General features: G+C 70.8%; 95 protein-coding genes and 2 pseudogenes (1 of these 97 cut by a window edge). 35 read left to right on the top strand and 62 right to left on the bottom strand.

Annotated elements, in window-relative coordinates:
• Positions 1–1,272, top strand: the 3' portion of a protein-coding gene (locus QBL25_RS24265) for a CocE/NonD family hydrolase (RefSeq protein WP_409059108.1). It extends 717 nt beyond the left edge of the window; 1,272 of the gene's 1,989 nt are visible here — the last part of the coding sequence; the start codon falls outside the window, past its left edge; the stop codon is at positions 1,270–1,272.
• 18 nt (positions 1,273–1,290) lie between these two features.
• Here the strand turns inward: QBL25_RS24265 and QBL25_RS24260 are convergent, their stop codons facing one another.
• Entirely contained in the window at positions 1,291–2,106 is an 816-nt protein-coding gene (locus QBL25_RS24260) for an HAD family hydrolase (protein WP_409059107.1), read from the bottom strand.
• Between the two features lie 252 nt (positions 2,107–2,358).
• Between QBL25_RS24260 and QBL25_RS24255 the strand changes: the two genes are divergently transcribed.
• The 3 genes from QBL25_RS24255 (at position 2,359) to QBL25_RS24245 (ending at position 8,184) form a co-directional block, all read left to right on the top strand.
• Positions 2,359–6,960 (top strand): DUF6531 domain-containing protein, encoded by a 4,602-nt coding sequence (locus tag QBL25_RS24255; protein ID WP_409059106.1) that lies wholly within the window; start codon positions 2,359–2,361, stop codon positions 6,958–6,960.
• Positions 6,961–7,028: 68 nt separating this feature from the next.
• Entirely contained in the window at positions 7,029–7,607 is a 579-nt protein-coding gene (locus QBL25_RS24250) for a HEAT repeat domain-containing protein (RefSeq protein ID WP_409059105.1), read from the top strand.
• Between the two features lie 73 nt (positions 7,608–7,680).
• Positions 7,681–8,184, top strand: a complete 504-nt coding sequence (locus QBL25_RS24245) for a hypothetical protein (protein WP_409059104.1) — start codon at positions 7,681–7,683, stop codon at positions 8,182–8,184.
• Positions 8,185–8,195: 11 nt separating this feature from the next.
• Here QBL25_RS24245 and QBL25_RS24240 read toward each other — a convergent pair whose 3' ends face one another.
• Together QBL25_RS24240 and QBL25_RS24235 are read right to left on the bottom strand one after the other, a co-directional pair.
• Positions 8,196–9,398, bottom strand: a complete 1,203-nt coding sequence (locus tag QBL25_RS24240) for an FAD-dependent oxidoreductase (RefSeq protein WP_409059103.1) — start codon at positions 9,396–9,398, stop codon at positions 8,196–8,198.
• 83 nt (positions 9,399–9,481) lie between these two features.
• Positions 9,482–10,738 (bottom strand): ATP-grasp domain-containing protein, encoded by a 1,257-nt coding sequence (locus tag QBL25_RS24235; protein WP_409059102.1) that lies wholly within the window; start codon positions 10,736–10,738, stop codon positions 9,482–9,484.
• A 193-nt stretch (positions 10,739–10,931) separates the two neighbouring features.
• Here QBL25_RS24235 and fahA point away from each other — a divergent pair, with 193 nt between their 5' ends.
• Complete coding sequence (gene fahA / locus QBL25_RS24230) at positions 10,932–12,260, top strand: fumarylacetoacetase (protein WP_409059101.1); 1,329 nt, start codon at positions 10,932–10,934, stop codon at positions 12,258–12,260.
• Positions 12,261–12,348: 88 nt separating this feature from the next.
• Here the strand turns inward: fahA and recQ are convergent, their stop codons facing one another.
• The 15 genes from recQ to QBL25_RS24155 form a co-directional block, all read right to left on the bottom strand.
• Positions 12,349–14,280, bottom strand: a complete 1,932-nt coding sequence (recQ, locus tag QBL25_RS24225) for a DNA helicase RecQ (protein WP_409059100.1) — start codon at positions 14,278–14,280, stop codon at positions 12,349–12,351.
• 172 nt (positions 14,281–14,452) lie between these two features.
• Complete coding sequence (gene nuoN, locus QBL25_RS24220; RefSeq protein WP_409059099.1) at positions 14,453–16,117, bottom strand: NADH-quinone oxidoreductase subunit NuoN; 1,665 nt, start codon at positions 16,115–16,117, stop codon at positions 14,453–14,455.
• A complete protein-coding gene (locus QBL25_RS24215) occupies positions 16,114–17,685 on the bottom strand; it encodes an NADH-quinone oxidoreductase subunit M (protein ID WP_409059098.1) in 1,572 nt (523 codons plus the stop codon). The genes nuoN and QBL25_RS24215 overlap by 4 nt, the downstream gene beginning before the upstream one ends.
• A 5-nt stretch (positions 17,686–17,690) precedes the next feature.
• Positions 17,691–19,586, bottom strand: coding sequence for an NADH-quinone oxidoreductase subunit L (gene nuoL, locus QBL25_RS24210; protein ID WP_409059097.1), 1,896 nt, complete (start codon positions 19,584–19,586; stop codon positions 17,691–17,693).
• A 14-nt stretch (positions 19,587–19,600) separates the two neighbouring features.
• Positions 19,601–19,900, bottom strand: coding sequence for an NADH-quinone oxidoreductase subunit NuoK (gene nuoK, locus QBL25_RS24205; protein WP_249588397.1), 300 nt, complete (start codon positions 19,898–19,900; stop codon positions 19,601–19,603).
• The gene (locus QBL25_RS24200; RefSeq protein WP_409059096.1) at positions 19,897–20,712 is read right to left on the bottom strand and encodes an NADH-quinone oxidoreductase subunit J; all 816 of its coding nucleotides are present in this window, start codon (positions 20,710–20,712) and stop codon (positions 19,897–19,899) included. Before QBL25_RS24200 ends, nuoK begins: the two co-directional genes overlap by 4 nt.
• The gene (gene nuoI / locus QBL25_RS24195) at positions 20,709–21,380 is read right to left on the bottom strand and encodes an NADH-quinone oxidoreductase subunit NuoI (RefSeq protein ID WP_409059095.1); all 672 of its coding nucleotides are present in this window, start codon (positions 21,378–21,380) and stop codon (positions 20,709–20,711) included. The genes QBL25_RS24200 and nuoI overlap by 4 nt, the downstream gene beginning before the upstream one ends.
• Positions 21,373–22,752: an NADH-quinone oxidoreductase subunit NuoH gene (nuoH, locus tag QBL25_RS24190; protein ID WP_409059094.1), complete on the bottom strand. Its 1,380-nt coding sequence runs from the start codon at positions 22,750–22,752 to the stop codon at positions 21,373–21,375. The genes nuoI and nuoH overlap by 8 nt, the downstream gene beginning before the upstream one ends.
• Positions 22,752–25,265 (bottom strand): NADH-quinone oxidoreductase subunit G, encoded by a 2,514-nt coding sequence (locus QBL25_RS24185; RefSeq protein ID WP_409059093.1) that lies wholly within the window; start codon positions 25,263–25,265, stop codon positions 22,752–22,754. The genes nuoH and QBL25_RS24185 overlap by 1 nt, the downstream gene beginning before the upstream one ends.
• Entirely contained in the window at positions 25,262–26,623 is a 1,362-nt protein-coding gene (gene nuoF, locus QBL25_RS24180; RefSeq protein WP_409059092.1) for an NADH-quinone oxidoreductase subunit NuoF, read from the bottom strand. The genes QBL25_RS24185 and nuoF overlap by 4 nt, the downstream gene beginning before the upstream one ends.
• Positions 26,623–27,429, bottom strand: coding sequence for an NADH-quinone oxidoreductase subunit NuoE (gene nuoE, locus QBL25_RS24175; protein ID WP_409062759.1), 807 nt, complete (start codon positions 27,427–27,429; stop codon positions 26,623–26,625). Before nuoE ends, nuoF begins: the two co-directional genes overlap by 1 nt.
• A 38-nt stretch (positions 27,430–27,467) precedes the next feature.
• Positions 27,468–28,790: an NADH-quinone oxidoreductase subunit D gene (locus QBL25_RS24170; protein ID WP_409059091.1), complete on the bottom strand. Its 1,323-nt coding sequence runs from the start codon at positions 28,788–28,790 to the stop codon at positions 27,468–27,470.
• A complete protein-coding gene (locus tag QBL25_RS24165; protein WP_409059090.1) occupies positions 28,790–29,512 on the bottom strand; it encodes an NADH-quinone oxidoreductase subunit C in 723 nt (240 codons plus the stop codon). The genes QBL25_RS24170 and QBL25_RS24165 overlap by 1 nt, the downstream gene beginning before the upstream one ends.
• Complete coding sequence (locus QBL25_RS24160) at positions 29,509–30,063, bottom strand: NADH-quinone oxidoreductase subunit B family protein (RefSeq protein WP_160506582.1); 555 nt, start codon at positions 30,061–30,063, stop codon at positions 29,509–29,511. Before QBL25_RS24160 ends, QBL25_RS24165 begins: the two co-directional genes overlap by 4 nt.
• Positions 30,064–30,083: 20 nt before the next feature.
• Positions 30,084–30,443, bottom strand: a complete 360-nt coding sequence (locus QBL25_RS24155) for an NADH-quinone oxidoreductase subunit A (protein WP_003992243.1) — start codon at positions 30,441–30,443, stop codon at positions 30,084–30,086.
• A gap of 1,023 nt (positions 30,444–31,466) precedes the next feature.
• On the opposite strand from QBL25_RS24155, the gene QBL25_RS24150 reads away from it, so the two are divergent.
• On the top strand, positions 31,467–32,288 hold the full coding sequence (locus QBL25_RS24150) for a C40 family peptidase (protein WP_409059089.1): 822 nt from the start codon (positions 31,467–31,469) through the stop codon (positions 32,286–32,288).
• Positions 32,289–32,386: 98 nt separating this feature from the next.
• Here QBL25_RS24150 and QBL25_RS24145 read toward each other — a convergent pair whose 3' ends face one another.
• Together QBL25_RS24145 and QBL25_RS24140 are read right to left on the bottom strand one after the other, a co-directional pair.
• Positions 32,387–32,713, bottom strand: a complete 327-nt coding sequence (locus QBL25_RS24145) for a putative quinol monooxygenase (protein WP_409059088.1) — start codon at positions 32,711–32,713, stop codon at positions 32,387–32,389.
• Between the two features lie 53 nt (positions 32,714–32,766).
• Positions 32,767–34,056: a geranylgeranyl reductase family protein gene (locus tag QBL25_RS24140; RefSeq protein WP_409059087.1), complete on the bottom strand. Its 1,290-nt coding sequence runs from the start codon at positions 34,054–34,056 to the stop codon at positions 32,767–32,769.
• A 97-nt stretch (positions 34,057–34,153) separates the two neighbouring features.
• Here QBL25_RS24140 and QBL25_RS24135 point away from each other — a divergent pair, with 97 nt between their 5' ends.
• Both QBL25_RS24135 and QBL25_RS24130 read left to right on the top strand, forming a co-directional pair.
• Complete coding sequence (locus tag QBL25_RS24135; protein WP_409059086.1) at positions 34,154–34,678, top strand: GNAT family N-acetyltransferase; 525 nt, start codon at positions 34,154–34,156, stop codon at positions 34,676–34,678.
• A gap of 37 nt (positions 34,679–34,715) precedes the next feature.
• A complete protein-coding gene (locus tag QBL25_RS24130; protein ID WP_409059085.1) occupies positions 34,716–35,081 on the top strand; it encodes a PASTA domain-containing protein in 366 nt (121 codons plus the stop codon).
• Between the two features lie 64 nt (positions 35,082–35,145).
• Here QBL25_RS24130 and QBL25_RS24125 read toward each other — a convergent pair whose 3' ends face one another.
• The 7 genes and pseudogenes from QBL25_RS24125 to QBL25_RS24095 form a co-directional block, all read right to left on the bottom strand.
• Entirely contained in the window at positions 35,146–37,440 is a 2,295-nt protein-coding gene (locus QBL25_RS24125) for a hypothetical protein (RefSeq protein ID WP_409062976.1), read from the bottom strand.
• Positions 37,441–38,070: 630 nt separating this feature from the next.
• A pseudogene (locus tag QBL25_RS24120) lies at positions 38,071–38,139 on the bottom strand (zinc-ribbon domain-containing protein); the annotation flags it as partial.
• A gap of 227 nt (positions 38,140–38,366) precedes the next feature.
• Positions 38,367–39,059, bottom strand: a complete 693-nt coding sequence (locus QBL25_RS24115) for a demethylmenaquinone methyltransferase (protein ID WP_409059084.1) — start codon at positions 39,057–39,059, stop codon at positions 38,367–38,369.
• Positions 39,060–39,338: 279 nt separating this feature from the next.
• A complete protein-coding gene (locus QBL25_RS24110; RefSeq protein WP_409059083.1) occupies positions 39,339–39,938 on the bottom strand; it encodes an imidazolonepropionase-like domain-containing protein in 600 nt (199 codons plus the stop codon).
• 8 nt (positions 39,939–39,946) lie between these two features.
• A complete protein-coding gene (gene mqnC / locus QBL25_RS24105) occupies positions 39,947–41,146 on the bottom strand; it encodes a cyclic dehypoxanthinyl futalosine synthase (protein WP_409059082.1) in 1,200 nt (399 codons plus the stop codon).
• 168 nt (positions 41,147–41,314) lie between these two features.
• Positions 41,315–42,037 carry a prepilin peptidase gene (locus tag QBL25_RS24100; RefSeq protein ID WP_409059081.1) on the bottom strand — a complete coding sequence of 241 codons (723 nt, stop codon included), beginning with the start codon at positions 42,035–42,037 and terminating at the stop codon, positions 41,315–41,317.
• Between the two features lie 90 nt (positions 42,038–42,127).
• Complete coding sequence (locus tag QBL25_RS24095) at positions 42,128–45,133, bottom strand: BTAD domain-containing putative transcriptional regulator (protein ID WP_409059080.1); 3,006 nt, start codon at positions 45,131–45,133, stop codon at positions 42,128–42,130.
• A 487-nt stretch (positions 45,134–45,620) separates the two neighbouring features.
• On the opposite strand from QBL25_RS24095, the gene QBL25_RS24090 reads away from it, so the two are divergent.
• Positions 45,621–45,974, top strand: coding sequence for a hypothetical protein (locus QBL25_RS24090; RefSeq protein ID WP_409059079.1), 354 nt, complete (start codon positions 45,621–45,623; stop codon positions 45,972–45,974).
• Between the two features lie 16 nt (positions 45,975–45,990).
• On the opposite strand, the gene QBL25_RS24085 is transcribed toward QBL25_RS24090, so the two are convergent.
• The 11 genes from QBL25_RS24085 to QBL25_RS24035 form a co-directional block, all read right to left on the bottom strand.
• Positions 45,991–47,055, bottom strand: coding sequence for a hypothetical protein (locus tag QBL25_RS24085; RefSeq protein ID WP_409059078.1), 1,065 nt, complete (start codon positions 47,053–47,055; stop codon positions 45,991–45,993).
• On the bottom strand, positions 47,040–47,693 hold the full coding sequence (locus tag QBL25_RS24080; protein ID WP_409059077.1) for a hypothetical protein: 654 nt from the start codon (positions 47,691–47,693) through the stop codon (positions 47,040–47,042). Before QBL25_RS24080 ends, QBL25_RS24085 begins: the two co-directional genes overlap by 16 nt.
• A gap of 171 nt (positions 47,694–47,864) precedes the next feature.
• Positions 47,865–48,329 carry a TadE/TadG family type IV pilus assembly protein gene (locus QBL25_RS24075; protein WP_409059076.1) on the bottom strand — a complete coding sequence of 155 codons (465 nt, stop codon included), beginning with the start codon at positions 48,327–48,329 and terminating at the stop codon, positions 47,865–47,867.
• Positions 48,326–48,688, bottom strand: coding sequence for a TadE/TadG family type IV pilus assembly protein (locus QBL25_RS24070; RefSeq protein WP_409059075.1), 363 nt, complete (start codon positions 48,686–48,688; stop codon positions 48,326–48,328). The genes QBL25_RS24075 and QBL25_RS24070 overlap by 4 nt, the downstream gene beginning before the upstream one ends.
• Positions 48,689–48,906: 218 nt before the next feature.
• Positions 48,907–49,284, bottom strand: coding sequence for a TadE family protein (locus QBL25_RS24065; protein WP_409059074.1), 378 nt, complete (start codon positions 49,282–49,284; stop codon positions 48,907–48,909).
• A 113-nt stretch (positions 49,285–49,397) separates the two neighbouring features.
• On the bottom strand, positions 49,398–49,649 hold the full coding sequence (locus QBL25_RS24060) for a hypothetical protein (protein ID WP_361836948.1): 252 nt from the start codon (positions 49,647–49,649) through the stop codon (positions 49,398–49,400).
• A gap of 82 nt (positions 49,650–49,731) precedes the next feature.
• Positions 49,732–50,664: a type II secretion system F family protein gene (locus QBL25_RS24055; protein ID WP_409059073.1), complete on the bottom strand. Its 933-nt coding sequence runs from the start codon at positions 50,662–50,664 to the stop codon at positions 49,732–49,734.
• Entirely contained in the window at positions 50,661–51,737 is a 1,077-nt protein-coding gene (locus QBL25_RS24050) for a type II secretion system F family protein (protein ID WP_409059072.1), read from the bottom strand. The genes QBL25_RS24055 and QBL25_RS24050 overlap by 4 nt, the downstream gene beginning before the upstream one ends.
• Before the next feature lie 7 nt (positions 51,738–51,744).
• Entirely contained in the window at positions 51,745–53,055 is a 1,311-nt protein-coding gene (locus tag QBL25_RS24045; RefSeq protein ID WP_409059071.1) for a CpaF family protein, read from the bottom strand.
• Positions 53,052–53,906 (bottom strand): hypothetical protein, encoded by an 855-nt coding sequence (locus QBL25_RS24040; RefSeq protein ID WP_409059070.1) that lies wholly within the window; start codon positions 53,904–53,906, stop codon positions 53,052–53,054. Before QBL25_RS24040 ends, QBL25_RS24045 begins: the two co-directional genes overlap by 4 nt.
• Positions 53,907–53,923: 17 nt before the next feature.
• Complete coding sequence (locus QBL25_RS24035; RefSeq protein WP_409059069.1) at positions 53,924–54,658, bottom strand: RcpC/CpaB family pilus assembly protein; 735 nt, start codon at positions 54,656–54,658, stop codon at positions 53,924–53,926.
• An 880-nt stretch (positions 54,659–55,538) separates the two neighbouring features.
• On the opposite strand from QBL25_RS24035, the gene QBL25_RS24030 reads away from it, so the two are divergent.
• Positions 55,539–56,363 (top strand): S1 family peptidase, encoded by an 825-nt coding sequence (locus QBL25_RS24030; protein ID WP_409059068.1) that lies wholly within the window; start codon positions 55,539–55,541, stop codon positions 56,361–56,363.
• A 225-nt stretch (positions 56,364–56,588) separates the two neighbouring features.
• Here the strand turns inward: QBL25_RS24030 and QBL25_RS24025 are convergent, their stop codons facing one another.
• Positions 56,589–57,230, bottom strand: coding sequence for a hypothetical protein (locus QBL25_RS24025; protein ID WP_409059067.1), 642 nt, complete (start codon positions 57,228–57,230; stop codon positions 56,589–56,591).
• A gap of 977 nt (positions 57,231–58,207) precedes the next feature.
• Between QBL25_RS24025 and QBL25_RS24020 the strand changes: the two genes are divergently transcribed.
• The 10 genes from QBL25_RS24020 (at position 58,208) to QBL25_RS23975 (ending at position 68,375) form a co-directional block, all read left to right on the top strand.
• The gene (locus QBL25_RS24020; protein ID WP_409059066.1) at positions 58,208–60,160 is read left to right on the top strand and encodes a hypothetical protein; all 1,953 of its coding nucleotides are present in this window, start codon (positions 58,208–58,210) and stop codon (positions 60,158–60,160) included.
• 91 nt (positions 60,161–60,251) lie between these two features.
• Positions 60,252–61,562 carry a hypothetical protein gene (locus tag QBL25_RS24015; protein WP_409062758.1) on the top strand — a complete coding sequence of 437 codons (1,311 nt, stop codon included), beginning with the start codon at positions 60,252–60,254 and terminating at the stop codon, positions 61,560–61,562.
• A 543-nt stretch (positions 61,563–62,105) separates the two neighbouring features.
• On the top strand, positions 62,106–62,849 hold the full coding sequence (locus QBL25_RS24010) for a hypothetical protein (RefSeq protein WP_409059065.1): 744 nt from the start codon (positions 62,106–62,108) through the stop codon (positions 62,847–62,849).
• 170 nt (positions 62,850–63,019) lie between these two features.
• Entirely contained in the window at positions 63,020–63,691 is a 672-nt protein-coding gene (locus QBL25_RS24005; RefSeq protein WP_409059064.1) for a hypothetical protein, read from the top strand.
• On the top strand, positions 63,682–64,752 hold the full coding sequence (locus QBL25_RS24000; protein WP_409059063.1) for a hypothetical protein: 1,071 nt from the start codon (positions 63,682–63,684) through the stop codon (positions 64,750–64,752). Before QBL25_RS24005 ends, QBL25_RS24000 begins: the two co-directional genes overlap by 10 nt.
• Positions 64,753–65,104: 352 nt before the next feature.
• A complete protein-coding gene (locus tag QBL25_RS23995) occupies positions 65,105–65,395 on the top strand; it encodes a hypothetical protein (protein ID WP_409059062.1) in 291 nt (96 codons plus the stop codon).
• 12 nt (positions 65,396–65,407) lie between these two features.
• Positions 65,408–66,673, top strand: coding sequence for a putative T7SS-secreted protein (locus tag QBL25_RS23990; protein WP_409059061.1), 1,266 nt, complete (start codon positions 65,408–65,410; stop codon positions 66,671–66,673).
• A 58-nt stretch (positions 66,674–66,731) separates the two neighbouring features.
• Positions 66,732–67,160: a hypothetical protein gene (locus QBL25_RS23985; RefSeq protein WP_409059060.1), complete on the top strand. Its 429-nt coding sequence runs from the start codon at positions 66,732–66,734 to the stop codon at positions 67,158–67,160.
• Complete coding sequence (locus tag QBL25_RS23980) at positions 67,147–67,773, top strand: hypothetical protein (RefSeq protein ID WP_409059059.1); 627 nt, start codon at positions 67,147–67,149, stop codon at positions 67,771–67,773. The genes QBL25_RS23985 and QBL25_RS23980 overlap by 14 nt, the downstream gene beginning before the upstream one ends.
• Positions 67,770–68,375, top strand: a complete 606-nt coding sequence (locus QBL25_RS23975) for a hypothetical protein (RefSeq protein WP_409059058.1) — start codon at positions 67,770–67,772, stop codon at positions 68,373–68,375. Before QBL25_RS23980 ends, QBL25_RS23975 begins: the two co-directional genes overlap by 4 nt.
• Positions 68,376–68,519: 144 nt before the next feature.
• Here the strand turns inward: QBL25_RS23975 and QBL25_RS23970 are convergent, their stop codons facing one another.
• Complete coding sequence (locus QBL25_RS23970) at positions 68,520–68,825, bottom strand: WXG100 family type VII secretion target (RefSeq protein WP_361836889.1); 306 nt, start codon at positions 68,823–68,825, stop codon at positions 68,520–68,522.
• A 308-nt stretch (positions 68,826–69,133) separates the two neighbouring features.
• Here QBL25_RS23970 and QBL25_RS23965 point away from each other — a divergent pair, with 308 nt between their 5' ends.
• Entirely contained in the window at positions 69,134–73,864 is a 4,731-nt protein-coding gene (locus QBL25_RS23965; protein ID WP_409059057.1) for an FtsK/SpoIIIE domain-containing protein, read from the top strand.
• 145 nt (positions 73,865–74,009) lie between these two features.
• Here QBL25_RS23965 and QBL25_RS23960 read toward each other — a convergent pair whose 3' ends face one another.
• Both QBL25_RS23960 and QBL25_RS23955 read right to left on the bottom strand, forming a co-directional pair.
• Complete coding sequence (locus QBL25_RS23960; protein WP_409059056.1) at positions 74,010–75,746, bottom strand: serine/threonine-protein kinase; 1,737 nt, start codon at positions 75,744–75,746, stop codon at positions 74,010–74,012.
• A 270-nt stretch (positions 75,747–76,016) separates the two neighbouring features.
• Positions 76,017–76,835: a menaquinone biosynthetic enzyme MqnA/MqnD family protein gene (locus QBL25_RS23955; protein ID WP_409062757.1), complete on the bottom strand. Its 819-nt coding sequence runs from the start codon at positions 76,833–76,835 to the stop codon at positions 76,017–76,019.
• Between the two features lie 402 nt (positions 76,836–77,237).
• Here QBL25_RS23955 and QBL25_RS23950 point away from each other — a divergent pair, with 402 nt between their 5' ends.
• Positions 77,238–77,441, top strand: a complete 204-nt coding sequence (locus QBL25_RS23950; protein WP_006138897.1) for a cold-shock protein — start codon at positions 77,238–77,240, stop codon at positions 77,439–77,441.
• A 685-nt stretch (positions 77,442–78,126) separates the two neighbouring features.
• On the opposite strand, the gene QBL25_RS23945 is transcribed toward QBL25_RS23950, so the two are convergent.
• From QBL25_RS23945 to QBL25_RS23920, 6 genes are read right to left on the bottom strand one after another with little or no spacing between them, the layout of a single operon-like run.
• Positions 78,127–78,918: an ABC transporter ATP-binding protein gene (locus QBL25_RS23945; RefSeq protein WP_409059055.1), complete on the bottom strand. Its 792-nt coding sequence runs from the start codon at positions 78,916–78,918 to the stop codon at positions 78,127–78,129.
• Positions 78,919–79,878, bottom strand: coding sequence for an ABC transporter ATP-binding protein (locus tag QBL25_RS23940; protein WP_409059054.1), 960 nt, complete (start codon positions 79,876–79,878; stop codon positions 78,919–78,921). It abuts the gene before it with no gap.
• Between the two features lie 3 nt (positions 79,879–79,881).
• Positions 79,882–80,772 carry an ABC transporter permease gene (locus QBL25_RS23935; RefSeq protein WP_409059053.1) on the bottom strand — a complete coding sequence of 297 codons (891 nt, stop codon included), beginning with the start codon at positions 80,770–80,772 and terminating at the stop codon, positions 79,882–79,884.
• On the bottom strand, positions 80,772–81,719 hold the full coding sequence (locus tag QBL25_RS23930) for an ABC transporter permease (protein ID WP_409062756.1): 948 nt from the start codon (positions 81,717–81,719) through the stop codon (positions 80,772–80,774). Before QBL25_RS23930 ends, QBL25_RS23935 begins: the two co-directional genes overlap by 1 nt.
• 9 nt (positions 81,720–81,728) lie before the next feature.
• Entirely contained in the window at positions 81,729–83,393 is a 1,665-nt protein-coding gene (locus tag QBL25_RS23925) for an ABC transporter substrate-binding protein (protein ID WP_409059052.1), read from the bottom strand.
• Positions 83,390–84,616 carry a C45 family autoproteolytic acyltransferase/hydolase gene (locus QBL25_RS23920; RefSeq protein ID WP_409059051.1) on the bottom strand — a complete coding sequence of 409 codons (1,227 nt, stop codon included), beginning with the start codon at positions 84,614–84,616 and terminating at the stop codon, positions 83,390–83,392. The genes QBL25_RS23925 and QBL25_RS23920 overlap by 4 nt, the downstream gene beginning before the upstream one ends.
• 121 nt (positions 84,617–84,737) lie before the next feature.
• On the opposite strand from QBL25_RS23920, the gene QBL25_RS23915 reads away from it, so the two are divergent.
• The gene (locus QBL25_RS23915; protein ID WP_409059050.1) at positions 84,738–85,673 is read left to right on the top strand and encodes a MurR/RpiR family transcriptional regulator; all 936 of its coding nucleotides are present in this window, start codon (positions 84,738–84,740) and stop codon (positions 85,671–85,673) included.
• Between the two features lie 5 nt (positions 85,674–85,678).
• On the opposite strand, the gene QBL25_RS23910 is transcribed toward QBL25_RS23915, so the two are convergent.
• Complete coding sequence (locus tag QBL25_RS23910) at positions 85,679–86,287, bottom strand: helix-turn-helix domain-containing protein (protein ID WP_409062755.1); 609 nt, start codon at positions 86,285–86,287, stop codon at positions 85,679–85,681.
• Between the two features lie 142 nt (positions 86,288–86,429).
• Between QBL25_RS23910 and QBL25_RS23905 the strand changes: the two are divergent.
• Positions 86,430–87,152: pseudogene (locus QBL25_RS23905) on the top strand (AzlC family ABC transporter permease); the annotation flags it as partial.
• A 125-nt stretch (positions 87,153–87,277) separates the two neighbouring features.
• Positions 87,278–87,592 carry an AzlD domain-containing protein gene (locus QBL25_RS23900; RefSeq protein ID WP_363311198.1) on the top strand — a complete coding sequence of 105 codons (315 nt, stop codon included), beginning with the start codon at positions 87,278–87,280 and terminating at the stop codon, positions 87,590–87,592.
• A gap of 60 nt (positions 87,593–87,652) precedes the next feature.
• Here QBL25_RS23900 and QBL25_RS23895 read toward each other — a convergent pair whose 3' ends face one another.
• Positions 87,653–89,539: an AMP-dependent synthetase/ligase gene (locus tag QBL25_RS23895; RefSeq protein WP_409059049.1), complete on the bottom strand. Its 1,887-nt coding sequence runs from the start codon at positions 89,537–89,539 to the stop codon at positions 87,653–87,655.
• A gap of 140 nt (positions 89,540–89,679) precedes the next feature.
• Between QBL25_RS23895 and QBL25_RS23890 the strand changes: the two genes are divergently transcribed.
• Positions 89,680–90,738 (top strand): AraC family transcriptional regulator, encoded by a 1,059-nt coding sequence (locus QBL25_RS23890; RefSeq protein WP_409059048.1) that lies wholly within the window; start codon positions 89,680–89,682, stop codon positions 90,736–90,738.
• 182 nt (positions 90,739–90,920) lie between these two features.
• A complete protein-coding gene (locus QBL25_RS23885) occupies positions 90,921–92,090 on the top strand; it encodes a lipase family protein (RefSeq protein WP_409059047.1) in 1,170 nt (389 codons plus the stop codon).
• 62 nt (positions 92,091–92,152) lie between these two features.
• On the opposite strand, the gene QBL25_RS23880 is transcribed toward QBL25_RS23885, so the two are convergent.
• Complete coding sequence (locus tag QBL25_RS23880; RefSeq protein WP_409059046.1) at positions 92,153–93,127, bottom strand: GyrI-like domain-containing protein; 975 nt, start codon at positions 93,125–93,127, stop codon at positions 92,153–92,155.
• Between the two features lie 348 nt (positions 93,128–93,475).
• Between QBL25_RS23880 and QBL25_RS23875 the strand changes: the two genes are divergently transcribed.
• Positions 93,476–94,765 carry a fibronectin type III domain-containing protein gene (locus QBL25_RS23875; protein WP_409059045.1) on the top strand — a complete coding sequence of 430 codons (1,290 nt, stop codon included), beginning with the start codon at positions 93,476–93,478 and terminating at the stop codon, positions 94,763–94,765.
• Positions 94,766–94,800: 35 nt separating this feature from the next.
• On the opposite strand, the gene QBL25_RS23870 is transcribed toward QBL25_RS23875, so the two are convergent.
• Positions 94,801–95,463, bottom strand: a complete 663-nt coding sequence (locus QBL25_RS23870; protein ID WP_409059044.1) for a DinB family protein — start codon at positions 95,461–95,463, stop codon at positions 94,801–94,803.
• Positions 95,464–95,549: 86 nt separating this feature from the next.
• On the bottom strand, positions 95,550–97,010 hold the full coding sequence (locus QBL25_RS23865; RefSeq protein WP_409059043.1) for an MFS transporter: 1,461 nt from the start codon (positions 97,008–97,010) through the stop codon (positions 95,550–95,552).
• A 157-nt stretch (positions 97,011–97,167) separates the two neighbouring features.
• Between QBL25_RS23865 and QBL25_RS23860 the strand changes: the two genes are divergently transcribed.
• Complete coding sequence (locus QBL25_RS23860) at positions 97,168–98,037, top strand: helix-turn-helix transcriptional regulator (protein ID WP_409059042.1); 870 nt, start codon at positions 97,168–97,170, stop codon at positions 98,035–98,037.
• Positions 98,038–98,095: 58 nt separating this feature from the next.
• Here the strand turns inward: QBL25_RS23860 and QBL25_RS23855 are convergent, their stop codons facing one another.
• The 3 genes from QBL25_RS23855 to QBL25_RS23845 all read right to left on the bottom strand — a co-directional run bounded on the left by QBL25_RS23855 (position 98,096) and on the right by QBL25_RS23845 (position 103,189).
• A complete protein-coding gene (locus tag QBL25_RS23855; protein ID WP_409059041.1) occupies positions 98,096–99,739 on the bottom strand; it encodes an alpha/beta hydrolase in 1,644 nt (547 codons plus the stop codon).
• Between the two features lie 107 nt (positions 99,740–99,846).
• Positions 99,847–101,748, bottom strand: a complete 1,902-nt coding sequence (locus QBL25_RS23850; RefSeq protein ID WP_409059040.1) for an AMP-dependent synthetase/ligase — start codon at positions 101,746–101,748, stop codon at positions 99,847–99,849.
• 163 nt (positions 101,749–101,911) lie between these two features.
• Entirely contained in the window at positions 101,912–103,189 is a 1,278-nt protein-coding gene (locus QBL25_RS23845; protein WP_409059039.1) for an acetyl-CoA C-acetyltransferase, read from the bottom strand.
• A 72-nt stretch (positions 103,190–103,261) separates the two neighbouring features.
• On the opposite strand from QBL25_RS23845, the gene QBL25_RS23840 reads away from it, so the two are divergent.
• Together QBL25_RS23840 and QBL25_RS23835 are read left to right on the top strand one after the other, a co-directional pair.
• Complete coding sequence (locus QBL25_RS23840; protein WP_409059038.1) at positions 103,262–104,578, top strand: 3-oxoacyl-ACP reductase; 1,317 nt, start codon at positions 103,262–103,264, stop codon at positions 104,576–104,578.
• 656 nt (positions 104,579–105,234) lie between these two features.
• The gene (locus QBL25_RS23835; RefSeq protein ID WP_409059037.1) at positions 105,235–106,059 is read left to right on the top strand and encodes a MaoC family dehydratase; all 825 of its coding nucleotides are present in this window, start codon (positions 105,235–105,237) and stop codon (positions 106,057–106,059) included.
• 26 nt (positions 106,060–106,085) lie between these two features.
• On the opposite strand, the gene QBL25_RS23830 is transcribed toward QBL25_RS23835, so the two are convergent.
• Positions 106,086–106,697, bottom strand: coding sequence for a TetR/AcrR family transcriptional regulator (locus tag QBL25_RS23830; protein WP_409062754.1), 612 nt, complete (start codon positions 106,695–106,697; stop codon positions 106,086–106,088).
• Between the two features lie 462 nt (positions 106,698–107,159).
• On the opposite strand from QBL25_RS23830, the gene QBL25_RS23825 reads away from it, so the two are divergent.
• From QBL25_RS23825 to QBL25_RS23810, 4 genes are all read left to right on the top strand, one after another.
• Positions 107,160–107,690: a hypothetical protein gene (locus tag QBL25_RS23825; RefSeq protein ID WP_409059036.1), complete on the top strand. Its 531-nt coding sequence runs from the start codon at positions 107,160–107,162 to the stop codon at positions 107,688–107,690.
• Positions 107,691–107,810: 120 nt separating this feature from the next.
• Positions 107,811–108,653: a DUF4097 family beta strand repeat-containing protein gene (locus tag QBL25_RS23820; protein WP_409059035.1), complete on the top strand. Its 843-nt coding sequence runs from the start codon at positions 107,811–107,813 to the stop codon at positions 108,651–108,653.
• 192 nt (positions 108,654–108,845) lie between these two features.
• Positions 108,846–109,859, top strand: a complete 1,014-nt coding sequence (locus QBL25_RS23815) for an ATP-binding cassette domain-containing protein (RefSeq protein WP_409059034.1) — start codon at positions 108,846–108,848, stop codon at positions 109,857–109,859.
• A complete protein-coding gene (locus tag QBL25_RS23810; protein ID WP_409059033.1) occupies positions 109,856–110,647 on the top strand; it encodes an ABC transporter permease in 792 nt (263 codons plus the stop codon). The genes QBL25_RS23815 and QBL25_RS23810 overlap by 4 nt, the downstream gene beginning before the upstream one ends.
• Before the next feature lie 96 nt (positions 110,648–110,743).
• On the opposite strand, the gene QBL25_RS23805 is transcribed toward QBL25_RS23810, so the two are convergent.
• From QBL25_RS23805 to QBL25_RS23785, 5 genes are all read right to left on the bottom strand, one after another.
• Complete coding sequence (locus QBL25_RS23805) at positions 110,744–112,123, bottom strand: dicarboxylate/amino acid:cation symporter (protein ID WP_409059032.1); 1,380 nt, start codon at positions 112,121–112,123, stop codon at positions 110,744–110,746.
• 456 nt (positions 112,124–112,579) lie between these two features.
• Positions 112,580–112,873: a DUF4229 domain-containing protein gene (locus QBL25_RS23800; RefSeq protein ID WP_409059031.1), complete on the bottom strand. Its 294-nt coding sequence runs from the start codon at positions 112,871–112,873 to the stop codon at positions 112,580–112,582.
• Positions 112,874–112,967: 94 nt separating this feature from the next.
• The gene (locus QBL25_RS23795) at positions 112,968–113,492 is read right to left on the bottom strand and encodes a GNAT family N-acetyltransferase (RefSeq protein ID WP_409059030.1); all 525 of its coding nucleotides are present in this window, start codon (positions 113,490–113,492) and stop codon (positions 112,968–112,970) included.
• Between the two features lie 157 nt (positions 113,493–113,649).
• On the bottom strand, positions 113,650–114,813 hold the full coding sequence (gene mqnE, locus QBL25_RS23790) for an aminofutalosine synthase MqnE (RefSeq protein ID WP_409059029.1): 1,164 nt from the start codon (positions 114,811–114,813) through the stop codon (positions 113,650–113,652).
• A 60-nt stretch (positions 114,814–114,873) separates the two neighbouring features.
• A complete protein-coding gene (locus QBL25_RS23785; protein ID WP_351174121.1) occupies positions 114,874–115,329 on the bottom strand; it encodes an Lrp/AsnC family transcriptional regulator in 456 nt (151 codons plus the stop codon).
• Positions 115,330–115,343 lie beyond the last annotated feature (14 nt).

The following is a 115,343-nucleotide window of genomic DNA, read 5'->3' as shown; positions in this document are numbered from 1 at the left end:
GGCGGCTTCCACGACCCCTACCGGGACACGGTCCTGCGCCTGGTGGAACATCTGCCGGGCGACGTACGGGGGCTGATCGGCCCGTGGTCGCACCAGTACCCGGACCGGGGGCTGCCGCCGGGCCCGGCGATCGGCTTCCTCCAGGAGACCCTGCGCTGGTGGGACCACCATCTCAAGGGCATCGACACGGGCATCATGGCGGAGCCGAAGCTGCGCTCCTGGATCAGCGACTCCCACCCGCCGGCCACGGTGTACGCGGAGCTGCCGGGCGGCTGGGTCGGTGACCCCTCCTGGCCGTCCCCGAACGTCACGCCGGTCTCCTACGCCCTCCAGGGCGCCCCGATGATCGTGAACTCCCCGCAGCACACGGGTCTGGACGCGGGCCGCTATTTCCCGTTCGGCAACGACGCCGACCTGCCCCCTGACCAGCGGGACGAGGACGCGAAGTCGGCGTGCTTCGAGTTCGAGGTCCCCTCCGCCGTACGCATCCTGGGCCGCCCCAGGGTGACCCTGCGCCTGGCCATGGACACCCCCTCCGGCCAGGCCGTCGCGCGGGTGTGCGACGTGGCCCCGGACGGCTCGTCGACGCTGGTCACGCGCGGTGTCCTGAACCTCTCCGCCCGCAACGGCCGGGACCGCGTGGACCCGTGGCCGGTCGGCGAGACGCAGAAGGTGACCTTCGAACTGAACGCGATCGGCCACACGTTCCCGCCGGGCCACCGGATCAGGCTCGCGGTGTCGTCCGCGTACTGGCCGTGGATCTGGCCGCAGGCGGACTCGGCGGGCTTCGTCCTGGACCCGCCGGGCAGCGCCCTGGAACTGCCGGTACGGGAAGGCGACCTGGACCCCTCGATCACCTTCGCCGCTCCGGAGCAGTCGGAGCCCCTTGAGGTGGTCTACCCGGCGACGCTCGACGAACTGCGCCCCGAGCGCCTGGTCGTCCGCGACGTGGCCAAGGGCGAATGGCGCCTGGAGGTGGACCCGCGCTACGGCGGTACGCGGGTCTACCCGGACGGCCTCGAATTCACCGAGGACGCGGTGGAGACGTACACGATCAACGAGTACGACCCCCTGAGCGCCCGTACCCGCTCCGACTGGACGATCCGCCTGCACCGCCCGGAGCTCGCGTGGGACGTGTCGATCACGTCCCGCTCCGAGATCACGTGCGACGCGGCGGACTTCATCACGTCGAACGAAGTGGTGTGCAAGGACGGCGGCGAGGTGGTCTTCCACCGCACGTGGGAGAAGCGGATCCCGCGCACGGCGGGTTGAGGGACCGGTGGAGCAACGTCACCGGTCGGTGCCCAGCAGGCGCTCGACGACGACGGCGACCCCGTCGTCCTCGTTGGAGGCCGTCACCTCGTCGGCGGCCGACTTGAGGTCGGGGTGGGCGTTGGCCATGGCGACGCCACGGGCCGCCCAGACGAACATCGGTACGTCGTTGGGCATGTCCCCGAAGGCGATGGTGTCCTCGGCGGTCATCCCGAGCCGTTCGGCGGCGAGCGCGAGTCCGGTCGCCTTGGTCACCCCGCGCGGCTGGAGCTCGACGGTGCCGGGCCCCGACATGGTGACGGTGGCCAGCGGCCCGACGGCGTCGCGGGCGACGGCGGCCAACTCGTCGTCGGACAACTCGGGGTGGCGCAGGAGCACCTTGCTGATGGGCTCGGCCCAGAGCGCGTCACGCCCCCGTACGCGCACGGCGGGCAGGGTGGGGTGCGGCATCAGATACCCGGGCTCGATGAGCGTGAGCCCGTCCACGCCGTCCTGGTCGACGGCGGCGTAGACCTCCCCCACCTCGGCCTCGATCTTCCCGAGCGCGGCCTCGGCGAGCTCACGGTCGAGCGTCACGGACCACACCATGCGGTCGGCCCCGGAGTCGTACAGCTGCGCCCCCTGCCCGCAGACGGCAAGGCCGCCGCCCCCCAGATCGTCGAGCAGCGGCTTCACCCGGGGCGCGGGCCGCCCGGTCACCACCAGGTGGTGCGCCCCCGCAGCGGCCGCCGCCGACAGCGCGGCCAACGACCGGTCGGAGACGGTGTCGTCGCCGCGCAGCAGCGTTCCGTCCAGGTCAGTGGCGATGAGTGAATATGCGAGGGGTGCAGCCATGATCCAGAGAATACGGATCCCGGGCGCCGCCGATAGCAACGTCACAAGAGCTGTGACGCGACCAGTGCGCTGGTCGCACAACCGGCGCTCACGGGATTCACCGGGACGAGTCCCGGAGAACGGCCCCCAGGCTATGACGCGCCCCGCCCTGACAACGGAATACGACCTCCGCCATCCTCCCCACGAGCAAACCTAGTAACTTTGCACCCCGCGTCAGATGGGCGTCAGGGAACGCGTGACGGGGGTTGCGGGATGGCGGGGAATCGTCCGGCGGATTGGCATGTCCTGGACCTGGACAAGGACCCCACGCCCGGGGACCCGGACCGCGTCCGGAACCTGGCGAAGAACCTGCACGACTTCGCCGACGACGTCTCCAAGGTGCTCCGCGACATCAAGGGGATGGCGGGCGAGGACGCGATCCTCACGTGGGCGGGCAAGACCGCCGAATCGTTCACCTCGGAGTTCGAGTCGGCGCCGGGCAAGCTGAAGAAGCTCAAGAAGAGCTACGAAATGGCCGGCGACGCCCTGTCCACCTACTGGCCCGAGCTGGAACGCTCCCAGGCCCTGGCCGACAAGGCCCTGGCCCAAGGCCGTGAAGCGCAGACCAGCCTCAGCGCCGCCCAGTCCCGCCTCACCTCCGCCGACTCCTGGGTGGACCGCGCGGGCAAGGAAGCCGACAAGTACAAGGACGACGACGGCGGCTCCAAGGCCGGCAAGGACGTGCCCAAGCCCGACCCCGACAAGGTCAAGGCCGCCACCCGCAACGCCACCTCCGCCGAAAAAGCCCAGACCGCCGCCAAAGCGGACGTCACGGCGGCGCAGTCCAACCTGGACGCGGCGAAGAAGATGGCCGAAGACGCCCGCAAAATGCGCGAGACCGCGGCCGGCACCGCGAAGAAGAAACTCGAAGAGGCCTCCGACGCCGGCATCCAGAACCGTAAGTGGTGGGAAGAGGTCGGCGACTGGGTCACCGACAACTGGGACACCATCGTCGCCGTCTGCAAAGTCGTCGTCGCCGTCCTCGGCATCATCGCGATGATCATCGGCGGCCCCATCCTCGGCGCGATCGTCCTGATCGCCGCCCTGATCGTGCTCGCCGACACCCTCAACAAATACGCCAAGGGCGAGGCCTCCCTATGGGACGTCGCCTTCGCCGCCCTGGACTGCATACCCGGCATGAAGGGCCTCACCAGCCTCCGCGGCCTCGCCAAGGGACTCAAGGGACTCAAGGGCGGGCTCAAGGGACTCAAGGCGATGGCCAACGGCGTACGGGGCCTCGCCAAGTCCGGCCGCAGCATGATCACCAGCGGGGCCAAGGGCGCCTACAGCCGCCTCAAGGGGATCGTCCGGTTCAAGGGCAGTGACCCGGTGGACATGGCCACGGGCCAGATGTTCCTGCCGCAGACCGACGTCACTCTGCCGGGAGTCCTCCCTCTCGTCTTCTCGCGTCGCGTCGCGTCCGACTACCGAGCCGGCGGCTGGTTCGGCCCGTCCTGGTCATCGACTCTCGACCAGCGACTCGAAGTCGACGAGCAAGGCGTGGTGTTCGTCACCGAGGACGGCATGCTCCTGGCCTATCCCCACCCCGCCGCTCCGGGCGCATCCGTGCTTCCCGAGTCCGGCCCCCACTGGCCGCTGACCCGCCTGGACTGCGGCGAATACCACGTCGAGGACACCCTGGCCGGTCAGTGGCGGCATTTCTCCGCACCCACAGACGGTATGGCGCCGCTCGTGCGCATGTCCGACCACAACGGCAACACCATCGATGTCGCGTACGACGAGCACGGCGCTCCCCGCGCGATGCACCACTCGGGTGGCTACGAGCTGAGATTCACCACGGAGGAGGACCGGGTCACCGGCCTCTACCTCGCCGGTGCCGACGACGACGGCACCGACCTCGCGGTCAAGACCTACGGCTATACCGACGGCAATCTGACCGAAGTCGTCAACTCCTCCGGGCGTCCGCTGCGGTTCGCCTACGACGAGCGGCTCCGGGTCACCTCGTGGACCGACACCAACCAGCGCCGTTACGACTACGCCTACGACGACAAGGACCGCTGTGTCGCCGAGGGAGGCGAGGCGGGACATGTCTCGATCATCCTCGACCACGACGGTTCCGACCCTTGCTGGCCCGGTTGCCGCATCACCACGCTCACCACAGCGGAGGGTGCCGTATCCCGGTTCGTCGTCAATGAACGGTCCGAGGTCGTCGCCGAGATGGACCCGCTCGGTGGCATCACCCGCACCGCCTACGACGACCGGCACCAGGTGGTGGCGGTCACCGATCCGCTCGACAGGTCCACCCGATACACGTTGAACGAGCTGGGGCAGCCGCTCACCATCACGTATCCGGACGGGGAGACCGCCCGGTTCGCCTACGGTCCGCACGGTGGACCGACCGCGATCACTCAGGCCGACGGAAGCACGGTGCTTCGGGATTATGACGAGCGCGGCAACTGCACGGCGGTGACCAGCCCGAGCGGGGCGACCACGCGCTACACCCATGACGGCGCGGGCCGCCTCGACTCCGTCACCGATCCGCTCGGCGCGACGACACGCATCCGCACCAATGATGCGGGGCTCACCACAGAGCTCGTCGATCCGCGAGGCCGGCACGAGTGGCGCAGCCATGACGCCTTCGGCCGGGTCAACGCCGTGTCGGACTCGACCGGCAGCGAAGCGCGGCTGTCCTGGACGGTGGAGGGGCGGGTCGCGCTGTGGCACGGCCCGGAGGGAGCCACACAGGAGTGGATCTACGACGGCGAGGGCAACTGCGTCCGGCACACGGATGTCAACGGTGGCGTCACCTCGTACGAATACACGCACTTCGACCTGGTGTCCGCCGTGACGGGACCGGACGGCGCACGGTACGCGTACGACCATGACGCCTCCTTGCGTCTGACCCGCGTGACCGACCCGCTGGGCCTGACGTGGTCGTACACATATGATCCGGCGGGCCGTGTCGTCGCCGAGACCGACTTCGACGGTCGTACGGTGCGCTACGGGTACGACCCGGCCGGGCAGCTCGTCTCCAGGACCAACGCCCTGGGTCAGAAGATCAGTTACGAGCGGGACCTGCTCGGGCAGGTCGTGACCAAGGACGCCGACGGGGCCGTCACGACGTACCGGCGGGATCGCATGGGCCGGTTGCTTCAGGCCGCAGGCTCGGACAGTGACGTTTCACTCGACCGGGACGAGTTCGGCCGGATCGTCGCGGAGAGCGTGGACGGGCACACGCTGACGTTCGATTACGACGCGCTGGGGCGACGCACCCGCCGCGTCACGCCGACGGGCGCGGTGGCCTCGTACACCTATGACGAGCAGGGTCACCGCGCTTCTCTGACGACGTCCGGCCGCACCCTGCGCTTCGGATACGACGCGGTCGGCCGTGAAATCTCCCGCTCCACGGGAGATTCGCTCACCCTGCACCAGGTGTGGGACACCTCGGGCTCCCTGGTGGAGCAGGCGGTGGAGACGTCGCGCGGTCGTGTGCAGGAGCGCAGGTACGAGTACCGCCCCGACGGCCATGTCACGGGCTTCGACGACCTCGTGCACGGGGCGCGGCAGTTCGAGTTGGACCCGATCGGCCGGGTCACCGGTGTCACGGCGCGCAACTGGCGCGAGGAATACGCCTACGACGCCGCCGGCAACCAGTCCAGTGCAACCTGGCCTTCCGGCCACGCCTCCGAGGAGGCCCGCGGAGAACGGACGTACCTGGGGACACGCTTGCTCCGGGCGGGGCGTGTGACGTGCGAGTACGACGCAGCGGGCCGCGTGGTGGTCCGCCGCAGGACCCGGATCTCCCGCACACCTGATTGCTGGCAGTACACCTGGGACGCCGAGGACCGCCTCACCTCCGTCACCACGCCCGACGGAACGGTCTGGCGCTACCGGTACGACGTCTTCGGCCGCCGCACCGCCAAGCAGCGGCTCGCAGCCGACGGTGCGACGGTGATCGAGGAGATCCGCTTCACCTGGGACGGCGACAGCCTCGCCGAGCAGACGTCCACCGGAGGCGGCCTGCCCCATCCGGTCACGTTGACCTGGGACCACGACGGGCTCCACCCCGTGGCCCAGACGGAGCGGCTCACGGACACCCTCACCCAGGAGGAGATCGACTCCCGCTTCTTCACGATCGTCACCGATCTGGTCGGCACTCCGACCGAGCTGATCGACGAGCAGGGTGAGATCGCGTGGCAGTCGCGTTCCACCCTCTGGGGCACCACCGTCTGGCCGGCCGGAAGCAGCGCGTACATCCCGCTGCGCTTCCCGGGCCAGTATCACGACCCCGAAACGGGACTGCACTACAACCAGCACCGGTACTACGACCCGTCGACCGGCCGCTACGCCACCCCCGATCCCCTGGGTCTGAGCGCGGCACCGAACCCTGTCACATACGTGACCAACCCATGGACATGGTCGGACCCTCTGGGTCTCGCTCCCTATGAGGTCTTCTTCCGTGTGATGTCGGAGAAGGAGTTCACACGCCTTGGGCCGAAGGGTGAAATCACTCCGCGGGGCGAGAACTTCGTGACCCAGGAGACGGATTACGTCACCGGTATCGCAGAACGCTTCGCCAGGCGTGGCGGACGCAACGCCCAGAAATACACGCACATGGTGCGGTACGAAATGGCTCCGGGCACGAGAGACGCGCTCATCGCGGCGGGCCGCGGATCCGGAGACAACATCGCGGCCATCCGCGAGTCGTTCGGAATCCACCTGGACGAGATCGGCGAGAGCGTCGACTTCGTACATGTGAAGATGGAACGTGGCGGATTGAACTTCGGCCTGCGGGAGAACTCGGCCGACGTATTCAACTCCAACATCCTCAGGAGCAGTCATACGCTGCTGTAGCCGGAGTGCCGGTCGGCAGGTGGACCGGAACCCCGTGTGCGGAACAGAGAGAGCGGAAAGAGAAGCAGATGCCAGAGCAGTCAGATGCGGCGGGTGCCCCGTCGGCGGACCGCGTCGACGACTTCATCGGCCCGGGGTACGTGGGCCGGGAGAAGGCAACTGCGGTGGTGTCCGCCTTTCCTCAGGCACCCGACAGGATCCTGGACTGGTTGCGCGCGTCGGCGGAATCGGGAGACTGGCGAAGGTTCGAGCGGTTCGCGGGCGTGGCCGTTCATGTGGCGCGCCCCGGCGAGCTCGCCGGCATTCTGCTGTCGGCGCTGACCTCCGGCACGAAAGCCGGTGACACCGGACGCGGCCCGAACGAAGAAGACTTGGTCGACATGCTGGGCGAGATCCACTCCCCGGAAGCCGTCGACGCGCTCGGCTCCCTGCTGCGCGAGCGCCAGGAATCCGATGCCCCCTATTTTCCCTTGTGCGTCAAATGCATCGAGTCTCTGGCTGAAATCGACACTCCGGAAGCGAAGGAAATCCTGCGCGAGGTCGCCACCGGTGCATGGCCGAAGCCACTCCAGTGGCATGCGGCGGCGGAGTTGGGCATCGACGAAGAACTCGGTTACGACGAGGACGCCATGCTCGGTGGAGCCTGACGAGCAGTTGCCCGAAGGCCGGCTGGCGGCGCCGCCCGGCGCGTTCCCGCGCGACAGGACGTAGCGTCCCACCATGGAGATCACCGGTCACTCGAGCGACTTCACCGTGGATGCGGCCTTCCCCACCGCGGCGGGGAAGTTCATCGCCCGCCGCCGTCAGCACTGGCCCGGCCTGCTCCTCTGCGGGGAACCCGCCGGAGCGGGGGCGTCTGCCGACTGGACGCTCCCCGCCGCCGATGACGTCGATGACGCCGATGGTCAACCCGGCATCCTCACCTTCTCTTCGGGCCACGCGATGGAGGAGTTCTGGGCCGAGCACGGTTATGCCCTGGACGACTCGGGAGAAGGCCCCTTCTCGGTCTTCTACCGATTCCATCCCCGGCCGCTACGAGCCGCACGGGTGAGCGGGGTCCGGTGCGCGGGTCCCGAGACCGCGGCAGCCGTCGAGGGCACGGGACTTCTCCTTGCCACGTACTTCACCGTCAGTCTCGTCACGCCGGAAGACCCTGCGACCGACCCGTTCTCGGGTCGTGTCCTGGCCGACTTCCTCGACTCGTTTGGCTCACCCCTCCGATGATCGAGGCACCCTCAGCCGTACGCCCGTGCCACATGCCCCGTCAGTCTCGGGGAGGCGTATTCCGTGCCGCAGACGAAACGCATCACCGGGCCGTACGACGCCGCTGCCGGGAGGCCCGTGAAGTACAGGCCCGGGATCGATGAGGCGTAGCCCGCGCCCAGTTTGGGGGTGCCTCGGCTCGCTGCCAGGCGGGCGCGGAGGGTGGGGTCGAGGAAGTCCATGGCGGCGAGGTCGACGCGGTAGCCCGTCGCCGCGATGACGTGGTCCGCGGAGAGTTCGCGGATGCGGCCGCCCAGGGTCTCGAGCCGCAGGACCGGGCTGCCGTCCCGGACGTCCGCCGAGACTAGGCGGCGGACCTCTCGCGTCTCGACCTTGCCCTCGTAGCGCTCGCGCAGCCACCACGCACCCAGCGGGCCGAGGATGCGGCGGACCAGGAAGTGGCGGGCCTGCGGGGGCAGATAGCGGTACGGGTGGGGGTAGTAGCTGATCGCGTGGAGCGACCAGGCGCGGCCGAAGGGGGACTCCGGGCGCAGCTTCGGCTGCTTCCACGGCGGGGCGCCGAAGGCCACCGACCCCTTGCCGCGCGCCACCACCCGTACGGTCGCGCCCGCTTCGGCCGCGAGCGCCGCCGTCTCCAGGGCGGACTGTCCCGCGCCGACCACGATCAGCTCGCGCCCGGCGAACCGCGACAGGTCGCTGTGCTGCGAGCTGTGCGAGACGGGCCCGGTGGGCGCCGGCCCGTCCGGGGCCGCCGCGACGAGCGCCGGCGGCAACTGGGCGAGCCCCGAGAGGCCGGTCGCGACCACCACCGCGCGGGCCGTGAACTGCTCGCCGGAGTCCAGCTTCAGGCCGAAGCCAGCCGTCCCCTTGCGCTCCACCGACACCACCCGCACCTGCTCCAGGTCGGGCACGAGCTTCTGCTGGAACCACTCGCCGTACGCCACGAAGGTCTCGATCGGGATGATGTCCTCGTCGGTGACCAGCCGACGGATGCCCGCCGCGTCGCAGTAGTCGACGAGGGTGTGGCCGGGCTGCGGCGCGTCGATGTTCGAGGCGACCGGGGTCGACTTCAGGAGCATGCCCGCGGGCATGTGCGCGCGCCAGCTCACCATCGGGTCGCCGAAGACCCGAACCGCAATGCCGCGGGCCCGCAGATGGGCCGCGGTGGAGAGGCCGAACGGCCCCGCCCCGATGACTGCTACTGGTTGGATCACGAAGTCCCTCCCCAGGACGTCACTTACCGCGTGTGCCTGCTTCGTGGGTGGTGCGTCACCTCAGGCCGTGGCCTTGAGGTGCGTCACCTCAGGCCGTGGCCTCGGCGGTTGGTCCGCCACAGCTGGTACAGGTGCTTGGCCCCCGGCCGTATGAACCGGGCCAGCATCGTGAAGAACGGCTTCATGTCGTCCGCCGCGAGCCAGGCCAGTTCCGTGCCGCTCGCGTGCGGGGGCGCGTGCGGTGTGGTGTAGCCGCTGCGGCGGTAGGCGAGGAGAGCGGGCAGGTCGATGTTCTCCACGACATAGCGGTGCCCCGCGCGCTGCTCGCCCTCGGGGACCGGGCGGCCCGTCAGGTGCAGATGCATCGCACGGACGACGTCGATCCCGGATTCGTTCTCGAAAAGCCGGAACTGCGCGCCCATGCGGGGGTTGAAGTCGAGCAGTTTGTACTGACCGTCCCGCCGGTCGAAGCGGAGGTCGAGGTCGATGACGCCGGTGAAGCCGATCTGTTTGATGAAACGCGCGGCCAGGTCCGCGAGTTCCGGGTTGTCGACGACGTACGCGTTCGCCGTCATCCCCGCGTGCGGCGGCCAGGAGCGCACCTTCACGCCGGTGAACAGCGCGCGCGGCACGGAGTCCGCGTCGAAGTACGCGTGCACGATCCAGTCCTCGGCCTGCTCCCGCGGCAGATACTCCTGGAGGATCACGCCGGGCCGCTCGCCCCAGAGCCGGGCGTGCGCGAGCAGGCCCTCCAGGGTCTCGATGCGCGTCGTGCCGTTCACCGCGGGCCGGGAGCGGCGGGTGAACGCCTCGCGGTTCTTGGCGACCACCGGGAAGAGTGCCGTGGCGGCGAACTCCTTGACGTCGGCGTAGCTCTCCGGGAACGACGCGGCGGGCGAGGCGATGCCGTGCCGCACGCACAGCTCGTGCAGGCCCTGCTTGCTGGCGAGGCGGCGGGGCAGCACCGGGTCCACGCGCGGAAAGAGGAAGCCGGCGCCGCCCAGAGCCTCTTGGTGCTCGGCTATGAGGACGGCCGCTTCCTCGTCGGTCGGGAGCAGGACCGTGGGTCTGCCGATCCGGCGCGCGATGCGCAGCATCCCGTCCACGAGCCGCTCCGGCTCCTCCGCCCCGGTGGTCGGCCAGGGGAAAGCGCCGGTGAGATGGCGGGAGGCCGCGGCCGGCGTGTACCGGTCCTCCGTGATCGCGTACATGGGCACGCCGAGCCGTCCGAGGCTGCGGATCGCGCCCACACCGCCGTGGTGCAGCGGGTAGTTGCCGAACTTCACGATGAGCCCGGGCACCTCACGGTCCACCGCGAAGGGCACGCTGTCGTTCCTCATGGCCACGGGTCCCCCCACGTGTCCCTCCGTATGACCCGGACCCACCCCGTCCGCGTCCCCCAAAGGACGCTAAGCCGGAACTGACCACTCCAGCAAGATTTATTCGGACATTGCGAACTCTTTAGACACTGCCTCAATCGAAGGTTCCCACGTAACGTGTGGCACACCCATATGGAAAGCGAGGCAGGTACGCATGTCCGAGCACACCCCGCTCGACCCGGCCGGGAGCGACCCTTCCGCCCACTCCGTCGGCGACCCCTTCGCTCTCGCGGAGGGCGATCCCTTCGGGCCGCACAACCTCCCGTACGGCGTGTTCTCCCTGGCCGCAGGGCATGAGGGCACATCCGGTGCCGCGGAGCGCCGCGTGGGCGTGCGGCTCGGCGATCATGTCCTGGACGCGGGCGCCGCTGCCGCCGCGCTCGGCTCTCCCTACGTTTCGCTGCTCGCCCGGCCCACGCTCAATCCGCTGCTCGCCGCGGGGCGCACGGCGTGGTCCGACGTGCGTCGCGCGCTCACCGCGTGGGTCACGATCCCGGCGCACCGCGAGGTCGTGCGCCCCCTCCTCCACCCCCTGTCCGAGGTCACACTGCACCTCCCCTTCGAGGTCGCGGACTACGTGGACTTCTACGCCTCCGAACACCACGCGACCCACCTGGGGCAGATGTTCCGTCCGGACGCACCCTCCCCGCTGACTCCCAACTGGAAGCACCTCCCCATTGGTTACCACGGCCGGTCGGGCACCGTTGTGGTCTCCGGGACCGAGGTGGTACGTCCGTCGGGTCAGCGCAAGGCTCCCTCGGAGACGGCGCCGGTCTTCGGGCCCTCCGTGCGCCTGGACATCGAGGCCGAGGTCGGCTTCGTCGTGGGTACGCCGTCGGAGCTGGGCACTCCGGTGCCGCTCGCGGACTTCCGGGAGCATGTGTTCGGGCTGAGCCTCCTCAACGACTGGTCGGCGCGGGACATCCAGGCCTGGGAGTACGTGCCGCTCGGGCCGTTCCTCGGCAAGTCCTTCGCCACCTCCGTCTCGGCGTGGATCACCCCGCTCGAAGCGCTGGACGCGGCGCGGGTCGCCCCTCCGGAGCGCACGCACGAACTCCTCCCCTACTTGGACGACTCGGCGGATGCCGTCGCGGACGGGCCCGGTGGGCACGAGCCCGGTGGCTACGACCTGCGCATCACCGTGACCCTGAACGGTCACGTCATCTCCGAGCCGCCCTTCTCCACCGTCTACTGGACTGCCGCGCAGCAGCTGGCGCACATGACGGCGAACGGCGCGTCCCTGCGTACCGGTGATCTGTACGGTTCGGGCACCGTGAGCGGGCCCGAGCGGGGGCAGTTCGGCTCGCTCATCGAGATCACGTGGAACGGACGCGATCCTCTCGAACTGCCCGACGGCAAGCGGACGTTCCTTGAGGACGGTGACGAGGTCACGCTGACGGCTTGGGCGCCGGGGCCGGATGGTACGCGGGTCGGCCTCGGAGAGGTTTCTGGCAGGGTCGCCTCAGCGGGTGGCAGGCCGTAGGCCTTGGGGGCGTGGGGGGCTAGGGGGGCTTGAGGGGTTGGGCGGGGCGCGGTTCCGAAGCCGCGCCCCTTCGGGGCCCTCTGGGCCCCTAGAAGTCCTCCGGGGGCTCCGGCCAGTCCTCCTCCGGGGGCTCGGATTCCTGGGTGGGCTGTGGGGCGTCCAGGCCCGCCAGTACCTCCAGGACTCCCTCTCCGTACGTTGCCAGCTTCTTTTCGCCCAGGCCGTTGATGCCGCCCAGGCCCGCCAGGGACGTCGGGCGCAGCGTGGCGATCTCTCTCAGCGTGGCGTCGTGGAAGATCACGTACGCCGGGAGGCCCAGCTCCTTGGCCTGGGCGCCGCGCCAGGCCCGCAGCGCCTCGAACACCGGCACCGCCTCCGGAGGCAGCTCCGCGACCGCCGCCGCGGACTTCGCCTTGCGCTCCCCCTTCGCGCCCTTCGCCGCGGCCGGCCGCTTGGGCTCCTTGCGCAACCGCACCTCCCGCTCCCGGCCGAGGACGGAACCGCTCTCCTCGGTCAGGACCAGCGTGCCGTACTCCCCCTCGACCGCGAGGAGGCCCTGCGCCAGCAACTGCCGGACCACGCCCCGCCATTCGGCCTCGGCCAGCTCCTCGCCGATGCCGAAGACCGAGAGCTGGTCGTGGTCGAACTGGATGACCTTCGCGGTCTTCTTGCCGAGCAGGATGTCGATGATCTGGCCCGCGCCGAACTTCTGGCCGCGCTCGCGCTGGAGCCGCACGATCGTGGAGAGGACCTTCTGCGCCGGGACCGTGCCGTCCCACGTCTCGGGGGGCGTCAGGCAGGTGTCGCAGTTGCCGCAGGACTCGCCGTCCGCGTCCTGGCCGAAGTACGTCAGGAGCTGGGCCCTGCGGCACTGGGCCGTCTCGCACAGCGCCAGCATCGAGTCCAGGTGGGACGCCGCCCGGCGGCGGAACGCCTCGTCCCCCTCGCTGCCCTGGATCATCTTCCGCTGCTGGACGACGTCCTGGAGGCCGTACGCCATCCAGGCCGTCGAGGGGAGTCCGTCACGGCCCGCGCGGCCCGTCTCCTGGTAATACCCCTCGACCGACTTCGGCAGGTCGAGGTGGGCGACGAACCGGACGTCCGGCTTGTCGATGCCCATGCCGAAGGCGATCGTCGCGCAGACGACCAGGCCCTCCTCGCGCAGGAAGCGGGACTGGTGGGCGGCGCGCATCCGGCCGTCCAGACCCGCGTGGTACGGAACGGCCTCGATGCCGTTGCGGCACAGGAACTCGGCGGTCTTCTCGACGGAGTTGCGCGAGAGGCAGTACACGATGCCCGCGTCGCCCGCGTGCTCCTCCTTGAGGAAGGACAGGAGCTGCTTCTTCGGCTCGGCCTTCGGCACGATGCGGTACTGGATGTTCGGCCGGTCGAAGCTCGCCACGAAGTGCTTCGCGTCCGGCATGCCGAGCCGCTCGGTGATCTCCCGGTGCGTGGCGTGCGTGGCCGTCGCCGTCAGGGCGATCCGCGGCACGTCCGGCCAGCGCTCCCCGAGCAGGGAGAGCGCCAGATAGTCGGGGCGGAAGTCGTGGCCCCACTGCGCGACGCAGTGCGCCTCGTCGATCGCGAAGACGGAGATCTTGGCCCGCGAGAGCAGATCGAGAGTGCCCTCCAGACGCAGCCGCTCGGGCGCGAGATAGAGCACGTCGAGCTCGCCCGCGAGGAACTCCGCCTCCATCACGCGCCGCTCGTCGAAGTCCTGCGTGGAGTTGATGAACCCGGCCCGCACGCCCAGGGCCCGCAGCGCGTCCACCTGGTCCTGCATGAGGGCGATGAGGGGCGAGACGACCACGCCCGTGCCGGGGCGCACCAGCGCCGGGATCTGATAGCAGAGCGACTTGCCGCCACCGGTGGGCATCAGGACGACGGAGTCCCCGCCCGCGACCACATGCTCGATGATCGCTTCCTGCTCACCGCGGAACGCGTCATACCCGAAGACGCGGTGCAGCGTCCGCAGCGCGTCACTCTCCGCCACCGCGCTCGGTACGGCCACCTCACTCATGCCATCGTCCCCATCCATCGCCCTGCCCCCGTACGTCGCGCTTCGACCACAGACTCCACGATAGGGCTCAGCACCGACACCTCAGGAGTTATCCACAGGCCGCCGCCCGGCACCCCTGTCGGACGGGGTGCCGGGCGGCGGCGAGCAGTACAGGTGTGCGACAGCCGGTGGGCTACCGGACGAAGACCCCCGCCTGGTTCGCCAGATCCAGGAAGTACTGCGGGGCCACGCCCAGGACCAGCGTCACCGCGACACCCACGCCGATCGCCGTCATGGTCAGCGGCGAGGGCACGGCGACCGTCGGGCCGTCCGCCTTCGGCTCGCTGAAGAACATGAGCACGATCACACGGATGTAGAAGAACGCCGCGATCGCGGACGAGATCACACCGACCACGACCAGCGCACCGGCGCCGCCCTCGGCCGCCGCCTTGAAGACCGCGAACTTTCCGGAGAACCCGGAGGTCAGCGGAATACCGGCGAAGGCGAGCAGGAACACCGCGAAGACGGCGGCGACCAGCGGCGAGCGCCGGCCGAGCCCCGCCCACTTCGACAGGTGCGTGGCCTCGCCGCCCGCGTCCCGCACCAGCGTGACCACGGCGAACGCACCGATCGTCACGAAGGAGTAGGCCCCCAGGTAGAAGAGGACCGACGAGATGCCGTCCGGGGTCATCGCGATGACACCGGCGAGGATGAAGCCCGCGTGGGCGATCGAGGAGTACGCGAGGAGCCGCTTGATGTCGGTCTGCGTGATCGCGACGATCGCGCCGGCCAGCATCGTGAGGATCACGACGCCCCACATGACCGGCCGCCAGTCCCAGCGCAGGCCCGGCAGGACCACGTAGAGCAGGCGGAGCAGGGCGCCGAAGGCGGCCACCTTCGTGGCCGCGGCCATGAAGCCGGTGACCGGGGTGGGCGCGCCCTCGTACACGTCCGGGGTCCACATGTGGAACGGCACCGCGCCGACCTTGAAGAGCAGACCCATGACGATCATGGCGGCGCCGATCAGGAGCAGCGCGTCGTTGCCCATGGTGTCGGCGAGCGCCGGGTTGACCGTCTGGACGCTGCCGTCGATGACCTTCGCGATGGTGCCGTACGACACCGAGCCCGCGTACCCGTAGAGCAGGGCGATCCCGAAGAGCAGGAACGCCGAGGAGAACGAGCCGAGCAGGAAGTACTTGACGGCGGCTTCCTGCGACATCAGGCGCTTGCGGCGGGCGAGCGCGCACAGGAGGTAGAGCGGCAGCGAGAAGACCTCAAGGGCGATGAAGAGCGTCAGGAGGTCGTTCGCCGAGGGGAAGACGAGCATCCCGCCGATCGCGAAGAGCGCCAGCGGGAACACCTCGGTGGTGGTGAACCCGGCCCGCGTCGCGGCCTTCTCGCCCTCACTGCCCGGCGTCGATCCGGCCTGCGCGGCGAAGGAGTCGACGCGGGTGCCGTGTGCCGCCGGGTCGAGTCGCCGCTCGGCGAAGGTGAAGATCGCGACGAGGCCCGCCAGGAGGATCGTGCCCTGGAGGAAGAGCGCGGGTCCGTCGACCGCGATCGCGCCCATCGCGGCGATGTGCGCCTTCGTCGTGCCGTACCCCGTGGCGGCGAGGCCGACGACCGCGGCGAAGGCCGCGGTGAGGGCGACGACCGCCACGAACACCTGCGCGTAGTAACGGGTCTTCCGCGGCACGAAGGCCTCGATGAGGATCCCGAGGACCGCCGCACCGATGACGATCAACGTCGGTGACAGCTGCGCGTACTCGATCGTGGGAGTGTCGATCTTGTCGATCTGGTCCTGTGGCGCCGCGGCCGACGCCATTGTCCACAGGCTGTGGACGGCTGATGCGCTCACTTGGCCGCCTCCACGTCGGGCTTCGGGTCCTTCTGCTGTACGTCGGACATGGTGTGCTTGACCGCCGGGTTCACCAGGTCGGTGAGCGGCTTCGGGTAGACCCCGAGGCCGATCAGGAGCGCGATCAGCGGGGCGACGACCAGGAGCTCACGCGCCCGCAGGTCCGGCATGGCCGAGACCTCCGGCTTCACCGGGCCCGTCATCGTCCGCTGGTAGAGCACGAGGGTGTAGAGCGCGGCGAGCACGATGCCGATGGTGGCGATGATCCCGACCACGGGATAGCGCGCGAACGCGCCGACCAGGACCAGGAACTCACTCACGAACGGCGCGAGACCCGGCAGCGAGAGCGTTGCGAGACCGCCGATCAGGAAGGTGCCGGCGAGCACCGGAGCGACCTTCTGCACCCCGCCGTAGTCCGCGATGAGCCGCGAGCCGCGCCGGGAGATCAGGAATCCGGCGACCAGCATCAGGGCGGCGGTCGAGATGCCGTGGTTGACCATGTAGAGCGTCGCGCCGGACTGGCCCTGCGAGGTCATCGCGAAGATGCCGAGGATGATGAACCCGAAGTGCGAGATCGAGGCGTACGCCACCAGGCGCTTGATGTCGCGCTGGCCGACCGCGAGCAGTGCGCCGTAGATGATGCTGACCAGCGCGAGCACCAGGATGACCGGCGTCGCCCACTTGCTCGCCTCGGGGAAGAGCCCGAGGCAGAAGCGCAGCATCGCGAAGGTGCCGACCTTGTCGACGACCGCCGTGATCAGCACGGCGACCGGGGCCGTGGCCTCGCCCATCGCGTTCGGCAGCCAGGTGTGCAGCGGCCACAGCGGCGCCTTCACCGCGAAGGCGAAGAAGAAGCCGAGGAACAGCCAGCGCTCGGTGCTCGTCGCCATCTCCAGCGAGCCGTTGGCCCGCGCCTCGGTGATCTCCTGGAGCGAGAAGTTCCCCGCCACCACGTAGAGACCGATCACGGCGGCCAGCATGATCAGGCCGCCGACGAGGTTGTAGAGGAGGAACTTCACCGCGGCGTACGAGCGCTGGGCCGAGGCCTTCTCGTCGCTGCCCGCGTGGGCGCGGTCCCCGAAGCCGCCGATGAGGAAGTACATCGGGATGAGCATGGCTTCGAAGAAGATGTAGAAGAGGAAGACGTCGGTGGCCTCGAAGGAGAGGATCACCATCGCCTCGACGGCCAGGATCAGGGCGAAGAAGCCCTGGGTCGGGCGCCAGCGCGACGACTTCGTTTCCAGGGGATCGGCGTCGTGCCAGCCCGCCAGGATGATGAAGGGCATCAGGAGCGCGGTGAGCGCGATGAGGGCGACACCGATGCCGTCCACACCCAGTTCGTACCGCACCCCGAACTCCGCGATCCACGAGCGGGACTCGGTGAGTTGGTAGCGCGCCCCGTCGGGGTCGAACCGCACGAGCACGGTCACGGCGAGCGCGAGCGTGGCGAGCGAGACGAGCAGCGCGAGCCACTTGGCGGCGGTCCGCCGGGCGGCCGGGACGGCCGCCGTGGCGATCGCCCCGATCGCGGGCAGGGCCGCCGTCGCTGTCAGCAGAGGAAAGGACATCGGTATCAGACCGCCCTCATCAGCAGGGTCGCGGCGATGAGTACCGCAACGCCGCCGAACATCGAGACCGCGTAGGAGCGGGCATAGCCGTTCTGCATCTTGCGCAGCCGTCCGGAGAGTCCGCCGACCGAGGCCGCCGTGCCGTTGACGACTCCGTCGACCAGGGTGTGGTCGACGTAGACCAGGGAGCGGGTGAGGTGCTCTCCGCCGCGGACCAGGACGACGTGGTTGAAGTCGTCCTGGAGGAGGTCGCGGCGGGCCGCCCGGGTGAGCAGCGAACCGCGCGGGGCGGTGACCGGGACGGGGCGGCGGCCGTACTGGAGGTAGGCCAGGGCGACGCCGATGACCAGGACCACCATGGTGGCGCCCGTGACCGTGGTGGCGCTCAGCGGCGAGTCACCGTGGTCGTGGTGGGTGACCGGCTCGAGCCAGTGCATGAAGCGGTCACCGATGCTGAAGAAACCGCCCGCGAAGACCGAGCCGAAGGCCAGCACGATCATGGGGATCGTCATGGACCGGGGCGACTCGTGCGGGTGCGGTTCGTTGCCCTCCGCGTCCGGCTGCCAGCGCTTCTCGCCGAAGAAGGTCATCAGCATCACGCGCGTCATGTAGAACGCGGTGATCGCGGCGCCGAGCAGCGCGACCGAGCCGAGGATCCAGCCCTCCGTGCCGCCCTTGGCGAACGCCGCCTCGATGATCTTGTCCTTGGAGAAGAAGCCGGACAGACCGGGGAAGCCGATGATCGCCAGATAGCCGAGCCCGAAGGTCACGAAGGTGACCGGCATGTACTTCCTGAGGCCGCCGTACTTGCGCATGTCGACCTCGTCGTTCATGCCGTGCATGACCGAACCGGCCCCGAGGAAGAGCCCGGCCTTGAAGAAGCCGTGCGTCACCAGGTGCATGATCGCGAAGACGTAGCCGATGGGGCCGAGGCCCGCGGCCAGGATCATGTACCCGATCTGGGACATCGTCGACCCGGCGAGGGCCTTCTTGATGTCGTCCTTCGCACAACCGACGATCGCACCGAAGAGGAGCGTGACCGCGCCCACGACGGTGACGACGAGCTGGGCGTCCGGGGCTGCGTTGAAGATCTCGCCGGAGCGGACGATCAAGTACACGCCGGCGGTGACCATCGTCGCCGCGTGGATGAGGGCCGAGACCGGGGTCGGGCCCTCCATCGCGTCGCCGAGCCAGGACTGGAGCGGCACCTGGGCCGACTTGCCGCACGCCGCGAGCAGCAGCATCAGGCCGATGGCCGTCAGCTTGCCCTCCGACGTCTCGCCCGTGGCCTCCAGGACGGGCCCGAAGGCGAACGTCCCGAAGGTGGTGAACATCAGCATGATGGCGATCGACAGGCCCATGTCGCCGACCCTGTTGACCAGGAAGGCCTTCTTCGCGGCGGTGGCCGCGCTGGGCTTGTGCTGCCAGAAGCCGATCAGGAGGTACGAGGCGAGGCCGACGCCCTCCCAGCCGACATAGAGCAGGAGGTAGTTGTCGGCGAGGACGAGGATGAGCATCGCCGCGAGGAACAGGTTCAGATAGCCGAAGAAGCGGCGGCGCCGCTCGTCGTGCTCCATGTACCCGATGGAGTAGATGTGGATCAGGGTGCCCACACCGGTGATCAGCAGGACGAACGTCATCGACAGCTGGTCGAGCTGGAAGGCGACGTCGGCCTGGAATCCCTCCACGGGGATCCAGCTGAACAGGTGCTGCGACAGGGAGCGCTCGTCGGCGCCCTTGCCCAGCATGTCGGCGAAGAGCACCACGCCGACGACGAAGGAGGCGGCCGCGAGCAGCGTGCCGAGCCAGTGGCCCACACGGTCCAACCGCCGCCCGCCGCACAGCAGTACGGCCGCTCCGAGCAGAGGCGCCGCTACGAGCAGCGCGATCAGGTTCTCCACTTTTCAGCGACCCCTTACAGCTTCATCAGGCTGGCGTCGTCGACCGAGGCCGAGTGACGGGAGCGGAACAGCGACACGATGATCGCGAGGCCGACCACGACTTCCGCCGCGGCGACGACCATCGTGAAGAAGGCGATGATCTGGCCGTCGAGATTGCCGTGCAGCCGGGAGAAGGCCACGAAGGCGAGGTTGCACGCGTTGAGCATCAGCTCGATACACATGAAGACCACGATCGCGTTCCGCCTGATCAGCACGCCGGTGGCGCCGATCGAGAACAACAGCGCCGCGAGATACAGGTAGTTGACCGGATTCACTTCGACGCCTCCTCGGTCTTGGACGACCGGTCCAGACGCTCCGTGGAGCGCTGTTCGAGGGCCCGCAGATCGTCCAGCGCCTCGTCCGACACGTCGCGGATCTGGCCGCGCTCACGCAGCGTCTTGTTGACCGTGAGCTCCGACGGGGTGCCGTCGGGCAGGAGACCGGCGACGTCCACGGCGTTGTGCCGGGCGTAGACACCGGGGGCCGGCAGCGGCGGGAGGTGCTTGCCGCGCACGCGCTCCTCGGACATCTCGCGCTGCGTCTTGGCGCGCTCGGTGCGCTCGCGGTGGGTGAGCACCATCGCGCCGACCGTGGCGGTGATCAGGAGCGCGCCGGTGATCTCGAACGCGAAGACGTACTTCGTGAAGATGCTCTCGGCGAGGCCCTCCACGTTGCCCCCGGCGTTCGCCTTGCCGAGTCCGGCGAATTCGTTCACCGAGGCGTTCCCGATGCCCGCGAAGAGCAGGATGGCGAAGCCGAAGCCGCAGAGACCGGCCAGCCAGCGCTGCCCCTTGATGGTCTCCTTCAGGGAGTCGGCGGCGGTGACGCCGACGAGCATGACCACGAAGAGGAACAGCATCATGATCGCGCCGGTGTAGACGACGACCTGGACGATGCCCAGGAAGTACGCGCCGTTGGCGAGGTAGAAGACCGCCAGGATGATCATGGTCCCGGCCAGACAGAGCGCGCTGTGCACGGCCTTCTTCATGAGGATCGTGCACAGGGCGCCGATCACGGCGACCGTGCCGAGCACCCAGAACTGCACGGCCTCACCGGTGGAGGTGGTGTACGCGGCGAGCTGCGTCATCGGTTGATCACCTCCCCCGACGCGGGCTCGGAGTCACCGAAGGTGGAAGCGGCCTCCTGGGGCGTCTCACCCTTGGAGAGGGCCACTTGAGGCACCGTGCCCGGAGCGGCCTCCGTCACCAGACCGCGGTAGTAGTCCTGCTCGTCCGTGCCCGGGAAGATCGAGTGCGGGGACTCGACCATGCCTTCCTCCAGGCCGGCGAGCAGCTGCTCCTTGGTGTAGATGAGGTTCTCGCGGCTGCTGTCGGCCAGCTCGAACTCGTTCGTCATCGTCAGCGCGCGCGTGGGGCACGCCTCGATGCACAGGCCGCACAGGATGCAGCGGGCGTAGTTGATCTGGTAGACGCGGCCGTACCGCTCGCCCGGGGAGTAGCGCTCCTCCTCGGTGTTGTCGGCGCCCTCCACGTAGATCGCGTCCGCCGGGCAGGCCCAGGCGCAGAGCTCGCAGCCGATGCACTTCTCCAGGCCGTCCGGATGGCGGTTGAGCTGGTGCCTGCCGTGGAAGCGGGGAGCGGTGGTCTTCTCCTGCTCCGGATACTGCTCGGTCAGCCGCTTCTTGAACATGGCCTTGAAGGTCACGCCGAAGCCCGCGACGGGGTTCTGGAACCCCTGCTTCGATTGGTTCGACTCGTGCTGCGACTGGTTGGGCTCGTTCTTCGACTCAGCCATCGGACGCCTCCTTTCCGTCACTTCGGGTTCCGTCACTTTGAGTATCCGGCCCACCACTGACAATCAGCTCGCGCTCCTGGCGCGGGCGTCGTCGCGGTACGGGCGGCAGGCTCTGGCCGGGCAGCGGCGGGACGGGGAATCCGCCGGCCATCGGGTCGAAGGCGGCCGGCTCCTCGCTCTCGGATGCCGCCGCTTCCTTCTCGCGCTTGTCGCGGAAGATGTCCACGACGACGGAGAGCAGCAGGAGCGCGATGACGCCGCCGCCCACATAGAGCGCGATCGAGGTGAAGTCGTACTCCTCGTTCCGCATCGCCCTGACCGTCGCGACGAGCATCAGCCAGACGACCGAGACCGGGATCAGGACCTTCCAGCCGAGCTTCATCAGCTGGTCGTAGCGGACGCGTGGCAGCGTGCCGCGCAGCCAGATGAAGAAGAACAGCAGCAGCTGGACCTTGATCACGAACCAGAGCATCGGCCACCAGCCGTGGTTCGCGCCCTCCCAGAAGGTGCTGATGGGATACGGGGCCCGCCAGCCGCCCAGGAAGAGCGTGACCGAGACCGCCGAGACGGTGACCATGTTGACGTACTCGGCGAGCATGAACAGCGCGAACTTGATCGACGAGTACTCGGTGTTGAAGCCACCGACGAGGTCGCCCTCGGACTCCGGCATGTCGAACGGAGCGCGGTTCGTCTCGCCGATCATCGTCACGATGTAGATCAGGAACGAGACCGGGAGCAGCAGGACGTACCAGCGGTCCGCCTGCGCCTCCACGATCGCCGAGGTCGACATCGACCCGGAGTAGAGGAACACCGAGGCGAACGCGGCGCCCATCGCGATCTCGTACGAGATCATCTGCGCGCAGGAGCGCAGGCCGCCCAGGAGCGGATAGGTCGAGCCGGAGCTCCAGCCCGCCAGCACGATGCCGTAGATGCCGACCGAGGCGACCGCGAGGATGTAGAGCATCGCGATCGGCAGGTCGGTGAGCTGCATCGTCGTGCGCTGGCCGAAGATCGAGATCTCGTTGCCCGCGGGGCCGAAGGGGATCACCGCGATCGCCATGAAGGCCGGGATGGCCGCGACGATCGGCGCGAGGACGTACACCACCTTGTCCGCGCGCTTGACGATCAGGTCTTCCTTGAGCATCAGCTTGATGCCGTCCGCGAGGGACTGCAACATCCCCCAGGGACCGTGCCGGTTGGGGCCGATGCGCAGCTGCATCCAGGCGACGACCTTGCGCTCCCACACGATGGAGAAGAGCACAGTCACCATCAGGAACGCGAAGCAGAAGACCGCCTTGACGGCGACCAGCCACCACGGGTCACGGCCGAACATGGACAGGTCTTCCGCCGCAAGCGGCACCATGGAGTGCATCACGACGTCACCTCCGGGGCCTCAGAGGGCTCCGGCAGGAGCGCCGGGCCGATGCGGACGAGGTCGCCGGGGCGGGCACCGGTGTCGGACGTGACGCCTCCCCCGGTCGAGTTCAGCGGCAGCCACACCACACGGTCGGGCATCTCCGTGACCACGAGCGGCAGTGCGGTCGCCCCGGCGGGGCCGGTGACGGCCAGGACGTCGCCGTCCTTGACGCCGGCCTCGGCCGCGGTGGCCGGGGAGAGCCTGGCGACCGCGGCGTGCCGCGTGCCGGCCAGCGCCTCGTCGCCGTCCTGGAGGCGGCCCTGGTCGAGCAGCATCCGGTGCCCCGCGAGAACGGCCTCTCCCGAGGCGGGCCGCGGCGGCTGAGCACCCGTCTCCAGGGGCTCGGTGGCGTGCGTGCCGTCCCAGCCGCCGAGCCGGTCCAGCTCACGCCGGGCGGTCGCCAGGTCGGGCAGACCGAGATGTACGTCCCCGGCGTCGGCCAGCATGTGCAGCACGCGCGCGTCCGACGGGGCCAGCGTGCGCGTCATCTGGTCCGGCTTGAGCGCGGCGTCGAACATCCGCGCCCTGCCCTCCCAGTTGAGGAAGGTGCCGGGCTTCTCCGCGACCGCGGCCACGGGCAGCACCACGTCGGCGTGGTCGGTGACCTCGCTGGGCCGCAGCTCCAGGGAGACCAGGAACCCGACCTCGGAGAGCGCCTCACGCGCGCGTGCCGGGTCGGGAAGGTCGGCGACCTCCACGCCCGCCACCAGGAGCGCACGCAGTTCGCCGGTCGCGGCCGCCTCGATGATCTGGCCGGTGTCGCGGCCGTAGCGGTGGGGCAGTTCGGCCACGCGCCAGGCGGACGCGACCTCGTCCCGCGCGCGCGGGTCGGTGGCAGGACGCCCGCCGGGAAGCAGCGAGGGCAGCGCGCCGGCCTCGATGGCGCCACGCTCCCCCGCCCGACGCGGAATCCACACCAGCCGGGCGCCGGTCGCGGACGCGGTCCGTACGGCGGCGGTGAGTCCGCCCGGGACGGCGGCGAGCCGCTCGCCGACCACGATCACCGCACCCGGAGCGCGCAGCGACTCGGCCGCCCGCGCGCCGTCGGCCTCAAGACCGGACCCGGCGGACAGCGCGTCCAGCCACTCCGTCTCCGTGCCGGGAGCCGCGGGCAGCAGCGTGCCGCCCGCCTTCTCCAGACCGCGGCTCTGGTGCGTGGCGAGGGAGAACGTCCGCTGGCCGTGCTTGCGCCAGGCCTTGCGCAGCCGCAGGAAGACCCCGGGGGCCTCCTCCTCGGCCTCGAACCCCACGAGCAGGACCGCGGGCGCCTTCTCCAGCTCCGCGTACGTGACTCCGGCGCCGTCGAGATCCCGGCCCCGGCCGGCGACACGGGCGGCGAGGAAGTCGGCCTCCTCGCTGCTGTGCACGCGCGCGCGGAAGTCGATGTCGTTCGTGTCGAGCGCCACGCGCGCGTACTTGCTGTACGCGTACGCGTCCTCGACGGTCAGACGTCCACCGGTCAGCACTCCGGCCCGGCCGCGCGCGGCGGCGAGTCCGGTGGCCGCGGCTTCGAGCGCCTCGGGCCAGCTCGCGGGCTCCAGTTCACCCGTCTCCGCGTTGCGCACCAGGGGTGTGGTGATCCGGTCCGGCCGCTGCGCGTAGCGGAAGCCGAAGCGCCCCTTGTCGCACAGCCACTCTTCGTTGACCTCGGGGTCGTCCGCGGCGAGCCGCCGCATGACCTTGCCGCGCCGGTGGTCCGTGCGCGTCGCGCAGCCGCCCGCACAGTGCTCGCACACCGACGGCGACGACACCAGGTCGAAGGGGCGGGAGCGGAAGCGATACGCCGCCGAGGTCAGCGCGCCGACCGGGCAGATCTGGATGGTGTTCCCGGAGAAGTACGACTCGAAGGGGTCGCCCTCGCCCGTGCCGACCTGCTGGAGCGCGCCACGCTCGATCAGCTCGATCATCGGGTCGCCCGCGATCTGGTTCGAGAACCGGGTGCAGCGCGCGCACAGCACGCACCGCTCGCGGTCGAGCAGCACCTGCGTGGAGATCGGCACCGGCTTCTCGTAGGTCCGCTTCTTGCCCTCGAAGCGGCTGTCCGGGTCGCCGACCTGCATGGCCTGGTTCTGCAGGGGGCACTCGCCGCCCTTGTCGCAGACCGGGCAGTCCAGCGGGTGGTTGATGAGGAGCAGCTCCATCACCCCGCGCTGGGCCTTCTCGGCGACCGGCGAGGAGAGCTGCGACTTCACGACCATGCCGTCGGTGCACGTGATGGTGCAGGAGGCCATCGGCTTGCGCTGGCCCTCCACCTCCACGATGCACTGGCGACAGGCGCCCGCCGGGTCGAGCAGCGGGTGGTCGCAGAACCGCGGGATCTCGATGCCGAGCAGCTCGGCGGCCCGGATGACCAGCGTCCCCTTCGGGACACTGATCTCGATGCCGTCGATCGTCAGCGACACGAGGTCTTCCGGCGGAACCGCCGGCTCGCCCCCTCCGGAGGGAGCGCTGCTGGTGGTCACTGTCATGCGTTCACCTCCGAATGTGCGGCGGGCCGGTCGGCCCAGAGAGTCGACTTCGCCGGGTCGAACGGGCAGCCCTTGCCGGTGATGTGCTCCTCGTACTCCTCGCGGAAGTACTTGAGCGAGGAGAAGATCGGCGACGCGGCGCCGTCGCCGAGGGCGCAGAAGGACTTGCCGTTGATGTTGTCGGCGATGTCGTTCAGCTTGTCGAGGTCGGCCATGACGCCCTTGCCCGCTTCGATGTCCCGGAGCAACTGGACCAGCCAGTACGTTCCTTCGCGGCAGGGCGTGCACTTGCCGCAGGACTCGTGGGCGTAGAACTCGGTCCAGCGCGTGACCGCCCGCACCACGCACGTCGTCTCGTCGAAGCACTGGAGCGCCTTCGTGCCGAGCATCGAGCCGGCGGCGCCCACGCCCTCGTAGTCCAGCGGGACGTCGAGGTGCTCGTCGGTGAACATCGGCGTCGAGGAGCCGCCCGGCGTCCAGAACTTCAGCCGGTGGCCCGCCCGCATCCCGCCGCTCATGTCGAGCAGCTGGCGCAGGGTGATGCCGAGCGGGGCCTCGTACTGGCCGGGGCTGGTGACGTGGCCGCTCAGCGAGTAGAGCGTGAAGCCGGGGGACTTCTCGCTCCCCATCGATTTGAACCAGTCTTTCCCGCGGTTCAGGATCGCGGGAACCGACGCGATCGACTCGACGTTGTTCACGACAGTGGGGCATGCGTAGAGGCCCGCGACGGCCGGGAAAGGGGGACGCAGTCGCGGCTGGCCACGGCGGCCTTCGAGCGAGTCGAGCAGCGCGGTCTCCTCACCGCAGATGTACGCGCCCGCGCCCGCGTGCACGGTGAGTTCGAGGTCGAGTCCGCTGCCCAGGATGTTCTCGCCCAGGAACCCCGCCTCTTTCGCCTCCCGTACGGCCTCGTGCAACCGCCTGAGCACGGGGACGACTTCACCGCGCAGGTAGATGAAGGCATGCGAAGAACGGATCGCGTAGCACGCGATCACGATCCCCTCGATGAGGGAATGCGGGTTCGCGAAGAGGAGCGGGATGTCCTTGCAGGTCCCCGGCTCCGACTCGTCGGCGTTGACAACTAGATAGTGCGGCTTTCCATCTCCCTGCGGAATGAACTGCCATTTCATCCCGGTGGGGAATCCCGCGCCGCCGCGGCCGCGCAGACCGGAGTCCTTCACGTACGCGATGAGGTCGTCCGGCGCCATGGCCAGGGCCTTGCGCAGGCCCTCGTACCCCTCGTGGCGGCGGTAGGTCTCCAGCGTCCAGGACTTCTCCTCGTCCCAGAACGCCGAGAGCACCGGCGCGAGCAGCTTCTCGGGGCTGGTCTCGTTGTCGATCTCGGCTGCCAAGGTCATCACTCCCCCTCCTCGGCGGTCGGTCCGGCCGGGTGGGCCGGGTCGGATGCCGAGGTCTCCTGCGGTGCGTCGTGCGAGCTGAGGTGCTCGGCGGGCGCCTCGTCCTGCGGTCCGCCCGCGCGCGGGTGGACCACGCGCGGCTGCGGCAACTCGCCCTTGGCCAGGCGCAGTCCGATCAGCGATGCGGGGCCCGCGCCGCCGCTCGCGTCGACGGCACCGGCGCGCTCGTCCGGGAACCCGGCCAGGATCCGGGCCGTCTCCTTGTACGTGCACAGGGGGGCGCCGCGGGTCGGCTCGACCTGCACGCCCGCGCGCAGGTCGTCGACGAGCCGCTTGGCGGTCTCGGGAGTCTGGTTGTCGAAGAACTCCCAGTTGACCATCACGACGGGGGCGAAGTCGCAGGCCGCGTTGCACTCGATGTGCTCCAGCGTGACCTTGCCGTCCTCCGTGGTGCCTTCGTTGCCGACGCCCAGGTGCTCCTGGAGCGACTCGAAGATCGCGTCGCCGCCCATGACCGCGCACAGGGTGTTGGTGCAGACGCCCACCTGGTAGTCACCGGAGGGCTTGCGCCGGTACATCGTGTAGAAGGTCGCGACCGCGGTGACCTCGGCCGTGGTCAGGCCGAGCACCTCCGCGCAGAAGGCCATGCCCGTGCGGGTGACGTGACCTTCCTCCGACTGCACGAGGTGCAGCAGCGGGAGCAGCGCGGACCGGGAGTCCGGGTAGCGGGAGATAACCTCCTTGGCGTCCGCTTCGAGCCTGGACCGTACGTCGGCCGGGTAGTCGGGGGCGGGGAGTTGGGGCATGCCCAGGCTGACGCCCGTGCCCTGCTGGGGAGTGGTGGTCACCGGTCGACGCCTCCCATCACGGGGTCGATGGACGCGACGGCGACGATGACGTCGGCGACCTGGCCGCCCTCGCACATCGCCGCCATGGCCTGGAGGTTGGTGAACGACGGGTCGCGGAAGTGGACCCGGTAGGGGCGCGTGCCGCCGTCGGACACGACGTGCACCCCGAGCTCGCCCTTGGGCGACTCGACCGCGGTGTACGCCTGCCCGGCCGGGACCCGGAAGCCCTCGGTCACCAGCTTGAAGTGGTGGATCAGGGCCTCCATGGAGGTGCCCATGATCTTCTTGATGTGGTCGAGCGAGTTGCCGAGGCCGTCCGGGCCGAGCGCCAGCTGCGCGGGCCAGGCGATCTTCTTGTCGCCGACCATGACCGGGCCCGGCGCGAGACGGTCGAGGCACTGCTCGACGATGCGCAGCGACTGGCGCATCTCCTCCAGCCGGATCAGGAAGCGCCCGTACGAGTCGCAGGTGTCGGCGGTCGGCACGTCGAACTCGTAGTTCTCGTAACCGCAGTAGGGCTGCGCCTTGCGCAGGTCGTGCGGCAGACCGGCCGAGCGCAGGACGGGCCCCGTGGCGCCGAGCGCCATGCAGCCCGCCAGGTCGAGGTAGCCGACGTCCTGCATGCGGGCCTTGAAGATGGGGTTCCCGGTGGCGAGCTTGTCGTACTCACCGAGGTTCTTCCGCATCTTCTTCACGAACTCGCGGATCTGGTCCACCGCGCCCGGGGGCAGGTCCTGGGCGAGTCCGCCGGGCCGGATGTACGCGTGGTTCATGCGCAGGCCGGTGATCAGCTCGAAGATGTCGAGAACGAGTTCACGATCACGGAAGCCGTAGATCATGATCGTCGTCGCGCCCAGCTCCATGCCGCCGGTGGCGATGCACACCAGGTGCGAGGAGAGCCGGTTGAGCTCCATCAGGAGCACGCGGATGATCGACGCGCGGTCCGGGATCTGGTCCTCGATGCCGAGGAGCTTCTCGACCCCCAGGCAGTACGCCGCCTCGTTGAAGAAGGGCGTCAGGTAGTCCATGCGCGTGACGAACGTCGTGCCCTGCGTCCACGTGCGGTATTCGAGGTTCTTCTCGATGCCCGTGTGCAGATAGCCGATGCCGCAGCGGGCCTCGGAGACGGTCTCGCCCTCGATCTCCAGGATGAGCCGGAGCACACCATGGGTGGAGGGGTGCTGCGGACCCATGTTGACGATGATGCGCTCGTCGTCGGACCGGGCGGCGGACTGGACGACCTCGTCCCAGTCGCCGCCGGTGACCGTATATACGGTCCCCTCGGTCGTCTCGCGGGCGGATGCGTGTGACGTGCTCATCAGCTGTACGACCTCCGCTGGTCCGGAGCCGGGATCTGGGCGCCCTTGTACTCGACGGGGATGCCGCCGAGGGGGTAGTCCTTGCGCTGCGGGAAGCCCTGCCAGTCGTCCGGCATCATGATCCGCGTCAGCGCCGGGTGACCGTCGAAGATCAGGCCGAAGAAGTCGTACGCCTCGCGCTCGTGCCAGTCGTTCGTCGGATAGACGGAGACCAGCGAGGGGACGTGCGGATCGGCGTCAGGGGCGCTGACTTCGAGCCGGATCAGGCGGTTGTGGGTGATCGAGCGCAGGTGGTAGACGGCGTGCAGCTCGCGGCCCTTGTCCTCCAGGAAGTGCACCCCCGAGACGCCCGTACAGAGCTCGAAGCGCAGGGCGGGGTCGTCGCGCAGGGTCTGGGCGACCCTCAGGAGGTGCTCGCGCGCGATGTGGAAGGTGAGCTCGTCGCGGTCGACGACGGTCTTCTCGATCGCGTTCTCCGGCAGGAGCCCCTGTTCTTCCAGGGCCCCCTCCAGCTCGTCCGCGACTTCGTCGAACCACCCGCCGTACGGACGCGCGGAGGCGCCCGGCAGGGTGACCGTGCGGATCAGGCCGCCGTAACCGGAGGTGTCGCCGCCGTTGTTGGCGCCGAACATGCCCCTGCGGACACCGATCACTTCGCCGGCCTCGTCGCGCGGTGCGGGAACGCCGTTCCCGTTCGCGTGCTCGTCGTGCGCGTCGCTCACCGCAGCAGCCCCTTCATCTCGATGGTGGGGAGGGCCTTGAGGGCCGCCTCCTCCGCCTCGCGGGCCGCTTCCTCGGCGTTGACCCCGAGCTTGCCGCCCTGGATCTTCTGGTGGAGCTTGAGGATCGCGTCCATCAACATCTCGGGCCGCGGCGGACAACCGGGCAAATAGATGTCAACAGGGACGATGTGGTCCACACCCTGCACAATCGCGTAATTGTTGAACATCCCGCCCGATGAGGCGCACACGCCCATCGAGATGACCCACTTGGGGTTGGGCATCTGGTCATAGACCTGCCGCAGGACCGGCGCCATCTTCTGGCTCACCCGGCCGGCCACGATCATCAGGTCCGCCTGGCGCGGTGAACCGCGGAAGACCTCCATGCCGAAGCGAGCCAGGTCATAGCGCCCGGCTCCCGTCGTCATCATCTCGATGGCGCAGCACGCGAGGCCGAAGGTCGCGGGGAAGACGGATGACTTGCGCACCCAGCCCGCGGCTTGTTCGACGGTGGTCAGCAGAAAACCGCTCGGCAGTTTCTCTTCGAGTCCCATGCTCTTGGCCCCTCAGACCTCTAGTCCCATTCCAGGCCGCCACGCCGCCATACGTACGCGTACGCGACGAAGACGGTGAGCACGAAGAGCAGCATCTCCACGAGCCCGAAAATCCCCAGCGCGTCGAAGGTGACGGCCCAGGGGTAAAGGAAGACGATCTCGATGTCGAAGACGATGAAGAGCATCGCCGTCAGGTAGTACTTGATCGGGAATCGCCCGCCGCCGGCCGGAGTCGGCGTCGGCTCGATACCGCACTCATACGCCTCGAGCTTGGCGCGGTTGTACCGCTTTGGACCGATAAGCGTGGCCATGACCACGGAGAAGATCGCAAAGCCTGCCCCGAGGGCTCCCAGCACGAGGATGGGCGCATAGGCGTTCACGCTCCTCGCTCCTCTCAGTCGGCACTGACTGTTGGCGGTTGCATCGGGCCCGGGCCGCCTCACGAAGATCGCGTACATGTGAAGCAGGTCACAAGCCCAACTGCCCCGCATCTTATGCCCGCCGGTCTGTGATCTGCGACACGGGGTACGACAACGGCTTTGTGATCTCCACCACCTGACGAAGGATCATGAAGTCGGATGAGCGGTGATCTTCATACGCGAAGCGCCTGAGTGATCACCAGAGGTGACATCTCGGCGAGTTACCGCTGGTCGGGGCGGGGTTGCTCTATCAAGCGAGTACCGTCACGAGCAAATTGGCGCTGGACACGCTGGCTTGATAGTGGCGGCTCATTCACACTTTGGCGGACGCGGTGTGGACGAGAGTGGACGCGAGCGGACGGCGGCGGACGGGAGCAGGCACGCCCGGACGCGTGCACGGATTCACTAGCGGCTCACGAGGACGCGCGCGGACCGCACAGAGGACGACTGGCGGGGCCGGACAGAAGGCGGCTGGCGGGGGCCGGGCAGAGGGCGGCTCGCGGGGGCCGGACAGAGGGCTGATTCACCATCGGCTCGTCGCCGATCCACCGCCATCCGCCGCCGACCCACCGCCGATCCGCCGCCGATCCGCCGCCGATCCGTCGTCGATCCACCGTCGATCCGTCGCGGATCCCTCACCGTTCCCCCATACGGGCAACACCCCTGAATTCTTCGGGAGATCTCGGGAAGGTCTCGGCGGGATCTCGGAGAGATCCCCGGGGCCTATGCCTGTGACCTGCGCCACACAGCGGTGAGCGGCGAAGAAACCGGGCTTGGCCAACCGGCTCAACCGGTGGTAGTCCACGGGCAATTCGGGCGTATCGCAGAAAACCCATGATCACAGGCGTGATCGTCGTTGTCCGCATTGCCCGTTACGGCGTCAATAAGAAGTGACACGCCCGGGATTCAGGGCCCTCACGGGCAACTGTGGCGCAGACCACGTTTCTTGATGGGAACCCTGACTCCCTGATAGCGGTTGTTCTCATGTCCCACACCGCTCACATACCCAGCCACCGGAAGCCCCGTCGTAGCGCCACGAAGCAGGCCCTGCGCGCCGGAGTTGCCGGTGGCGTCCTCAGCACCCTGGCAGTGGCCGCGGCCGCTGGCACGGCGACCGCCGCCGAGCCGGTGACCGAGACCATCGAAATGCCGACGCTCACCACGGACCTCTCCACGCAGATCGCGCAGTCCGCTGAGGTCACCCAGCAGACCGCCGACAGCTACCAGCTCCGTGCCGAGCAGGACGCGGCCGCCGTGAAGGCCGCCAAGCAGGCCAAGGAAGACCAGGCTCAGGCCGAAGCCAAGGCGAAGGCCAAGGCAAAGGCCGAAGCCGCCGCCAAGAAGAAGGCGGAGGAGGAGCGCGCCTCGCGTTCCGCCGAGCGCACGACGCTCAGCGCCGCCGGCTCCAGCTCCGGCTCCAGCGCTTCCGCCGACGTGGCCGCCCCGGCCAGCGGCAGTGTCGGCTCGGTCATCAGCTTCCTCAAGGCCCAGCTCGGTGACGCGTACGTCATGGGTGCCTCCGGACCCAACGCCTGGGACTGCTCCAGCCTCGTCCAGGCCGCGTTCAAGCAGGCCGGCGTGGACCTCCCGCGCGTCTCGCAGGATCAGTCGGTCGCCGGTACGCCGGTCTCCCTCTCCAACGTCCAGGTGGGCGACATCCTTTACTGGGGTGGCGCGGGCTCCGCGTACCACGTGGGTGTGTACATCGGTAACGGCCAGTACCTCGACGCCGCCAACCCCAGCAAGGGCGTCGTCATCCAGGACCTGTCGGGTTACCCCGCCGACGGTGCCGTGCGCGTCCTCTGAGGGCCCTCACAGACACGTAGAAGGGCCGGGAACCCCCCAGTGGGGTTCCCGGCCCTTTCGCGCGCGTTACGGGTCTTCAGCTCTTCCGTTACGGGACTTCAGCTCTTCGGCGCGAGCTCGCCCATCTCGGACCAACTGCCGCCCGGGATCTCGGTGTGGATGATCTCGGGGGTCGACGCGATCAGCTCGGCCATGGTGTCCAGGCCGGCCTTGAAGTGGTCGGAGCCGACGTGCGCCGCGCCCGCCTCCTGTGAGGCGAAGCCCTCCAGGAGGACGAACTGGTCGGGGTTCTCCACGCTGCGGGACCAGTCGAAGAAGAGGTTGCCCTCCTCGGCGCGCGTGGCGCGGGTGAACTCGGCGGTCCGCTCCAGCCAGCTGTCGGTGTACTCGGGGCGGACGGTGAACTTGACGGCGATGAAAATCATGCCACCAGCCTCCCGCCCGCCGCGATTGAGGGCAAATCGGATGGCCCGACCGCCTACGCCTTCGGCGCCACCTTGCTCAGGCCGTTGATGATGCGGTCCATCGCGTCGCCGCCCGTCGGGTCGGTGAGGTTGGCCAGCATCTTCAGCGTGAAGCGCATCAGCATCGGGTGCGTCAGACCGCGCTGCGTGGCGATCTTCATGACCTTCGGGTTGCCGATGAGCTTCACGAAGGCGCGGCCCAGCGTGTAATAACCGCCGTAGGTGTCCTTGAGGACCTTCGGGTAGCGCTGGAGCGCCAACTCCCGCTGGGCGGGTGTCTGCCGGGCATGCGCCTGGACGACGACGTCCGCCGCGATCTGCCCGGACTCCATGGCGTACGCGATGCCCTCGCCGTTGAAGGGGTTCACCATGCCGCCCGCGTCGCCCACCAGGAGCAGGCCCTTGGTGTAGTGCGGCTGGCGGTTGAAGGCCATGGGCAGGGCGGCGCCGCGGATCGGCATCGTCATGTTGTCCGGGGTGTAGCCCCAGTCCTCCGGCATCGAGGCGCACCAGGCCTTCAACACCTCGCGCCAGTCCAGCTCCTTGAAGGCCGCGGACGAGTCGAGGATGCCGAGCCCGACGTTCGACGTGCCGTCGCCCATGCCGAAGATCCAGCCGTAACCGGGCAGGAGCCGGTCCTGCGCGCCGCGCCGGTCCCACAGCTCCAGCCAGGACTCCAGGTAGTCGTCGTCGTGGCGGGGCGAGGTGAAGTACGTGCGGACGGCGACGCCCATCGGGCGGTCGTCGCGGCGGTGCAGACCCATCGCGAGGGAGAGCCGCGTCGAGTTGCCGTCGGCGGCGACCACCAGCGGCGCGTGGAAGGTGACCGCGGTCTTCTCCTCGCCGAGCTTGGCGTGCACGCCGGTGATGCGGCCCGTGCGGTCGTCGATGATCGGGGCGCCGACGTTGCAGCGCTCGTGCAGGCGCGCGCCCGCCTTCTGCGCCTGGCGGGCGAGCTGCTCGTCGAAGTCGTCGCGCTTGCGGACCAGGCCGTAGTTCGGATAGGCGGCGAGTTCCGGCCAGTCGAGCTGGAGCCGGACGCCGCCTCCGATGATGCGCAGGCCCTTGTTGCGCAGCCAGCCCGCCTCCTCGGAGATGTCGATCCCCATGGAGACGAGCTGTTTGGTGGCGCGCGGCGTCAGGCCGTCGCCGCAGACCTTCTCCCGGGGGAACGCGGTCTTCTCCAGGAGCAGTACGTCGAGCCCGGCCTTCGCCAGGTAATAGGCCGTCGTGGAACCGGCTGGCCCGGCCCCGACGACGATCACATCAGCGGTGTGTTCGGTGAGGGCCTTGGCCTCAGTCACGGCGGATTCTCCCCAAGGCTCGAAATCTGTGTGCCGGCGGGCACGGGATATGGGCAGTCTATGCAGCGGTACTGATCCACCAGCCGAAGGGCCACCCGTGACAAAGCAGGCACTGCCGCCCAAGATCCTGCCCGCCGTACACCTGCGCGTCCCCACCCACGAGGACGCCTTCGTCTGGCACCGGCTCTTCGACGACCCGGACGTCATGGAGTTCTTCGGCACCGGCGCGTCGGCCGAGCTCTCCGTGTACGAGGAGCTGACCGCCCGGCAGCGCAGACACGACGCCGAACTGGGTTTCTGCCTGTGGACGTTGCTCGACGGGGACGGCGAGCCGATCGGGTTCACCGGCGCGCAGCCCTGGCCGCACGACTGGGGACCCAAGGGCGAGATCGAGATCGGCTGGCGGCTCGCCAGGCCGGCCTGGGGCAAGGGGTACGCGACCGCCGCCGCGCGGGCGACCCTCGACCGGGTGCGCGCGGCGGGCGTACGGGACGTGGTGGCGATGGTCGACAGCCGCAACGCACGCTCGGCGGCCGTGACCCGGCGCCTGGGCATGGAGCTGGCGGAGACCTTCACGACGCCGACGAAGCGCGAGGCACACCGCTTCCGGCTCACGCTGTAGCGGGTCTACCCTGCGGGTACCACAGGGGGTGACATTCGTGCCGAACACGCCCGATACGCCCGGGACACCCGGGGCCTTCGCGACGGATGACGTGCGCGTCCCGCGCCTGATCGGCCTCATGGCCGTGGACGCGCGCGAGTCGGCGGCGAAGCACGGCGTGGAGCTCGCGGCACCGGACCGCCCGGACTTCCACCTGGTCGTCCTCGACCACGTGGTCCGGCAGTACCCCCTCCCCGGCATGTGGATCCCGCGCGACGCCGTCGTCACCGTCTGGTTCGACATGGGCCCCGGCGAGGGCGAGGGCGGCGCGGGCGTCCGCGAACCCCGCCGCCCGGGGCCTCCGGACGGCGGGCTGCGGCAGGAACTCGACGAACCGGGGAACGAGGTCGGCGCCGTGCTGTAGCGCCCGGCGCCGACGCGTCCCCCGGGCCGCCCCCGGCCCCTCAGCCGTTCAGCCGTTCAGCCGTTCAGCCGTTCAGCCGCCAGTGTTCGAGCGCGGTCCGGTGGACCTTCTCGCCCTCGCCCGCGGGCCAGAAGTCCGCGCGCCAGGAGAGCTGGATGGCGTACTCGGTGCCGTTGTCCGCGACGTAACTCTGGTTCAGCGCGTGGATCTCACGGCCCGCCGTGTCGGTGAAGGTGTACTCCCAGATCGCGCCGCTGCGCCCCTGGAAGGTGTTCGGTTCGAGCCGCAGTCGCTGGTAGTCCGACTTCTTCGGGTCCTTCCTGGCGTCCTTCTCGATGGTCGTGAAGTTCTCGTACGAGGTGTACGGGGCGTTCCGCACCACGCCGACCAGGAACTCCTCCCGGCCGGTCGACCCGGAGTACAGGATCTGGCCGGGGCGGTCCTCGCCCTGGCGGTTCCAGCCGTCGGGCACGGCGAACTCGAAGCCGTTCACGTCGGACACCAGGTCGTATCCGGAGGGCAGTTCGGACGCGGGGGCGTCGTCCACGGTGTCGGGACCCGCGCTCGGCTCCACGCCCTCCGTGTCGCCCGTCTCTCCCGAGTCTTCCGTGCCGTCCGTGCCGTCCGTGGGGGTGTCCGAGGGCGTGGCCGGGCCGGTCGGGTCCTGGGTGCGGCTGATGGCGGGCTTGTCGTCCTTGCCCCCGGCCTCGTCGGCCGTGCCGTCGTTGTTGTTCTGCCAGAGCAGGACGCCGGCCGCGATGCCGCTGCCGATGACGAAAGCGGCCGTGAGGGTGGCGATCCACAGGGCGGTGCGGCGGGAGTCGGGTGCCGTGGAGGGCTGCTGGGGCAGAGGGTAGGCGTGCGGGTCGTAGCCGACCGGGTCGTAGGCCGTGGGGGCGTAGGCCGGGTTCACGGCCGGGTCGTACGCGGAGTGCGGCGTGGGGGTCGCCGGGTGCGTGGGGGCGGGTCCCGGCTGCGGTTTGTCCATCGATACGGGGCCCACGGCACCGAGGGCGCCCTCGGTGGGCGCGTCGGCCAGGGAGCTGGGCGTACCGGGCGTACCGGCCGCAGCCGAGGCGCCGGACGCGGCACCGGGCGCAGTCGCGGGGCCGCCCGGCATCGGCGCCGCGGCCCCGGCGCCCCCGGTCGGCACGACTCCCGTCCGCTGCCCCGCCATCTGGAGCAGGAACGGCGCGACGAGCGCGGTGACGAAGACCCAGAGCAGCCCGAACAGGAGCGCGTCCGGCAGGCTCACGCCCGCGTCGAAGGCGCCGTTGCCCGAACCGCTGCTGCTACCGCCGCCGAACTCGGCCGAGGCGCTGCCCGTGGCGTCGACGCTGAGCCCGCCGAGCCCCGCGAGGAGCAGGAAGAGACCGAAGAAGATCCCGGCGGCGAGGAGTTGCTCGCCCCGGTGCGCGGAGCGGCGTGCGGCCAGGAGGCCGATGACCAGCGCACACACGAGCCCGAGCGCCAACGCCCCGACGATCGCCCAGTCGTTGGTGACGTCGCCGAGCTCGGAGAGCCCGAAGGACTCGCTCTGATAACCGCCGCCGTACGCCGAAGTGCTCCCCTGGACGGATGCCTCGAAGGGCGCTCCCCAACCGATGCCGAGTGCCGCGATGCCGAGGTTCGGCAGCAGGAGCAGGGCGATGAGCAGAGGGGACACTTCCGCTTCGTCGAGGTCGGCGAGCCTTTCGAGGTCGTCGACCTGGGCGAGGCTGATGAACGCGACGAGCGAGCAGAGGACCAGGACGACCGCCAGCGCGCGCAGCGCGGTGCCGGTGGCACGGAAGGCCGCCTGCCAGGCAGGCCGCCGGGCCAGCCGGCCGGCCAGGTCGTCGCGGTGCAGCACGCCGCAGGAGACGGCGAGTCCCAGGACGAGCGCGCCGAGCGCGGCGAGGACCGGCGACGAGGAGAGCTCCACGCCCTCGATCTCGGGCTGCGCGACGAGGCTGAGCACGAGAGTGGCCACGGTCACCAACAGCGTGACCCGCACGGCCGATTCAAGCCCGGCCGTGCCGCCCCCGGGGCCTCCGGTACGGAGCAGGACGCGGGCGCGCAGGAGGCGTACGCCGATGAAGAGGGCGCCGATCCACAGGGCGGTCGCGGTGAGCGGCATGAGGTGCAGCGAGACGCTGCCGTCCATGGCGGACCCGACGCCGGGGCTTTCGCCGCCGAAGACGGACGACTGCCGCTGGTCGCTCCCCGAGATCTCGAAGCCGCCGCCGACGGCCTGGAGCAGCAGTGCGAGGGCGATCCGGAGCCGGTCGCCGAACCCGACGACAACGTCAGCGCCGTTGTCGCCCTGCCCGTAGGAGGGGATGGCCAGCGCGACGGCCGCGACGAGCACGAGCCCCACGGGCCACAGCGCGGCCTGCGCGGCCCCGGCCCAGTCCCCACGGAACGCCCGCCCGAAGAAGGCCCCGACCGGCGAGGGGCCGCCGGGTGCCGCGGGAAGTTGCGCGGGAGGGGGCGGGGAGGCGGGGGCGGCGGGGGCGGCCGGGGAGGGGGGAAGTTCGGGTGCGGGGAGGGAAGTTGCGGTGTAGCCGGGGCCCGGGGGTGGGGTTTTGGGCGTGGGCGTGGGCGTGTCGGGGGTGGGGGTTTCTGGGGCCGGGCCGGCTGCGGGTGCGCTGCCTGACGCCGGGCCGGCGGGTGCCGGGCTGCCGGGTGCCGGGGCGGCGGGGGTTGCGCTCCCCGGCGCCGGGCTCTCCGGGGTCGAACTCCCGGGGGCCGCGCTTCCGGAGGGCGAACTGCCGGGTGCGGAACTGCCGGGCGCGGAGCTGCCGGGCGCAGAGCTGCCGGGCGCAGAGCTGGCGAGTGACGAACTGCCGGGTGCCGGGCTGGTCGGCGCCGCGCTGACAGGGGACGCCTTCCCCTCAGGTTCCGTCGGCGGCACGGGTCCCGCGTCCGCGGACGTGGGCGCTCCCAGTTCCGCCGGGGGCAGGTCCACCGGACCCGCGTCCAGCGTCGTGTCACGCGGACGCTCGCGCCCGCACTTCATGCAGAAGCGGGCCTCGTCAGGGGTGGGTGCCCCGCAGTGGGGGCAATGCGACGCCATGGGAACGCTCCGTCATTGGGGAGATGTCCGGCAAGACCGACCCGCGCCGAACGGTCCCGCGGCCGGCCGGTGCGAAAGAGCGGCTTCGCATCGGCTCCGTCGCGTCGGCGGAGTCGTATTCCAACGGACACATCTTGCCCGGCGGCTGGTTCCCGTCAACTCGGGTCACTTCGCGGGATTTTGCCCACTCCTGGCGCAGCACGCCCCCGGCGGGGAAAGCAGCAGGCCTACGCCTTGAACCCGCGGTGCAGCGCCACGACGCCACCGGTGAGATTCCGCCACGCCACCTTCGACCAGCCCGCGTCCTGCAACCGCGCGGCCAGCGTCGGCTGGTCCGGCCAGGAGCGGATGGACTCCGCGAGATAGACGTACGCGTCGGGGTTGGAGGAGACCGTGCGCGCGACCGGCGGCAGCGCGCGCATCAGGTACTCCTCGTAAACCGTGCGGAAGGGTGCCCACGTCGCGTGCGAGAACTCGCAGATGACGACCCGGCCGCCGGGCTTCGTCACGCGGTACATCTCGCGCAGCGCCTCGTCCGTCTCGTGGACGTTGCGCAGCCCGAAGGAGATCGTGACGGCGTCGAACGTGTCGTCCTTGAACGGCAGCTTCGTCGCGTCACCCGCCGTGAACGGCATCCAGGGGTGGCGCGCCTTGCCGACCTGGAGCATGCCGAGGGAGAAGTCGCAGGGCACGACGTACGCGCCGGCGCGGGCGAAGGGCTGCGAGGAGGTGGCCGTGCCCGCGGCGAGGTCGAGGACCTTCTGGGCGGGCCGGGCGTCGACGGCCTTCGCGACCTCCTTGCGCCACAGCCGGGCCTGCCCGAACGACAGCACGTCGTTCGTGAGGTCGTACCGTTCCGCCACGTCGTCGAACATCGAGGCGACTTCGTGCGGCTGCTTGTCCAGAGATGCGCGGGTCACCCGGCCCATTGTGTCAGGCCGGTCTTCTCTCTTGGCGGCGGCCCGCTTCGCCTGCGGCGGGCTCTTTCGCCTGCGGCGGGCTCTTTCGCCTGCGGCGGGCTCTTTCGCCTGCGGCGGGCTCTTTCGCCTGCGGCGGGCTCTTTCGCCTGCGGCGGGCTTCTTCGCCTCGGCGTCTGCCGGGTTTGCCCCCGTGCGCGGGTGCGGGGCGTCTCCTTGGTTGCTCGCGCCGTTCCCCGCGCCCCTTCGGGGCCCTCCCGGGAGCCCTCAAGCCAGGAGCCCTCAGCGGGCCCTGTACACCATGCGGCCGCCCACCACCGTAGCCACGCATGTGGTCGCGCCCCGGTGCACCAGTTCCGCGCGGGTCGGGACGTCGAAGATCGCGAAGCGGGCCGGGGCGCCCTCCTTCAAGGGCGGCAGGAGGACCAAGGGGTTCGGGGAGAGGGAAGGCGGGCCCGGGAGGCGCGGAGGGCGGTGGGCGATCGCCAGGCCCGCCCTGCGGACCGTGTCGGCGACCGGGCGCGAGCGCAGCTCACCCGCGATGGCCACCGTGCCGTGCGCGAAGAGCCGCTGCACGCCCCGGCGGGCGCTGGCGCCCACGCGGGACGGGTCGACGCGGAAGAGGACCCGCGCCCGCTCCCCGCCGATCGGCTCGGTGCCGAGCCGCTCGGCCTCACGCGGGTCGGGGTGGTACGTGGCCTCCAGGAGCTCGGGGCCGTACACGTTGAGCAGACCCGGCGTGAGGATGCCGGGCCAGTGCCGGACCCGGGCGGCCGGGTGCGCGGCGGCCAGCTCGTCGAACGGGCCGACGGCGGCGACGCTCGCCCCGTCGACCAGGACCGCCGCCTCCGGTGACCCCTCGGCGACGTGAAGTGTGCGCAAGGCGGGCCTCAGTTGCTGGCGAGGAGCTTCAGCTCGGGGTGAGCCGTGCCGCCCTCGATCGCCGTGGAGGAGATGTGCGAGGCGACGCGGTCGTCGGTCGGGTCGTTCGCCGGGTCGTCGTGCACGACGAGGTGCTCGTACGTCGTGGCGCGCTGGGCCGGCACCCGGTCCGCGGTGCGGATCATGTCGATCATGTCCCGCAGGTTGTTGCGGTGCTTGGCACCGGCGGAGGAGACGACGTTCTCCTCCAGCATCACCGAGCCGAGGTCGTCCGCCCCGTAGTGCAGGGTGAGCTGGCCGGCCTCCTTGCCGGTGGTCAGCCAGGAACCCTGGATGTGGGCCACGTTGTCGAGGAAGATCCGCGAGATCGCGATCATGCGGATGTACTCGAAGATGCTGGCCTGCGTCCGGCCCTTGAGGTGGTTGTTCTCGGGCTGGTAGGTGTACGGGATGAAGGCCCTGAAGCCCCCGGTCCGGTCCTGCACGTCACGGATCATCCGCAGGTGCTCGATGCGCTCGGCGTTGGTCTCGCCCGTACCCATGAGCATCGTGGACGTCGACTCGACGCCGAGGCCGTGCGCGATCTCCATGATCTCCAGCCAGCGCTCGCCGCTCTCCTTGAGCGGGGCGATGGCCTTGCGCGGACGCTCCGGGAGAAGCTCGGCGCCCGCGCCGGCGAAGGAGTCGAGGCCGGCGGCGTGGATCCGCTGGATCGCCTCCTCGGCGGACACCTTCGAGATGCGGGCCATGTGCTCGATCTCGGAGGCGCCGAGGGAGTGGATGACCAGCTGCGGGAAGTTCTTCTTGATCGCCGAGAAGTGCTCTTCGTAGTACTCGACGCCGAAGTCCGGGTGGTGCCCGCCCTGGAACATCACCTGCGTGCCACCGAGCTCGACGGTCTCGGCGCAGCGCCGCAGGATGTCGTCGAGGTCGCGCGTCCAGCCCTTCTTGGTGTCCTTCGGGGCGGCATAGAAGGCGCAGAACTTGCAGGCGGTCACACACACGTTGGTGTAGTTGATGTTCCGCTCGATGATGTACGTCGCGATGTGCTCGGTCCCGGCGTACCGGCGGCGGCGGATCGCGTCGGCGGCGGCGCCGAGCGCGTGCAGCGGGGCATCGCGGTAGAGGTCGAGCGCCTCTTCGGCGCTGATCCGCCCGCCTGCGGCGGCACGGTCGAGGACGGACTGAAGGTCGGCCTTCTCGGTCACCGGGGCGTCCCTTTCGTAAGGGTTCTCAATAAGCAAGGCGCGGAGCGCTTCGAAAGAAGGGTGGTGGTGGGAGACGGGTGGGCGGACTGATTCAGCCTACGCCAGGGGTTCCGTCCGTCCGACGCCAGGCAGGCGGCTGCCCGGCCGCCCCGGGAGCGGTGGGGTGCCTCAGGCCGCGTACGCCCCCACGAGCAGTCCCACGAACGCGCCGCCGATCAGGAACGGTCCGAACGGGATCGCCGTCTTGCGTCCGGCGCGGCGGGCGACGACGAGCCCCGCCCCGTACAGCGCGGCCAGCAGGAACCCCGCGAAGGTGCCGAGCAGGACCGCGCCCCACCCGTACCAGCCGAGGACGGCCCCGAGGCCGAGCGCCAGCTTCACGTCGCCGAAGCCCATGCCGTTCGGGCTGATCAGGAACAGCACGAAGTACGCCCCGCCGAGGCCGAGCGCCCCGTACAGCGCGTGGAGCCAGGAACCGGCGTGCTCCGGCAGCAGCGCGGCCCCGCCCAGCAGCACGAGCGCGGCGGCCGCGAGCGGCAGGGTCAGCACGTCGGGCAGCCGGTGCACCGCGAAGTCCACGACGGCGAGCAGGACGCCGACGGGCGCGAGCAGCAGCCAGACGCCCAGCTCGGGCCGCGCTCCCGTCGCGGCGGCCAGGGCGGCGCAGACGAGGGCGGTGGCGAGGGAGACGGTCGGGGTGCGGGGCCCGTAGCGGGCCCCGTCTTCCCGGCACCGCGCGAGCCCGACCCACCCGCCTACGGGATGCCCGGCGGGGCAGCTGTCCCGCCACCCCTGGTCGGGCGCCACGGAGAGCCGGTACACGGCCCGTGGGACGAGCAACCCCGTGGCGGCGCCCCAGAGGGCGCCGCCGAGGGCCAGGATCAGCAACAAAACTGTCGTCTCCCCGTTCTGGGCAGGCGTTCCGCGGGGCGGAACGGGTGGGCACGACGCCGACGCCGCCGGGTTGCGGGCAAGCCGGCGTCAGCTCGCCGCGGTGAGCCCACTGCGCCAGGCGGGAAGCAGCTCGTCCAGCAGGGCCTCGGTCCGCGGCGGCACGCCCCGCGCCCCGCTCCGGGCGACGAGATCGGCGGCCACCTGCTGCAAGCGGGCCGGATCGCCCACCGCGTGGGTCGCCCGCAGCAGCTCGATCCAGAGCCGCTCGTCCTCGGGCGCCGAGTTCAGCGCGGCGTTCAGCGCCTCGATGGCCTTCTCCGCGCGCCCCTTCTCCAGGTGGAACTCGGAGAGGGCGAGCCCGATGTCGGCGACCAGGAGCGGCAGCTGCGCGTCGATGATCTCGTGCGTGAGCCAGGCGTACCGCCCCTGCGGCCGGTCCGCGAGCAGCGGCCCGCGCACGAGCACCAGGGCGTCGGTGAGCATCCGCCCGCGCACGGCCCGGTTGCCGGCCCCGCGCCCCTGGGTCGCCTCGTGGTAGAGCGACCGCAGGACGTCCAGGTCCGAGACGACGGACTTGGCGAGCGTGAGCCGCCCGCTGCGGTCGGCCCGCAGCCGCGGCGACCCGTCGGGCTCGGTGCCGAGCCACTCGCGCAGCCGGTCGATGAGCGCGTCCCGTACGTCCTCGGTGACCCCGCGCGGCCACAGTGCGGAGGAGAGCACCCGCGGGTGCACGCCCTCGCGGTGCAGCAGGAGCAGCGCGAGCGCCTCGTGCATCAGCGGGCTGCGCTCACCGTCCGGCGTGTCGAGGCCGATGATCTCGTACGTGCCGACCAGGCGCGCGTAGACCGCGGGGCGCCCCTGCTCGGTGACGTCGACGAGGAACGGCGGGGTGGCGGCCGTACCGCCGGAACCGCCGGAACCGCCCGAGCCGCCCCCGCCCTCGCCCGGGTCGGCGTCGACGAAGAGCTCCACGACGGCCCGCTGCTGGGCCTCGGGCAGCGACTGCGCCTCCAGCTCCAGGCCGAGGAGCGGAGCGAGTAGCTTGCCCTCGGGGGTGATCTCCATCTCCCAGGCGGCGCCCGGCAGGTCACCCGACTCGGTGCCGACGAGGTAGCCGATGCCGAGCCGGCCGGCGTCGGCGGCCAGTTCCGCGAGCTTCATGGCGTCGTCGCCCTCGGGCTCGGCGGCGAGCAGCACCAGGTGCGGCGCCCAGCGGGTGTGCTGGGCGGGCCCCGTACGCCCGGTGAGGACCGAGTCGTGCCCGGCCGCTCCCAGGGCGCCGCGGCGCTGGCGCGTCTCGGCCTCCATCGTCTCGATGAGCGCCTCGATGTCGTCGAGGTGGCGCAGCCGGTTGGGCGCGAGCGGCGTCAGGTCCTGCCCGAAGCCGACGAGGGTGATGGTCATGCGGTCGGACCAGCCGTTGGTGGCCAGCTCGGCGGCGACGGAGGCGAACACGGCGGCGCGGTCGGCCTCGGTCCCGCTCAGCGACACGACACCGGGCACGGCTTCGAGGTTGAGCAGCAGCCGCGAGTCGTCGAGCGTCCCCAGGCTCACGAGCCCCGGGTAGGGAGCGGCGGTGTCCACGTCCTCGTACCGCTCGGCGTCGGTCCGCGCCAGCATCCAGAACGTCTGGTCCTGCCCCAACTGCCAGGGAGCGGGCGGCCGTCCGGCGGGCTGGGCGAGCTGGAGGTGCAGATCGCCGTTGCTGAGCCAGGCCGCGTAGACGGTGGGCAGGGCCCGCGACTCTTCGGCGAGGGACGCGGCGAGCCCCCTCAGCGAGAGGTCGAGCAGGCGTACGCCCTCGGGGTCGGCGCCCACGAGCAGCGCGTCCTGCACGTCGGCGGCGCCGCCGGTCGGCGTCGGCGGCTCCATGCCGCGGCGGCCGCCGACGGCACCCATGGCGGACTGCCACAGCGCGTGCCGGCGCCGGCGTCCGAGGGCGCCGAGGAGACCGGCGGCCAGGAGCGGGGCCCCGATGAGGGCCTCGGGCAGCCCGAAGGAGGAGCCTTCGGACCCGCTGCCGCTGCTCGCGACGGGAGCTTCCTGCTGCCCCTGCCCGGCGCCTTCGGAGGGGCGCTGCTCGGGGACGGTGATGTGCGCGGTGTCGCGGTCGCCCTGCTGGCCGCCGCCCTGGCCCTGTCCCTGACCGCCGCCCTGCTCCTTGGCTCCGCCGCCCTGCCGGTGGTCGCCGGACTTGGCGTAGTCGGAGATCTGCTCCTTCACGTCCTGCGAGACCTTGGGCGCCTCGTCGGGCATCTCGACGAGCTCGCCGCCGTGCGCGTCCGCGGGCATCTCCATGATCCAGCCGGGCCGGATGAGGCTGGCCTCGGAGAGCCGCGAACCGTCGGGCTGCTCGCGGTCCTTGTTGAGCTGGTAGATCTCCTTGTAGCGGCGGCCGTCTCCCAGGTGCCGCTCGGCGATCTCCCACATCGAATCGTGGTGCCGGCCCTCGGGCGGCTGGATCCGGTAGTACTTCGTGTCCCCGTCCTTGGCGCTGCTGCCCGCCTGGGCGGCGGCCTGCTCGGCCTGCTCGGCGACGGCACCGGCGGCGCTGCCCGCCTGCTCCTGCCCGAAGAGCCCGCCGGGGGTCTGCTGGGCGGAGGCGGCGGCGGGCTTCTGGTTCCCCTCCAGGGACTGCCCGAACTGCGAGAGCCCGGGCGCGAAGCTCGCGGCGGTGGCGCCCACCAGGAGCAGGGCGGCGACGAGCTGACGGGCGAGGAGCTGACTGCCGCCGGCGCCGGGGACACGGCCCGGGATGCCGACGCCCGAGAGCGCGGCCTTCACCTCGACCAGCACACAGGCGGTGAACTGGGCCCAGGCGAGCCAGACCACGACGGTCAGTACGTTGATGAACGTCGTGACCGTGATTTCCTGCTGCAACCAGTCCATCGAGGGCATACCGTCCGGAAACGGCCAGCCCACGGCGTACGCGAGGGCGCCAGGAACGCCGACGACGAGCACGGCCAACGCGACAAAGGCGAAGAACGCCTTGACGAAGTCCCCGAACGTACGACGACGCCGGGGCAACGGCTGCGGCGTCCGGTTCCGTGGAGCCGACGGGCCGCCTGTCGAACTTGAAGTGGTGCGCGCCATGGCGGGTTTCCTGTTGTCCTCTGGGAGGGAGCGGATGGAGAGCGGGCGGAGATCGGGATCAGCGGTACGTCCGCGCGCCGAGCGCCGAGCGTACTGAGGCGATGGTACGGAAGGGGCCGGAGGTCAGACAGGGGCCCACGGCTCCCGGGCGCTTCCGGAGACTTCCGGAGGCTTCCGCAGGCTTCCGATGAGCTTCGTCCGGCGCCCGTTTGCGCCCGAGTCGCGTCGTAAGTCCAACTCCCTCTGCTCGGCTGCCGACCGGGTTTGCCCGCCCGGGACAGCATTCACGGCCACGCGTCACAGTTCCGGCACGGAATCGCTGCGACGCTCGGGAAGTCCAGTCGATCAACCGCTGAAACGAACCGACGGCGACAGTCCGCCCCGGGCCATTGCCGCCTCGCGATATCGTCGCTTGCCGTCGCTTCCCGCCTATTCCCGTCGGCAACGGGGCGTCGGGAGCAGGGCGTCGGAGCTACGCAAGGGGGACATGACGATGGCCGGTAAGGGCAAGAGCGACCTCGCGCTTCCGCTCAGCGATCTGGAGGACTACGGAAGCCGGTTGCGGTCCGTCAAGGACCGGATGAACCGGACGAAGAAGACCTTCGAGTCGTACAAGGACGACATCGGCGACGGCGGTGTGTACGACGCCCTGGAGGACTTCGAGTCCAACTGGGAGGACGGCCGCGAGGACATCACCCAGCAACTGACGGCCCTGGCGGACATGTCCGACGCGGTCGTCCGGGAATTCAAGAAACTGGACGACAAACTCGCGAAGGACGTCTCCGAGGGCGTCAAGGACAAGGGCAGCGGCAAGGGAAAGAACAAGGGCGAGGGCGACTAGGGCGACTTGGCAGAGGTCAGCGGTTCACGGCCTGGATCTCCTGTACGGGGATCCTCCGTGTCGTGCCGAAGGAGCCGGACGGCAGTGTCCCGCCCTCCCCCGTCGTGCTGGACCAGCGGATCCTCCAGGTGAGCGTGGCCCGCAGGGCGTACGCGGCGTTCGGACCCGGCGAGCGCCGGTACGTCACGCCGCACGGCGGCGCCTGATCCGCCTTGCCTCGCGCGTACGGCTCTCCGATGCCGCCGCCTCGCCCGGCGAGAGCACAGGCCCCGGAGGCCGGGAAGGTCTCGGCGTCGGCCGTGCCCGGCTCGATGCGCAGGGACTCCGGCTCGGCGGTCGTCGTCGCCGAGAGGCCCGTGCCGGGCAGGCTCGCGGTGACGCCGACCTTCTTGAACCTTCCCCTGTCCAGCCAGACCCAGGTGGGCAGATTCACCGTGGACCGACCCGTGGGGGCCGTCTCGATCTCGGTGCCGGGCACGGGGAGTTCGTCGTACGCGTACTGGGCGAGGACCTCGGGCGTGACGGCCATGGGTTCGGCCGGGGTCCGTCCCTCGTCCACCCAGAAGGGCTGCCGGTCGCAGGCCGTGGCCTCGGGGTCGTCCTCGCGGTGGGGGTTGGTCACCGCCGCCCAGAACATTCCCTTGCCCTGCTTGGAGAGGTTGTAGTTCTTGTACGGGTGGCCGTCCTTGTAGCGGTGCTCCAGCGCGTCGCCGATGACGTGACCGATGCCTCCGACGAGAGGAGCACTCGCCCCGAAGGCCCGCCACGCCCTGACGGCCCCCTGAATCCCCTCGGGCGAGAAGGCGGGCTCGTACCAGCAGGCGGGGGGTGTCCAGTTGCTCGCTGCCATCGGAGTCAGCGTCCCCGTTCTCGACGGGGCGACGCTTCCACCGCCGGTGACGGCCGTACGGATCCTGGTCCGCGCGTGGATCGTGCCGTCGCCCGAACCGCCGGTCGCGGTGACGTCCTGTCTGCCGGCTCCGCCCGCCCCGATCCCGAAGGCGGGCAACGACCAAGCAGTCACCGCGAGAACCGCCACGGCCACCGTGCCGCGCCGGCGGCGCCTCACCGCGGAAGGCATGCGTCGGCTCCTCGCTTCGAGAAGCCCTTCGTCGTCTGCCAGACGCCCTTCGGGCTCAGGGTCAGCCGCGTGTTGTAGAGGACGTAGTTGTCGTCGCGCTTCGTCTGACCGGTCCGCTTCGTCTTGCCGGTCCTACGGTCGGTGTTGACCGCCTCGCTCTCGTCGGCGCAGTAGACGAGCGTGGCCGTCTGGTCGTCGACGACGGCCACCCGGCGGTCGAAGTAGCGGATCGTGCCCTTGTAGCTGATACCCGCGTCCACGAAGCTCTGGACGTACTTGGCCTCCCACGCCAAGGTGTCGCCCTTGTTGTAGAAGCGCAGGGCGGCGGAGGACGGAGCCCCTCTCACGATGGCGTCGCTCTCGGCGTCGATCCCCCGTTCGCTGTCCGCGAGTACCGCGTTCTTCGTTTTGTTCCCGGTTCTGCGGCCCTCGAAGACGTTTCTCACGTCCCTCGGGAGCTTGATCTTCGGGCGGGGGATGGCGTCCGCCGTGGTGGCGGGTGAAGGGGGCGGGGCTTCGGGGGACGTGATCGCGCCCTCGATCCTGTTCGTGCCCGCGGGGTCGCCGCTGCCGCAGCCGGCCAGCAGCGCCACGGCCGCGGCCATACCCGCGAGCGGTGGCATCACTCTCGTACGCATCCGGGCCTGCCTTCCGCAGAGGGGGGGACAGGCGGTAAAACCTGTCGGCCTCAGCGAAGGTCACCGGAGGGCAGCGAAGATCGGCGTTCCTCCGGAGTGAAAGTCGGACCAGCTCGGCTGACCCCTCAGGTGGACGGACGTGGCGTCGAAAGCCACGAGCCGCGACCCGCCTCAGCCCACCGCGTTCTCCGCCACCGCGCGCCCCCGCACCGTCACGTCGCCGCCGTAGAACATGCCCGTGAAGACCGGGCTGTACGTCATCTGGACCTCGACCTCGACCTGGTCCGCGTTGGCCGTCACGCAGTGGGTCGCCGCTACGTCGGGGGCGCTCATGCCCGCCTCGCGGGCGTACTCCTGGGCTCGTGCGCCGCAGTTCTCGAAGTTGATGGGGGCGCCCTTGGCGCCTTCGTAGATGCCCTCGCGGTCGATGTCCTGCGCCGCGTACCGCGCCGCCTGTTCCGCCAGGTCCGCCGCCCGTTCCCGCTTGGAGATGGACAGGCCCCCGTCGATGACGAACGCCGAGAGCGACAGGAAGACGAGCGCGAAGATGATGACCGCGCCCGCGCCCGAGCCCCGGTCGTCGAGGCGTGTCCGCCGGGCCGCCGCCCACTCCCGTACACGGGTGCTGATGGTCACGCCGACCTCCGGAGCGGGTCGAGGGACGAGCTGAAGCTGGCCTTCAGCGTCGTCTCCATGTCCAGGCCCAGGATGCCGAGGCCCCTGACCCGGCAGCTCACTTCGACCGTGAAGAACGTGCCGGACTCGAAGCCCGCGCTCGTCTGGTTCACGGTGACCGGCCCCACGCACATGCCGTCGAGGTCGGCGGCGGCCGCCGCCCTCGCCTCGGCCATCGCCGTGCCCTGGTCCTTCTGGATCGAGCCGGCCCGCGCGGCGTCGCGCGCCGCGCCGTCCACGCCTCCCCGGGCATCGACGAGCTGGCCGAAGGCCACCAGGATCAGGATGAAAAGGATCATCACGGGGGCGAGGATGACCACCTCGACGGTCGAGAGCCCCCGGTCCGACCAGCCCCAGCGGCCACGCGCGTGGCCACACGAGCGGCCACACGAACGGCAACCAGAGCCGAAACCCGAGCCGCCACCCAAGCCGCAAACCGAGCCGCCACCCGAGCCGTCCGAGCAGACCGCCCTGCCGTACGCGGGCAACCCCCGAAGGACCGCCCCCCGGAGGTTCGCGCGAACCCCTGCGTTCCCCATCAGCCGTTGTCCTCCACGAACCGCTCCACCGGGCCCACCGACTGCGCGCGTACCGTCATGTCGAGGCCCGGGAAGACCGACGGCACCTTCGCCGTGATCTCCACGCCCACCGTGTTCGCCTTCGGCTCGACCGTCTTCACGTCCGGGCCGAGCACCAACTGCGGGCCCAACTGCTGGATGTAGTCGTCGACCACGTCCCGCGCCTCGCCCCGCCAGCCGCCCGGATTCTCGTCCGCCGTCGCGCGGGCCTTGCGCGCGCCCGCCTGGGCCGCGGCCTGGGCGACATGGTCCGCGAAGAAGTACAGCGCGAACTGCACCGTCGCGAAGATCATGAAGAAGAGGATCGGAGTGAGCAGCACGAACTCGATCGCGGTCATGCCGGATTCACCGCGGGCGGAGGCTGCCTCCACCCTGCGGCGTACCCATCGCTTCACGCTCCCGCGCACTCGTCCCCGCCTTCGTCTTCCGGTCTACGACTGGTCAGCAGGTGTCAGCAGGTGCCGTCCGCGTCGGCGCCCTCGATGCACTTCTTGACGTCCTCAGCGCCGCCCTTCAGCGCGCCGTTGATCACCGCGGCGACCACGCCGACGATCGCCACGACGACCGCGGAGATGATGACCCACTCGACCGCGGAGGCACCGCGGTCGAGCTCGCCGGAGCGGGCACGCTGCACGCGGCCCTTCAGGAAGGTGACCAGGAAGTCCACAGCCGGGTTGCCGGTGCTGAAGTTCCGTCCGTTCATGGTGAGTTGTCCTCTCAGGAGTGGTGGGGGGGTGGGTCGGGGCCGCCGCCGTCCGTCGGCCCGTCCTTCGCCGTGAAATTCGCTAGACCTGGAACACGCGCATGGCCGCGGGGAAGATGAGGAAGACCAGGAAGCCCGCGCAGAGCAGCAGCTGGGCGACGAGCATCGACTGCGACTTCTCGCCCGCGCTGCCCTCGATCTCGGCCATCTCGCGGTGCCGCATCGTCTCGGCGCGGGAGGCGAGCGACTCGCGTACCTTCGCGCCGTCGTCCGCGACCAGGGCGAGCGAGGCCGAGAGGTCCTTGAGCTCCTCGATGCCCAGTTCCTCGCCCAGCGCGCCGAGCGCCTGCCACTGGCTGATGCCGGTGATCCGCGCGTCGGCCAGGGCACTTCGGATACGTTTCGTGGCCCAGCCGTCGGAGATCTCGGCCGCCGCCATCAGGGCCTCGGGGAGGCCTCGGCCGCCCGCCAGGCTCATCGACACCAGGTCGAGATAGGCGCCGATGACGCGCCGGAGGTCGCGCCGCTTGTCCGCCGCGTCCCGCCGCACCTCCAGGTCGGGCAGGAAGAAGAAGAGCACGCCGAACGTCAGCGCCAGCCAGACCGGGATGATCGGGCTGCTGCCGACCCCCAGCGTCCAGACGATGGCGAACACGAACGGCCCGAAGAAGACGCCGGTGGCCGCGAGCAGCGTCTTCGTCGCCAGGAACTTCTCCCAGCTCCGGTCGAGCACCGCCAGGTCCGCGCGCAGCGAGCGCTGCTCCCAGCCCTGCTCCAGGTAGATCTCGGCGACCCGCGCGCCCACCCGGGCCCGGGTCGAGGCCAGCCGGCCGGGGTTCTTGCCGTCCCCGGCGGGCGTGCGGTGCGACTCGTAGGCCGCGCCGCGCGCCCGCAGTGCGTCGATGCGCGCGACCGTGGCGACCGCGCTGCGCTTGGAGGGCATCAGGGCGCGTACGAGGGCGTAGATGCCCAGGCCCATGATGGCGCCGATCACTATCGGCATCGTCAGGCTCATCGCCGTACCCCCTCAGGATTCTGGAAGCCCGGCTGGCCGTACGGACCTTGTGCGCCGGGCTGACCCTGCGCGCCGGGCCCGCCCTGTGGGCCGCCGTACGGTCCCGAGGGGCCTGTCAGCGGTGCCTGCTCGCCCTCGGCGGCGGGGCCCGCGGCCGGGCCGCGGGGCCGCACGAACTGCACGCCGGGCTCGTCCCGGACCAGGAAGCGGTCCGGCGTCTCCACGGTCGACAGCTTGCGCAGCCACCAGAAGCCGAGCGCGAACAGGCCGCAGACGCAGGCGAGCACGAGCTGGCCCACCGCGGTGCCGTACGGCGCGACGAAGTCACGGTTGAAGATCGACAGGCCGAGGACGAACGCGATCGACACCGCGACCACGATCTGCACCGAGCGGCGCGTCGACGCGCGCTGCGCCATCACGCGCTGGCGCATGTCGACCTCTTCGCGCGCCGACTTGGCGAGCGCCCCGAGGACCTGGCGCAGACCCGGACCGCGCAGCTTCGCGTTCAGGATCAGGGCCGCCACGATGATGTCCGCCGACGCGTCGTCGATCTCGTCGGCCAGGATCTGAAGGGCCTCGGGAAGCGGCGTACGCGCGCGCAGCCGGTCCACCAGGGCGTCCAGGTGCGGGCGCAGGACGGGAGCCGCGGCCCGCGCGGACGCGGGGATCGCCTGCTCCAGGCCGACCGCGCCCGCGATGGTGTCGCGCAGGGACTCCGTCCAGGCGGCGAGGGCCTCGACGCGGCGCATCTGCGACCGCTCCTCCGCCGCGCCGCCGAACAGCTTGTCCCAGAAGAAGACGAGGATGCCGGACGCGATGCCCGCCACCGCCCAGCGGGTCAGCAGGAGGACCACCAGGCCCACGCCGATCGCGAGCGAGCCGCGCCGGCCCGCGAACCGGATGAGTTCGCTCATCCGCTCGCTCGCCCGCTGCTTCTCGTGCTCCGGCTTCACCGGCAGGCCGCGCAGCGCCATCGCGAGGACCGCGATGCCACCGCCGACCGCGATGCCGCAGCCCAGTGCGTACAGGACGGGCAGCGAGAAAAGGCCGCCCATCGAGCCGAGTGAGTTCATGTCGTGCTCACCCCCATTGCCCGGAGGGGCGGTAGCCGAACGCGGCCAGGTCGTCCATGCAGGCGATCGGCGCGTGCGGGACGACCTGCCCGTTCGCGGCCTCCGCGAAGACCTCGCTGGACAGGACGCGGCCGTCGACGCCGTTGACCTCGCGGACCGAGGTCACCATGCGCTGGAGCTTGCCGCCGGTCTGGTAGTTGTTGCGCCGCTGGATGAAGACGACGAAGTTGACGGCTCCGGCCACCAGCATCTGGCTCGCCTCGATGGGCAGCCGCTCGGTGGCCTGGAGGGCGTACGTCGAGATGCGGTTGAAGACCTCACTCGAACTGTTGGCGTGGATCGTGGAGAGCGAGCCGTCGTTGCCCTGCGACATCGCGTTCAGCATCGTCACGATCTCGTCGCCGAGCACCTCACCGACGATGACGCGGGAGGGGTTCATGCGGAGCGAGCGGCGCACGAGCTCGGCCATCGAGATCATGCCCTGGCCCTCGGAGTTGGGCAGGCGCTCCTCGAAGGCGACGACGTTCGGGTGCAGGTCGGCGAACTGGTCGAGGCCGAGCTCCAGGGCGCGCTCGACGGTCACCAGACGCTCGTGCGGCGGGATCTCGTTCGCGAGGGCACGCAGGAGCGTGGTCTTTCCGGCGTTCGTCGCGCCCGCGATCATGATGTTCTTGCGGGCCCGGACCGCGCACGCCATGAAGTGCGCGACCTCGGGCGTCAGCGTGCCGTTGCCCACCAGGTCCGACATGAAGACCTTGCCCATGCGGGCACGTCGGATGGAGAGCGCGGGGCGCCGCGTGACGTCCATGACGGCCGACAGACGCGAGCCGTCGGGCAGCCGGAGGTCCAGCTGCGGGTTCGCGGAGTCGAAGGGGCGCGAGGAGAGACCGGAGTACGCGCCGAGGATCTGGATGAGCTCGACGAGCTCCTCGTCGGTCTCGGCGACCGGATCGGCCTTGGTCTCGCGGCCGTCGGCGTATCCGACGAAGACCTGGTCGCAGCCGTTGATGTCGATGTTCTCGACCTCGGGGTCGTCGAGCAGCGGCTGGAGCCGTCCGACGCCGAAGAGCGCCGCGTGCACGGCGGCCGCGTACTTCTCCTCGGTCTCGGCGTCCAGCGGGGTGCGCCCGGCGTTGATCTCTATCCGGGCGTACTCCTCCAGGATCTGGGCGATGACCGCGCGGGCGTACTGCCGCTCGTCCTCGCCCGACATGGGGGTGACGCCGGAGACCTGGTCCAGGCGGCGCTGCTCGGCGATGCGGTCACCGGCGTCCTGCCGGAACCGCTTCACCAGCTGGTGATCGACGGGGACGCTCATCGGCCGGCCCCGTGGGTGCCGGCCGTGCCGCGCGCGCCGGTGTTCGGGTTGGCCCAGGCGGCGCCGTACTGCTGGTAGAGGTCGACGGTGACCTTGCGGGCCGAGCGGATCAGCATCGACTTGTCGAGACGTCCGCGCTTGCGGCCCGCCAACTGCTCGGCGCCCGACGGGTCGTCGGCGAGCGTGCCGACGACGCGGGCGCCGGTCTGCGCGGCCATCAGCATGTCGTTGACCTGGTGGACGAGCTTGGCGGACGTCGACGGGTCGGCGATCAGGAGGACGCCGATGAGCGGCGTCGCGAGCGACGCGGCCCCCCGCGATCCGCCGTGCAGCTTGGCGGCCAGGGCGGCGGCACGGTCACGTACGCGCGCGATGGCCTCGGGCTCGGTCCGCGAGACGAGCAGCACGAGGGCCGCCTGCGGGAAGAGCTCGACGGCCGGGGTGTCCCCGCTGACGCGGCCGCAGTCGGCGATGACGTCGGCGGGCGCGTTCGGCGAGTCGGCCAGCTGCGAGAAGGCGCGGCCGAGGGTCGGCCAGAGGCCCGCGAGCCCGGCCGCCTGCTCGGCGACCCCGAGACCCACGAGAACTTCGAGCCCGCCCGACAACGGCTGGGTGTGGTCCCAGAGTTGGTCGGGGACCAGGCCGCGACGCGCGGTGGCCGCGATGCTGAGCATCCCGGTGTTGGGGTTGAGCGGACCGCCGTGCGCGGCGGCACTGCGGTAGACCAGGTCGCCGCCCGCGGGGTCGGTCTCCGCGACCAGCACGCGCCGCGGCCAGACGGCTGCGAGCGCGACGGCCGCGGTGGTGACCCCGGGAGACCCCTTGTCGGCGGCGAGAGCGATGAGCGCCATGTCTCTTCTACTCGCCTCTAGTTGCCGTCGGGAGACACTTGGACGAGTGAGACGGCACCGGCGGACGCGGCCCTGGTGACGGCGGCGGCGTCGGCGGTGTCCACCAGGAGCGTGATGCCGAGGGCGCCGGTGCTCACGGTGGAGTCGCTCTTGTCCGCGACCGCGCTGACGCGGGCGGCCGAGACGATCGGCGAGTCGCTCGCGCCCGATCCGGCGGAGCCGCCGGTTCCCTTGTCGTCCCTGCCGGACGACGCGGAGTCGCCGACCTGGTAGACGTCCACGGTGTCGCCGGACTTCAGGCCCCTCGCGGGGTACTGCCCCTCCTTGAGGGAGACGCCGACCGCCGACTTGCCGGCGGGCAGCCCGCCCTTGCCGGAGAACATCTCGCCGACGACGACCGCGCCCGCGGGGATGGTGTTGACGGCCTTGAGCTTCTTCAGCTCCGGGACCTGCGACCACTTCACGTAGTTGATGGCCTCGTCGTCGGCGACCATGACGGAGGTGATGTTGTCGTCGTTCACCGACTGACCCGCCGAGATCTCCGCCTTCGCCTTCACGACCTCCACGCGCTCTCCGGCGCGCAGCACGAGAACGGTGGCGCCGAGAGCCCCGACGAGGATGAGCAGAACGGCCAGGGCGGCGAGTGCCGGTTTGCGCTCGCGAGGCGGCGCGGGAAGGCGCTCACCGACCGCTGGCTGAACCGGCGCGGCGGAACGGCTGTTGCCCGCCCCCGTACGCTCTTGGATCTTCACGCAACTGCTCCCCGCACGCCCAAGAAGATTCGGTCATTTTCAGACACTCGCGACTCTCTTCGCCCGCCTCGGGCGGGCTATTCAGCCCCAGGCACAGTGTCAAGTCATCGCACCGTATCAGCAGCACATAAGCCCCTCAAGGCGCGTTAAGACTGCTGCGGCCCGCACTCCTCATCGTTATCCACGCGCAATCCGTGCTCCATGGTTCCCACGCATTCCGGGGGTGATTCCGGGCTGGTTCCGGGGTCCTCCAGGGGTGATTCCGGAGCCACGGAAGAGGAGAGATATGTGCATGTGCGAAGAACTCCCCTTTGCGATACGGCTCCTGCGGAGGGTGGTGCGCGGGACGGTGACGTGGGACACGGGCTGCTCGACGACTGCCGGACACGTCATCCGTCAGCCGGACGGATGACGCGGGGAGGGGCGGGAGTGGTTCCCGGGGGGTGGGGTTGGTCGGGGTTCGGCCATTTTGTGGGGGGGGGGTGCCGTGCGGATGGTATGGGGACATCGCGGCCAGCCGATGAACCGTCGCTCACCTCAATGAACCCCCACCCGCGCTCTCCCGTCTCACGATCCGGCACGACGAAACCTGCGACGACAGCTAGCACTGTGACGACTTGCGCTGCAACGGCGACTGGCGCTGTGGTGACGACTTGAGCTGCGGTGACGGCTTGCGCTGCAACGACGACTGGCGCTGTGGTGACGACTTGAGCTGCGGTGGCGGCGTGCCGAGCGGTGAAGTACCGCACCAAGAATCCTGCTGTGCTCGAAACGGAAGAGAAGTTCAACCCCCATGAGACTTTCCTTTCCCTCACGTCCCTCTCGCGTACGACGTGCGTCGCGGAAGACGTCACGCAACAAGGCCCTGGCGGCAACCGGCGTGACCACGGCGGCACTTGCCCTGCTGGCCACCAGTACCCCCGCCGCGCACGCGATCATCGGCGGCACCGAAGTACCCAGCGACGCCTACCCGTTCATGGCGGCCGTGCTGGACAAGGGCGCGGGCAGCCCGCTGGACCGCCAGTTCTGCGGCGGCAGCCTGGCCACGCCCGACACCGTCATGACGGCGGCGCACTGCCTGGTGGACGACGCGGGCAAGCCCCTCAAGCCGAAGAAGCTCCAGGTGGCGGTGGGCCGCACGGTCCTCTCCAAGGCCGGCCAGGGCCAGATACGCAACGTGGCCAAGGGCGGCGTGGTCGTGCACCCGCGCTACCTCAAGGGCCAGGAGGCGTACGACATCGCCTTCATCCAGCTCAGCAAGCCGGTGCGGGGCATCAGCCCGATCGCGCTCCCCACGCAGGGCACGGACGCCCTGATCCGCCCGGGCCAGAAGGCCACGGTCGCGGGCTGGGGGAACACGGACACGGACCTCCCCCACACCCCGGACCGCCTGCGCGAGGTGAAGGTCCCGATCCTCTCCCACGCGGAATGCGGCACGAGTTACGCCGAGTACGACGCGAAGGTCAACTTCTGCGCGGGAGTGGAGACGAAGGACTCCTGCCAGGGCGACAGCGGAGGCCCCATCTTCCGCAACGTCCCCGGCCGCAGGGCCCCGATCCAAATCGGCGTCGTCTCGTACGGAGACGGCTGCGGAGCCCAGGGAGCCCCGGGCGTCTACACGTCACTGAGCTCGTCAAAGCTGTGGAAGACGCTGGATGAATCGACGGCGGGAAAGCGGATGAAGCGGACGATGAACCGCGGTTGATCCGTCGCTGATGTGCGTCTGATCCGTCGCTGATGTGCGTCGCGTGAGTCCCGCGACGGGGCAGTGGCCATGGAACGGCGACCATGGATCAGCGGCCGCAGGAAGAGCCAGGGCTACCCGAGCAAGAGCGGGGCACGGGGCGCCCTGGCTCGTCCCGTGGCATCAGCCACCGGCTTCCAGCCGTATCGGGCCTCGGGACGGAAGCGCCCGATCCGTTCAGTGCAGTTATTCCGCGAAGCGGAACGTCGACGTCACCGCGTCGAAGATGTCGAAGAAGGACTCCGCCAGGTCCAGGACCTGGCTGCTGCCCGCCACCAGGGCGACCTTGCCCTCCTGGCCCGGCACCGGGATGAACGTCTGCATCAGCACGACGCGGATCGTGCGGTCGTCGCCGGGGACCGAGACGTCCTCGATGCCGTACGTGCGGGCCGCCGGCCCCACGCCCGGGATGTCGACCGTCGTCACCTTCCGGTACGTGTCGCCCTCGCGCTTGGCCTCGCGTACGCCGAGCTGGGCCACGATCGCGGCGGGGTCGGTCGGCATGACGTCGCCGTTCGAGGTGCGGGCGCCGACCAGGGAGACCGTGACCGAGCCGGTTATCGGCACCTCGCCGCCGAAGCTCTCGGCCATACAGCCGCAGTACAGGGCGCCGGACTGCCAGGCCTCCTTGGACGCCTTGCGGAGGAAGCCCTCGAAGGTGTTGCGGTGCGGCTCCAGCTCGGGGCGCTCGCGTATGCGGTCGTTGATCATCTGCCGGATGCCGGCGTCACGCGACTCCGGGCGGACGTCGAACTCCCACCAGGTCTCCGGCACCTTGATGCTGAACCCGCCACGGGCGATGGTCTGCGCTTCGGTGTAGCGGGCCATGCTGTTGTCCCCGTCCCCTTGGTCGACTCTGGCTTGTCACCCTACGAGGCGGCACCCGATTGCAGAAAAGTCCCACCCCCGGCCCCTCATTCCGGCCCCAGGACGGGATTCCCTTGCACCCGGCCAATCCGAACACACCACGGCGACGGGCGGCCCTCCGTTGAGCAGGGCGTGGAGCACGCCTCACTGGATTCGGCTCTTCACGGGCACTCCGGGCAGCGCGGGGCGGCTCGGCAGGTGCTCAGCGACACCGTTCGGGTCAGGGCTGGCTCAGGGATCTTCGGAACGCACCTTCGCCTCCGCACACTCGGCCGCCGGGACGCCCCTCGTGAGCCGGCGGCCGCACGGCGATCTCGGCGTCGAGATCCGCTCGTCGGACCCGTGGACGGCCAGCTCCCTCGTTCCGGCCCGCAACAGCACCCCCATGACCACCATGGAAACGCCACCGTCGCGACAGTAAAGTGCGCCCAATGAGTTACGGGGTGGGGCGGGTGTGGGGGTTGGTGCGGGTGCGGGTGCCGGTGCCGGTGTGGGGGTGGATGCGGGTGCGGGTGTGGGTGTGGGCGATGGGTGACCGTGGTGGTGGGGGAGCCATGTCTAGGGCCGTGGGTCACTCGGCCGGGCGCTCTCGGGCCCCGCGTCGTCCTCGGTCTGGGTCTCAGCCCCGGTTCCTGCATCCGCCTCGCGCTCGCGCTCGCGCTTTCGCTCGTCGTGGTTCGCGGTTTTCTCTTCTCGGTCTGCTCGCCTTCCTCTGTTTCTCCGCTCTTCTTCTCCTTCCGCCGCGTGGTGCCGTCAACCCGGCCCCCGCCGCCTCCGCTTCTCCCCTTCCCGTCACCGCCACCGCTCCCGCCCCCACCCAAGCCGCCTCCCTCGCCGCCGCCCTCCGTAACCATCCCGTCTACGTCAGCGACCAGCTCCCCCGCGACATCCCCCGTTCCACCGCCCCCGACTTCGCCGCGCTCGCCCAGCGCACCGGCGTGCCCACCTACGTCATGGTCCTGCCTGACCAGGGCCTCAACGCGGAGCAGCTGCTCGCGGCCGTGCACGATCGGCTGGGGCGTGACGGGTTGTACGTGCTCGTCGACGACATGGGGGTCACCGAGGCCACGGCCTTCGGGGTGCGGGCGCCCGCCGACGACGCTTCAGCCGTGGCGCTCTATGAACTTCCGTACGATGCGGGCCCCTTGCTCAGCTTCGAGCGATTCGCCGACGTCATCGCCGGGGGCAGCGCGAAGGCCGCCGAGCGCGCGGAGGCCGCCCGCGCGGAGAACGATCGCGCCGGCGGGGACGTCCCGAAGATGCACATCGATCCCGTCGACCGCGACAACCAGTCGTTCGTCACCGGGATCGCCCTCACCGGCGTACCGCTCCTCATCATCTGTGTCAGTCCGTACGTCCGCCGTTGGTGGCGCCGGCGTCGGCCCGCACCAGCTGCCGACGGCAACCCCAAGGGGACGAGCAAGGGGCCGGGCAAGAGGCCGAGCAAGGGGCCGGCCACGGGGCGCGGCAAGGCTTACCCCGTCGAGCGCGCCGTAGAAGCCGCTCCCCGCCGCCCCTCCGCCGCCCGCCTCACCTCCCACCTCACCCCCTTCCGCGTCGAAGCCGCCATCGCCCTCCTCGCCGCCGTGGCCATCGCCCTCGGCGCCACCCTCGTCTTCGACCAGACGACGTCCAGCCCCGCGCCACCCCCCACCGCCGCCGACCTGTCGAGCCGCGTCGAGCGCGTCGCCGAGGGGCTGCGCGAGAGCGGGCCCGTCTACAGCGATCCCGAGAGTCCGCGCCCGCTCGACTCCGCGCAGACGCGCGAACTCGGCGCGCGCATCGCGAAGTTCGACCGCGGACCGGTGTTCGTCGCCCTCGTGCCGCAGCTCACCGAGGACGAGTCCGAGGGCGAACCCGAGCTCTTCCTGGAAGCCGTCCGGCAGAAGATCGGCGAGAAGGGCGAACGCGGTGTCTACGTCGTCGCCGATCCGCTCGGGGGCTCCATCGACGTTGTGACGTACGACGTGCGCATCGACGCCGATCTCGTCGCCTTCGACCTTCCCGACTCGATCCGTTACGGCGACGACGACGACCGTTCCGGCGACCACCAGCTCGGCAAGCGGCTCGACGCCCTCATGACGTTCCTCGACAAGGCGCCGCGCACCGCCCGGCCACAGACCTCCTCGCTCGGCATGGACGACGCACCCGACCCCGTCGAGGCGAACGCGCTCTCCCCGCTCTTCTCGGGTGACTTCTGGCCGGGGCTCATGGTCGGCGCGGTCGCCGCCGGACTCGTCTTCGGGCTGGTCGCCGCGCTGCTCGGCATCCTGCGTCTTGCCGTACCGGGTCTACGGCGGTCGCGTACGACGACGACTCCCCCCTCCGCCGACACCTCCTTCCCGGCACCACCCGACCCGTCACTCGGCTATCTGCGCCGGACGGCTCGCGACGAACTCGACGTACTGGCGCGGGCGTTCGACCAGGATGCCGCGCTCCTGCCAGAGTCGGCCGTCCGCACGCGCGTCTGGGACTGCCTCGACACCGCGACGCTCCTCGTCGACCGCGACCCCGACGGGCACATCGACGACGACACCACGCCCGCCGACCTCGCGGCGGCCATCGTCCTCGCGAGGGTGGGGCGGGCCGCGCTCGCGGGCCTCGACAAGGCCTGCTGCGGGCTCAATCCGCTGCACGGGCCGGCCACGGGCTGGCGCGACGCGCAATACGCGCCCGGGGACCAGCGGTTGCGCACCATCCCGGTGTGCGCGGAGTGCCGGGTGCTCGTGGAGGTGCAGCCGCGCCTCGCGTACACGCTGCGGCTCACGTTGCCGGCTGCGGGGCGCGGCGGGCGCGTGCCGTACGAGGAGGCGTCGGGGCCCCTTTCCGCCGTACGCGACGGGATTCCGCAACTCATCCGCCAGGTAAGGGAGCACGTTGGTGTCCAGTGACGTGAAGCGTGCCTCCTCCGCGGCTGCCCGGGCGGCAGCTCGCACGGCAGCCCTCTCGGCCGCCGCCATTGGCCTCGCTGTCGCCGTCCTCATGGTGGCGGCCACGGCTTTCCCCGCCGCCGCGCAGGTGCCCGGTGCGCCCAGCCCGGGCGAGAAGATCGCCGAGGCGCTGGGCACGTCACCCGTGTACGTCGATGCCTCGTACGCCGATTCCGTGCCCCCCGCGCGCCAGAAGCAACTCGTACGGCAGATCGAGGAGACCGGTCTCCCGATCAAGGTCGCGCTGGTGCCGCTGGTCCAGGGCGACGCGTACGACGGCGACGCCGAGGCCTTCGCGGGCGTCGTACGCGATCACATCGACCGGCGTGAGCTCATCCTCGTCACCGGCGGCGACAAGCTGAGCCACGACCTCCACGGCTACGAGTGGCCCGAGGGCAAGCATCAGGTCCGTGTCGCGGTGGGCGCGGTCGGCTTCCTGGACGAGTTCAAGGACGCGGGGCTCGCGGCACAGACGGAGAAGGCGATCGAACTGATCGCGCGGGGCGACGGCACGAAGGCGTACGAGGACGCCACCGATGACCTGCGGGGCGGGGATGGGGGCAGGGACGGGGACGGCGGGGGCCTGTCTCAAGGGCCGTCGGCCGCGGACGGGGAGGGCGGCGGCTCGTCCTGGTTGCTGCCGGGCGGTGTCGTGGTCGCGGTGGTGCTGGCGGCCGCCGGTCTCTTCGCCTTCGCGGGCGTACGTCGGCGGGGGCGCCGGGGGCCGCACCTCGCCTTCGTGGGCCTACGTCGACGGGGGCGCGGGCGGCCGAACCGCTACCCCAGCGCGACCGGCTCCCCCTTCGCCTCCCCGCAGGCGGTGTTCGCGGCCTCCCGTACCGCCGACGAGGCGGCGCTGCGGCGGCAGACGGAGGCGGAGGTGCTGGCGCTCGGCGAGGCGATCCAGGCGGCCGACGCGTCCCGACCCGGCATGCAGGGCGCCCTTGATGCGTACGCGGCCGCGGGCAAGGTACTCGACGCGGCGCGTGGCCTGCCCGACCTGGCGGGAGTGCTGGCCCTCGTCACGTCGGGCCGCGACGCCCTGGAGGGCACGGTCTCACCGCTCCCCCTCTGCTTCTTCAACCCCCTCCACGGCCGCGCGGAACGCCGTATCCACTGGCGCCCCCTGGGCCGCCGCGACCAGCTGCACGTGGCCGCCTGCGAGGAATGCGGGGCGGCGGTCCGCGCCCGCCGCGCACCGGAGGTCCTCACGGACCACGTCGACGGCCGCAGGGTCCCGTATTTCGAGGTGCCGGGCGAGCAGAGCTTGTGGGCGGCCACGGGGTACGGCTCCTTGCTCCCCGAGCCTGCCGGGGAGGGGCTGGCGGGGTTGGTGGGGCGGGGGGAGTTCGGGCGGGGGTGAAGGTGAGGGGGCCGGGGGCGGCCGGGGGCCGGGGGGCCGGGGGGCCGGAGGGCCGGAGGGCCGGAGGGCCGGAGGGCAGAAGAACCCTCGGAGCCTCAGGCCCCGGTCGGCAGCTCACGGGTGACCGCCTGTCGGCAGCGCTCCGGCGCCCACCCGCCGGCAGCCTCAGGTGTCCGCTCACCCGCAGCCCGCAGATGCCCGCCCACCGGCAGCTCACGCGTACCCACCCGCCGGCAGCCCTCAGATGCCCACCCATCGACAGCCCCCAGCAGCTCACGCGCACCCACCCACCGACAGCCCCCAGCACCTCACGCGCACCCACCCACCGACAGCCCTCAGCACCTCACGGTTGCCCACCCACCGACGAGCAGCCCCGCCCCGGATCACGACACGATGACAGTCCTCCGGGATGCGTCGGCTTGCCCCGCTTTCCGCGGTGGCGGGGCCGTCGGCACCGCGGTTAACGTCGGGCCGGAGCCCCCACACCACCAGGAGCCGACCGTGAACCGCCGGACCCACCGAACCCGCCGGACCCAGCGAACCGTGCCCGTCACCACCGCGCTCGTCGCGACCGCCGCCCTGCTCCTCACCGCCTGCGGCGGCAGCGGGGACGACGGCGAGGGCAGCAAGGGGAGCAAGGGCGATGGTTCCGACAAGGCGGCCGGCGCTTCCGCGGCGCCCGCCAAGAAGAAGCCCACGAAGTCGGCCGCCCAACTCGCCCTGGCCAAGGACGAAGTGCCCGCCCACACCGTCGTGAAGCCCTCCGACAACTTCGTCTTCGCGAAGTCGCGGGACGGCATCAAGCACGACAAGCCCGTCTGCGCGCCGCTCAGCCACGCGATGAACCAGTTCCCTGTCGGTGACGCCCGGGACAGTTTCGTACGCGTCGCCGAGAAGAAGGAGTTCGACGGCGCCTTCACCTACGTCACGCTCGCCACCTACGCGCCCGGCAAGGCAGAGGCCGCGATGGCCTCCGTGAGCAAGGCCGTCGGCGCCTGCAAGGGCGGTTTCACGGCGAAGGGGGACAAGGCGTCGAACTCGTACTCGTCCATCACCCGCGAGACCACCGGGATCCCGCCCACGCCCGGCGCCGACGAGTCCCTCGCCTTCAAGGCCGCGACCAAGTACGAGGGCGACACGCACACCGTCCAGACCCAGGTCACCCGCCACGGCGACACCATCGCCATCTACTCCGCGGTGGACGGAAACGCCTTCGTTCAGAAGCGTCCCGGCACCGGGAAGATCTTCCCGGCCGTCGTCAAGTCGCAGGAGGCAAAGCTCAGTTGACGGGGTCGGAAGCGGCCGGCGGTACCCTCGCGGTGGCCGCCGGGCGTCACGAGACGATGACGGTTCACCGAGATGGTGTGACTTGCCCCGCTATCGACTCTGGTGAAACCGGCAACCCCATGGATAGCGTCCGTGTTTTGGAGACCCCCTCGCCCCACCGGGAGCCGACCGTGAATCGCCGCACCATGCCCGTCACCGCCGCGCTCGCCGCGACCGCAGCCCTGCTCCTGACCGCCTGCGGCAGTGGAGACGACGGTTCCAAGGACGACGACAAGATCGCCGGCGCCGATCAGGAGACCGGGAAGGCCAAGAAGTCCGACGCGCCCTCGGCCGCGCAGGACGAGACCAAGCCGGACGGCGTGGACCTGACGCTGCCCAAGGACATCGACCTCGTCTTCGACTGGACCAAGCCCGGCGACAAGGACGAGGCCGCGGCGCTGGACGATGCCCGGCACTTCGTGCAGTCGATCTACCGGGGAGTCGCGGAGCAGACGGTGAAGGACCCGGCGGTCTCCACCTATGCGACGGACAAGGGCCTCACCTACGCCCGCACCCAGATCCAGGGCCGCGTCGACGCGGGCCTGACCTCCACGGGCACGCGGCGCCACTTCCAGGACAAGGTGCGCAAGGCTCCGAACGGCGAGGCGGTCGAGGTCTCGTTCTGTGTGGACTCCAGCAAGTTCTACTCGAAGGAAGTGAAGTCGAAGAAGGTCCGCAAGGGGACACCCGGAGCGGCTTCGTACGACTTCTTCAAGATCATTATGTCCAAGTTCCCGGGGGATGAAGACTTGTGGCGTGCTTCGGTCGTATACGTGACGGAGAAGGCGGATCGATGCGCGTGAATCGAGCCGTGACCGTCTGCCTCTCGCTGTCCCTGGCCCTCAGCGGTCTGCTGGCGGGCGGGGTCGCCCACGCCGACGAGGACTTCGGTAACGGCAAGGGTGGGGCCAAGGAGGAGGGCGGACGCGACAAGACCGGCATCTACGCCGCCGCCCAGGTCAAGTACTCCGGAGCCGTCACCGTGGACGGCAGCAGCGGAAACGTATCCTCCGCCGACGTGAACTGGGACCCGCCGGCCTGCTGGTACGCCCCGTACCTCGGTGCCAAGGACTTCAAGAAGAAGATGTCCGCGGACATCAAGGATCAGATGCAGACCCCCGGCCTCGGCTCGGGAGGAGCCGCCCTCGGCCAGCTCCAGCGCCACTACGAGGACGACTACGGCTGGACGGACACCCCCGGCTACAAGGACTACAACGTCGAGAAGGACGGCGAGGGGATGTTCTGGGCGGGCGTCGAGAACCCCAACGAACCGGACGCCCTCAAGCGCATGTCGTGCTCCGACCTCCCCTTCTGGGTCGACAACGGCGAGCCCCCGCCGCCCCAGTACGAAGAGGCCATCACGCCGGAGATGCTCGCGGCGCTCGCCTACCAGCACATGGAGCTGCCGGGCACGGAGGTCACCCTCGCACCCGAGGCCGTCACCAAGGTGAACCTGCCCACGTGGGCCTGGCTCGACGAGGCCGTCTTCGACGACGTCACGGCGACGGCGGCGATCGACGTGCCGGGGTTCAACCTGACGGCGACCACGACCGCCACCCCCAAGTCCCTCACGCTCGAACCCGGCACCAAGGACGCCACCACCATCCCCGCCAACGGTGAATGCCCCATCGTCGACGGCAAGATCGGTGAGCCCTACGCCAAGGGCAAGTCCAAGGAGACCCCGCCCTGCGGCATCACGTACCACCGCTCGTCCGGCGGCGACTCGTACCCCCTGAAGGCCTCCCTCACCTGGGAGATCACCTGGCAGGGCACGGGCCAGGCAGCTCCGGTGGGCATGCCGGACGGCACGATCGAGGCGGTCCAGGACATCACGGTCGAAGAAGTCCAGTCCATCAACCGGTAACCCGGGCCATCCTGGCCGGAGACAGCTTCATGAGCTCCTACGGCTCACCCGGAAGAGCGACCGCCCCTTCGGCGTTGCCACCAGCCGCTTGCACCGGCAAAAACCGGTCGCTCACCTTGACCCCGGCAGCCTCACGGCGGCCGGGGTCTTCCGCTGTCACACACTCTGCCAGGATGTTTGCTGCGCCCTTCGCAGCACGAAGCTGTGACAGTACGCCGGGATCTGGCGGCCTGCCCGGCCATGAGCCCTGGCGGAACCAGCAGTCCCCTGGATAACGTCGGCCCGATGGAGACACCCCCGCCCCACCGGGAGCAGCCCGTGAACCGCCGCATCATGTCCGAGGAGCATCGACATGGCTGATCTCGGCGTGGACTACGACTACCTGTACACGATCAAGAAGGACCTGGGGACAGTCCGTACGGAGTTCAAGAACTGCTCCGGCCACCAGAATGACCTGCGTGACGAGTACGGATCTCTTTTCGTCTCGGGTGCCATGGAGGAATTCACGGACAACTGGAACGACCACCGCAAGGAGATGCTGGGGAGCATCGAAAAGGTGGGCAAGTTGGTCGAGCAGGCAATCGAGAACTTCGAGAAGCTCGACAAAGAACTCGCCGAAGCCAACAAGCGCAAGAGCAAGTGAGGGAGGACTCACATGGCTGGACGTCCGGCCGACTGGTCCCCGATTGCCGAATCAGACCCGACGCCAGGCGATCCAGACGCGATTCGCGAGGAAGCAAAGCGGCTCTCGAACATTGCGGAGACCCTGGCTCGGCAGGTCAAGAAGCTCCGCGAACTCGGGAATGACGACAACATCAAGGGCAAGTACGCGAAGAGCCTGAAGGACGAGTCCGACGAGCTCGCAGGACGCTTCGAGAAGACCAAGGGGCGCTACGAGAAAGTATCGGGCCATCTGAAGACGTGGGCCACCGAGCTGGAGCATGCCCAGGGATTGGCCAAGAAAGCGCGTGACAAGGCCCAGGCCGACGAGAAGGACGAAAGCGCCGTAGAAGATGCGCGTGAGCAGCTTTCCACCGCCATCTCCCACTACGGCAACCACGCGAGTACGGCGCGCACGAACATCCTGGACGCGATCGATGACGCGGTGGAAGACAGTCCCTGGGACGACTTGGTTTCCTGGGCCAAGGAACATGCCGAGGGATTCAAGCTCTTCCTCGACGTGCTCAGCTGGATCGGGACGGCCTTGGCCATTGCCGCGCTCTTCGTTCCAGGTCTCAATTTTCTGGTCATCGGGATCGGTCTCTTGGTCGTGGCCGGCCGCTTCGTCCTGGTGAAGGCCGGAAAGGCCACCTGGATGGATGTCGCCTTCGACGCCTTCGGGCTGCTCACCATGGGACTCGGCCGGGGCGCCATGATCGGTCTCAAAGCCGCCAGCAAGTCGACCCGCGCCGCCTCCACGGTGCACAGGGTCACCAAGCTCAAGGACGGGCTACAGGCCACCAAGTCCCTCCGCAACCAACTGGCCAACCGCCTCGCCGGTTCGACCGACGATGCGGCCAAGGCAGCCGTCCGCCAGGAGATGACCGCCCTCCGCAAGGGGATCGCCGGACGTGCCGGACGCGTGGCCGAAGAGATGCCACCGCCCAGCGGCTGGTCCAAGGCGGCGCACCTGGGTGACGAGGAACTCGCCTCCTTGCGCCAGGGGATCAAGCACAACAAGGCGCTCTTCGGCGAGGGACTCTCGCGAGGCACCAAGTGGGGCGGGAATGCCGCGTACGGCGCCGCCATGGGATCCACCTACGCCGGCACGGCCGTCGACTGGGGCGACAAACTGCTGGGTGACAACGACACCTTGAACGCCGCGAGCGACGGTCTCGGCATCCCGCACAAGCCCAGTTGGGAAGGCTACAACGACTTCAAGGCGAACAACGGCGTGACTCAGGCAACGTCCGTCTGGTGACAACGCGTCGCGTAGGCCGACACGTGAGGCAAGAAGCAAGGAATCAGGAGCCGCTCCCATGCTGAACAACAGAACGACCGGTGCGGCGAGCAGCCTCTCGCCCGAGGACCGGGTGGTGATCAGGAACGCGCGGATCGCTGTCGTGACCCCGCTCGCCTTTCTCATCGTCGCCATCGTCGGCGGAGTCCTCATCTCGTCCGAGGCCATCCCGAAGTCGTTCAGCGGTGTCTTCCGTATTCCGGGGCAAGCCTTGCCGCTGCTGGCTGTCGCCGCCCTGTCCGTCGGCATGGTCGTCCTTCACGACCAAGCCAGATGGCGCCGGGAATTCGCCCGCTACTTCGTGGGCGGTGGCCTTGCGCAACTTGCGCCGCTGCTCCTGCTGATGCACCACGTTCCCGCGGTGCTCGTCGCCCCGTTGTTGCCCGCTGCCATCGCACTCGCCTATGGGGCGATCGATCGAAGGAGCCGCCGCGATGCCGTCGGCTGAGACCAAGAACGCCTGTGGCTACACCCTCATCATTCCTCCGGGTTGGACGCGGATTCCTCTGAAGGAAGGCACCGAGGAGGCGGTCAAGGAGATCGTCGATGAGGCGGCCGAGAGGATCTCGGGAGACCTGCCCCGGGACAAGGTGGCAAAAGCCCGCCTGGAGCTGTACCGAAGGCTGAACACCTCGGTCAATGACGCGCGGCGACGAGGCGGCGTGGACCTCTATCTCCCCGTGGAGCCCATGCACGGAATCCTCGTCGCCGCTTCCATCATCGTCGCCAAGGTCGCCCCCGCCCTGCGCGACGGGGTCGATCGGCAGGACGTGCTGGCGCAGTTGCTGACCGATTCCGCGGATGCCGAATCCGTGGAGGTGGCGGGGTCCGCGGCGGTTCGTAAAGAACGGACGGTGGACGCGGACCCGGAGAAAGGCGCCGAGGCGCCGTCGAAGCATGTCGACTACGTCGTGCAAGTGCCGTCGACCGGTGCGGATTCCGGATGGGTCGTCATCAGTTTCAGCACCATCGGTGACGGAGACCCCGCGGGCGACCTTGCCGAAGTCCTCGTCGAACTCTTCGACGCCATCATGACCACGTTCCGCTGGAGGACCGAGTGAACGTCACTTTCTCCCTCGACTCGGACAGCGATCCCACCGTCTGGCCCGCCATGCCTGTTCTCGGCGAAGGGCGGGGGGCCGCGCGCGAGCGCAAGAAGTGGGCCCGTCGTACGTCAGACCTGCTCTGGGCACTCGTCGACGATGAACCGGTCGACAAGAAGCAGGTCAAGATGCTCGCCTTCGAGCTGGACTCCGCGGCCGAGCTGATCCCGCGCACCATTCCGGTGCACCAGATCTTTCTCTACGTTCCCGATCCTCGCCGGGAGTTCCTCACTTTTCTCGTGCACGCGGGCCCGAGCGAGGGAGACGTCGAGTCAAAGCTGGACGAGCTCGTCCAGAAAGACGAGCCAGGAGCCGCACAAGAGCCCGAGGTCGTCGACTTCGACACCGAGCGTTTGGGGCGTGGAAAGCGCTCGATCCGCTTCTTCGTCGCGGCCAAAGCCGGCGCGATGTGCTGCTCGGTGAACTACGCCTGGCGCATCGAATCGCTCGGCATCGACGTGATCGTGCGAACCGTCGGTGAGGACATCGGGTGGATCACGGCGAACATCGACGAGTTCGACGACTTCGCCCGAAGCCTCTTCGTCAACCTCGACACATAACGCCCCGGGGGTAGGTGGCGGACGGCCGTTGACGGGCGCGGCGCTTCCGCCTTCTCGGTCCGCGAGACCATCGGCTCGGTGCGGTGAACCACCACCTCGTGGCAGTTCACCGCACCGGCATACTCCGACAGGGCAAAGCCTTGGTCAGCCCTTGCCCTTGACGCCCCTTGCGAGGTCGTCGTCCAGGTCCTCGTACGCCTTTGCGGCGCTGGTCAGGAACTTGCCCATGCCCGTGAGGCCCTCGATGGTGTCCTTGGCGCCCTTCTTGAACTCCTTGAAGGAGTCCTCGAAGGCCTGCGAACCCTTGCGAGTCGTGTAGCCGTTCTTCACCAGGTTCTCGATGAAGCGCTCGAGGGCGTCGAGCTTCTCATCGATCTTGTCCTTGGCGTCGTTCAGCTTGCCCGCCGCGGTCCGCATCTCCTCATATGTGATATCGGCGTCTTTGGCCATGTGGCTTCACATCCAATCCAACTCGCCGCAGGGCCATCCCCCTTGGCTCCTCAGCGCGGGCCGCTCGAAGGCCGTTCGGCCGTTCGTGCGATCTTCCGCTCTTGGGTCAGCAGCTTACGGGTGGGGCAGAAGTGAGCACACCCCGGTTGAGTCACAGCTCTGCTATGAGCTCATGGCGGCCCGTTGCCTGCGGGAAGGGTGGAGCGGCTATCGTCACAGGCACTGTGGACAGCCTCACAGGCACTGTGGATTTGCCGCTGTGACCGTGTTCCGGAAGCGGTCAAAAGGGGCTTAAGGGGAGGACGATCGTGCGCCTGACTCTGACCGTCGTCGATCCGCTCGGCGGCGCCGACGCCGACGTCGTGCTCGACGCCGATCCTGAGTCCTCCGTGGGGGACATCGCCAAGGAGCTGGCCTCCCACGTGGGGTACGGCGGCGGCGACGCACAGATCATCCCCATCGGCGGGCACCAACTCCAGCCGGGGACCGGCCAGGCCGGGGCGCCGATCGTCTTCGTGGACGGCTATCCCATCGATGCCGCCGCGACCATCGGGACCTCCGCGCTGCGCGAGGGCGCCGTCGTCAGCCTGCACGATCCCGCCGGCTGCCTGCCCGGCGAACCCACCGGGCTCGTCGAGCTGCGCGTCGCGGGCGGGCCCGCCGCCGGTGCCGTGCACCGGCTCGGGATCGGGCGGTACGACATAGGCAGCGGACCCGCCTCGTACATCCGCATCGATGATCCGGAACTGCCCGCGCGGGCCCTGACGTTGTCAGTTGCAACCGATGGAACCTGCCAAGTCGCCGTACATGGGGACATAGACGGCGTGACCATCGAAGGCAAGCCTTTTGGTGACGTCGACGAGTCCGAAACCGCCGCATCCGACGAAAGCGGCACCAACGGCAACAAGAGCAAGAAAAGCAAGAAGAAGAATAAGAAGAGCGAAAAGCGTGGCAAGCGCGATACGCCCCGCGACAAAGGCGAATGGCCGCTCGGCGCTCAGATCGCCCTCGGCAATACCCTTCTCGAACTCGACCGCTACTCCCCGCCCAATGCCGCACTGAAGTGGTCCGAGGACGGCGCGGGACTCGATTACAACCGGCCGCCCCGCCTGCGTCCGCCCGAGCGGCAGACCAAATTCAAGCTGCCCAACCCGGTACGGGACTTCGAGGCCCGGCCGCTGCCCTGGCTGATGGCGCTCACGCCGCTGGTCGGCGCGCTCGTATCGGTGATGATCTTCCAGCGCTGGTACTACCTGATCATGGCGGCCCTGAGCCCGCTGATCCTGTTCGGCAACTACTTCATGGACAAGAAGCACGGGCGCAAGTCCCATGCCAAGCAGGTCAAGGAGTACAACGAGCACAAGGAGCGGATCGAGAGGGACGCCCAGGAGGCGCTGGTCGCCGAGCGGCTCGACAGGCGGCAGGCCATCCTCAGCCCGGCCGGGATCCTCTCTCTGAGCACCGGGCCCCGTACCCGCCTGTGGGAGCGGCGGCGTACCGACGAGGACCATCTGCTGCTGCGTGTCGGCACCGGGCGGCTCGACTCCGAGGTCGTGCTCGACGACCCCGAGCAGGACGACCACAAGCGCGAGGTCACCTGGAAGATCGAGGACGCGCCCGTCGCGCTCTCGCTGCGCAAGCTCGGCGTCATCGGCATGGCGGGCCCCGGCGACTCCGCCCAGGCGCTCGGCCGCTGGGCGGTCGCGCAGTCCGCGGTGCTGCACAGCCCGCTGGACGTCCAGTTCTACGTGCTGACCGAGAACTCCGCGCGCGAGACCTGGGACTGGACGCGCTGGCTGCCGCACGCGCGGCCCTCCGGCGCGCAGGACGCCAACGTGCTGATCGGGACGGACGCCGAGACCGTCGGCTCCCGCATCGGCGAACTGACCCAGATCCTCGCCGCCCGCCAGAAGGCCGCCAAGGAGAACAACAACCGGGGCGCGGCGTCCTTCGGCGACCCCGACATCGTGGTGATCTGGGACGGGTCACGGCGGCTGCGGTCCATGCCCGGCGTGGTGAAGCTGCTCCGCGAGGGACCCGCGGTGTCCATGTTCGCGCTCTGCCTCGACTCCGAGGAACGGTTCCTGCCCGGCGAGTGCCAGGCCGTCGTGGTCGCCGAGCCGCGCCCCGAGGAGATAAGCCTCCCGGCCCGGCCCACGCCCGGCGGAGCCCAGGCGCCCGGCGGCGCCCAGGCCACCGTCCCGTCCGCCCCCGGCGGCTTCCCCTCCTTCCAGGCCTGGCACTCCGCCGAGCCCGACGAGAGCGAGCAGGGCGCCGAGAAGCCCCTGGAACTGCGGCTGCGCGTCGAGCAGACCGGCGCCGCCCGCATCCGTTCCGTACGGCCCGACTTCGTGTCCCCCGCCTGGTGCGGGCGCCTGGCCCGCGCGCTCTCGCCGCTGCGGGACATCAGCGGCGAGACCGAGGACTCGGCGCTGCCCGGCTCCAGCCGGCTGCTCGACGTGCTCCAGCTGGAGCCGCCGACGGCCGAGCAGATCACCGCGCGCTGGCAGGTGAGCGGCCAGTCGACGATGGCCGTCATCGGTGAGTCGTACGACGGGCCCTTCGGCATCGACATGCGGCGCGACGGACCGCACGGCCTGATCGCCGGTACGACCGGTTCCGGTAAGTCGGAGCTGCTCCAGACGATCGTGGCGGCGCTCGCCGTGGCCAACACCCCCGAGAACATGACTTTCGTCCTCGTGGACTACAAGGGCGGCTCCGCGTTCAAGGACTGCGTGAAGCTGCCGCACACCGTCGGCATGGTCACCGACCTCGACGCCCACCTCGTGGAGCGGGCCCTGGAGTCGCTGGGCGCCGAGCTGAAGCGGCGCGAGCACATCCTGGCCGCAGCCGACGCGAAGGACATCGAGGACTACCAGGACCTCGTACGCCGTGATCCCTCGCACCCGCCCGTGCCCCGGCTCCTCATCGTCATCGACGAGTTCGCCTCGATGGTGCGCGACCTGCCCGACTTCGTGACGGGTCTGGTCAACATCGCCCAGCGTGGCCGTTCCCTCGGCATCCACCTGCTGCTCGCCACGCAGCGTCCGAGCGGTGTCGTGTCGCCCGAGATCCGCGCCAACACCAACCTCCGCATCGCCCTGCGCGTGACGGACGGCGCCGAGTCCAGCGACGTCATCGACTCCCCCGAGGCCGGCCACATCGCCAAGAGCACCCCGGGCCGCGCCTACGTCCGGCTCGGCCACGCCTCGCTCGTGCCCTTCCAGTCGGGACGTGTCGGCGGCCGCAGGCCCGGCGCCACCGACCCGGCGCTGCTCGCGCCCTGGGCGGGACCGCTCGGCTGGGAGGACCTGGGCCGTGCCGCCCTGGTGAAGCCCAAGGCCGAGGCGCGCGAGGAGGAGGAGATCACCGACCTGAAGGTCCTCGTGGACGCCGTGCGTGACGCCAACGCCACGATGGGCATCCCCGCCCAGCACAGCCCCTGGCTGCCGGCGCTCTCCGAGACGCTCCAGCTCGACGAGATCCCGCTGCCGCCCGCGAGCGACAAGCCCGGCTCCCTCGCCCCGGCCCCGTACGGCCTGGAGGACATCCCCTCCGACCAGGCGCGCCGCCCGGTCGTGGTGAACTTCGAGACGTTCGGGCACCTGCTCATCGGCGGCGCCCCGCGCAGCGGCCGCTCGCAGATCCTCCGTACGATCGCGGGCTCCCTCGCCCGTACGCACTCGTCGGCCGACGTCCATCTCTACGGCATCGACTGCGGCAACGGCGCGCTCAACGCGCTGACCCGGCTTCCGCACTGCGGCGCCGTCGTCAGCCGCAACCAGACCGAGCGCGCGGTACGGCTCATCACCCGCCTCAAGGGCGAACTGACGCGCCGCCAGGACCTCTTGGCCGACAAGGGCTTCGCCGACATCGGCGAGCAGCGGGCCGCCGTGCCCGAGGAGGAGCGGCTCGCGCACATCGTGGTGCTCCTCGACCGCTGGGAGGGCTGGCTGCCGACCCTGGGCGAGTACGACCACGGCGAGCTGACCGACGAGCTCCAGGCGATGATGCGCGAGGGCGCGAGCGTCGGCATCCACCTGGTCATCACCGGTGACCGCCAGGTCCTCATCGGCCGCATGGCCTCGCTCACCGAGGACAAGTACGGCCTGCGGCTCGCCGACCGCTCCGACTTCTCGATGCTCGGCATGAACGCCCGCAAGGTGCCGGAGGAGATCCCGCCGGGCCGCGGCTTCAAGAACGAACACGGCACGGAGACGCAGTTCGCGCTCCTCGCCGAGGACTCCACGGGCCAGGGCCAGGCCGCGGCGATCTCCGAGATCGGCGAGGCGGCGGCCCTGCGGGACGCGGACGTGCCGCGCTCGCGCAAGCCGTTCCGCGTGGACAGCCTGCCCAGCCGCATCACCTTCGCCGACGCGTGGGAGATGCGGGACCCCGACGCCTCGCGCTCCAAGCTGTGGGCGCTCGCCGGCATCGGCGGCGACGACATCATGGGCTTCGGCCCGGACCTCGGGCAGGGCGTGCCGACGTTCGTCGTCGCGGGCCCGGCCAAGTCCGGCCGCAGCACGACGCTGATGAACCTGGCGCGGTCCTACCTCACCCAGGGCGTACGGCTGGTCATCGCCGCCCCGCGGCCCTCGCCGCTGCGGGAACTCGAAGGCCGGGAAGGCGTCCTGAAGGTCTTCAAGGACGACGACATCGAGAGCGACGACTTCAAGGAGGCCGTCGAGTCGGCGTCTCCCGAGGACCCGATCGTGTGGATCATCGACGACGGCGAGGTCCTGGAGGACTGCGACGCCGAGCGGGAGTTCAAGCGTCTCGTGCAGCGGGGTGCCGAGCGGGGCCTCGGCCTCATCATCGGCGGCGACGAGGAAGAGGTGTGCGGCGGCTTCTCCGGCTGGCAGGTCGAGGCGAAGAAGGGCCGCCGCGGCATCCTGCTCTCCCCGCAGGACTCCTCCAGCGGCGAACTGATCGGCATCCGGACCACCCGCAGCATGGTCGGCGGCCCGATCGCGCCGGGCAAGGGCCTGCTGTACACGGGCAGCGGAGAGCCGGTCACCGTCACGACCCCGATGTGACGCGCCGGGCGACGGGCTGAGCCGCCTAGCGGGGCGGGGCGGCGGCGGGCTGAGCCGCCTGGCGGCGCACGGCGGCTGCGGGCTGCGGGCTGCGGGCTGCGGGCTGCGGGCTGCGGGCTGCTCATGCTTGCCGTCGTGCCCGGGGTTACAGACGCGACATCCGTGCCTCCGGGTTTCCCGACTCCGCGTTCTCCGAGAGGTAGAGCAGGTCGTCGCCCTTGGGGCGGAGTCGGACCGTGTGGGTGTTCTTGGTGCACTGGGCGGCGCTCTTCGCCTGGCCCTTGCCCTGGGCCACGATCTCCTTGTCCGAGACCGACTTCAGGGTCAGGTCCACCGCGCAGGTGCCGCCCAGCTGGTCCGTCTGCGTCATGACCGCGAAGCGTTCGCCGACCTCGCCCTTCTCCACCTCAAGGCGGAACGTCCCCATCGGAACCGCGCCGTTCGCCGCGACCGCCGGGCCCTCCCAGGTCCCGCGGTAGGAGGCGGGGACCTCGTCGCCGGGCTGGTCCGTGCCGTCGCCGGGCTGCTCGCTCGCGGTCGCGGCCGGGGGCTGCCCGCCCGCGTCGCTCGACTTGTCGTTGTCGTCGCCCGGCAGCAGGCCGAAGACGAAGACGGACCCGACCGTCACCGCGGCCAGCGCGCCCGCGATCCCGAGGACCAGCGTGCAGCTGACCTTGCGGCCCCGGCCGTCCGCGCCGCCGGGCGATGAGGTCGCCGCGACCGAGACGGTCACCCGGCCGGGCGGTCCCGAGGGCGCCGACGTCTGGGTGGGGACGTACGCGGGAGGAGCGGAGTCGGCGGGGGTCGAGGAGCTCGTGGGCGGCGGGGTCGCCGTGGGCAGTGCCGCGTACGAAGGATCCGGGGGGCCGAACGCGCCCGCGCTCAGGGGCACTTCGCGGGCCGGGGCCTCGGCGCCCCGCGCCCCGCCGACCATCGAGGTGCCGAACGGCACCGGGCCCGAGGGCTGCTCGGCGGCTCCGGCCCCGTCCGTCTCCAGGTCCAGGATCCGTACCGCGCTCCGGCTGACCCGCTCCACCAGCGGGCCCGGCAGCCACCCGGCCGCCACCAGGCCGCTCACGCCCGCCGGGGCGAGCCGCCGGGCGACCTCGTCCGGCGTGGGGCGGGCACCCGGGTCCTTGGCCAGGCAGGCGGCGGCGAGCTCGCGCAACTCGCCGTCCAGCTCGCCCAGTTCCGGCTCCTCGTGCACGACCTTGTAGAGCAGCGAGGCCGACGAGTCGCCCGGGAACGGCGCCGCGCCCGTGGCCGCGTAGACGAGGACGGCCCCCAGCGAGAAGACGTCCGCCGATCCGGCGACGCCCTTGCCGAGGATCTGCTCCGGCGACATGTAGCCGGGAGAGCCGACCGAGACGCCCGTCGACGTGAGCGAGGCGGTGCCGTCCGTGGCCCGCGCGATGCCGAAGTCGATGAGCCGGGGGCCGTCCATCGTGAGCATCACGTTCGACGGCTTGACGTCGCGGTGGACGAGGCCGAGTCCGTGCACGTGGGCGAGCGCTTCGGCGAGGCCCGCCACCAGGACGCGTACGGAGTGGGTGGGGAGAGGGCCGAGGTCGCGTACCGCGTCCGCCAGTGAGGGGCCCGCCGCGTACCCCGTGGCCACCCATGGGACCGTGCCCTCCGGGTCGGCGTCGAGGACCGGCGCGGTCCAGTCGCCGCCCACCCGCCGCGCCGCCTCCACCTCGCGCCGGAAGCGGGCGCGGAACTCCTCGTCGAGCGCGAAGTGCGGGTGGACGACCTTCACCGCGACCGTACGGCCGCCCGCGCTGCGGCCCAGGTAGACCCGGCCCATGCCGCCCGAGCCCAGCCGGCCGAGCAGCCGGTAGGGCCCGATGACGGTCGGTTCGCCGGGATCGAGCGGGTGCATGACGAAGGCCTCCCCCGGACGCGCCGCACGGCCGCGGCCGCACGGGCCGCGGGCACTGTCTGCGGCTCAGGGTAGTCCGCGGGCGTGCCGGGTGGTGGCGGCACGTATCGCGGTGGTCGCGGGCCGTGTGCCGGGGGTTGCGGCCGGTGCGCCGGTGGTTGCGGGCCGCATGCCGGTGATCTCGGCCCGCATGCCGGTGGTTGCGGTACGTATCCCGGTGATCCGGGCCGTATCGCGGTGGCCCCGGCCCGGATCACCGCCCGTCGCGTACTAAGGCTGCGACCCCAGCAACTCCACCCGCACGTCGGCGGGGAAGCCCGTCGTCTCGCCCACCCGGCGCGCGAACTCCGCGACGCCCTCGAGCTGTGCGCTGCCGAAGCGGAAGTCGAGCGTCGTGAAGTACTGCTCCAGGACTTCGGCGTCGAAGGCCTCCCAGCGGGCGGCCTGCTCGGAGACCTTGCCGACCTCCTCCAGGGAGAGGTCGCGCGAGGCCAGGAACGCCTTGTGCACCTCGCGCACCACGGCAGGCTCACGCGCCGCGTAGTCCTTGCGCGCCGCCCAGACCGCGAAGACGAACGGCAGACCCGTCCAGTCCTTCCACATCTGGCCCAGGTCGTATACGTCGAGACCGAGGCGCGGTCCGTCGATCAGGTTGGCCCGCAGGGCCGCGTCCCCGATGAGCACGGCGGCGTCCGCCTCCCGCATCATCAGGCCGAGGTCGGGCGGGCACGTGTAGTAGTCGGGGCGCACGCCGTGGCGCTCGGCGAGCAGCAGCTGCGCCAGGCGCACGGAGGTGCGCGAGGTCGAGCCGAGCGCGACCCTGGCGCCGTCCAGCTGGTCGAGGGGTACCTGCGAGACGATCACGCAGGACATGACCGGGCCGTCGCAGCCGACCGCGAGATCGGGGAATGCGACGAGGTCGTCGGCGTTCTTGAGGAACTCGACGAGGGTCACGGGCGCGATATCGAGATCGCCCCGCACCAGCTGCTCACTGAGCTTCTCCGGGGTGTCCTTCGTGAGCTCGAAGTCGAGCAGCGTCCCGGTGCGCGCGAGACCCCAGTACAGGGGCATGCAGTTCAGGAACTGAATGTGACCGACGCGCGGCCGGGGGGTGCGGCGATGGCCGGGGAGCTGATCTGAGCCCTCCCCGGTGAGGGTGTCAACGGGAGAATTGTCCACATCGGGGAGGCTAGCCCCCTTGCGGTACGGTGCAGAAAGCGGGGCCCCGATCCCGTCCTTGTCAAGAGCTTTCGACCTGGTACGTCAACCCTTCTAGGGGGTCCGTCAAACATCCGGGTGACGTGATCTTGCCCCCTATTGCTTTCGGCTGCCTGCGTGCTAAGCTCGCCGCAAGTTGCAGTTTGGTTTCCCTTGCAGTACAGAGCCTGCGGAGCATGTGACCCGCGGGCTCTCGTCGTTTTCAGACTTATGCAGTTGTTTCAACAATCGCTGGTTCTGGAGCAGGGCAACCCTTTGGCCCAAGGAGGGCTTATGGCTACCGGAACCGTGAAGTGGTTCAACGCCGAAAAGGGCTTTGGATTCATCGCCCAGGAAGGCGGAGGCCCCGACGTCTTCGTCCACTACTCCGCGATCAACGCAAACGGCTTCCGCTCCCTTGAGGAGAACCAGGCCGTGAGCTTCGACGTCACGCAGGGCCCGAAGGGTCCGCAGGCGGAGAACGTCACCCCCATGTAGTGGGGCGCCCCATTCGCGTGGGGCGTGTGACAGTTCCGGTGACTTGATCCGGACATGGATAGCAGTACCCAAGGGGCCCTGCCTCCCCGTGCGAGCGGAGAGGCGGGGCCCCTGCCTTTTTCTGGCCCCTGGGCCTTGGGGGGCCTTCTTTTCTGCGGGTGGGTGGGGGCTGGTCGCGCAGTTCCCCGCGCCCCTTCGGGGGCGCCCACGCCAGGCGCCCTCGTTCCCCGCGTCCCCGCCGGGGCCCATGCCAGGCCGCGTCGTTTCCCACGCCTCCCCCGGGGCGCCCGACCAGGCGCCCTCGTTTCCCGTGCCCCTACCGGGGCCCCCACGCCAGACCGCGTCGTTTCCCACGCCTCCTCCGGGGCGCCCGCGCCAGGCGCCGTCGTTTCCCGCGTCCCCGCCGGGACCCACGCCAGGCGCGCAGTTCCCCGCACCTCCCCCGGGGCGCCCGACCAGGCGCTCTCGCTTCCCGTGCCCCTACCGAGGCCCCCACGCCAGACCGCGTCGTTTCCCGTGCCTCCCCCGGGGCGCCCACCAGGCGCGCAGTTCCCCGCACCTCCCCCGGGGCGCCCGACCAGGCGCCCTCGTTTCCCGTGCCCCTACCGGGGCCCCTACGCCCGGCGCCCTCGTTCCCCGTGTCTCCTCCCGGGTGCCCGCGCCAGGTGACCTCGTTCCGCGCTCCCTACGAGGTGCTTGCCTCGGGGTTCCAGGTTTTTCTTGGGACTGAGGACAGGAGGCGTTTTGTGTAGGGGGACTTCGGGGTGGTGAGGACTTGTTGGGTGGGGCCCTGTTCCAGCACCTTGCCTCGGCGCATCACCAGGACCTCGTCCGTGATGTGCTGGACCACCGCCAGATCGTGGCTGACGAAGACCAGGGCCACCCCCGTGTCCCGGCGGATCTCGCCGAGCAGCTGGAGGATCTGGGCCTGGATCGACACGTCCAATGCCGCCACCGCCTCGTCCAGGACGAGGACTTGGGGGTCCACCGCGAGGGCCCGTGCGATGGCCAGGCGCTGGCGCTGGCCGCCGGAGAGTTCGCGGGGGCGGGCGCCGGCCTCGCGGGAGCCGAGCCCCACCTGGTCCAGGAGCCCCGCCACCAGGCTTTCGTCCCTGCCGTGCAGATGCAGGGCCGTGCGCAGGCACTGCGTGGAGGTGAGGCGCGGGTCCAGGGAGAGGTAGGGGTCCTGGAAGACCATCTGGATCTCCCGGGCCCTGGCCAGCCGCGCGGTGCGCCCCCGTGGCGTACGGGCCGCGCGGGGGCGGCCCTCCACCGTGACCGTGCCGGAGTCCTGGCGGACCAGGCCCACCAGCATGCGGGCCACCGTCGTCTTGCCCGAGCCGGATTCGCCCACGATCCCCGTGGAACCGCCCGGCCGGACGGTGAACGTCACGGCGTCGGCGGCCAGTTGGCGGCCGCCGCCCGGCAGGGGGTAGCTCTTGCTGAGGCCGTCCACCGTCAGCAGGTCGGTGCTCATCTACTCGCTCACCTCTGTCACATGCGTGCCCGGCACCTTCGCCGCGACGACCGCGCAGGCCACCGTCCCGCCGTCGTCGAGATCCGACTGCTCCGGCGTCCACGTCCCGCAGGCATCCTCCGACTCCCCGCAGCGCGCCACGAACGGGCAGCCCGGGAAGGTGTCCGAGAGGGACGGCGGGCGGCCCGGAATCGGCCGGAGCGTGTGGGCCGTGTCGCCCAGGGTGGGCGAACAGGCGAGCAGGCCCCGGGTGTAGGGGTGGGCCGGGGCGTCGAACAGGGCCTTGGCGGCGCGCTGTTCCACCACCCGGCCCGCGTACATGACGTACACGCGGTCGCAGTACGCGGCCGCCAGGTGCAGGTCGTGGGTGATGAAGAGGAGGCCCAGGTCGCGGGTGGCCCGCAGTCGGCGCAGGAGGGCCAGGATCTCCGCCTGGGTCGTGACGTCCAGCGCGCTGGTCGCCTCGTCCGCGAGCAGCAGGCCCGGTTCGGCGGCGAGCGCGCCCGCGATGACCACGCGTTGCAGCATGCCGCCGGACAGCTCGTGCGGGCGCTGCCGTACTCGGTGTTCGGGGTCCGAGAGGCCGACCGTGTCCAGGAGCTCGACGGCCCGTTCCCGGCTCGCTCCCCGCTCGACGAGGAAGTCGCCGATGCGGCGTACGGGGTTGAGGGCGGCCCGGGGGTCCTGGTGGACCATGGCCACGGTCCGGGCGCGGTGGGTGCGCAGGGCTTCGCCGGTGAGGGCGAGGACCTCGGTGCCGTTCACGTGGACGGAACCCGACGTCACCGAGCCGGCCGGGAGCAGGCCGAGCGCCGCCTTCGCGGTGGTCGACTTGCCCGAGCCCGACTCGCCGACCAGGCCGACGACTTCGCCGGGCCCCACGGTGAGGGACACCGAGTCGAGGAGCGGCCGGGCCGCGCCCGGTACCCGCAGGGTGAGGTTTTCGATCTCCAGCAGCATGGGTCACTGCCTCCCTAGCCGGTCGGCGGCCCAGACCCCGACCACGTTGAAGGACACGACGACCAGGGCGATGGCCGTGCCGGGGACGAGCGCCGGGAGCAGCGCGCCCTGTACGACGGCCGCCTGCCCTTCCTGCACCATCAAGCCCCAGTCGGAAGAAGGCGGTTGGGCGCCGAAGCCCAGGTACGACAGGGTCGCGAGCGACATCAGTGCCTCGCCGAAGAGCACCACCAGGTAGCCCAGGATCGCCCGGCCCAGGTTCGGGACCAGGTGGGCGACGCAGATCCGCGCGCCGCCCATCCCCTGCACCCGGTAGGCGTCGACGTACGGCTTGCGGGCCTCCGAAAGGGCCAGGGAGCGGACGTACTTGGCGATGGTCGGCGTGAAGGCGAGGCCGAGCGCGAGGACGGACGTCGTCATGCCCGCGCCGAAGACGGCGATGATCAGGACGGTGAACAGCAGGCCGGGGAAGGCGTACATCACGTCCGTGATCCGCGAGACGAGCGCGTCCACCCAGCCGCCGCGCCAGGCCGCGAGCACCCCCAGCGTGACGCCGAGCACCGCCGCGACGGCGAGGAGCAGGATCGGTGCGATGAGGCTCGTGCGGGTTCCGTACAGCGCCCGCGACAGCAGGTCCTGTCCGGAGGAGTCGGTGCCGAGGAGGTGGTCGCCCGACGTCCCGACCAGCGAGGCGGAGAGGTCGATGGCGTCCGGGGCGTAGGGCGCGAGCAGGGGTGCGAACGCCGCCGCGAGGACGACGAGGCCCAGGAGCCCCGCGGCCACCATGACGCCGACGGGTCGCCGGCCTCGGTCGACGCCCAGGGGCGCGAGCGCCACGGCCGGACCGGAAGGAGGTGAGACAGGGGTGGAAGTGGTGGAAGTGGTGGAAGCCATCAGGAACGTGCCTCCTTCACGCGCGAGTCGAGCAGCGGGTGGACCACGTCCACCAGCGTCGTCACCACGATGTAGCCGGTGACCATGAGCAGCAGGACCGCCTGCGCCACCGGGAAGTCATGGGTGTTGATGGCGCCCACGAGGAGCGAGCCGATGCCGCTGATGCCGAACGCCGTCTCCACCACGACCGTGCCCGCGAGCATCCCCGCCATGACGAGGCCGCACATCGTGATGATCGGCCCGAGCGCGTTGCGCAGGACGTGCCGCCGGACGATGTCGCGTTCCGGGACGCCCGAGGCGCGTGCCGCCTCGACGTGGTCCGAGGCGGCGGCGTCCGCCATGGCCTGCCGGGTGACCCGGCTGATGATGGCGAGCGCGCCGAGCGCCAGCGACACGGCGGGCAGGGTCAGATGGTGCAGGGTGCCCCCGAAGCCCTCCCCCGAGCCCGAGACGGGGAACCACCCCAGCTGCACCCCGAAGAGGGAGACGAGCGCGATGGCCGCCACGAACGACGGGACCGAGGCGGCGAGCGTCGTACCGCCCACGACGGCGGAGTCCACCCACGTGGAGCGCTTCACCGCGGCCAGGATGCCCGCGCCGACGCCGAAGACGACGAACAACACGGTCGCGTACGCCACGAGTTGGAGCGTGGTCGGGAAGCGCGCGGTCACCAGGTCGGCCACCTGGTCGCTGTACTTGAAGGAGCGCCCCAGGTCGAAGTGGACGCAGTCCCACAGCCAGCGGCCGTACTGGACCACCAGCGGCTCGTCCAGGTGGTACTGCGCGCGTACCTGGGCCAGGCGCTCCGGCGTGAGCTTGTCCCGGCCGCCCGCGAGGAACACCGCGGGGTCGCCGGGAGCCGCGTACACGGCGGCGAAGATGACGAACGAGGCGGCGAAGAGGGTGGCGACGAGACCCGCGAGCCGTCGGGATATCCGAGCGAGCACGAGGCTCACCTAGCCTTTCTTCAGGCCGAGTCCGGCGGCCCACGGGTAGTAGAGGTAGGCCTGGGAGGCGGGCGGTCCGGTGAGCTTGTCGGAGACGACCAGCGTCGAGGGCACCTGCGCGACCGGGATCCACACCCCCGCGTCCACGAACCGCTTCTGCACGTCGATCGCGAGCTTGGCCCGCTTCCGGTCGTCGAGCGTGCTCAGCGCCTGACGGACCTTCTTGTCGTACATGGCGTCCTTGAAGCCGACCCAGTTGTTGGACGAGTCGGAGAGGCCGTTGTCGTAGAAGCCCATGGGGTCGGCCTTGGAGATGTACCAGTCGCCGACCAGCACGTCGATGTCGGAGCGTGCGGCCGGGTCGCTGTAGAACTCCTCGAACTGGGCCGTCGGGACGGTCTTGATCTGCCCCTTGAGGCCGATCCGCTGGAGCGCGGAGCGCACCGCGTTCGCGACGACCGTGCGGCCCTGGCTGCTGTCCGTGCCGATCACGATGGGATCGGCGGGTGTGCCCGCCTCCTTCACCAGGTCCTTGGCCGCGGCGAGGTCGTCGGCGGTCGGGGTGGCGGGCGCGGCGGCGGACAGCTTCTGCTGCGCCGCCTCGAACGCGGGCTTCTCGTACCCCCAGGCGCCGGAACCGACGGGCGTGGCCCACGGCTGGACGAGGCCGCCGTAGCCCGACTTGGCGATGCCGGTGCGGTCGATCGCGAGGGACAGCGCGCGGCGGATCCGCGGGTCCTTCAGGCCGCCGCGGGCCGTCGGGATGAGCACCAGGGACGCGGTGGACGGGCCGTGGTGCTGATCGAGGCCCTTGGTGGAGCGCAGGGCGGATGCGGTGTTCGGGGACTCCGCGTACGTCCCGTCGGCGGCGCCCGTCTTCAGGGCGTTGACCAGGGCGCTGTCGGAGGCCCAGCGGAAGACGACCTGCCGGGTCAGCGGCTTGTCGCCCCAGTAGCCGTCGTACGCCCCGATGGTGATCGAGTCACCGGACTTCCAGCCCGTCAGCTCGTACGGTCCGCTGCACGCGTCGCCCTGCCCCGGCGTACCGAAGTCCTTGCCGGCGGCGGTCACCTGCTCCTTGTTCCAGACGATGCCCGCGTCACCGGCGAGGGCCTTGGTGAAGAGCGCGTCGGGGGCTTTGAAGCGGATGGTGATCTCGCGGTCGCCGGTCTTCTTCATGGACTTGACGTTGCCGAACTCGTCGGCCTGCTCCATGTCCGGGTCGGCGTGCCGCTTCAGGGACCAGAGCACGTCGTCGGCGGTCAGCTTCGACCCGTCGTGGAAGGTGACGCCGTCCCGGACGCTCAGGACGAGGGTCCTGTCGTCGGGGGCGCCGGCCTTCTCGGCGAGGAAGGGCTTGATCGTCATGTCGGGCTGGAGCTGGTAGAGCCGCTCGCAGACGTTCGTGAGGACGACGCGGCCCGCGCTGGAGCCCTGGGTGTCGAGGTCGAGCGAGTCCGGCTCGTCCTCCAGGAGCCAGTTCGCCTTGTCCAGGGCCCCCTTGGCGTCGGCGGTCGTCGCGGACAGCTTCAGCCGGGCGGCGTCGGCGGGCTCGCCGCCCGTGGCGGCCGTGTCGGCGCCGCTGCATCCGGCGGTGGCGAGGAGGGCGGCGGTGGCGAGGCCCGCGACCAGGGGCCGCCTGGGGGTCGCGCCGGTCCTGGTCGTGGTCGTCATCTGCTGTCTCCGTACGGGCCGTCGTAGAGGTTCCAGGGCATGTGCCGGTAATCCCGGTCACAGGGGGTGCCGGCGGTGACGTGGTAGTCGCCGCTGGTCAGGTCCACGCAGGAGGAGACGAGCGTGGCCCAGTGCTTGACCTCGGGCTTGCGCGGGTCGGGGTGGGTGCACAGCGACTCGGGGTGGCCGAGGTGGTCGGACATGGCCTGCTTGATCAGCTTGCGCGACTCGTCTGCGCCGGTGGAGGAGCGGAGGGCAGCGAGGCCCTGCTGGGCGCGGGGCACGCGGACGAGCGAGTCCGAGGACATGGGGCGGTAGTGCGCGGCGATCGCGGCCGGGACACCCGCCTGGTAGTGGTTGCCGTGCACGAGCAGGCCGTCGGTGGGGTACATCCAGCCGTGCCCGGCCGGGGTCGTCTCCAGGTCGACGGCGAAGCCCTCGCGGCAGGTCAGCAGGGCGTTGGACGCGATGTGGGCGCGGGTGCGGCAGAGCACGTCCAGGGCGTCGGTGATGGAGTGCTGGTCCAGGACGCTGCGGCGTACGACGGTCTGCGGGAGGCCGATCGCGTCGCTGAAGCGCCCGCCGAGGCCGTTCGCGTTGAGGGCGATGCCCGCCGAGTTGGCGCCCTGGCGGCCGATCTGGCCCGCCTCGACCTGCATGATCAGGGTCGGGTGCGGGGGCTGGACGACACGCAGCATGACGACGGTGTCGGCTACCCCGGCCCGCCAGTCCCAGTTCTGCCCGGCCCAGACGTGGCCGTCGCCGCTGGCCTCGCCGTAGGCGGCGAAGGACGTGCAGCCGTCGGCGGCTTCCTCCTTGGCCCCGCTGTCGGCTGCCTGCTCGTCGGTGGCCCCGCCGGTCTTCATGTCGGCGAAGGAGCGGTCGTAGATGACCTCGCCCCGGGCGTTGAGCGCGAGGATGTCGGGGAGCTTCACCCCGGCGCCGTCGGCGATGCCGCGCATCTCCTCCAGGAGGTGGGGCGCGTAGTCGCGGACCGGCTCCAGCCAGCGGGTGGCGCGGGCGGTGACCTGGTCCCAGGTCAGACCCGACGACTGGCCGAACGCCTCCTCGTAGTACGCGAGGGCGGCGTGCAGCTGCGGGCGGACGGCCTCGCCGTACTGGCGGCCGCGCTCGACGGGGGTGCCGGATACCTCGACGAGCGGAAGGGTGCGTTCTGGGGCGGAGGCGACGTCAGGGGCGTCTGGGGCGGGGCGGGGTGCCATTGTTCTCCTCGCGACGGAGAGCTTCCGCCACCTGTCCTGTAACGTTGATTACGGGAAGCTCTCCTCTTGGAATGCGTTGCCCAGGAGAGTAACGGCCATCACACGAGAGTCAATAGCTGTAATGGAAATTTCAGAGGATGGGACCGGAAGCGGAGCCGCCGTCGGGGCGGGGCTCGCACGGCTGCGGGCCGCGGTGCGCGACCAGTGGGAGGCCCTCTCCACGTCCGAGCGGGCCGTCGCCCAGTACCTGGTCAGCGCGCCCGCCGAGTCGCTGCTCTTCGCCAGCGCCCAGGAGCTGGGCACGGCCAGCGGCACCAGCAACGCCACCGTGGTCCGCGCCCTCCAGCGGCTCGGTTACGCGGGACTGCCGGCGCTCAAGCGGGAACTGGCGTCGGACCTCACCTCGGCGGTGCCGCCCGAGGTGCGCCTCCAGCAGCGCATCGCGCACGTGGGCCGGGATCTGGACGACATCTGGGGCGACGTCTTCGACGAAGCCCAGGAGCGCATCGAGCACGCGCGGCGCCTGACGCCGGGCGAGGCGCTGCGGGACGCCGTGGGGTTCCTCGCCCAGGCCCCGGAGATCCACTGCTACGGCATCGCGGCTTCCGAACTGGCGGCCCGGCACCTGGCGTTGGCGCTCGGCAGGATCGGCCGCCGGGCGCGCTATTTCGGCGACACGGGCTTCGCCCTCGCCGATCACCTGCTCGCGGTACGCCAGGGCGACGCGGTGGTGATCTTCCAGCCGGGGCGCGCGCTGACGGAGCTGACGGTGCTCATAGAGCGGGCGCGGGCGGTGGGGGCGCGGGTCGTGCTGGTCACGGACGAACTGGCGGAGCTCTACGGGCCTCGGGTGGACGCCGTCCTGACGGCACCGCACACACCGACCGGCATCACGACCGAGGCGCTGACCGCACTGGTGGTGGCGGACGCACTGCTCCTCGCCCTGGCCACGCTGGACGAGGCCCTCGCGGTGGAGACGTCACACCAACTGACCGCTCTGAGGGAGCAGTTGCTGGCACCGAGGGGCCGGAAGGGGGGCGGGGGCGGGGCCAGCTGAGGGGCCTACACGTGCTGCATCACCAGCACGAACGTCGTGCCCGACTCCAGCGCCTCGTACAGATGCGGGACGTCTCCCCGGTACGACATGTAGTCGCCGGCGGACAGTTCCACCGTCTCGCCGCGCGGGCCCGCGACGAGCCGGCCGGTGGAGACGATCAGGTGCTCCACCGACCCGGGGATGTGCGGCTCGGACTCCCGGACGGAGCCGGGCTCCAGAGCGCCGTGGTAGATGTCGCGCCGGACGCCGGCGGGCCCCGCCGAGAGCAACGTCCCCGCGTACGAGGCCTGTTCGGCGTGCATGGTGGGGCCCTCCCCCGCCCGGATCACCGTCACGGCGGGGGCGGGTGACTCCACGAGCACGCTGAAGGGCACCCCGAGGGCCACGGCCAGGGCCCACACGGTCTCGATCCCGGGGTTTCCGGTGGCCGCCTCCAGCTGGGACAGCGTCGACTTCGCGATGCCGGCCCGCTTGGCCAGTTCGGAGAGCGAGATGCCCGCCTTGGTCCGCTCGCGGCGCAGGGCGGCGGCGATCCACTCCCGGGGGAGGCGGGAGGGGGTGGCCGTGCCCGCGCTCGTGCCGGTGGACGCGCTCGCGCCCCCGCCCGTGCTCATGCCCCCGCCCGTGCTCGTGCCCTCGCTCGTCATGAAGCTCTCCCTCACCCTTCGGGCCGCGCCGCTCATCGCCTGCCGTTCGCCACAGAAGACCGTTCGTTCGGCTTGACGAACGCGCCTCGCTGTACCCATCCTACGACGTATGCGTTCGCCACACCGAACAGAAAGCCCATCCAACCGAACGGCCGACGGTTTCGTCCGGTTCTCCCAGCTGCCGCGCGGGGTGCTGCGCGACATCGCGCTCGTCTGGCTCGCCGACGCCGTCGTCGGGGTGTCCTTCGGGGCGATCGCCGTCGCCGGCGGCCTGCCCGTCTGGGTGCCGGTCCTGATGTCGCTGCTCGTGTACGCGGGCTCCGCCCAGTTCAGCGCCGTCGGAATCCTGGCGGCGGGCGGCGGTCCGGCCGCCGCCGCGGCCACGGGCCTGCTGCTCAACTCCCGTACGGCGGCCTTCAGTCTGGCGGTGGCCGACAGCCTCGGACGGTCCTGGGCCGCGCGGTTCCTGGGCGCGCATCTGATCACCGACGAGACGGCGGCCTTCGTGCTCGCCCAGCCGGACCAGAAGCAGCGCAAGGCCGCGTTCTGGATATCCGGGCTCGGCCTGTTCGCCGTATGGAACGTCAGCGTGCTCGGCGGGGCGCTCGCCGGCTCCGCGCTGGGCGACACCGACCGCTTCGGCCTCGACGCCGCGTTCCCCGCGGTGCTCCTGGCCCTGGTGCTGCCCGCCCTGCGCGGGGACAGCCTGACGCGGCGGGCCGCTGCCGCCGGTGCCGTCATCGCGGTCGCCGCCGCCCCGTGGCTGCCGGCCGGGGTGCCGGTGCTGCTCGCGCTGCTGGGTCTGCTCGCCGCCCGGCGCGGACCCGGGCGGTCGGCCAAGGCCACCGGCCGCGACCGAAACCCCGGCCGCGACCCAAACCCCGCGGATCCCGTGGTCCCCGAAGGTCCGGGCCGTACCGCCGATCCCGACCACCCCGTCGCCCGAGGGAGTGCCTCGTGAACGCCTATCTCGCCTGCGTCCTCGTCCTCGCCGCGGGGACCTACGCCTTCCGGCTCGCGGGGCCCCTGCTGCACGGGCGGGTCGAACTGCCGGTCCGCGTGCAGGAGTTGCTGACCGTCGGGGCCACCGTCCTGCTCGTCGCGCTGCTCGCCACCGGCGCGCTCACCGAGGGGCACGGTTTCGCCGGGTGGGCGCGGCCCCTCGGTGTCCTGGCCGGTGGGGTGCTCGCCTGGCGGAAGGCGCCCTTCGCCGTGGTCGTGGTGGGCGCGGCGGCGACCACGGCGCTGCTGCGGCTGGCGGGGGTCGCGTGAGGCGGGGCCGGGTGGCCGGGAGGGCGGTTGGCCGGTCGGGCGGTCGGGCGGTCGGGCGGATCACCGCGGGGGTGCCGGAGGCGGAGATGCAGCCGGCGGGGGTGCGGGCTTCGCGTAGAGGTCGTCGATCCGCGCCGCGTACCGTTCCGTCACCGCTCGTCTGCGGACCTTCAGGCTGGGGGTGAGAAGGCCGCTCTCCACCGTGAAATCCTCGTCGAGCAGGGCGAAGTCCCGGATGCGGGCCGGGCGCGAGACCGTCGCGTTCACCGCTTCCACCGCCTCGCCGACCAGCGCGCGGACGCGGGGGTCCCGGGAGAAGGGCTCCGTCGGTCGCACGCCCTCGCGGGCCGCCCAGCCCCTGATCTCCTCGGCGTCCAGCGTGATCAGGGCCACGGGGTACGGGTGGTTGTCGCCCACCATCACCGCGCGGGACACGAAACGCGAGCGCTGGATCGCCAGCTCGCTGAGGGACGGCGTGAGGTTCTTGCCGCCGGAGGTGATGATCAGGTCCTTCTTGCGGCCGGTGATCGTGAGGTAGCCGTCAGCGTCCAGGGCGCCCAGGTCGCCGGTGTGCAGCCAGCCTTCGTCGTCCAGGGCTTCGCGGGTGGCCTCCGGGTTCGCGTGGTAGCCGGGGAAGATCATCTCGCCACGGGCCAGGACTTCTCCGTCGTCCGCGATACGGACCTCGCAGCCCTCCACGGGGCGGCCGACCGTCCCGTACCGGACCGCTCCGGGGTGGTTGAGGCTGATGACGCCCGCCGACTCGGTCATCCCGTACCCCTCGTAGAACTCGACGCCGCAGGCCCGCAGGAAGTCGACGACGTGCGGCGCGATGGGCGCGCCGCCGGTCACCGCCCACCGGATGCGTCCGCCGAGCGCTTGGCGGACCAGTCCGTAGAGGGCCTGGTCGGCCGCTTCGTACGCGTCCCGGAGATCCGGCGGCAGGGCGCCGTCCGCCGCGAGGACCCCGATGCGTATCGCCTCCTCGAACCGCTCACGGCCGCCCTCCTGGGACTCCGCCAGGGAGAGGACCACGGAGTACACCTTCTCGAACAGGCGCGGCACGGACGGCAGATGCGTGGGCTTCGCCTCGGCGAGCTCCGCGACCACGTTCTCGATCTTCCCGCCGAAGAAGCAGAGTTCGCCGCCCTCGACGAGCGTGGTGAACTCGATCAACTGGGCGAGGAGATGGGCGAGCGGCAGGTAGAGGTAGGTGCAGTCGCCGGGGCCGCCGTCGATCAGCGGGAGCGTGGCGGCCTGGACCGCGCCCAGGTTGCCGTGGGTGAGGAGGCAGCCCTTGGGGAGTCCGGTGGTGCCGGAGGTGTAGATGATGGTGGCCAGGTCGGCGGGGGTGCGGCTCGCGGCCCGGTCCAGAAGGGTCTCCACGGAGGTGTTCACGGAGGACTCCACGGGCGCCACCACGGAGGTCTCCACGCGAGTCCCCACGGAGGTCTCCACGCGGGTCCCCACGGAGGACTCCACGCCGGTCCCCACCGGGGTCTCCGGCGGCGGGTTCTCCTCCGTCATGAGCAGCACGTGCCGTACGCCCGGCAGGCGGGGCCGCAAGGCTTCGATCTTCGCCGCCTGGGTGGTGTTCTCGCAGATCACCACCGACGCGGCGGAGTCCCCGACGACCCACTCGACCTCCTCCTCGCCCGCGGTCGGATAGACGGGGACGACCACCGCGCCCGCGGCGAACGCGGCGAAGTGGGCGTAGGTCCACTCGGGGCGGGTCTCGGCGAGGATCGCCACCCGGTCGTCAGGGCGCACGCCGAGGGTCAGCAGGGTCCGGCCGAAGTCCCGCACGCGCGTGCGCAGTTGCTCGTAGGAGACCTCCTCCCACGTCCCGCCCCGCGTCTTGAAGCGGAGGGCGGGCAGCTTGCCGTGGCGGTCGGCCGCCCACTCGGTGAGGACGGCCAGGGTCTCGGGGCGCTCCGTCGGCTGCATGCGTACGACGCTAGGGACAGGGCCGGACGCCGGGGGATGACGGGAAACGTCAGCGGGGTTGGCCGGAACGCTCAGCCCGTCGGCGACCGGCGCCACCGGGTCCGCGTTCGAGAGCGCGCGCCGCGGGGGAAGACAACCCCATGCCCAGCCGGACCATCACCGTGCACCACGTCCGCGCCATGCTGCACGGCGCCGACCGCCGCGGGATCGACACCGTCCCGCTGCTCCGTACCGCCCAGATCCCCCCGCTCCTGCTCGGCGACGACCGGGCCCGGATCACCGAGGTCCAGTTCGCCCGCCTCTTCCGGGAGCTGTACCGCGCCACCGGCGACGAGTTCCTCGGGCTCGGGGCGGCCGTCAGCAGGCCCGGCACCTTCGCGATGATGTGCCACGCGTCCCTCGGCTGCCGGGACCTCGGCGCCGCCGTCGAGCGGGCCGTCACCTTCTACGGGCTGTTCCCCGGCGGACCCGACCTCACGCTGGAGCACGGCAGCGCGGGCAGCGCCGTCTTCGCCGTACGCAACGACCTCGAACGGGACTACTTCCTCGCCGAGTGCCTCGTCATCATCTGGCACCGCCTGTGCAGCTGGCTGATCGGGCGCCGCATCCCGCTGCACTGGGCCGAGTTCGGCCATCCGCCGCCCCCGCACAAGGACGAGTACGGCCACCTCTTCGGCTGCCCGGTCCGCTTCGGGGCGGCCCGCACCGGTGCGGGGTTCGACGCGCGCTGGCTGGCCGCGCCGCTGATCCGGGACGAGGCGGCACTTGAGGCGATGCTGCACCGCGCCCCGTTCGACCTCCTCTCCCGGCGCGAGTACGGCACGACGGTCGCCGAGCAGGTGCGGCGCGCGCTCGCCCGCGCCCTGCGCACCTCGCCCCGGCTGCCGTCCCTGGTCGAGATCGCCGCGCGCCTGGCGGTGAGCCCCGCGACGCTGCGCCGCCGCCTGGCCCAGGAGTCCACCTCGTACCAGCGGCTGAAGGACGCCGTGCGGCGGGACGCGGCGATCGCCGGTCTCGCCGAGGGCACGGAACCCATCGCCGACCTGGCGGCCCGCCTCGGCTTCTCCGAGGACACGGCCTTCCACCGGGCGTTCCGCCGGTGGACGGGGACGACGCCGGGGGCCTATCGGGTGGCGCATCCCTACGACGACTCGTGGGAGCCGGGGTCGGAGCTCGCCCGCGGCAGGACCCTGCGGTAGCGCCGCCCCGGGTCCCTGGTTTCCGGGCCTCCGGACGCGCGGAGTCAACAAAGGTGAGCGCTCCCGTCAGCGCGTAACCCGCTCGCGCGTCACTACCGTCAACGCCTGCACGGAGCACACAGAATGACGCCCCGGCACTGAGGACAGTGACCCCACCCACTGAGGACAGTTGGGAGAGCCGCATGCACGTTCGTTCCCGCGCTCGTACCCGCGCAAGAGCCCTGGCCGTGGTGGCCGCGCTCGGCCTGTCGGCCGTCACCCCGGTGACGGCGCAGGCCGCCCCCGCGGACGCCGCCGCACCCGGCGACATCGTCAGCTCCGCGCCCAGCAGCTTCCATCCCCTGCCGGGCCAGCCCACGAACACCAAGGCCTGGAAGATCAACTACCGGTCGATGACGGCGAAGGGCGAGCCGAACACCGTCTCCGGGACCGTCATCGTGCCGCAGGACGGCAGAAAGGGCCCTCGCCCCCTCGTCACGTACGCCGTCGGGACGATCGGCATGGGCGACCACTGCGCCCCGAGCGCCGGCTTCCCCAAGGGGACGACCCTCGAAGCCAACCTCATCCAGCAGCTCACCCTGCGGGGCTGGGCGGTGGCCGTGACGGACTACGAGGGGCTCGGCACCCCCGGCGACCACACCTACACGGTCGGCAGGGCCGAGGGACAGGCCATGCTCGACGCCGCCCGCGCCGCGATCCGCCTCCCGGAGGCGGGGCTCGGCACGGACACCCCGGTCGGCATCATGGGGTACTCGCAGGGCGGCCAGGCGTCGAGCTGGGCGGCCGAGCTGCACGGTTCGTACGCCCCCGACCTGAAGGTCAAGGGCACGGCGACCGGCGGGGTCCCCGGTGACCTGATGAAGGTAGCGGACTTCAACGACGGTTCGTACGGCTCGGGTCTGGTCTTCATGGCGGCGATCGGCCAGGACGCGGCCTTCCCCGAGCTGAAGCTCGACTCGTATCTGAACCCGGCGGGCAGGAAGCTGCTCGGCACGCTGCGCGACAGCTGCGTGGCGGACGGCGCGGTGCTCGGCTCCTTCAAGAAGATCACCGACATGACGGTGAAGAACCCCCTCGACCAGCCGGACTGGCAGCAGCGGCTGCGCGAGTCGTCGGTCGGCACACGGGCTCCGGACGCGCCCGTGTACCAGTACCACGTGATCACCGACGAGCTGATCCCGTACGGCGTGGGCAAGCAGGTCCGCAAGGACTGGTGCGCCAAGGGCGCGAACGTCGAGTGGCACACGGTCCCGCTCGGCGAGCACGTCTCCGGGGTCATCACGCAGTCCCCCCTGGCGGCGAACTGGCTCGCGGACCGCTTCGCGGGGAAGGCGGCACGGGGCAACTGCTGACCGCCCGCGCGCCCGCTCAGGCCTGCGTCCGCTCAGGGCTCAGGCCTGCGTCCGCTCAGGGCTCAGGCCTGCGTCCGCTCCACCGGGATCCAGAGCTCGGCCTCCGCGTGCGTCCCGTCGTCCGAGAGGCGGGTGCGCAGGATCTCGGGGCCGGGCCTGCTCTGGTACGGGTTCGACGGGAACCACTGCGTGAACACGTCCCGCCACAGGTACTGCAACGTGCGCGGGAACGGCCCCGCGCTCTCGAAGACGGCCCAGGTCCCGGCCGCGACGGGGAGCGCCTCCAGGTCGTCGGGGACGTCCGCGCCGCTCACCACCCCGTGGTAGTAGTCGAGTTCGGTCCCCTCCGCCCGGCTCTCCGCCAAGTCGTCGCTCACCGAGATGAGTCCCCGCGGCTCCTGGTCCGACAGGCTCTCGATGCGCCGCAGCGTCTCCTGCCCGATCCCCCGGATGAACTCGGCGATGTGCGGGTTCACGCCCTCGTGCACGAGCGGGACCCGCGCCTTCCTGCCGACGATGCGGAAGGCGTCCTTCTCCACGACCTTGTACTGCATGCTGCTGCTCCCTTCGACGATGAGGCGGAAGGACATCCGTGGCTGGGACCGCAGCGTCGCGCCGCCCCGCCTGGCCTCGCCGGGTCCGACCCCGTGCATGGCGCGGAACGCCCGCGCGAACGCCTCGCCGGACGAGTAGCCGTACCGCACGGCGATCTCCAGGAGCGTCCGCTCCCCGGCCAGGACCTCGGCGCCCGCGAGGGTCAGCCGCCTGCGCCGGACGTACTCCGACAGCGGCATCCCCGCGAGCGCGGAGAACAGCCGCCGGAAGTGGTACTCCGACGTCATCGCGGTCCGCGCCAGGGCGGCCACGTCGATCTGCGGATCGATCGGCGGGGCGATCGGCGGGTCGGCCTGTGGGACGGCCCCCTGGACCGCCCTCCGGTCCGTCCGCTGGTCCACCCTCCGGTCCGTCCGCTGATCCGTCCGCTGGCCGAGATGGGCCTCGATGTGGTCCATGGCCTGGTTCAAGCGCTCCAGCACCCCGGCCTCCTTCCCTTTCGTTCACCGACGTTAGGAGGGAACCACCCTGCCGGACCCGACATCCTGTGCCCGGTTCGGTCGGGTCACCGGTGAGCCGTGCGGCGGGGCCGTGCGGCGAGGCGAGCGGTGGGGCGCGCCGCCTCCCGGGCGCCGGTCATGTACAGCTAAAGTTCCTTGGCCCCTCCCCACAGGGGCCACAGCACCGCCAACTCCCCCCACGTGCGCATCCCGTACGGCCGCACGTCCGTACGTGGTTCCATCGGAAAGGGAACGCCAGCCGTGTCTCAACGCCGTCCTCGCCGTCCTCTCAGGCCCGCAGCCGTCGCCTCCGCCGCCGCCGTCGTCGTCATGACCCTCGGGTTAACGGGCACCGCCCACGCCGCCGCGCCCGCCACCGCATCCGCCGCCGCCCACGCCGAGCGCGGCGCCGGCGACGACCCGGACCAGCCCGACAACCCCCTGTACGACGCTCCCGAGGGCTTTTACGTCACCTCCGGCCGCCAGTCCGTCTCCCTCTCCTGGGGCTCGCTCTCGGCCGCCACCAAGTACGAGGTGTACCGGGCCGAGGCCGAGGGGACCGAGCCGGACGAGGTGGGCCCGTACGCACTGCTCGCCACCGTGCCCACGCCTTCGTACGCCGACAGCGACGCCGACGCCGACGTCGCGTACGCCTACAAGATCCGCGCCCTGGACGACGCGGGGCATGTCTCGCCCTTCACCGAGCCTCTCCGCGGCACCCGTGACACGGTCGCGCCCTTCGCGCCGCGCGACCTCACCCGCACCTCCGAGGACGCGCGCGGGGTGACGCTGACCTGGCGCACCGGCGACTCGGACTCGGTGAAGTACGTGGTGTACCGCGCGGAATCCCCCAACGCCGCCCGCGTCAAGGTCGGTTCGACGACCTCCCTGACGCTGCGGGACACGAAGGGCGACCCGGGTCGCACGTACTTCTACGAGGTGCGGGGCGTCGACGCCGTCGGGAACGAATCCGCACCGTCGAACAGCGTCAGCGGAACCAGGACCGTCACCGACGCGACCGTGCCCAAGGCGCCCGTCCTCGGCGACGCCCGACTCGTGGGCGACCGGCTGTCCTTGTCGTGGTCGCAGAGCCCGTACGTGCCGATCTCCTCCTACACCGTCTACCGCTCCAAGAGTTCCACGGTCGACGTCACCGACCCGGCCAACCGCGTGGCGACCGTGACGCGCACCGAGTACACCGCCACGGTGGGCGAGGACGAGGGCGAGCGGGACTACTACTACGCCGTCGTGGCCACCACCGCGCACGAGGTCTCCTCGGCCCCGTCCGCATCGGTCAAGCCGGCGTACTCCCAGCCCCGGCCGCCGGGCGCCACGCAGGTCTACGACATCACGGCGGGTGCGGGCACCGTGCGGCTCAGCTGGTACGGCGTCCCGTACGGCAGCGACGAGTCGCCCGTGACCGGCTACCGCGTCTACCGCTCGGCGCAGCCCGGCGTCACCAAGGAGAACGCCGAGGTCAGCCACGCCACGAGCGACACACAGTTCGTGGACCGCGGTCTGACGGGCGGCACGAAGTACTACTACGCCGTCGCGACGGTGAACGAGGACGGCCTGGAGTCCGCCCTCTCCCCCGAGGTGTCGGCCACGCCGACCTCCTGACGGGGCCGGGTGTGTGCGGGGGGCCGCCGGCGCGGCTAGCGCGGCTCCCCGTACCAGCGCCAGGACGTACGCCGCTGCCGGCCCGGCAGCTCGGCCCGTCCCGTCGCCCACAGCAGCGTGGTCCAGGGGTCGTCGCCCGTGGCGACGTCGGGGAACAGGCGGCGCAGCACCCGGCCGCACACGTCGGCGGGCGGGGTCCACGCAAGCCCCAGCCCCTCGGCCAAGTCGTGCGTGTGGACGAGGACTTCGACGACCCCCATGGCCGCGAACCCCTCCGGGTCCGAGACCCCGAAGCCGTGGTACGAGCGGGTCGCCGGGGGCGCCGTCCGCACCATGGCGATCAGCAGGGCCCCGCTCGCCTCCAGGACCTGGAGCAGCCCGGCGGGTCCCGCGGCCCGGTCGGCGTGGATGGCGTTGGCGGGTCCGCCGGGCCTGCGGGGCTCCCAGACGAAGGGGACCTCGCCGGTCAAGGGCGGCTGCTTCGGACCGAGTTGGGCGGCGTACGCGAAGAGGTCGTCGGCGAGGTGCTCCACGGTCTCCCAGCAGTCCCACTCCAGTGTCCCCGCCTTGCCCTCCCAGGCGGCCGGGGGCGCCTCGCGGAGGGCGGCGAGGGCGAGCTGGAGGGCCCGGTCGAGGTCGTCGGGGGTGACGGGGCCGGGGGCGGGGGCGGGGGCGTCTTGTTCGGCTTGTCGGCGCATCCGGGAACGGTAGCCGGGTCCGGGGCGGGCCTCATCGGGTTTTCCGCCGGGTGGGGCGGGAGGCACGGCTCCTCGGGCCCCCCGCCTCACTTCCGTCCGTCCCTCGGCAGCAGCCATGCCGCCAGTGCCGCCGTCGCGCACAGCAGCAGGCCCACCGCGAGGAGGGCTTCCCTCATGCCGGTGACGGAGAAGCCGGTGGCGCCGTCGGACACCAGGAGCGCGCCGAACAGGGCCACGGACATCGCGCCGCCCGTCTGGCGCAGGGAGTTGAGCAGGCCGGAGGCCGTGCCCGCGCGCTCGGCAGGTACGGCGTCCATCAGCAGGGCCGTCAGCGCGGGGACCGCGAACGCGCCGCCCATGCCGGTGGGGACGAGCAGGACGAGGACCAGCCAGAGCGGGGTGTGGGCGCCCAGCGGCAGCAGCACGAACATCGCCAGGGCCAGCACCGCCTGCCCGGCCACGATGACCCGGCAACGCCCGATCCGCTCCGCCATGCGCGGCGAGACGAGGTTCGTCGACGTGATGAGGACGGCCAGCGGCACGAACATCAGGCCCGCCGCGACGGCCGACATCCCGCGCAGCTGCTGGAAGTAGAGGCCCAGCAGGAAGACGACCCCGTAGAAGCCCGCGTTGACGGCGAAGCCGATCACCAGCGAGACGCCGACCTGCCGTTGCCGCAGCAGAGCGAGCGGGACCATGGGCGCGCCGTGCCGCTGCTCGGCGGCACGGAAAGCGAACCCGGCGGCGACGGCCAGGGCGGCGGCGCCGAGCACCGGGGCGCTGGTCCACCCCAGGTGACCGCCCTCGATCACGGCGAACGCGAGGCCCGCGAGGGCGAGTACGGCGGTGACCTGACCGACGAGGTCCAGAGGCGCCGGGCGCTTCGGGGAGGGGGCGGTGCGGGCGAGGAGGGCGAGGATCACGGCCCCGATGGGCAGGTTGAGGAGGAAGACCGCACGCCAGCCGGCCGCTTCGGTGAGCAGACCGCCGAGTACGGGCCCGGCGGCCATCGCGACGGAGCCGCCGACCGTCCACAGCGCGATGGCGCGCGCACGTCGCCTCGGGTCGTCGTAGGCCTGCCGGATCAGCGCGAGCGAGGCGGGCATGACGATGGCCGCGGCCCCGCCCTGCGCCGTACGGGCCGCGATCAGGGCGCCGATGCCGGGGGCCAGCGCGCAGGCCAGCGAGGCGAGGGTGAACAGGCCCACGCCCCAGGCGTACGCGCGCCGGGCTCCCGCCCGGTCGGCCAGGGCGCCCGCGGAGAGCATGAGGGCGGCGAACATCAGCGTGTACGCGTCGACGACCCATTGCAGGCCGGCCATGCCGCCGTGCAGGGAGGACCGGATGTCGGGCAGCGCGATGTTCACGGCGGACACGTCGACGGTGATGACGGTGAAGCCGAGGAGCGAGGCCAGGAGGGGCGCGAGGGCCGGGGAGCGGCGGGGGCCGGGGCGGGTGACGGTGGGGGTGGGGGTGGGGGTGGCTGGGGCGGTGAGGACAGCGGGGGCCGTGGAGACGGCGGGGGCTGGGGCGGCCGAGGTCGGCATGGGCGGGGCTCCTGGGGCGGGGGCGGTCAGGCAGGTAGGCAGGCAGGTGAGTGGGAGGGCTCAAGACTCCCGCCGCCCGGCCGCCCCCGGCAGACCGCGCCGTTCCTGGTCCTGACACACCCCCCCACGCCCCTCGTCCGCCGGGGACAATGGGCGGATGCCAGCACCACCAGAGGGAACAGAGCTCGGCCGGTACCTGCGCGCGAGGCGGGCGCAGGTCAGCCCCACCGACGCCGGGCTGCCCCCGGGCACCGGCCTCCGCCGCACCCCCGGGCTGCGCCGGGAGGAACTCGCCACCCTCGCCGGAGTCAGCGTCGACTACTACACGCGCCTGGAGCGGGGCCGCGAGACGAACCCTTCCCCCTCCGTGGTCGACGCCCTGGCCCGCGCCCTGCGGCTGAGCGGCGATGCCCACGAGCGGCTGCACGACCTCGCGGAGCTCGCGTCGGGCCGCCTCACCGAGCCCCGCCCCACCACCGACCGCACGGTCCGCGACTCCATCCTGCGGATGCTGGAGGCCCTGCGCCCGCTGCCCGCGTACGTGGTCAGCCGTCACAACGACCTGCTGGCCGCCAACCCGCCGGGCCGCAACCTCCTCCCCGGCATCTGGGACTGGCCCCCGGAGAAGCGCAACATCACGCGCTATCTCTTCCTGCACCCCGTGGGCCGCGCCCTCTACGTGCCGTGGGAGGAGACCGTCGCCAACTCGGTGGCGCATCTGCGCGCGGTCGGCGGCCTCGACACGGACTCGCCCGAGCTGGCCGCTCTGGTGGGCGAACTCCTCTTGAAGTCACCGGACTTCGCGCGCCTGTGGGAACGGTACGACGTGAAGGAGCGGGGCGGCGGCCTCAAGACCTTCGCGCATCCCAAGGTCGGCACGATGACCCTCACGTACGAGACCATGCAGCTCGCCCGGACGGGCGGTCAGCGTCTGGTCACCTACCAGGCGCCGGTCGGCACCGAGACCGAGGAAGCGATGCTGCGCCTGGACACGGCGGCCCGCGCGGGCACCCACCCCGGCCGCTGAGCCCTCGGTCCTCAGCCCTAGGTCATCAGCCCTCAGCGCCCCCCTCAGCCCTCCGCCCTCAGTCCTCCTCCTCGACCCCGCACGAGCTGCCGTTCTTCGGCATCTCGCCGTACAGCAGGAAGCCGTCCACCTTGGACCGCACGCACTTGGAGCCGGCGTAACCGGTGTGTCCGTCGCCCTTGTTGTCCAGGACGACCGCCGCCGAGCCGAGCCGCTTCGCGGTCTCCTCGGTCCAGCGGTAGGGCGTGGCCGGGTCGCCGCGGGTGCCGACGAGGAGGAAGTCGGGGCTCTTCACGTCGCGCACGTCGTCGCGGATGTAGTCCGTGCCGGGGGGCCGGCCGTAGCAGAACAGCACCGGCATCAGCATCGACCGGCCGAAGATGGCGGACGTCGACTCGAACTCCTCCTGGAGCTTGCCGACCTCCTTCTCCAGGCTGTCGGCGTCGGGCCGGTCCGGGTCGTCCGCGCAGTTCACGGCCATGAGCGCGGCGGCCATGTTGTCGGCGGGGACGTCCGCGGGCGCCCGCCCGGGCACCTTGCCAGTCCCGGAGAGGCCGTCGGTCGGGGGCTGCTGGGCCAGCGAGCCGCTCATCCGCAGCAGCGCCCTCGGGTCCCCGTCCGCGAGCAGCGCGCCCAGCGCCTGGGAGAGCGCGGGCCACGACTGCCTGCTGTAGAGCGCCTGGCCCAGTACGTCCACGACGTCCTGGCCGGTGAACTCCGCGCCGTCCGAGGACTGGAGCGGATACGTGTCCAGGCCCTTGACCAGTTCGGCCATGTTGCCGCGGGCCGCACGCGCGTCGGTGCCGAGCACGCACCCCGCGTTGTCCGTGCACCAGTCGATGAAGTTGTCGAGGGCGGTCTGCCGTCCCTCGGCGCTGACCAGGGCCTGTTCGGCGACGTCCTCGGTCAGCGTGTCCACGCCGTCGAGGACCATCCGGCCGACGTTCCCGGGAAACTGCGCGGTGTAGACGGCGCCGAGCCGCGTCCCGTACGAGAAGCCCAGGTAGTTGAGCTTCTTGTCGCCGAGCACCGCGCGCATGACGTCCATGTCCCGCGAGACGTTGACGGTCCCCACGTACGGCAGGACGGGGCCCGACTTCTTCTTGCACTCCTCGGATATCTTGCGCATCTCGTCGAGGACCGCGCCGGGGTCGTCGGAGTCCCCTTCCATCTCCGGCTCCTGCGCGCCCGCGTCTCCGCAGCTCACGGGTGAACTCTCGCCCACGCCACGGGGGTCGAAGGAGACGACGTCGTACCCCTTGCCGAGGTACTCGAACTCCTTCTGCGCGGCGAGCAGTCCGGACACGCCCGCGCCGCCGGGGCCCCCGAAGTTCAGGAGGAGCGAGCCGCGGGGCTTGCCGCTGGACTTGATGCGGATCATGGCCACCTCGACCTTGCCGCGGTCCGGTCGGGCGTAGTCGAGCGGGACGGTGATCTTGCCGCACCGGATGTTCTTGTCCTTGGGCACGGAGGTGGCGTCGGGGTCGGACATGAGGCCCGCCCCGTCGCCCTCACAGGCCGCCCACTTGATCTTCTGGGAGTAGTACCGGGAGAGGTCGGGCGAGGGTGCGGGCGAAGGCGAGGAGTCCCGCGACGGCTCGGCCGCAGCCGGTCCGGCAGCCGCGCTCACGCCCGGCAGCCAGGCTCCTGTCCCCATGACGGCCAGCGCTGTCACGCCGGCGAGTGCCACAGCTCCACGCACGGCAACCTCCCTGGGTCTGCCCCTCGATCACCCTAAGCGCGGGGCAGCGCCCCCGCCCGTTCAGGTGACAGTGCGTGACGCCCGCTACCCTGCGTGCCCGGCCGATGTCACTTTCCGTGCCCGTACAGCCCGGCGATCTCCGCCGCGAAATCCCGCTCGACGGCGTCCCGCTTCAGCTTCAGGGAGGGGGTGAGATGGCCGCTCTCCTCGGTGAAGTCCACGGGCAGCACGGCGAACCGCCGGATCGACTCGGCCCGTGAGACGAGCTTGTTGGCCTCGTCGACGGCGCGCTGCAAGGTCTCGTGCAGCTCGGCGTCGTCCACGAGACCGGCCGGGCCGGTGTACGTCTTCTTCTTCATGCGGCACCAGTGCGCGATGCCGTCCGCCTCCAGCGTGAGCAGGGCGGTGATGTAGGGCCGGTCGTCCCCGACGACCATGCACTGGCCGACCAGCGGGTGGGCCCGCAGCCAGTCCTCCAGCGGGGCCGGAGCGACGTTCTTGCCGCCGGTGGTGATGAGGATGTCCTTCTTGCGGCCGGTGATGGAGAGATAGCCGTCGGCGTCCAGGGTGCCGATGTCCCCGGTCGCGAACCACTCCCCCTGCGAGGCCACCGGACGCCCGGCCTGTCCGTCCCAGTACCCGCCGAAGACCTGGCCCCCGGCGAGCAGCACCTCGCCGTCGTCCGCGATCCGCACGCGCGTGCCCGGCAGCGGCCAGCCCACCGTGCCGAGGCGCGGCTTCAGCGGCGGGGTCACGGTCGCCGCCGCGGTGGTCTCGGTGAGGCCGTACCCCTCGAAGATCTCGATGCCGGCCCCCGCGTAGAAGGCGGCGAGGCGGCGGCCCAGCGGGGAGCCGCCGCAGATCGCGTACCGCACCTTGCCGCCGAGGGCCGCGCGGATCCGCCGGTAGACGAGCGGGTCGTAGAGCGCGCGGGCCAGCCGCAGCCCGAACGCCGGGCCGGGCCCGGTGCCGTGCTGCCGCGCCTCGACCGCCTCGCCGTAGCGGACGGCGATACGGGCCGCGCGGTCGAAGGAGGACGCGCGGCCCATCTTCTCCGCGGTCGCGCGCCCGGTGTTGAACACCTTCTCCAGGACGTACGGAATGGCGAGCAGGAAGGTGGGCCGGAAGCCGCTCAGATCCGCGAGCAGGTCCTCGGTCTGGATGCTGGGCGCGTGCCCGAGGCGGACCCGCGCCCGCAGGCAGCCGACGGCGACCATGCGCCCGAAGACGTGGGAGAGCGGCAGGAAGAGGAGCGTGGAGGCGGGCTCCTTGCTCACGGACTTGAAGACGGGGTGGAGCAGCTCGATGGCGTTGTCGACCTCGGCGAAGAAGTTGCCGTGGGTCAGGACACAGCCCTTGGGCCGCCCGGTGGTGCCGGAGGTGTAGATGAGCGTGGCCACGGAGTCGGGGCCCGCCTCGGCCCGCCGCCCCTCGACTTCCGCGTCGGAGATCCCCGCCTGCCGCCCCAGCTCGGCGAGCCGCCGTACGTCCCCCTTCTCGAAGGCCCACAGGTGCTCCAGGTCGGGCATCCGGTCCCGCTCCGGGCCGAGCGAGGCGGCGAGTGCCGAGGTCTCCACGGCGAGCGCGACGGCGCCGGAGTCCTGGAGTATCCACCGGGTCTGGTAGGCGGAGGAGGTCGGATAGACCGGCACGGTGACGAGCCCGGCCGCCCAGCCAGCGAAGTCGAGGAGCGTCCACTCGTACGTCGTGCGCGCCATGATGGCGAGCCGGTCCCCCGGGGTGAGCCCTTCGGCTATCAGCCCCTTGGCGACGGCGAGCACGTCGTCGGCGAACTCGGCGGCGGTCACGTCCCGCCACCGCCCGTCCGCGCCCTTGCGGGAGAGCACGGCTTCGGCGGGGGCCTCACGGGCGTTGTCGAAGGGGATGTCGGCGAGGGACCCGCTGCGGACGGCGGGGGCGAGCGGCGGCACGGAGACTTCGCGTACGGCCCCGTCGAGGTGGCGCAAGTGGGGCTCTACGAGCGCGGGCTGCGGGGAGGCGGGTGACATGGGTGGCGGCTCCTTGTCGGGCGGGGAGGGGCGGAGTCGGGGGCGAGGGGGCGAGGGGGGCGGTGCGGCGGGCGAGAGGCGCCCGGGGGCCGAGGGGTACGGGGGCCGAGGGGTACTGGGGCCGAGGGGTACGGCGGGAGCTGCCGGGGGAGGCGGCTTCGGATCAGTCCCGTTCCAGGATCGCCGTCACCCCCTGGCCGCCCGCCGCGCAGACGGAGATCAGCCCGCGCCCCGGAGCGCCCCGCTCGGCGAGCAGCTTCGCCAGGGTGGCGACGATCCGCGCGCCGGTGGCGGCGAAGGGGTGGCCGGTGGCGAGCGAGGACCCGGCGACGTTGAGCCGGTCCCGGTCCACGACCCCGAGCCCCCGCTTCTCCCAGGCGGCGAGCGTGGCGAGGACCTGCGAGGCGAACGCCTCGTGGATCTCGACGAAGTCGAAGTCCGCGAGCCCGAGCCCGGCCCGCTCCAGCATCCGGGGCACGGCGTGGGCGGGCGCCATCAGGAGCCCGTCCTCGCCGTCGGCGACATCACCCCCGACGAAGTCGACGGCGGCGGTCTCGTACGCGGTCAGGTAGGCCAGCGGTTCGAGTCCGCGCTCCTTGGCCCACTCGTCGCCGGCCAGCAGCGCGACGGCGGCGCCATCGGTCAGCGGGGTCGAGTTCCCGGCGGTCATGGTGGGGTTGGGCCCCTTGGTCCCGAAGACGGGCGACAGCTTCGCCAGCTTCTCGACGGTCGACCCGGGCCGCAGGTTCTGGTCCCGGTCAAGCCCCCGGAACGGCACGACGAGCCCGTCCAGGAGCCCCGTGTCGTACGCGGCCGCGAGCCGCTGGTGGCTGGTGGCGGCCAGTTCGTCCTGTGCCTCGCGCGTGATGCCCCACTTCTGGGCGGTGACGGCGGCGTGCTCGCCCATCGAAAGCCCGGTGCGGGGCTCGGCGTTGCGCGGGATGTCGGGCACGAGGTGCGAGGGCCGCACCCGGGCGAGCGCCTTCACGCGCTCCGCGGCCGACTTGGCGCGGCGGGCGGACAGGAGGATCTTCCGCACGGAGTCGTTGAGGCCGAGCGGGGCGTCGCTCGCGGTGTCGGCGCCGCCCGCCACGGCGGACTCCGTCTGCCCCAGGGTGATCTTGTTGGCGGCGGCGATGACGGCTTGCAGCCCGGTGCCGCAGGCCTGCTGGATGTCGTACGCGGGGGTGGTCGGCGCCAGGCGTGAGCCGAGGACGGTCTCGCGGGCGAGGTTGAAGTCCCGGCTGTGCTTGAGCACGGCGCCGGCGACGAACTCGCCCACGGCGCCCTCCCCCTCCAGGCCGTACCGCTCGACGAGTCCGTCGAGGGCGGCGGTGAGCATCTCCTGGTTGGACGCGGTCGCGTACGGACCGTCGGAGCGCGCGAAGGGGATGCGGCTGCCGCCGATGACCGCCACGCGGCGGGTGGTGGGCAGTTTCATGTCTCGACCAGCTCCTGACCCTTGAGTAACCTTACTCTGAAGTAAATTTACGACCGAGCTGGGAGTTGGACAATGGCCGACCGCTATCTGAACTTCACGGGCACCGCACCCGGCCGCTTCCTCACCCGGAAGCTCGGCCTGCCGCAGCCGTCGGCTCTGCACCGCTGGAGCCCGGAACGCCCCCACCTGGAGGGCGAGTTGCTCCACCTGACGGCGGGCGGCGAGTCCCCCCACACGGCGGAGCTGACCTCGGTCCTGGCGCGCACGCACCTCACACCCACTCCCGGCTCCTCGCGCCCCACGGCGGTCGTACTGGACGCGACGGGCCTGCGCGACACCCCTGACCTCGCCCTCGTGCACGCGGCCCTGCACCCCGTGGTGCGCTCGGTGGCGGAGAACGGCCGCGTGGTGGTCCTCGGCGCCCCCGTCTCGCCCTCCGACCACCACCAGGCGGCGGCACAGCAGGCGTTGGAGGGCTTCGTGCGCTCCCTGGGCAAGGAGCTGGGCCGGGGCCGTACGGCGACGCTGGTCCGCATGCGCTCGGCGGCAGCCGCGGAGTCGACGCTGCGTTTCCTGCTCTCGCCCAGGTCGGCGTACGTGAGCGGCCAGGTGATCGAGGTCGGGGAAGCGGAGCACGGGCCCCTCGACTGGGACCGCCCCCTCGCGGGCCGCACGGCACTCGTCACCGGGGCCGCGCGCGGGATCGGCGAGGCGGTGGCGGAGGTCCTGGCCCGGGACGGCGCGCAGGTGGTCGTCCTCGACGTGCCGTCCGCGCGGCAGGACCTGGTACGGGTCGCCGAGCGGCTCGGCGGTACGGCGCTTGCGCTGGACATCACGGCCGACGACGCCGGTGAGCGCATGGCTTCGGCGCTGGCTCCCGGCGGTCTGGACGTCCTCGTCCACAACGCGGGCATCACGCGGGACCGCAAGCTGGCCAACATGCCGGCGGACCGCTGGAACCCGGTTCTGGACGTGAACCTGACGAGCGTGCTGCGCACGACGGACGCGCTGCTCAAGTCCGGGACGCTGAATCGGGGCGGGAGCGTCGTGGCCACGGCGTCGATCGCGGGGATGGCGGGGAACGTCGGGCAGACGAACTACGCCGCGAGCAAGGCGGGGATCATCGGCCTCGTGCGGGCTCTGGCGCCGGGGGCGCTGGAGGAGTACGGGGTGAGCGTGAACGCGGTGGCGCCGGGGTTCATCGAGACGAAGATGACGGCGGCGGTCCCGCTCTTCATCCGGGAGGCGGGCCGCCGGATGAACTCCCTCGGACAGGGCGGCCTCCCGGTGGACGTGGCCGAAACCACGGCCTGGCTCTCCTCCCCCGCGTCGGCGGCCGTGACGGGCCAGACGATCCGGGTCTGCGGCCAGAGCCTGCTGGGCGCGTAGCTCTCACCTCGACGGGGTTCCGGGGGAGGCTGGCACCTCCGGGCCTTGAGGCGTTCCGGCGGGGATGGGATGACGATCTCCTCCACCAAACCCGCCAAACCCGCCAAACCCACCAAGCCCGGCAGGCGCGCCCCCCACACCCGATGGACGCACGCCTCACGGCACTTGGTCCGCCGAACTCCCCGGGCACACGCGGCACTGGGCCCGCCGAACGCCCCGGACACACACGGCACTTGGTCCACCGAACGCCCGGGTACACGCGGCACTTGATTTGCCGAACGCCCGGGCACACACGGCCCTTGACCCCACGACCCTCCGACCGACCGGCGCCCCAGGGCACTTGACCTCGCTGAACGACCCGACACACACGACCTCGACCCCACGGCCCCCCGAACGACGGGCCGGCGCCCCCGCGTACTCGGCGCCACCGAACAACTCCACACACGCGACCCCCGACCCCACACCCCTCCGAACGACCGCCATCCCTGGGTACTTGACCTCGCTGCACAACCCGGCACACACGCCCCCGACCCCACGGCCCCCCGAACGACCGACCAGCGCCCCCGCGCACTCGGCGCCGCACCCCAGCCCCCTGGGGAGCGGGGCGGGGAGCGGGGTGCGGTCGCTCCCCGTATCCCGACCCCCGAAAGGCCCTCATGCTCGCCCCCCTTCTTCTTCGCGGCGCGATTCTCTCTCCGTTCAAGCGGCCCCGGCCCGACGCCGGGCTTCCCGGCTCGCGTCCCAGCGTCAGGGGGCTGCGGGCCGACGCGGGGCGTCTCGCCGACTACTCCCGGCTCTGCGGCTACCGCACCGCCCCGCACGTCCTCCCCCTCACCTATCCCCACGTCCTCGGCTTCCCCCTGGCCATGCGCCTCATGACCACCCGCGCCTTCCCGCTGCCGCTCCTCGGGCTGGTCCACACGTCCATCGAGATCACCCAGCACCGCGCCCTGACCACGGCGGACGCCCTCGAACTCTCCGTGCACGCATCGAAGTTGAGCCCGCACCGGCGCGGCACCGAAGCCACCCTCGTCACCGAGGCACGCGTCGACGGCACCCCCGTATGGACCTCCAGCAGCACCTACCTGGCCCGTCACCGCACCTCCGCGGGCCCCTCGCCGCAGCAGCCCGCCGGCGACCCGCTTCCCGCCCTCGCCGAGTGGCCGCTCCCCGGGGACCTCGGCCGCCGCTACGGCGCCGCCTCGGGTGACCGCAACCCCATCCACCTGCACCCGGTCACCGCACGGCTCCTCGGCTTCCCCCGGGCCATTGCCCACGGCATGTGGACCGTGGCCCGCTGCCTCGCGGAGTACGACGTCCCCGAAGCGGCCCACGCCCAGGCGGAGTTCAAGGCCCCCGTCCTGCTCCCCGGCACGGTCACCTACGCGGCCGACGGCCCGGACTTCCAGCTCCGGAGTCGCGGCACCGGCTCCCGGGGCGACGCGATCCACCTCACCGGATCCCTCCGCCCGCTCCCCTAGACGGCGCCCCTAGACGGCTCCCGCCGCTACGGGGTCCACCGCCGCCCCTCCATCAACTCACCGAGCCCCGCCCACGCGAAGTTCATCAGCGTCGCCGCCGCCTCCTTGGCGGACACCGACGCGTCACCGTTCGCCCACCCGGCGAGCGACTCCGCCGCGCCCACCAACGCCTGCGCGAGGCCCGCGACCTCCCGTTCCGCGAGCTCCGGCTTCCGGTGCGCCTCCCGTGCCGCCTCCGCGATCAGGGACGTCACGAACGCCACGATCTCCTCGCGCATCACCGCCACCTCGGCGGCGAACGGCTCCCCCTGCGTCCGCGCCTGGTGGTGCAGGACCACCCACGCGTCGGGGCGCTCGGCGGTGTGCGTGAAGAAGGCCCGCAGCCCGTCCCACAACTGCCGGTCGGCGGGCCCGCCCCCGCTCACCCCGCCCCGTACGGCCGCGACCAGAGCGGCGGCCTCCCGGCGGATGCACGCGGTGAACAGCTCTTCCTTGGAGTTCAGGTACAGGTACACCAGCGGCTTTGAGACCCCCGCGACCTCCGCGATCTCGTCCATGGAGGCAGCGCGGTACCCCCGCTGCCCGAAGATCCGTACGGCGGCGTCCAGCATCTGCTGCTCCCGCACGGCCCGCGGCATCCGCTTCTGCCGCTTCCCCGCGGTGCCACCGGCCGCCCCGCCGGCCGCCCCGGCCTTCACTTCGCCCACCCCGGCGCCCGCCTTCCACACCACCTGTGCACAGAGAGGACCAGCCTACGGTCGGCACCGGAGGACCCCCCGGCCAGGATTACGCCCGGCACCCGCCGACCCCACCAGCCGCGCCACCGGTCGCCACCCGGCACCAAGAGCCGCCGCACGCGATGACGCCGCATGACGCCGCATGACGCCAGATGGCGCCAGATGACACCAAGTGGCACCACCCTCCCCACCCACACCACCAGAGGAACCCCCGTCCCTCACCCTGACGCCACGCGACCCGAACCGACACCACCAGCATTTCCGCAGGTCAGGAGGCCAACAGCACACCCAGCCCCACATCCGTCCCCACCTAAGGCGCCACCCCACTTGCGCATGGCGCCATGATGGTGCCATGATGACGTCATGGACCTCACCCCGTATGTCGACACCCTCCGCCGCGAACTCGCGGTGGCCGCCGAGGCCGGCGGGGACGAAGCGCGCGAGCTGGCCGACCGCCTCACCGCTCCCCTGGAGTCGGCGACGCGGCTGACCATGCTCAACGTGCTCTCGGCCGCGATGGACGAGATCACCCGCGAACTCGCCCCGGGCTCCGTCGACGTACGGCTGCGTGGTCTCGACCCCGACTTCGTGGTGACGCTGCCGTCCACCGACGGTGGCGCCATGGCGGAGCCGACCGCCCCCGTCGAACCGTTCAGGGCGCCGGCCTCGATCCCGGCCGAGGGGGACGAAGGCGGCACCGCCCGCGTCAACCTCCGTCTGCCGGCCCACCTCAAGGCCCGCGCCGAAGGGGCCGCGGGGCGCGAGGGCCTCTCGGTCAACGCGTGGCTGATCCGCGCCGTCTCGGCCGCGGTCGACGGAGACGCCCGGCCGCGCACCCCACAGACGCAGAAGACCCCGACGATCGGACAGAGCGTCACGGGCTGGGTGCGCTAGCCACGCCCCCGCGCCGCACGACCCCGCACCACCCTCCCGGCGCGTCACCCACACCACGCGTCACCCACACCACGTCCCACCAGCGGGGACGCCCCAGAGACCCAAGAGGACGGGACAGCCATGCCTTCTTTCGAGACTCCCGAACCGATCTCGGCCACGGCGCACGTGGGCGCAGGATCCATCCAGTTCACCGCGAGCGACCGGTCCGACACCGTCGTCGAGGTCAAGCCGCACGACCCGAAGAAGGACAAGGACGTACGGGCCGCCGAGCAGACCGAAGTGGCGTACGGCGGTGGTGTCCTGACCGTCAAGACCAAGGAGCGCCGCCTCATCGGCCCGTCCGGCGCGGTCGACATCACGGTCGGCCTGCCCGCGGGCTCGCACGCCGAGGTGACCGGCTCCTGGACCCACGTGTTCGGTGAGGGCCGGCTCGGCGAGGTCCGCGTGAAGGCATCGGTCGGCGACGTCCGCCTCGACACCACCGGGCCGCTCCAACTGACCGCGTCCCACGGCTCGATCAGCGTCGACCGGGTCGAGGGCGCCGCCGAGATCACCACCAGCTCCGGCAGCGTCCGCGTCGGTCTCCTCGACGGCACCGCCGTACTGAAGAACTCGCACGGCAGCACGACCATCGGCACCGCGACCGGCGACCTGCGGGTGAGCGGGGCCAACGGCAACATCGACATCGAGCGTGCCGAGGGGTCGGTCACCGCGACCAACGCCCACGGCGTCCTGCGCGTCGGCGAAGTCGTCCGCGGGACGGTCCAGTTGGAGACGAACTACGGCGCCATCGAGGTGGGCATCCGCCGGGGCACGGCCGCCTGGCTGGACGTCAGCTCGGAGAAGGGGCAGGTGCGCAACACGCTCACCGCGTCCGACGTCCCGGAGGAGACCGAGGACACGGTCAAGATCCACGCCCGCACCAAGCACGGCAACATCGAGCTCCGCCACTCCCGCACCTGAGAGCCCCTACGCCTGAGAGCCCCTACGAGCGAGAGCTTCTAGGCCCGAGAGCCCCTTCGTCCGAAAGCCCCTCCGCCTCAGACCGCACCTACCTGAGAGCGCCCACACCCAAGGGCGCACGCGCCGCCTGAGCAACGGCCCCGCAGACGCATCCCCACCCCACCACCTCACCGCCTTCATAAGGAGGACCCCATGCCTTCATCTGTCATGTCCACATCCGGCCAGGACGGCACTCCCCCGGCAGCCGCAACCGCCGTCTCCGCCACCGGACTGCGCAAGGCGTACGGCGACAAGACGGTCCTGGACGGCATCGACCTGCACATCCCGGCGGGCACGGTGTTCGCCTTGCTGGGACCGAACGGGGCCGGCAAGACCACCGCCGTGAAGATCCTGTCCACGCTCATCACCGCCGACGGGGGCCAGGCCCAGGTCGGCGGCCACGACCTCACCACGCACCCCCAGGCCGTGCGGACGGCGATCGGGGTCACCGGCCAGTTCTCCGCGGTCGACGGTCTGATCACCGGCGAGGAGAACATGCTCCTGATGGCCGACCTGCACCACCTGCCCAAGCAGGAAGGCCGCCGGGTCACCGCCGACCTCCTGGCCCGCTTCGACCTCACCGAGGCCGCCAAGAAGCCCGCCTCCACCTACTCCGGCGGCATGAAGCGCCGCCTGGACATCGCCATGACCCTGGTCGGCAGCCCCCGCATCATCTTCCTGGACGAGCCCACCACCGGCCTGGACCCCCGCTCCCGGCACAACATGTGGACCATCATCCGCGAGCTGGTCACCAGCGGGGTGACCGTCTTCCTCACCACCCAGTACCTCGAAGAAGCCGACGAGCTGGCCGACCGCATCGCCGTCCTGAACGACGGCAAGATCGCCGCCGAAGGCACCGCCGACGAACTCAAACGCCTCATCCCCGGCGGCCACATCCGTCTGCGCTTCACCGACCCCACCGCCTACAAGGCAGCCGCCGCAGCCCTCGACGGAACCACCCGCGACGACGACGCGCTCTCCCTGACCATCCCCAGCGACGGCACCCAGCGCGAGCTGCGCTCCATCCTCGACTGGCTGGACGCGGCCGGTGTCGAGGCCGACGAACTCACCGTCCACACCCCCGACCTCGACGACGTCTTCTTCGCCCTCACCGGCCCCACCGACATCCCCGCGCAGCACGCCCAGAACAAGGAGAACGCCCGATGAGCTCCCTCGCCCTCGCCGTCCGCGACTCGTCCACGATGCTGCGCCGCAACCTCCTGCACGCCCGGCGCTACCCTTCCATGACGCTTCAGCTGCTGCTCACCCCGATCATGCTGCTCCTGCTCTTCGTCTACCTCTTCGGCGACGTGATGAGCGCGGGCATCGGCGGGGGCGGCGCGGACCGCTCCGAGTACATCGCCTACATCGTTCCCGGCATCCTCCTGATGACCATCGGCGGCGCCGTGGTCGGGACCGCGGTGTCCGTCTCGATGGACATGTCCGAAGGGATCATCGCCCGCTTCCGCACCATGGCCATCCACCGCGGGTCCGTGCTCATCGGGCACGTCATCGGCAGCGTGCTCCAGTCGGTCCTGAGCGTGGTCTTCGTGGGCGCCGTCGGCGTGGCCATCGGCTTCCGCTCCACCGGTGCCGGCCCCCTGGAGTGGCTGGCCGCGTTCGGCCTGCTCGTGCTCTTCTCCCTGGCGCTGACCTGGATCGCGGTCGGCATGGGTCTGGTCAGCCCGAACGCCGAGGCCGCCAGCAACAACGCCATGCCGCTGATCCTGCTGCCGCTGTTCTCCAGCGCCTTCGTCCCCGTCGACTCGATGCCGGGCTGGTTCCAGCCGATCGCCGAGTACCAGCCCTTCACCCCCACCATCGAGACCCTGCGCGGCCTGCTCCTCGGCACCGAGATCGGCCACAACGGCTGGCTCACCCTCGCCTGGTGCCTCGCGCTCTCCGTGCTCGGCTACTTCTGGTCGAAGGCGGCCTTCAACCGCGACCCGAAGTGACCGCCGGGCCCCGTGCCCACCCCCCGCACGACAACGTGCCCCCGCCCTCGGTCGGTGACCGAGGACGGGGGCACGTTCGCCACGAGCGGGGGGACGTCAGACGGTGGCAGGCACCGGCCGCCGCTCGTCGGCGGGCTCATCGGCGGGGGCGGGCTCGTCGAACGTGTCGAGCGGCGAGGCCGAAGCCCTCTCGTAGGCGTCACGGTCGAGGATCTTCTCGCGGGCGGCGACGATCACCGGGACGGCCGCCTGACCTGCGACGTTCGTGGCCGTGCGCATCATGTCCAGGATCGGGTCGATCGCGAGCAGCAGGCCCACGCCCTCCATCGGCAGACCCAGCGTGGAGAGGGTCAGCGTCAGCATGACGGTGGCACCGGTCAGACCGGCCGTGGCGGCCGAGCCGACCACCGAGACGAAGGCGATGAGCAGGTACTCCTTGATGCCCAGCTGCACGTCGAAGATCTGCGCGACGAAGATCGCGGCGATCGCCGGGTAGATCGCGGCGCAGCCGTCCATCTTCGTGGTGGCGCCGAACGGCACCGCGAAGGACGTGTACTCCTTCGGGACGCCGAGGCGCTCGGTGACCTTCTGGGTGACCGGCATCGTGCCGACCGAGGAGCGCGAGACGAAGGCCAGCTGGATCGCGGGCCAGGCGCCCTTGAAGAACTGGAGCGGGTTGACCTTGGCGACCGTGGAGAGCAGCAGCGGGTAGACGCCGAACATCACCAGGGCGCAACCGACGTAGATGTCGGCGGTGAACGTCGCGTACTTGCTGATCAGGTCCCAGCCGTAGTCGGCGATGGCGAAGCCGATGAGGCCGATGGTGCCGATCGGGGAGAGCTTGATGACCCACCACAGGGCCTTCTGGAGCAGCGCGAGGACGGACTCGCTCAGGTCCAGGATCGGCTGCGCCTTGTCACCGATCTTCAGTACGGCGATGCCGGCGACGGCGGCCATGAAGACGATCTGGAGGACGTTGAGCTCGGTGAACGGCGTGACGACGTCCGTCGGGATGATGCCGGTGAGGAAGTCGATCCAGGAGCCCGAAGTCTCCGGCTTGGAGCCGTCCTTCGGGGTGAGGCCGGTGCCGGCGCCCGGGTTCGTGATGAGGCCGATCGCGAGGCCGATGACGACCGCGATCAGCGACGTGATCATGAACCAGACCAGCGTCTGCGACGCGAGCCGCGCGGCGTTGTTGACCTTACGCAGGTTGGTGATCGACACCAGGATGGCGAAGAAGACGAGCGGGGCGACCGCCAGCTTCAGGAGCCCGATGAAGGTGCTTCCGACCTTGTCCAGGGTGGTGACGAGCCAGGACACGTCCTGGCTGCGGGCCAGCCAGCCGAGCAGGACACCGAGGACCAGACCGCCGAGGATCTGGGCCCAGAAGGGCAGCTTGAGGAAGTTGGGTATCCGGGAGCCGGACTTCGGCTGCTCGACCGCGGGGGTCGGGGATACGGGGGAGTTCGCGGACACGGACACACTCCGGGTAAGGGCGGGGGACGTGAGGGAGCGGCGACCGCGAAGGGGTCAGACGGAACGGCCTTGAGGGCGCCGCTGCAATGCAGATGTCACTTGGTGCTGGTCGCTCGCGCGGTTCAACGACGGCGACGACAGGCCGCGGACATGCAGCGGCAGAGATCGACATGCAGGCGCGCCACGAGCGGGACGCTCATGGCGATGCGGTGCGCGGCTGCTGTCTTCATGTCGAACACGTTAACACTTGAACTTTGAGAACATCAAAGGTCTTGTTTGAGGTAGACGAGGCCAATCAGAGGCGCAGGCACCCCCGGGACGCGAAAAACCCCGGTGCCGGAGCGATTGCTCCGGCACCGGGGCCGAGTTTTCCGAGGGGTCCCTGTGACGAACCTTACGGCTGCGCCCGCAGACGCGGGATCAGGACCGGGAGTGCGACACGATCACGGCGCGGGGTCAGGGCCGGGAGGCGCGGGCGGCGTCGTCGGCCAGGTCCTCCTGGGTGCGGTTCGCCTCCAGGTTGGCCTTGGTGCGCTCGACGCGCTCGACGACCTGGATCGACGCCCGGTCGCGCTCCTTGCGCAGCACCACGAAGCTGATGGGCGCGGAGATGACGAGGGCGAGCAGGAGCACCCAGAGGAGGTTCGAGTCCCCGAGGCCCTTCGGCAGGATCCCGGCGTAGACAAGTCCCCAGACCGCGAAAAAGCAGCCCACGAAGACCCCGAGGCGCATCAGCGTGTAGCGGAGCATGTCAATCCACTCTTCCGTTCCGAAATGGGCCCGAGTAGGACGAGCCCCTCCAGTGAAGCATGGGAGGGGCCGCGCCCAGCAGGGGGGTGAACCCTCAGCCGAGCGGAAGCAGCATGGTGATGTCGTCGCGGTCGTCGCCGGGGGCGACGCGGATCGCGTCGGGCACGCGTCCGACCTCCTTGTATCCGCAGGACGCGTAGAACCGGTCGACCCCGGTGCCGCCCCGGCAGGTCAGCCGGATCGCCTCGATGCCGTCGATCCCCCGGGCGGCGTCGGCCGCCGCGGCCATCAGGTCGCGTCCATAGCCCTTGCCCTGGTGCCGGGGGTGCACCATCACGACGTACAGCCAGAGCCAGTGCTTCATCAGGCGGTGGGAGTTGTACGCGAGGAAGGCGGTGGCGGCGACGGCGCCGTCCTCGTCGTGACCGACGAGGAGCCGGGTGCGTCCGTCGCTCAGCTCGGTCAGGCGCTTGAGCCACTCGGGCCGGATGTCGTCGACCGTGACGGGCGGCACGAATCCGACCGCCCCGTCGGCGTTGGACACGTCGACCCAGAGGGCGAGGACGCCGTCGCGGAGTGCGGGATCAATCTCCGGGTCCAGCCGGAAGGTAAGTGCCATAGAGCAAGATTAACCATTACGGGCCCACCGCCTCAAACGCGTTCCGCATCCCGGACAGGACGGCACGCGGCGCGAACGCGCTGAGCCCCGGCCTGGAGAGGCCGGGGCTCAGCGCGTGCGTGCGTTCGTGCGGGCCCGCGTACGGGGCAGCGGGTCGTCAGACCCGCATCGCCTGCGGCGTCTCCCGGAGCGAGAGGTCGGGTCCCTCGTACTCGCGGATCGACTCGTAGCGGGTGTTGCGCTCCACGGGGCGGAAGCCCGCCTCGCGGATGAGGTCGAGCAGGTCGTCGCGGGTCAGCTTGTTCGGCGTACCGAAGTTGTCCGCGTCATGCGTGATCTTGTACTCGACGACCGAGCCGTCCATGTCGTCCGCGCCGTGCTGGAGCGCGAGCTGCGTCGTCTGGAGGCCGTGCATGACCCAGAAGACCTTGACGTGCGGGACGTTGTCGAAGAGCAGCCGCGAGACCGCGAAGGTCTTCAGGGCCTCCGCGCCCGACGCCATGGTGGTCCGCGCCTGGAGGCGGTTGCGGACCTTGCCGTCCTTCATGTCCACGAAGTCGTGCTGGTAGCGCAGCGGGATGAAGACCTGGAAACCACCGGTCTCGTCCTGGAGTTCGCGCAGCCGCAGCACGTGGTCGACCCGGTGCCGGGGCTCCTCGATGTGGCCGTACAGCATCGTGCACGGGGTCTTGAGACCCTTCTCGTGCGCGAGCCGGTGGATGCGCGACCAGTCCTCCCAGTGGGTGCGGTGGTCCACGATGTGCTGGCGGACCTCCCAGTCGAAGATCTCCGCGCCGCCGCCGGTCAGGGACTCCAGGCCCGCCTCGATGAGCTCGTCGAGGATGTCGGAGGCCGACATGCCCGAGATCGTCTCGAAGTGGTGGATCTCCGTGGCCGTGAACGCCTTCAGGGACACGTCCGGGAGCGCCTTCTTGAGCTCGCTCAGCGAACGCGGGTAGTAGCGCCACGGCAGGTTCGGGTGCAGGCCGTTGACGATGTGCAGCTCGGTGAGGTTCTCGCCCTCCATCGCCTTGGCGAGGCGGACGGCCTCCTCGATGCGCATCGTGTACGCGTCCTTCTCGCCCGGCTTGCGCTGGAACGAGCAGTAGGCGCACGAGGCGGTGCACACGTTGGTCATGTTGAGGTGACGGTTGACGTTGAAGTGCACGACGTCGCCGTTCTTGCGCGTGCGCACCTCGTGGGCGAGACCGCCGAGCCAGGCGAGATCGTCCGACTCGTAGAGCGCGATGCCGTCCTCGCGGGACAGCCGCTCACCGCCCCGGACCTTCTCCTCCAGCTCGCGCTTGAGCCCAGCGTCCATACCCCGGCCGCCTCTCCATGTCTCTATGTCTGCGTATGTCAAGCCCCGCCCACGGTACGCCTACGCTTCTTCCGGCAGCTCCCCGACCCGGTTCTCCCACTTCGTGGAGAGCACGATCGTCGTGCGGGTCCTGGAGACGCCCTTCGTGCCGCTCAGCCGGCGGATCGTCTTCTCCAGGCCGTCCACGTCACTGGCCCGGACCTTGAGCATGTACGAGTCGTCGCCCGCGATGAACCAGCAGTCCTCGATCTCGTGCAGGTCCTTCAGGCGCCGCGCCACGTCCTCGTGGTCGGCGGCGTCCGAGAGGGAGATGCCGATGAGGGCGATGACGCCCAGACCGAGCGAGGCGGAGTCCACGGTCGCGCGGTAGCCGGTGATGACACCCGCCGCTTCGAGGCGGTTGATCCGGTCCGTGACGCTCGGGCCGGAGAGGCCGACGAGCCGGCCCAGTTCGGCGTACGAGGCCCTGCCGTTCTCGCGCAGGGCCTGGATGAGCTGCCTGTCCACGGCGTCCATAGGTGCGATGCCTT

It is taken from the genome of Streptomyces sp. SYP-A7185, from assembly GCF_046103685.1.
Classification (GTDB): Bacteria; Actinomycetota; Actinomycetes; order Streptomycetales; family Streptomycetaceae; genus Streptomyces.
Note: the sequence above shows the minus strand (reverse complement) of the source record. Positions and strands in the feature narration are given on the sequence as shown.

What these genes read in the sequence shown, in the direction of transcription:
- QBL25_RS23945 (WP_409059055.1), bottom strand. Translation starts at nt 78,918, where the DNA reads ATGAGCACCGACCTGCTGACGGTGGACGGCCTCAGCAAGAGCTACCCC.
- QBL25_RS24045 (WP_409059071.1), bottom strand. Translation starts at nt 53,055, where the DNA reads ATGAGCGTCCCCGTCGATCACCAGCTGGTGAAGCGGTTCCGGCAGGAC.
- QBL25_RS24150 (WP_409059089.1), top strand. Translation starts at nt 31,467, where the DNA reads ATGTCCCACACCGCTCACATACCCAGCCACCGGAAGCCCCGTCGTAGC.
- QBL25_RS24080 (WP_409059077.1), bottom strand. Translation starts at nt 47,693, where the DNA reads ATGCGTACGAGAGTGATGCCACCGCTCGCGGGTATGGCCGCGGCCGTG.
- QBL25_RS23910 (WP_409062755.1), bottom strand. Translation starts at nt 86,287, where the DNA reads ATGAGCACGGGCGGGGGCGCGAGCGCGTCCACCGGCACGAGCGCGGGC.
- QBL25_RS23815 (WP_409059034.1), top strand. Translation starts at nt 108,846, where the DNA reads ATGCCTTCATCTGTCATGTCCACATCCGGCCAGGACGGCACTCCCCCG.
- QBL25_RS23950 (WP_006138897.1), top strand. Translation starts at nt 77,238, where the DNA reads ATGGCTACCGGAACCGTGAAGTGGTTCAACGCCGAAAAGGGCTTTGGA.
- QBL25_RS23915 (WP_409059050.1), top strand. Translation starts at nt 84,738, where the DNA reads ATGGAAATTTCAGAGGATGGGACCGGAAGCGGAGCCGCCGTCGGGGCG.
- QBL25_RS24145 (WP_409059088.1), bottom strand. Translation starts at nt 32,713, where the DNA reads ATGATTTTCATCGCCGTCAAGTTCACCGTCCGCCCCGAGTACACCGAC.
- QBL25_RS23990 (WP_409059061.1), top strand. Translation starts at nt 65,408, where the DNA reads ATGGCTGGACGTCCGGCCGACTGGTCCCCGATTGCCGAATCAGACCCG.
- mqnE (WP_409059029.1), bottom strand. Translation starts at nt 114,813, where the DNA reads ATGGACGCTGGGCTCAAGCGCGAGCTGGAGGAGAAGGTCCGGGGCGGT.
- QBL25_RS23985 (WP_409059060.1), top strand. Translation starts at nt 66,732, where the DNA reads ATGCTGAACAACAGAACGACCGGTGCGGCGAGCAGCCTCTCGCCCGAG.
- QBL25_RS23795 (WP_409059030.1), bottom strand. Translation starts at nt 113,492, where the DNA reads ATGGCACTTACCTTCCGGCTGGACCCGGAGATTGATCCCGCACTCCGC.
- QBL25_RS23885 (WP_409059047.1), top strand. Translation starts at nt 90,921, where the DNA reads ATGCACGTTCGTTCCCGCGCTCGTACCCGCGCAAGAGCCCTGGCCGTG.
- QBL25_RS24065 (WP_409059074.1), bottom strand. Translation starts at nt 49,284, where the DNA reads ATGACCGCGATCGAGTTCGTGCTGCTCACTCCGATCCTCTTCTTCATG.
- QBL25_RS23980 (WP_409059059.1), top strand. Translation starts at nt 67,147, where the DNA reads ATGCCGTCGGCTGAGACCAAGAACGCCTGTGGCTACACCCTCATCATT.
- QBL25_RS23925 (WP_409059052.1), bottom strand. Translation starts at nt 83,393, where the DNA reads ATGACGACCACGACCAGGACCGGCGCGACCCCCAGGCGGCCCCTGGTC.
- QBL25_RS24170 (WP_409059091.1), bottom strand. Translation starts at nt 28,790, where the DNA reads ATGAGCACGTCACACGCATCCGCCCGCGAGACGACCGAGGGGACCGTA.
- QBL25_RS24245 (WP_409059104.1), top strand. Translation starts at nt 7,681, where the DNA reads ATGGAGATCACCGGTCACTCGAGCGACTTCACCGTGGATGCGGCCTTC.
- QBL25_RS23830 (WP_409062754.1), bottom strand. Translation starts at nt 106,697, where the DNA reads ATGCCGCGGGCCGTGCGGGAGCAGCAGATGCTGGACGCCGCCGTACGG.
- QBL25_RS24185 (WP_409059093.1), bottom strand. Translation starts at nt 25,265, where the DNA reads ATGACAGTGACCACCAGCAGCGCTCCCTCCGGAGGGGGCGAGCCGGCG.
- QBL25_RS24250 (WP_409059105.1), top strand. Translation starts at nt 7,029, where the DNA reads ATGCCAGAGCAGTCAGATGCGGCGGGTGCCCCGTCGGCGGACCGCGTC.
- QBL25_RS23785 (WP_351174121.1), bottom strand. Translation starts at nt 115,329, where the DNA reads ATGGACGCCGTGGACAGGCAGCTCATCCAGGCCCTGCGCGAGAACGGC.
- QBL25_RS24000 (WP_409059063.1), top strand. Translation starts at nt 63,682, where the DNA reads ATGCGCGTGAATCGAGCCGTGACCGTCTGCCTCTCGCTGTCCCTGGCC.
- QBL25_RS24215 (WP_409059098.1), bottom strand. Translation starts at nt 17,685, where the DNA reads ATGTCCTTTCCTCTGCTGACAGCGACGGCGGCCCTGCCCGCGATCGGG.
- QBL25_RS24060 (WP_361836948.1), bottom strand. Translation starts at nt 49,649, where the DNA reads ATGAACGGACGGAACTTCAGCACCGGCAACCCGGCTGTGGACTTCCTG.
- nuoI (WP_409059095.1), bottom strand. Translation starts at nt 21,380, where the DNA reads ATGGCTGAGTCGAAGAACGAGCCCAACCAGTCGCAGCACGAGTCGAAC.
- QBL25_RS23895 (WP_409059049.1), bottom strand. Translation starts at nt 89,539, where the DNA reads ATGCAGCCGACGGAGCGCCCCGAGACCCTGGCCGTCCTCACCGAGTGG.
- QBL25_RS23845 (WP_409059039.1), bottom strand. Translation starts at nt 103,189, where the DNA reads ATGAAACTGCCCACCACCCGCCGCGTGGCGGTCATCGGCGGCAGCCGC.
- QBL25_RS24085 (WP_409059078.1), bottom strand. Translation starts at nt 47,055, where the DNA reads ATGCCTTCCGCGGTGAGGCGCCGCCGGCGCGGCACGGTGGCCGTGGCG.
- QBL25_RS23870 (WP_409059044.1), bottom strand. Translation starts at nt 95,463, where the DNA reads ATGCGCCGACAAGCCGAACAAGACGCCCCCGCCCCCGCCCCCGGCCCC.
- QBL25_RS24040 (WP_409059070.1), bottom strand. Translation starts at nt 53,906, where the DNA reads ATGGCGCTCATCGCTCTCGCCGCCGACAAGGGGTCTCCCGGGGTCACC.
- QBL25_RS23890 (WP_409059048.1), top strand. Translation starts at nt 89,680, where the DNA reads ATGCCCAGCCGGACCATCACCGTGCACCACGTCCGCGCCATGCTGCAC.
- QBL25_RS23960 (WP_409059056.1), bottom strand. Translation starts at nt 75,746, where the DNA reads ATGCACCCGCTCGATCCCGGCGAACCGACCGTCATCGGGCCCTACCGG.
- QBL25_RS24025 (WP_409059067.1), bottom strand. Translation starts at nt 57,230, where the DNA reads ATGGCCCGCTACACCGAAGCGCAGACCATCGCCCGTGGCGGGTTCAGC.
- QBL25_RS23875 (WP_409059045.1), top strand. Translation starts at nt 93,476, where the DNA reads ATGACCCTCGGGTTAACGGGCACCGCCCACGCCGCCGCGCCCGCCACC.
- QBL25_RS23825 (WP_409059036.1), top strand. Translation starts at nt 107,160, where the DNA reads ATGGACCTCACCCCGTATGTCGACACCCTCCGCCGCGAACTCGCGGTG.
- fahA (WP_409059101.1), top strand. Translation starts at nt 10,932, where the DNA reads ATGTCCGAGCACACCCCGCTCGACCCGGCCGGGAGCGACCCTTCCGCC.
- recQ (WP_409059100.1), bottom strand. Translation starts at nt 14,280, where the DNA reads ATGAGTGAGGTGGCCGTACCGAGCGCGGTGGCGGAGAGTGACGCGCTG.
- QBL25_RS24090 (WP_409059079.1), top strand. Translation starts at nt 45,621, where the DNA reads ATGACGATGGCCGGTAAGGGCAAGAGCGACCTCGCGCTTCCGCTCAGC.
- QBL25_RS24200 (WP_409059096.1), bottom strand. Translation starts at nt 20,712, where the DNA reads ATGACGCAGCTCGCCGCGTACACCACCTCCACCGGTGAGGCCGTGCAG.
- QBL25_RS23940 (WP_409059054.1), bottom strand. Translation starts at nt 79,878, where the DNA reads ATGCTGCTGGAGATCGAAAACCTCACCCTGCGGGTACCGGGCGCGGCC.
- QBL25_RS23835 (WP_409059037.1), top strand. Translation starts at nt 105,235, where the DNA reads ATGCTCGCCCCCCTTCTTCTTCGCGGCGCGATTCTCTCTCCGTTCAAG.
- QBL25_RS23935 (WP_409059053.1), bottom strand. Translation starts at nt 80,772, where the DNA reads ATGGCTTCCACCACTTCCACCACTTCCACCCCTGTCTCACCTCCTTCC.
- QBL25_RS23995 (WP_409059062.1), top strand. Translation starts at nt 65,105, where the DNA reads ATGGCTGATCTCGGCGTGGACTACGACTACCTGTACACGATCAAGAAG.
- QBL25_RS23860 (WP_409059042.1), top strand. Translation starts at nt 97,168, where the DNA reads ATGCCAGCACCACCAGAGGGAACAGAGCTCGGCCGGTACCTGCGCGCG.
- nuoF (WP_409059092.1), bottom strand. Translation starts at nt 26,623, where the DNA reads ATGACCTTGGCAGCCGAGATCGACAACGAGACCAGCCCCGAGAAGCTG.
- QBL25_RS24015 (WP_409062758.1), top strand. Translation starts at nt 60,252, where the DNA reads ATGGTGGCGGCCACGGCTTTCCCCGCCGCCGCGCAGGTGCCCGGTGCG.
- QBL25_RS23800 (WP_409059031.1), bottom strand. Translation starts at nt 112,873, where the DNA reads ATGCTCCGCTACACGCTGATGCGCCTCGGGGTCTTCGTGGGCTGCTTT.
- QBL25_RS24255 (WP_409059106.1), top strand. Translation starts at nt 2,359, where the DNA reads ATGGCGGGGAATCGTCCGGCGGATTGGCATGTCCTGGACCTGGACAAG.
- QBL25_RS24160 (WP_160506582.1), bottom strand. Translation starts at nt 30,063, where the DNA reads ATGGGACTCGAAGAGAAACTGCCGAGCGGTTTTCTGCTGACCACCGTC.
- QBL25_RS23840 (WP_409059038.1), top strand. Translation starts at nt 103,262, where the DNA reads ATGGCCGACCGCTATCTGAACTTCACGGGCACCGCACCCGGCCGCTTC.
- QBL25_RS23920 (WP_409059051.1), bottom strand. Translation starts at nt 84,616, where the DNA reads ATGGCACCCCGCCCCGCCCCAGACGCCCCTGACGTCGCCTCCGCCCCA.
- QBL25_RS23820 (WP_409059035.1), top strand. Translation starts at nt 107,811, where the DNA reads ATGCCTTCTTTCGAGACTCCCGAACCGATCTCGGCCACGGCGCACGTG.
- QBL25_RS23850 (WP_409059040.1), bottom strand. Translation starts at nt 101,748, where the DNA reads ATGTCACCCGCCTCCCCGCAGCCCGCGCTCGTAGAGCCCCACTTGCGC.
- nuoE (WP_409062759.1), bottom strand. Translation starts at nt 27,429, where the DNA reads ATGCCCCAACTCCCCGCCCCCGACTACCCGGCCGACGTACGGTCCAGG.
- QBL25_RS23970 (WP_361836889.1), bottom strand. Translation starts at nt 68,825, where the DNA reads ATGGCCAAAGACGCCGATATCACATATGAGGAGATGCGGACCGCGGCG.
- QBL25_RS24095 (WP_409059080.1), bottom strand. Translation starts at nt 45,133, where the DNA reads ATGGCGCGCACCACTTCAAGTTCGACAGGCGGCCCGTCGGCTCCACGG.
- QBL25_RS24260 (WP_409059107.1), bottom strand. Translation starts at nt 2,106, where the DNA reads ATGGCTGCACCCCTCGCATATTCACTCATCGCCACTGACCTGGACGGA.
- nuoH (WP_409059094.1), bottom strand. Translation starts at nt 22,752, where the DNA reads ATGCACTCCATGGTGCCGCTTGCGGCGGAAGACCTGTCCATGTTCGGC.
- QBL25_RS24235 (WP_409059102.1), bottom strand. Translation starts at nt 10,738, where the DNA reads ATGAGGAACGACAGCGTGCCCTTCGCGGTGGACCGTGAGGTGCCCGGG.
- QBL25_RS23865 (WP_409059043.1), bottom strand. Translation starts at nt 97,010, where the DNA reads ATGCCGACCTCGGCCGCCCCAGCCCCCGCCGTCTCCACGGCCCCCGCT.
- QBL25_RS23810 (WP_409059033.1), top strand. Translation starts at nt 109,856, where the DNA reads ATGAGCTCCCTCGCCCTCGCCGTCCGCGACTCGTCCACGATGCTGCGC.
- QBL25_RS24050 (WP_409059072.1), bottom strand. Translation starts at nt 51,737, where the DNA reads ATGAACTCACTCGGCTCGATGGGCGGCCTTTTCTCGCTGCCCGTCCTG.
- QBL25_RS24055 (WP_409059073.1), bottom strand. Translation starts at nt 50,664, where the DNA reads ATGAGCCTGACGATGCCGATAGTGATCGGCGCCATCATGGGCCTGGGC.